At 67.8% G+C, this 110,584-nt stretch carries 114 protein-coding genes and 2 tRNA genes (1 of these 116 cut by a window edge); 20 read left to right on the forward strand and 96 right to left on the reverse strand.

The window, feature by feature from the left end:
• A partial coding sequence (locus tag ACT3S3_RS03155; protein WP_301443756.1) for an alpha/beta hydrolase occupies positions 1–1,599 on the reverse strand: 1,599 nt, incomplete at its 3' end.
• 334 nt (positions 1,600–1,933) lie between these two features.
• On the opposite strand from ACT3S3_RS03155, the gene ACT3S3_RS03160 reads away from it, so the two are divergent.
• The 4 genes from ACT3S3_RS03160 to ACT3S3_RS03175 all read left to right on the forward strand — a co-directional run bounded on the left by ACT3S3_RS03160 (position 1,934) and on the right by ACT3S3_RS03175 (position 7,134).
• Entirely contained in the window at positions 1,934–3,367 is a 1,434-nt protein-coding gene (locus ACT3S3_RS03160) for a YeeE/YedE thiosulfate transporter family protein (RefSeq protein WP_444626192.1), read from the forward strand.
• Between the two features lie 54 nt (positions 3,368–3,421).
• Positions 3,422–4,531: a YihY/virulence factor BrkB family protein gene (locus tag ACT3S3_RS03165; RefSeq protein WP_444626194.1), complete on the forward strand. Its 1,110-nt coding sequence runs from the start codon at positions 3,422–3,424 to the stop codon at positions 4,529–4,531.
• Between the two features lie 135 nt (positions 4,532–4,666).
• A complete protein-coding gene (locus tag ACT3S3_RS03170; RefSeq protein ID WP_441579883.1) occupies positions 4,667–5,923 on the forward strand; it encodes an oxygenase MpaB family protein in 1,257 nt (418 codons plus the stop codon).
• 29 nt (positions 5,924–5,952) lie between these two features.
• On the forward strand, positions 5,953–7,134 hold the full coding sequence (locus ACT3S3_RS03175) for an oxygenase MpaB family protein (RefSeq protein WP_441579630.1): 1,182 nt from the start codon (positions 5,953–5,955) through the stop codon (positions 7,132–7,134).
• On the opposite strand, the gene ACT3S3_RS03180 is transcribed toward ACT3S3_RS03175, so the two are convergent.
• The 5 genes from ACT3S3_RS03180 to ACT3S3_RS03200 all read right to left on the reverse strand — a co-directional run bounded on the left by ACT3S3_RS03180 (position 7,131) and on the right by ACT3S3_RS03200 (position 14,433).
• Positions 7,131–9,011, reverse strand: coding sequence for an alkaline phosphatase family protein (locus ACT3S3_RS03180; RefSeq protein WP_301443973.1), 1,881 nt, complete (start codon positions 9,009–9,011; stop codon positions 7,131–7,133). The genes ACT3S3_RS03175 and ACT3S3_RS03180 overlap by 4 nt on opposite strands.
• A gap of 46 nt (positions 9,012–9,057) precedes the next feature.
• Positions 9,058–9,696: a DedA family protein gene (locus tag ACT3S3_RS03185; RefSeq protein ID WP_301443972.1), complete on the reverse strand. Its 639-nt coding sequence runs from the start codon at positions 9,694–9,696 to the stop codon at positions 9,058–9,060.
• 189 nt (positions 9,697–9,885) lie between these two features.
• On the reverse strand, positions 9,886–12,180 hold the full coding sequence (locus tag ACT3S3_RS03190; protein ID WP_441579629.1) for a 3-hydroxyacyl-CoA dehydrogenase NAD-binding domain-containing protein: 2,295 nt from the start codon (positions 12,178–12,180) through the stop codon (positions 9,886–9,888).
• A gap of 39 nt (positions 12,181–12,219) precedes the next feature.
• Entirely contained in the window at positions 12,220–13,446 is a 1,227-nt protein-coding gene (locus ACT3S3_RS03195) for an acetyl-CoA C-acetyltransferase (protein WP_301443476.1), read from the reverse strand.
• A gap of 186 nt (positions 13,447–13,632) precedes the next feature.
• Positions 13,633–14,433 carry a class I SAM-dependent methyltransferase gene (locus ACT3S3_RS03200; RefSeq protein WP_301443475.1) on the reverse strand — a complete coding sequence of 267 codons (801 nt, stop codon included), beginning with the start codon at positions 14,431–14,433 and terminating at the stop codon, positions 13,633–13,635.
• Between the two features lie 121 nt (positions 14,434–14,554).
• Here ACT3S3_RS03200 and ACT3S3_RS03205 point away from each other — a divergent pair, with 121 nt between their 5' ends.
• Positions 14,555–15,715: a glycosyltransferase family 4 protein gene (locus tag ACT3S3_RS03205; protein WP_301443474.1), complete on the forward strand. Its 1,161-nt coding sequence runs from the start codon at positions 14,555–14,557 to the stop codon at positions 15,713–15,715.
• A 79-nt stretch (positions 15,716–15,794) separates the two neighbouring features.
• Here the strand turns inward: ACT3S3_RS03205 and ACT3S3_RS03210 are convergent, their stop codons facing one another.
• Positions 15,795–16,379, reverse strand: coding sequence for a manganese efflux pump MntP (locus tag ACT3S3_RS03210; RefSeq protein ID WP_301443473.1), 585 nt, complete (start codon positions 16,377–16,379; stop codon positions 15,795–15,797).
• A gap of 376 nt (positions 16,380–16,755) precedes the next feature.
• On the opposite strand from ACT3S3_RS03210, the gene ACT3S3_RS03215 reads away from it, so the two are divergent.
• Genes ACT3S3_RS03215 through ACT3S3_RS03225 form a run of 3 tightly spaced genes read left to right on the forward strand, consistent with a single transcriptional unit; the run spans position 16,756 to position 18,706 of the window.
• Positions 16,756–17,121: a GntR family transcriptional regulator gene (locus tag ACT3S3_RS03215; RefSeq protein WP_301443472.1), complete on the forward strand. Its 366-nt coding sequence runs from the start codon at positions 16,756–16,758 to the stop codon at positions 17,119–17,121.
• Between the two features lie 2 nt (positions 17,122–17,123).
• Positions 17,124–17,834, forward strand: a complete 711-nt coding sequence (locus ACT3S3_RS03220) for an ATP-binding cassette domain-containing protein (RefSeq protein WP_441579627.1) — start codon at positions 17,124–17,126, stop codon at positions 17,832–17,834.
• Complete coding sequence (locus tag ACT3S3_RS03225) at positions 17,831–18,706, forward strand: hypothetical protein (RefSeq protein ID WP_441579626.1); 876 nt, start codon at positions 17,831–17,833, stop codon at positions 18,704–18,706. The genes ACT3S3_RS03220 and ACT3S3_RS03225 overlap by 4 nt, the downstream gene beginning before the upstream one ends.
• A gap of 20 nt (positions 18,707–18,726) precedes the next feature.
• On the opposite strand, the gene ACT3S3_RS03230 is transcribed toward ACT3S3_RS03225, so the two are convergent.
• Entirely contained in the window at positions 18,727–20,346 is a 1,620-nt protein-coding gene (locus ACT3S3_RS03230) for a hypothetical protein (protein ID WP_301442578.1), read from the reverse strand.
• Positions 20,347–20,420: 74 nt separating this feature from the next.
• Positions 20,421–21,695 carry a DUF3068 domain-containing protein gene (locus tag ACT3S3_RS03235; protein WP_444626197.1) on the reverse strand — a complete coding sequence of 425 codons (1,275 nt, stop codon included), beginning with the start codon at positions 21,693–21,695 and terminating at the stop codon, positions 20,421–20,423.
• Between the two features lie 171 nt (positions 21,696–21,866).
• Between ACT3S3_RS03235 and ACT3S3_RS03240 the strand changes: the two genes are divergently transcribed.
• Positions 21,867–22,988 (forward strand): acyltransferase family protein, encoded by a 1,122-nt coding sequence (locus ACT3S3_RS03240; RefSeq protein WP_301442580.1) that lies wholly within the window; start codon positions 21,867–21,869, stop codon positions 22,986–22,988.
• 282 nt (positions 22,989–23,270) lie between these two features.
• Here the strand turns inward: ACT3S3_RS03240 and ACT3S3_RS03245 are convergent, their stop codons facing one another.
• The 4 genes from ACT3S3_RS03245 to ACT3S3_RS03260 form a co-directional block, all read right to left on the reverse strand.
• Positions 23,271–23,651 (reverse strand): hypothetical protein, encoded by a 381-nt coding sequence (locus ACT3S3_RS03245; protein ID WP_301442581.1) that lies wholly within the window; start codon positions 23,649–23,651, stop codon positions 23,271–23,273.
• A gap of 1,283 nt (positions 23,652–24,934) precedes the next feature.
• Complete coding sequence (locus ACT3S3_RS03250) at positions 24,935–28,594, reverse strand: alpha-(1->3)-arabinofuranosyltransferase domain-containing protein (RefSeq protein ID WP_441588177.1); 3,660 nt, start codon at positions 28,592–28,594, stop codon at positions 24,935–24,937.
• Between the two features lie 34 nt (positions 28,595–28,628).
• Complete coding sequence (locus ACT3S3_RS03255; RefSeq protein WP_301442583.1) at positions 28,629–28,823, reverse strand: DUF2613 domain-containing protein; 195 nt, start codon at positions 28,821–28,823, stop codon at positions 28,629–28,631.
• A 60-nt stretch (positions 28,824–28,883) separates the two neighbouring features.
• Positions 28,884–29,489, reverse strand: coding sequence for a universal stress protein (locus ACT3S3_RS03260; RefSeq protein WP_301442584.1), 606 nt, complete (start codon positions 29,487–29,489; stop codon positions 28,884–28,886).
• A gap of 134 nt (positions 29,490–29,623) precedes the next feature.
• Here ACT3S3_RS03260 and ACT3S3_RS03265 point away from each other — a divergent pair, with 134 nt between their 5' ends.
• Positions 29,624–30,856 carry a glycoside hydrolase family 3 N-terminal domain-containing protein gene (locus ACT3S3_RS03265; protein WP_301442585.1) on the forward strand — a complete coding sequence of 411 codons (1,233 nt, stop codon included), beginning with the start codon at positions 29,624–29,626 and terminating at the stop codon, positions 30,854–30,856.
• A gap of 199 nt (positions 30,857–31,055) precedes the next feature.
• Positions 31,056–32,645: a VanW family protein gene (locus ACT3S3_RS03270; protein WP_301442586.1), complete on the forward strand. Its 1,590-nt coding sequence runs from the start codon at positions 31,056–31,058 to the stop codon at positions 32,643–32,645.
• A 975-nt stretch (positions 32,646–33,620) separates the two neighbouring features.
• On the opposite strand, the gene ACT3S3_RS03275 is transcribed toward ACT3S3_RS03270, so the two are convergent.
• The 5 genes from ACT3S3_RS03275 to ACT3S3_RS03295 are packed head-to-tail and all read right to left on the reverse strand — an operon-like array spanning position 33,621 to position 38,135.
• Positions 33,621–34,739 (reverse strand): acyltransferase family protein, encoded by a 1,119-nt coding sequence (locus ACT3S3_RS03275; RefSeq protein WP_441588176.1) that lies wholly within the window; start codon positions 34,737–34,739, stop codon positions 33,621–33,623.
• Between the two features lie 50 nt (positions 34,740–34,789).
• Complete coding sequence (locus ACT3S3_RS03280) at positions 34,790–35,377, reverse strand: hypothetical protein (RefSeq protein ID WP_301444291.1); 588 nt, start codon at positions 35,375–35,377, stop codon at positions 34,790–34,792.
• Positions 35,378–36,505, reverse strand: a complete 1,128-nt coding sequence (locus tag ACT3S3_RS03285; protein ID WP_441579112.1) for an acyltransferase family protein — start codon at positions 36,503–36,505, stop codon at positions 35,378–35,380.
• A gap of 47 nt (positions 36,506–36,552) precedes the next feature.
• Entirely contained in the window at positions 36,553–37,062 is a 510-nt protein-coding gene (locus ACT3S3_RS03290) for an arsenate reductase/protein-tyrosine-phosphatase family protein (RefSeq protein WP_441579113.1), read from the reverse strand.
• Positions 37,059–38,135 (reverse strand): acyltransferase family protein, encoded by a 1,077-nt coding sequence (locus ACT3S3_RS03295; protein ID WP_441579114.1) that lies wholly within the window; start codon positions 38,133–38,135, stop codon positions 37,059–37,061. The genes ACT3S3_RS03290 and ACT3S3_RS03295 overlap by 4 nt, the downstream gene beginning before the upstream one ends.
• Positions 38,136–38,315: 180 nt before the next feature.
• Here ACT3S3_RS03295 and ACT3S3_RS03300 point away from each other — a divergent pair, with 180 nt between their 5' ends.
• The 3 genes from ACT3S3_RS03300 (at position 38,316) to ACT3S3_RS03310 (ending at position 41,951) form a co-directional block, all read left to right on the forward strand.
• The gene (locus ACT3S3_RS03300; protein WP_301442987.1) at positions 38,316–39,578 is read left to right on the forward strand and encodes a glycosyltransferase family 4 protein; all 1,263 of its coding nucleotides are present in this window, start codon (positions 38,316–38,318) and stop codon (positions 39,576–39,578) included.
• Positions 39,575–40,948 carry a polysaccharide pyruvyl transferase family protein gene (locus tag ACT3S3_RS03305; protein ID WP_301442988.1) on the forward strand — a complete coding sequence of 458 codons (1,374 nt, stop codon included), beginning with the start codon at positions 39,575–39,577 and terminating at the stop codon, positions 40,946–40,948. The genes ACT3S3_RS03300 and ACT3S3_RS03305 overlap by 4 nt, the downstream gene beginning before the upstream one ends.
• Before the next feature lie 70 nt (positions 40,949–41,018).
• Positions 41,019–41,951, forward strand: a complete 933-nt coding sequence (locus tag ACT3S3_RS03310; RefSeq protein WP_301442989.1) for a nitroreductase family protein — start codon at positions 41,019–41,021, stop codon at positions 41,949–41,951.
• Positions 41,952–42,047: 96 nt separating this feature from the next.
• Here the strand turns inward: ACT3S3_RS03310 and ACT3S3_RS03315 are convergent, their stop codons facing one another.
• From ACT3S3_RS03315 to ACT3S3_RS03330, 4 genes are read right to left on the reverse strand one after another with little or no spacing between them, the layout of a single operon-like run.
• Positions 42,048–43,220, reverse strand: coding sequence for a hypothetical protein (locus ACT3S3_RS03315; RefSeq protein WP_444626199.1), 1,173 nt, complete (start codon positions 43,218–43,220; stop codon positions 42,048–42,050).
• A 59-nt stretch (positions 43,221–43,279) separates the two neighbouring features.
• Positions 43,280–46,060, reverse strand: a complete 2,781-nt coding sequence (locus ACT3S3_RS03320; RefSeq protein WP_301442991.1) for a polysaccharide biosynthesis tyrosine autokinase — start codon at positions 46,058–46,060, stop codon at positions 43,280–43,282.
• Positions 46,032–47,147 carry a glycosyltransferase gene (locus ACT3S3_RS03325; RefSeq protein WP_444626201.1) on the reverse strand — a complete coding sequence of 372 codons (1,116 nt, stop codon included), beginning with the start codon at positions 47,145–47,147 and terminating at the stop codon, positions 46,032–46,034. The genes ACT3S3_RS03320 and ACT3S3_RS03325 overlap by 29 nt, the downstream gene beginning before the upstream one ends.
• The gene (locus ACT3S3_RS03330) at positions 47,148–48,671 is read right to left on the reverse strand and encodes a sugar transferase (RefSeq protein ID WP_301442993.1); all 1,524 of its coding nucleotides are present in this window, start codon (positions 48,669–48,671) and stop codon (positions 47,148–47,150) included. It abuts the gene before it with no gap.
• 297 nt (positions 48,672–48,968) lie between these two features.
• On the opposite strand from ACT3S3_RS03330, the gene ACT3S3_RS03335 reads away from it, so the two are divergent.
• A complete protein-coding gene (locus ACT3S3_RS03335) occupies positions 48,969–50,639 on the forward strand; it encodes an MFS transporter (RefSeq protein ID WP_301442427.1) in 1,671 nt (556 codons plus the stop codon).
• Here the strand turns inward: ACT3S3_RS03335 and ACT3S3_RS03340 are convergent.
• Positions 50,636–51,361 carry a DsbA family oxidoreductase gene (locus tag ACT3S3_RS03340; RefSeq protein ID WP_441579115.1) on the reverse strand — a complete coding sequence of 242 codons (726 nt, stop codon included), beginning with the start codon at positions 51,359–51,361 and terminating at the stop codon, positions 50,636–50,638. The two genes, ACT3S3_RS03335 and ACT3S3_RS03340, sit on opposite strands and share 4 nt — an antisense overlap.
• 71 nt (positions 51,362–51,432) lie before the next feature.
• Positions 51,433–55,071, reverse strand: coding sequence for a bifunctional proline dehydrogenase/L-glutamate gamma-semialdehyde dehydrogenase (locus ACT3S3_RS03345; RefSeq protein ID WP_444614811.1), 3,639 nt, complete (start codon positions 55,069–55,071; stop codon positions 51,433–51,435).
• Positions 55,072–55,311: 240 nt separating this feature from the next.
• Between ACT3S3_RS03345 and ACT3S3_RS03350 the strand changes: the two genes are divergently transcribed.
• Positions 55,312–56,718 carry a GntR family transcriptional regulator gene (locus ACT3S3_RS03350; protein ID WP_301442430.1) on the forward strand — a complete coding sequence of 469 codons (1,407 nt, stop codon included), beginning with the start codon at positions 55,312–55,314 and terminating at the stop codon, positions 56,716–56,718.
• A 65-nt stretch (positions 56,719–56,783) separates the two neighbouring features.
• On the opposite strand, the gene ACT3S3_RS03355 is transcribed toward ACT3S3_RS03350, so the two are convergent.
• The 6 genes from ACT3S3_RS03355 to ACT3S3_RS03380 form a co-directional block, all read right to left on the reverse strand.
• On the reverse strand, positions 56,784–57,257 hold the full coding sequence (locus ACT3S3_RS03355) for an HIT family protein (protein ID WP_301442431.1): 474 nt from the start codon (positions 57,255–57,257) through the stop codon (positions 56,784–56,786).
• Between the two features lie 38 nt (positions 57,258–57,295).
• The gene (locus ACT3S3_RS03360) at positions 57,296–57,814 is read right to left on the reverse strand and encodes an adenylyl-sulfate kinase (RefSeq protein ID WP_301442432.1); all 519 of its coding nucleotides are present in this window, start codon (positions 57,812–57,814) and stop codon (positions 57,296–57,298) included.
• A gap of 80 nt (positions 57,815–57,894) precedes the next feature.
• A complete protein-coding gene (locus ACT3S3_RS03365; protein WP_301442433.1) occupies positions 57,895–58,233 on the reverse strand; it encodes a HigA family addiction module antitoxin in 339 nt (112 codons plus the stop codon).
• Positions 58,208–58,489 (reverse strand): type II toxin-antitoxin system RelE/ParE family toxin, encoded by a 282-nt coding sequence (locus ACT3S3_RS03370; RefSeq protein ID WP_301442434.1) that lies wholly within the window; start codon positions 58,487–58,489, stop codon positions 58,208–58,210. Before ACT3S3_RS03370 ends, ACT3S3_RS03365 begins: the two co-directional genes overlap by 26 nt.
• Positions 58,490–59,112: 623 nt before the next feature.
• The gene (locus tag ACT3S3_RS03375; protein WP_301442435.1) at positions 59,113–60,552 is read right to left on the reverse strand and encodes an APC family permease; all 1,440 of its coding nucleotides are present in this window, start codon (positions 60,550–60,552) and stop codon (positions 59,113–59,115) included.
• 205 nt (positions 60,553–60,757) lie between these two features.
• A tRNA-Gly gene (locus ACT3S3_RS03380) sits at positions 60,758–60,828 on the reverse strand.
• A 125-nt stretch (positions 60,829–60,953) separates the two neighbouring features.
• Here ACT3S3_RS03380 and ACT3S3_RS03385 point away from each other — a divergent pair.
• On the forward strand, positions 60,954–62,156 hold the full coding sequence (locus tag ACT3S3_RS03385; protein WP_444626203.1) for a tyrosine-type recombinase/integrase: 1,203 nt from the start codon (positions 60,954–60,956) through the stop codon (positions 62,154–62,156).
• Here ACT3S3_RS03385 and ACT3S3_RS03390 read toward each other — a convergent pair.
• From ACT3S3_RS03390 to ACT3S3_RS03505, 24 genes are all read right to left on the reverse strand, one after another.
• Positions 62,137–62,346 carry a hypothetical protein gene (locus ACT3S3_RS03390; RefSeq protein ID WP_444626205.1) on the reverse strand — a complete coding sequence of 70 codons (210 nt, stop codon included), beginning with the start codon at positions 62,344–62,346 and terminating at the stop codon, positions 62,137–62,139. The two genes, ACT3S3_RS03385 and ACT3S3_RS03390, sit on opposite strands and share 20 nt — an antisense overlap.
• A 50-nt stretch (positions 62,347–62,396) precedes the next feature.
• Positions 62,397–64,385: an SGNH/GDSL hydrolase family protein gene (locus ACT3S3_RS03395; protein WP_444626206.1), complete on the reverse strand. Its 1,989-nt coding sequence runs from the start codon at positions 64,383–64,385 to the stop codon at positions 62,397–62,399.
• Positions 64,382–65,560, reverse strand: coding sequence for a hypothetical protein (locus ACT3S3_RS03400; RefSeq protein WP_444626207.1), 1,179 nt, complete (start codon positions 65,558–65,560; stop codon positions 64,382–64,384). The genes ACT3S3_RS03395 and ACT3S3_RS03400 overlap by 4 nt, the downstream gene beginning before the upstream one ends.
• A complete protein-coding gene (locus ACT3S3_RS03405; protein ID WP_444626208.1) occupies positions 65,553–65,921 on the reverse strand; it encodes a hypothetical protein in 369 nt (122 codons plus the stop codon). Before ACT3S3_RS03405 ends, ACT3S3_RS03400 begins: the two co-directional genes overlap by 8 nt.
• A 9-nt stretch (positions 65,922–65,930) precedes the next feature.
• Positions 65,931–66,521 carry a hypothetical protein gene (locus tag ACT3S3_RS03410; protein WP_444626209.1) on the reverse strand — a complete coding sequence of 197 codons (591 nt, stop codon included), beginning with the start codon at positions 66,519–66,521 and terminating at the stop codon, positions 65,931–65,933.
• A complete protein-coding gene (locus ACT3S3_RS03415) occupies positions 66,518–67,585 on the reverse strand; it encodes a phage tail protein (protein WP_444626211.1) in 1,068 nt (355 codons plus the stop codon). Before ACT3S3_RS03415 ends, ACT3S3_RS03410 begins: the two co-directional genes overlap by 4 nt.
• 142 nt (positions 67,586–67,727) lie before the next feature.
• Positions 67,728–68,582, reverse strand: coding sequence for an SDR family NAD(P)-dependent oxidoreductase (locus ACT3S3_RS03420; RefSeq protein WP_444626213.1), 855 nt, complete (start codon positions 68,580–68,582; stop codon positions 67,728–67,730).
• Positions 68,583–68,990: 408 nt separating this feature from the next.
• Complete coding sequence (locus ACT3S3_RS03425; protein ID WP_444626215.1) at positions 68,991–69,428, reverse strand: DUF5994 family protein; 438 nt, start codon at positions 69,426–69,428, stop codon at positions 68,991–68,993.
• Positions 69,429–69,606: 178 nt separating this feature from the next.
• Positions 69,607–69,822, reverse strand: a complete 216-nt coding sequence (locus tag ACT3S3_RS03430; protein WP_444626217.1) for a hypothetical protein — start codon at positions 69,820–69,822, stop codon at positions 69,607–69,609.
• 71 nt (positions 69,823–69,893) lie between these two features.
• Entirely contained in the window at positions 69,894–70,277 is a 384-nt protein-coding gene (locus tag ACT3S3_RS03435; protein ID WP_444626219.1) for a hypothetical protein, read from the reverse strand.
• Positions 70,278–70,327: 50 nt separating this feature from the next.
• Positions 70,328–70,783, reverse strand: coding sequence for a hypothetical protein (locus ACT3S3_RS03440; RefSeq protein ID WP_444626221.1), 456 nt, complete (start codon positions 70,781–70,783; stop codon positions 70,328–70,330).
• A gap of 1 nt (position 70,784) precedes the next feature.
• On the reverse strand, positions 70,785–72,233 hold the full coding sequence (locus ACT3S3_RS03445; protein WP_444626223.1) for a glycoside hydrolase domain-containing protein: 1,449 nt from the start codon (positions 72,231–72,233) through the stop codon (positions 70,785–70,787).
• Positions 72,234–72,263: 30 nt separating this feature from the next.
• Entirely contained in the window at positions 72,264–73,733 is a 1,470-nt protein-coding gene (locus ACT3S3_RS03450; protein ID WP_444626225.1) for a Gp37-like protein, read from the reverse strand.
• Positions 73,727–74,587 (reverse strand): hypothetical protein, encoded by an 861-nt coding sequence (locus ACT3S3_RS03455; protein WP_444626227.1) that lies wholly within the window; start codon positions 74,585–74,587, stop codon positions 73,727–73,729. The genes ACT3S3_RS03450 and ACT3S3_RS03455 overlap by 7 nt, the downstream gene beginning before the upstream one ends.
• A gap of 8 nt (positions 74,588–74,595) precedes the next feature.
• Positions 74,596–79,878, reverse strand: coding sequence for a tape measure protein (locus tag ACT3S3_RS03460; protein WP_444626229.1), 5,283 nt, complete (start codon positions 79,876–79,878; stop codon positions 74,596–74,598).
• Between the two features lie 348 nt (positions 79,879–80,226).
• Positions 80,227–80,676, reverse strand: coding sequence for a DUF7426 family protein (locus ACT3S3_RS03465; RefSeq protein ID WP_444626231.1), 450 nt, complete (start codon positions 80,674–80,676; stop codon positions 80,227–80,229).
• A gap of 101 nt (positions 80,677–80,777) precedes the next feature.
• Entirely contained in the window at positions 80,778–81,341 is a 564-nt protein-coding gene (locus ACT3S3_RS03470) for a phage tail tube protein (RefSeq protein WP_441582627.1), read from the reverse strand.
• Entirely contained in the window at positions 81,335–81,781 is a 447-nt protein-coding gene (locus tag ACT3S3_RS03475; protein ID WP_441582628.1) for a phage tail terminator protein, read from the reverse strand. Before ACT3S3_RS03475 ends, ACT3S3_RS03470 begins: the two co-directional genes overlap by 7 nt.
• Positions 81,778–82,110 (reverse strand): hypothetical protein, encoded by a 333-nt coding sequence (locus ACT3S3_RS03480; protein ID WP_444626234.1) that lies wholly within the window; start codon positions 82,108–82,110, stop codon positions 81,778–81,780. The genes ACT3S3_RS03475 and ACT3S3_RS03480 overlap by 4 nt, the downstream gene beginning before the upstream one ends.
• The gene (locus ACT3S3_RS03485) at positions 82,107–82,391 is read right to left on the reverse strand and encodes a hypothetical protein (protein ID WP_441582630.1); all 285 of its coding nucleotides are present in this window, start codon (positions 82,389–82,391) and stop codon (positions 82,107–82,109) included. Before ACT3S3_RS03485 ends, ACT3S3_RS03480 begins: the two co-directional genes overlap by 4 nt.
• Before the next feature lie 95 nt (positions 82,392–82,486).
• The gene (locus tag ACT3S3_RS03490; protein WP_441582631.1) at positions 82,487–82,894 is read right to left on the reverse strand and encodes a hypothetical protein; all 408 of its coding nucleotides are present in this window, start codon (positions 82,892–82,894) and stop codon (positions 82,487–82,489) included.
• 3 nt (positions 82,895–82,897) lie between these two features.
• Positions 82,898–84,298, reverse strand: coding sequence for a hypothetical protein (locus tag ACT3S3_RS03495; RefSeq protein ID WP_444626237.1), 1,401 nt, complete (start codon positions 84,296–84,298; stop codon positions 82,898–82,900).
• A 72-nt stretch (positions 84,299–84,370) separates the two neighbouring features.
• Positions 84,371–85,288, reverse strand: a complete 918-nt coding sequence (locus ACT3S3_RS03500; protein WP_444626239.1) for a phage capsid protein — start codon at positions 85,286–85,288, stop codon at positions 84,371–84,373.
• 7 nt (positions 85,289–85,295) lie between these two features.
• Positions 85,296–86,027 carry a hypothetical protein gene (locus ACT3S3_RS03505; protein WP_444626241.1) on the reverse strand — a complete coding sequence of 244 codons (732 nt, stop codon included), beginning with the start codon at positions 86,025–86,027 and terminating at the stop codon, positions 85,296–85,298.
• Positions 86,028–86,170: 143 nt separating this feature from the next.
• On the opposite strand from ACT3S3_RS03505, the gene ACT3S3_RS03510 reads away from it, so the two are divergent.
• Complete coding sequence (locus ACT3S3_RS03510) at positions 86,171–86,905, forward strand: hypothetical protein (RefSeq protein WP_444626243.1); 735 nt, start codon at positions 86,171–86,173, stop codon at positions 86,903–86,905.
• 67 nt (positions 86,906–86,972) lie between these two features.
• On the opposite strand, the gene ACT3S3_RS03515 is transcribed toward ACT3S3_RS03510, so the two are convergent.
• The 41 genes from ACT3S3_RS03515 to ACT3S3_RS03715 form a co-directional block, all read right to left on the reverse strand.
• The gene (locus ACT3S3_RS03515; RefSeq protein WP_444626245.1) at positions 86,973–88,226 is read right to left on the reverse strand and encodes a phage minor capsid protein; all 1,254 of its coding nucleotides are present in this window, start codon (positions 88,224–88,226) and stop codon (positions 86,973–86,975) included.
• Positions 88,226–89,803: a phage portal protein gene (locus ACT3S3_RS03520; RefSeq protein WP_444626247.1), complete on the reverse strand. Its 1,578-nt coding sequence runs from the start codon at positions 89,801–89,803 to the stop codon at positions 88,226–88,228. Before ACT3S3_RS03520 ends, ACT3S3_RS03515 begins: the two co-directional genes overlap by 1 nt.
• Complete coding sequence (locus ACT3S3_RS03525) at positions 89,800–91,032, reverse strand: PBSX family phage terminase large subunit (protein WP_444626249.1); 1,233 nt, start codon at positions 91,030–91,032, stop codon at positions 89,800–89,802. The genes ACT3S3_RS03520 and ACT3S3_RS03525 overlap by 4 nt, the downstream gene beginning before the upstream one ends.
• On the reverse strand, positions 91,032–91,400 hold the full coding sequence (locus tag ACT3S3_RS03530) for a sigma factor-like helix-turn-helix DNA-binding protein (RefSeq protein WP_441582639.1): 369 nt from the start codon (positions 91,398–91,400) through the stop codon (positions 91,032–91,034). The genes ACT3S3_RS03525 and ACT3S3_RS03530 overlap by 1 nt, the downstream gene beginning before the upstream one ends.
• Positions 91,401–91,530: 130 nt before the next feature.
• On the reverse strand, positions 91,531–92,064 hold the full coding sequence (locus tag ACT3S3_RS03535; RefSeq protein WP_444626252.1) for a hypothetical protein: 534 nt from the start codon (positions 92,062–92,064) through the stop codon (positions 91,531–91,533).
• Positions 92,065–92,205: 141 nt separating this feature from the next.
• Positions 92,206–92,943, reverse strand: a complete 738-nt coding sequence (locus ACT3S3_RS03540; RefSeq protein WP_444626254.1) for a hypothetical protein — start codon at positions 92,941–92,943, stop codon at positions 92,206–92,208.
• Between the two features lie 42 nt (positions 92,944–92,985).
• Positions 92,986–93,393, reverse strand: coding sequence for a hypothetical protein (locus ACT3S3_RS03545; RefSeq protein ID WP_444626256.1), 408 nt, complete (start codon positions 93,391–93,393; stop codon positions 92,986–92,988).
• On the reverse strand, positions 93,390–93,671 hold the full coding sequence (locus tag ACT3S3_RS03550) for a hypothetical protein (protein WP_444626258.1): 282 nt from the start codon (positions 93,669–93,671) through the stop codon (positions 93,390–93,392). Before ACT3S3_RS03550 ends, ACT3S3_RS03545 begins: the two co-directional genes overlap by 4 nt.
• Positions 93,661–94,017 carry a hypothetical protein gene (locus ACT3S3_RS03555; protein WP_444626260.1) on the reverse strand — a complete coding sequence of 119 codons (357 nt, stop codon included), beginning with the start codon at positions 94,015–94,017 and terminating at the stop codon, positions 93,661–93,663. The genes ACT3S3_RS03550 and ACT3S3_RS03555 overlap by 11 nt, the downstream gene beginning before the upstream one ends.
• A gap of 171 nt (positions 94,018–94,188) precedes the next feature.
• Positions 94,189–94,365 (reverse strand): hypothetical protein, encoded by a 177-nt coding sequence (locus ACT3S3_RS03560; RefSeq protein ID WP_444626261.1) that lies wholly within the window; start codon positions 94,363–94,365, stop codon positions 94,189–94,191.
• Between the two features lie 96 nt (positions 94,366–94,461).
• Complete coding sequence (locus ACT3S3_RS03565; RefSeq protein WP_444626262.1) at positions 94,462–94,836, reverse strand: DUF3310 domain-containing protein; 375 nt, start codon at positions 94,834–94,836, stop codon at positions 94,462–94,464.
• Complete coding sequence (locus ACT3S3_RS03570) at positions 94,833–95,090, reverse strand: glutaredoxin domain-containing protein (RefSeq protein ID WP_444626264.1); 258 nt, start codon at positions 95,088–95,090, stop codon at positions 94,833–94,835. Before ACT3S3_RS03570 ends, ACT3S3_RS03565 begins: the two co-directional genes overlap by 4 nt.
• Positions 95,087–95,530, reverse strand: a complete 444-nt coding sequence (gene dut / locus ACT3S3_RS03575; protein ID WP_441582647.1) for a dUTP diphosphatase — start codon at positions 95,528–95,530, stop codon at positions 95,087–95,089. Before dut ends, ACT3S3_RS03570 begins: the two co-directional genes overlap by 4 nt.
• On the reverse strand, positions 95,527–96,009 hold the full coding sequence (locus ACT3S3_RS03580) for a hypothetical protein (RefSeq protein ID WP_444626265.1): 483 nt from the start codon (positions 96,007–96,009) through the stop codon (positions 95,527–95,529). Before ACT3S3_RS03580 ends, dut begins: the two co-directional genes overlap by 4 nt.
• A 51-nt stretch (positions 96,010–96,060) precedes the next feature.
• Positions 96,061–97,188, reverse strand: coding sequence for a DNA polymerase III subunit beta (dnaN, locus tag ACT3S3_RS03585; protein WP_444626267.1), 1,128 nt, complete (start codon positions 97,186–97,188; stop codon positions 96,061–96,063).
• Between the two features lie 17 nt (positions 97,189–97,205).
• A complete protein-coding gene (gene dnaB, locus ACT3S3_RS03590; protein ID WP_444626269.1) occupies positions 97,206–98,528 on the reverse strand; it encodes a replicative DNA helicase in 1,323 nt (440 codons plus the stop codon).
• A complete protein-coding gene (locus ACT3S3_RS03595) occupies positions 98,525–98,890 on the reverse strand; it encodes a hypothetical protein (protein WP_444626271.1) in 366 nt (121 codons plus the stop codon). Before ACT3S3_RS03595 ends, dnaB begins: the two co-directional genes overlap by 4 nt.
• Before the next feature lie 136 nt (positions 98,891–99,026).
• Entirely contained in the window at positions 99,027–99,227 is a 201-nt protein-coding gene (locus ACT3S3_RS03600; protein ID WP_444626273.1) for a hypothetical protein, read from the reverse strand.
• Positions 99,228–99,326: 99 nt separating this feature from the next.
• Positions 99,327–99,575 (reverse strand): hypothetical protein, encoded by a 249-nt coding sequence (locus ACT3S3_RS03605; RefSeq protein WP_444626275.1) that lies wholly within the window; start codon positions 99,573–99,575, stop codon positions 99,327–99,329.
• Between the two features lie 2 nt (positions 99,576–99,577).
• Positions 99,578–100,006, reverse strand: a complete 429-nt coding sequence (locus tag ACT3S3_RS03610) for a hypothetical protein (RefSeq protein WP_444626277.1) — start codon at positions 100,004–100,006, stop codon at positions 99,578–99,580.
• 157 nt (positions 100,007–100,163) lie between these two features.
• A complete protein-coding gene (locus ACT3S3_RS03615) occupies positions 100,164–100,355 on the reverse strand; it encodes a hypothetical protein (RefSeq protein ID WP_444626278.1) in 192 nt (63 codons plus the stop codon).
• On the reverse strand, positions 100,352–100,663 hold the full coding sequence (locus ACT3S3_RS03620) for a hypothetical protein (protein WP_444626280.1): 312 nt from the start codon (positions 100,661–100,663) through the stop codon (positions 100,352–100,354). The genes ACT3S3_RS03615 and ACT3S3_RS03620 overlap by 4 nt, the downstream gene beginning before the upstream one ends.
• A 28-nt stretch (positions 100,664–100,691) precedes the next feature.
• Entirely contained in the window at positions 100,692–101,084 is a 393-nt protein-coding gene (locus tag ACT3S3_RS03625; protein ID WP_444626282.1) for a hypothetical protein, read from the reverse strand.
• Positions 101,077–101,247 carry a hypothetical protein gene (locus ACT3S3_RS03630; RefSeq protein WP_444626284.1) on the reverse strand — a complete coding sequence of 57 codons (171 nt, stop codon included), beginning with the start codon at positions 101,245–101,247 and terminating at the stop codon, positions 101,077–101,079. The genes ACT3S3_RS03625 and ACT3S3_RS03630 overlap by 8 nt, the downstream gene beginning before the upstream one ends.
• 2 nt (positions 101,248–101,249) lie before the next feature.
• Positions 101,250–101,540, reverse strand: a complete 291-nt coding sequence (locus ACT3S3_RS03635; RefSeq protein ID WP_444614869.1) for a hypothetical protein — start codon at positions 101,538–101,540, stop codon at positions 101,250–101,252.
• Between the two features lie 109 nt (positions 101,541–101,649).
• Positions 101,650–102,192, reverse strand: coding sequence for a DNA methyltransferase (locus ACT3S3_RS03640; protein WP_444626285.1), 543 nt, complete (start codon positions 102,190–102,192; stop codon positions 101,650–101,652).
• 105 nt (positions 102,193–102,297) lie between these two features.
• On the reverse strand, positions 102,298–102,453 hold the full coding sequence (locus tag ACT3S3_RS03645; protein WP_444614870.1) for a hypothetical protein: 156 nt from the start codon (positions 102,451–102,453) through the stop codon (positions 102,298–102,300).
• Positions 102,450–102,638 (reverse strand): hypothetical protein, encoded by a 189-nt coding sequence (locus ACT3S3_RS03650; protein ID WP_444626287.1) that lies wholly within the window; start codon positions 102,636–102,638, stop codon positions 102,450–102,452. Before ACT3S3_RS03650 ends, ACT3S3_RS03645 begins: the two co-directional genes overlap by 4 nt.
• Positions 102,635–102,871, reverse strand: coding sequence for a hypothetical protein (locus ACT3S3_RS03655; RefSeq protein ID WP_444626288.1), 237 nt, complete (start codon positions 102,869–102,871; stop codon positions 102,635–102,637). The genes ACT3S3_RS03650 and ACT3S3_RS03655 overlap by 4 nt, the downstream gene beginning before the upstream one ends.
• Positions 102,871–103,395, reverse strand: coding sequence for a single-stranded DNA-binding protein (locus ACT3S3_RS03660; protein WP_444626289.1), 525 nt, complete (start codon positions 103,393–103,395; stop codon positions 102,871–102,873). The genes ACT3S3_RS03655 and ACT3S3_RS03660 overlap by 1 nt, the downstream gene beginning before the upstream one ends.
• Positions 103,396–103,457: 62 nt before the next feature.
• Positions 103,458–103,667 carry a hypothetical protein gene (locus ACT3S3_RS03665; RefSeq protein ID WP_444626291.1) on the reverse strand — a complete coding sequence of 70 codons (210 nt, stop codon included), beginning with the start codon at positions 103,665–103,667 and terminating at the stop codon, positions 103,458–103,460.
• Positions 103,645–103,818: a hypothetical protein gene (locus tag ACT3S3_RS03670; RefSeq protein WP_444626293.1), complete on the reverse strand. Its 174-nt coding sequence runs from the start codon at positions 103,816–103,818 to the stop codon at positions 103,645–103,647. The genes ACT3S3_RS03665 and ACT3S3_RS03670 overlap by 23 nt, the downstream gene beginning before the upstream one ends.
• A 76-nt stretch (positions 103,819–103,894) precedes the next feature.
• Positions 103,895–104,173 carry a hypothetical protein gene (locus tag ACT3S3_RS03675; protein ID WP_441582662.1) on the reverse strand — a complete coding sequence of 93 codons (279 nt, stop codon included), beginning with the start codon at positions 104,171–104,173 and terminating at the stop codon, positions 103,895–103,897.
• A gap of 169 nt (positions 104,174–104,342) precedes the next feature.
• A complete protein-coding gene (locus ACT3S3_RS03680) occupies positions 104,343–105,416 on the reverse strand; it encodes a hypothetical protein (protein WP_444626295.1) in 1,074 nt (357 codons plus the stop codon).
• 119 nt (positions 105,417–105,535) lie between these two features.
• Complete coding sequence (locus ACT3S3_RS03685) at positions 105,536–105,778, reverse strand: hypothetical protein (protein ID WP_444626297.1); 243 nt, start codon at positions 105,776–105,778, stop codon at positions 105,536–105,538.
• Positions 105,775–106,086 (reverse strand): hypothetical protein, encoded by a 312-nt coding sequence (locus ACT3S3_RS03690; protein ID WP_444626299.1) that lies wholly within the window; start codon positions 106,084–106,086, stop codon positions 105,775–105,777. The genes ACT3S3_RS03685 and ACT3S3_RS03690 overlap by 4 nt, the downstream gene beginning before the upstream one ends.
• Positions 106,083–106,898, reverse strand: a complete 816-nt coding sequence (locus ACT3S3_RS03695) for a hypothetical protein (protein ID WP_444626300.1) — start codon at positions 106,896–106,898, stop codon at positions 106,083–106,085. The genes ACT3S3_RS03690 and ACT3S3_RS03695 overlap by 4 nt, the downstream gene beginning before the upstream one ends.
• Before the next feature lie 11 nt (positions 106,899–106,909).
• On the reverse strand, positions 106,910–107,299 hold the full coding sequence (locus tag ACT3S3_RS03700; protein ID WP_441582667.1) for a hypothetical protein: 390 nt from the start codon (positions 107,297–107,299) through the stop codon (positions 106,910–106,912).
• The gene (locus ACT3S3_RS03705; protein WP_444626302.1) at positions 107,296–108,240 is read right to left on the reverse strand and encodes a hypothetical protein; all 945 of its coding nucleotides are present in this window, start codon (positions 108,238–108,240) and stop codon (positions 107,296–107,298) included. Before ACT3S3_RS03705 ends, ACT3S3_RS03700 begins: the two co-directional genes overlap by 4 nt.
• On the reverse strand, positions 108,237–109,181 hold the full coding sequence (locus ACT3S3_RS03710; RefSeq protein ID WP_444626303.1) for a lambda-exonuclease family protein: 945 nt from the start codon (positions 109,179–109,181) through the stop codon (positions 108,237–108,239). Before ACT3S3_RS03710 ends, ACT3S3_RS03705 begins: the two co-directional genes overlap by 4 nt.
• Before the next feature lie 86 nt (positions 109,182–109,267).
• Complete coding sequence (locus ACT3S3_RS03715; protein WP_441582670.1) at positions 109,268–109,495, reverse strand: helix-turn-helix domain-containing protein; 228 nt, start codon at positions 109,493–109,495, stop codon at positions 109,268–109,270.
• Positions 109,496–109,712: 217 nt separating this feature from the next.
• Here ACT3S3_RS03715 and ACT3S3_RS03720 point away from each other — a divergent pair, with 217 nt between their 5' ends.
• Both ACT3S3_RS03720 and ACT3S3_RS03725 read left to right on the forward strand, forming a co-directional pair.
• Positions 109,713–110,120, forward strand: coding sequence for a hypothetical protein (locus ACT3S3_RS03720; protein ID WP_441582671.1), 408 nt, complete (start codon positions 109,713–109,715; stop codon positions 110,118–110,120).
• A 55-nt stretch (positions 110,121–110,175) separates the two neighbouring features.
• A complete protein-coding gene (locus tag ACT3S3_RS03725; protein ID WP_441582672.1) occupies positions 110,176–110,373 on the forward strand; it encodes a hypothetical protein in 198 nt (65 codons plus the stop codon).
• A gap of 141 nt (positions 110,374–110,514) precedes the next feature.
• Here ACT3S3_RS03725 and ACT3S3_RS03730 read toward each other — a convergent pair.
• Positions 110,515–110,584, reverse strand: a tRNA-Gly gene (locus ACT3S3_RS03730); it runs 4 nt beyond the window's last position.

Here is a 110,584-nt window from a genome sequence, read left to right on the forward strand (position 1 = left end):
GGCGGTACCCACCGGACGTGACGGGGCGGACGTCACGTCGGTGCTGCCGGTGCGCAGGTACTCCACGACGGCGTCGTCCACCACGTCGTTGCCGAAGCCGACCTGGCCGTGCCCCGGGCCGTCCACGGTGATGACGTGGCTGTTCATCGCCTCCGCCATCGGGCGGTGCGTGCGGTAGAGCGTCTGCGGGTCACCGGTGCCCTGGACCTGCAGCGGCGCGGTCTGCAGCGCGCCGCCGTCGATGTCGACGAACGGAGCGTCCGGCTCGATGCCGTTGCAGCTGATCCCCGCCGCGGCGAGGTCGCCGGGCGCGGAGAAGGCGTCCTGCACCACGTAGCCGTTCCACACCGCCTCGGGGATACGTGAGTAGTCGGGTGCGACCTGGTTCTCGTTGCAGATGACCATCGACTGCATGTAGATCGGCACAGTCGTGGACGGGTCCTGGTTCTGTGCCGCCAGCTCCTCGACGGACGGCGGGGTTTCCGTGCCGGCGACGAGGCCCGCCAGCGTGCCCCAGTTGTTCGGCGACGGAACGAGCGCGCGGGTCATCGCCAAGGTCATCGAGGAACTCTGGACGGCGCCGGGCGCGGCGACCATGCGGAAGAGGTTCTCCAGGCGGGCCTGCGGTTCCCCGACAGCGGTGAGCAGGTCGGCGGCGGGCTGGCCACCCCACTGCAGGCCGGGCGGGAGGTCGCCTACCTGCGCGGGCGGCGGCACCACCGTGGGATTCGTGCCGGACTCCTCCACGACCACCCGTGACCAGGACCGGTAGACCTCCAACGGGGTCTCTCCGAGCCCGTAGGTGTCGTTGTTCCGCGCCGCCCAGGTCAGGAAGTCGTGCAGACCGTCGGTGTACCCGCCGGTCTGGTCGTCGAGCACACCGGCCCAGGCGCGCTGCACGTCGTAGCCGGAATCCAGTACGGTGCGGTCGGTGCGCTGCGGGAACATCGTGGCGTAGGTCGACGCCAGCTGCGTGCCGTAGCTCAGGCCCAGCAGCGAGATCTTCTCCTCGCCGAGGGCGGCGCGCACGTCCTCCCAGTCGCCGGCCGTTTCTTTGGTGGTGAGCGCGTCGGTGTAGCCGGGTGTGCCTGTCTCGCAGGCGGCCTTGACGTAGCCGCCCGGCTCCAGCTGCGCCCGGACGGCGTCGTAGCCGGACGGTTCATGCAGGCAGTCCACCGGGGTGGAGCCTTCCAGTCCACGGGGTTGCACCGCGACGAGGTCCCATTCCTCCCTCATCTCCTCGGGCCAGGAGAGACCGCCCTCCTGGTCGTAGCCGAAGAAGGAGTACCCGTCGCCGCTAGGGCCGCCGGGGTTGCCGAACAATGTCCCGCGTCGGGACTCCGGGTCGGACGCCGGCACCCGGACGAAGCCGACGGAGATCTGCTCACCGTCGGGATCGGAGTGGTACATCGGCACGTCGAGACGACCGCACTCGGCGGTGTCGACGGTGACCTGCTCCGGGCAGTTCTCCCAGGTGACGTCGTTGGACGCCTGGGGTTGCGGGACTGCGGCGGCGTCTGGGTCTGCGGCGGCGGTCGGCAGCGCGAAGACGGTCGAGGCGGCGACGGCGGCACCGGCCAACAGGGCGGGGGCGGACATGCGGACACGCGGTGGCACTGATTCTCCTGAAACGTCGAGAAGAGGTTCTTCTGGAGAACCTACCTGATGCGGCCAGGCGAGAAACGGGGGATCCCTCCCCTCGGCCTCCCCCCGAATCGCGGGGTCGCCACGCTCGCGTACAAGATTCGCCCTTTTCGTGGCAGCGGATCACTGAATCTGGCACGCGACGCGGGGTTGCCTGGCCCCAGGCCCGAGCCGGGCCCGACCCAGCTCCGACCCTTGTCGGATCGCGGCACGGCGGTGTAGGGTCCACAGTCGCTCATAGACAGATCTGTTCATTCCAGATCGCTCGCGGATCCCTCGGGAGGACCCCATGCTCATCACCGGACTCGCCGTCGGCGCCGTCCTCGGCTTCGTCATGCAACGCGGCCGGTTCTGCGTCACCGGCTTCCTGCGCGACATCTTCACCCAACGCACCTGGCGCGGGGTCACCGCGCTGCTCGTCGTCATCGCCGTGCACGCGGTCGGCCTGACCGCACTGTCGAGCCTCGGCGTCATCGACCCGGTGGTCAGCGACTTCGCCCCGTTCGCCGTGATCGTCGGCGGTCTCGTCTTCGGCCTGGGCATCGTGCTGGCCGGCGGGTGCGCCTCGGGTACCTGGTACCGCTCGGGCGAGGGGCTCGTGGGGTCCTGGATCGCCCTGGCGATGTACGCCCTGTCGTCGGCGGCGATGAACTACGGCCCGCTCAGTGGCCTGAACGACTTCCTGGGCGACGTCACCGTCGGCGCCACCACGATCCCGGAGTCCGTGGGCCTGTCCCCGTGGGTCTTCGTGCTGGTCATCGTGGTGGTCACCGCCCTGATGGTGCGCCGGTACGTGGCGCGTGACCGGGCGTTGCCGACCGTGGCGACGCTGCCGCCGAAGAAGACGGTTCTGGCCCACCTGCTCACGGAGAAGCCGTGGCACTTCTACGTCACCGCCGCGGTCATCGGCGTGATCGGTGTCGTCGCCTGGCCGCTCTCGGCCGCCACGGGCCGGAACTCCGGCCTGGGCATCACCACACCCTCGGGTGACCTGGCGTCCTGGATCACCACGGCGAACCCGGAGAACTGGAACTGGGGTGTGCTGCTGGTCCTGGGCATCCTGGTGGGGTCGTTCATCGCGGCGAAGGCGTCGGGCGAGTTCCGCGTGCGCGTCCCGGACGCACGCCAGGCGGTGCGCTCGGTCGCCGGCGGCACGATGATGGGCGTCGGCGCCGTCTGGGCCGGCGGCTGCACGGTGGGCAACGGCATGGTGCAGACCTCGCTGTTCAGTTACCAGGGGTGGGTCGGCATCGTCGCGATCGCGCTCGGCGTGGGGCTGGCGGCGAAGATCTGGCTGAAGCCGGACCAGCCCTACAACCCGCAAGACGTGCAGGACGCACCGACAGCGCAGGACGGCTCGGCGGCGGTGCCGTCGGCACCGTCCGTTGCGTCCGGCGTCCCGGCGGGAGGCGTCCTCACCGCGCCGGCGCTGGACGCCTCGGCGCTCGGCGTCGTCGCGGCGTCCGACGGCGGTGGGCTCACCGACCTCGGCGACGGGCGGTGGAGGATGGACACCCTCGGTGCGGTGTGCCCCTTCCCGCTGATCGAGGCGAAGGACGCGATCAAGCGGGTCGGGGTGGGCGAGGAGCTCGTCATCGAGTTCGACTGCACCCAGGCGACCGACGCATTGCCGCGGTGGGCGGCGACGGACGGCCACGAGGTCACGCAGTTCGAGACCGCGGGGGACGCCGGCTGGGTCATCGCGGTGAAGAAGGGGGAGTAGCCGCGTGCGGCGGACTGCCCTGGTTACCCGCTGTGAATGATATTTCGATAGCCTGTGGCCATTGACGCTTCAGCACACTCCTCCCCACCGGCCTGGCGGTACATCCCCGGCCGGTCCTTCCGGCGCTTCATCGCCTGCGGCTGCATCGACCTCGCCGGCAGCCTGACCTTCCGCACGCTGCTCGCCCTGTTCCCCGCGCTGATCGCCCTGGTGTCGATCCTGGGCCTGTTCGGCCAGAGCGAGGAGACGGTGGTCTCCATGCTCGACGAGGCGCAGGCGATCGTGCCGGAGTCCACGTGGGGCGCGGTGGAGCCGGTGCTGCAGACGATCCTGACCACCCCGTCCGCCGGGCTGGGCCTGGTCATCGGTCTGCTGACCACGCTGTGGACGGCGTCCGGCTACGTGAAGACGTTCGGCCGGGCGATGAACAGCATCTACGAGGCGTCGGAGGGGCGCGGTGTGGTCAAGTACAACGTGCAGATGTACCTGCTCACCGCGTTCCTGCTGCTGCTCGTGGCGCTGGGGGTGGTGGCCTTCGGTCTGTCCGGGCCGTTCGCCGAACTGCTCGGCTCGGCTGTGGGGCTGGAGGAGACGGCGCTGCGGCTCTGGGGGGTGGCCCGCTGGTTCGTGATCGCCGCGGTGGTGATCCTGCTGGTCGGTTTGCTCTACCGCACCACGCCGAACATCCGGGTGCGTGGGATGCGTTGGATCAGCACCGGTGCGGTCCTGGCGATCGGCGGGGCGATCCTGGCGTCCCTGGCGTTCTTCTTCTACGTGGTGAACTTCAGCAACTACAACGCCACCTACGGCACGCTCGCCGGCGTGGTGATCCTGATGCTGTGGCTGTTCATCGTGAACATCGTGCTGCTGTTCGGCGCGGTGGTCGACAGCGAGGTCGAGCGGGTGCGCCAGCTCAAGGCGGGGCTGCCGGCGGAGGAGAACCTGCAGCTCGAGGCGCGCGACACCGTGGCCATCGAGAAGGCGGAGGACAAGTTCGCCCGCGACGTGGAACGCGCCCGGACGGTGCGTGAGGCGGCCGAGGTGGCCGAGCACGTCGACCAGGAGGTCGCCGAGCGGGACGGCGACGGGGACGGGGACAGTGACGGCGACGGGGACGGCGGCCGGACCAGCGGCGTTGCGGGGAGTCACGCGCTCGACCGGTAGGTGGGGGTCAGGGATCGGGGTCCCTGAGTGATGTCCGACACAATTCTTTGCCGAATTCGCTTCCATAAAGATTTCCGTTCGGCTATCATTCTGTGACGAGCGCTACAGATACACGACTACATGACGGAGGACACCATGTCTTGCCCCTACACCGGCGGCGACACTGACCTGCTGGAGACCGCGACTGACGACGCGGCAGCAACCGATCACTCTGCCAGCAACTCGGCCAGCGAGGCGCCGGAGGAGGGGGCCGCCAAGAAGTCCTCCGCCAAGAAGTCCGCAGGTCGCGGGGAGCGTGGCGGGAAGAACGACAAGCTCAACCGCGCCGACGAGGGCTTCTTCGGCCCCGGTTCGGTCGCCTGGAAGGTCTGGGGTTTCCCGGGCTCGGCCCTGCACGGCTTCGCACGCGCGGTCACCATCGAGCACCTGGACCCCGACCTCGTCGCCGCCGTCGACGAGTCCGGCCAGGTCATCAAGCGCACGCCCATCCGTTACGACCGCACCATGGAGTACTTCGCGGCCGTCCTCGCCGCCGACGCGCAGACCGTGACGCGGATGTCCGACATCCTCATGAAGGTCCACGACCGCTCCTACGGCGTCAACCCGGTGACCGGGAACAACTACGAGGCGAACCGTCCGTCCTCCCAGCTGTGGATCCACGTCACCGCCTGGCACTCCATCCTCTACGTCTACGAGAAGTTCGGCCCCGGCAAGCTCTCCCGTGACGAGGAGAACGAGTACTGGGCGCAGATGGCGATCTCGGCGCAGTTCCAGCCGATCAACCTGGAGGATCTGCCCCGTACCCGTGGTGAGGTGCAGGCCTACCTCGACGGCTGGCGCGAGAAGCTCTCGGCCTCCGAGGCTGCCGTGTTCAACATCAGCCACATCCTCGACGGGTTCGAGACGATCGACCCGGACCTGCCGAAGTGGCTGCAGAAGCTCGGCCGCCCCCTGCTGCGCCGCAGCGTGATCGCCACCTACCCGCGCTGGATGCGCAAGATGATGGGGCTCAACCAGTCCTCGCGGATCATGGACGAACTCTCCATCGCCCTCTGGAAGCCGATCTACAAGGCGATGCAGGTCCAGCCGCGTCTGATGATGTGGATGGTCAAGCGGACCTGCCCCCGGGCGACCCGCTTCTACGAGCCGATCCTGTTCGAGACCCCGGCGGATTCGCCCAGGGTCTACACCCCCGAGGTCGCCCGCCGGATGTTCGGCAACCCGCTTACCCCGCTGGAGCAGCGCGAGGAGCTGCTGCGCAAGCGCGGAGAGGGCAAGGGCCAGAAGGCCTACGACCACAACCACGAGGACACGATCCTCGAGTTCAAGAACGCCGAGTCGGTCGAGACCGCCGAGGAAACCATCAACGCAGACGGCTACAAGGTCGGCTGACAGCCACCACGGCCACGAAGGAGGACGTCATGTCTTGCCCCTACACCGGTGATGACACCGGAACCACGGACACCAGCACGGACACCGACAACGGAACCCGAGGCAGGATCTTCCGCCGAGGTGGCAAGGGTGACGTCCTCACCCGCGCCGACGAGGGCTTCTTCGGCCCCGGCTCGGTGACCTGGAAGGTCTGGACCTTCCCGACGTCCGCACTGCACGGCTTCTTCCGCGCGGTGACCATCGAGCACCTCGACCCGGACCTCGTCGCAGCCGTCGACGCCTCCGGCCAGGTCATCAAGCGCATGCCCGTGCGCTACGACCGCACCATGGAGTACTTCGCGGCGGTGACCTTCGCCGACGCACAGACCGTGACCAGGATGTCCGACATCCTCATGAAGGTCCACGACCGCTCCTACGGGGTCAACCCGGTGACCGGCAACGACTACGAGGCGAACAAGCCGTCCTCGCAGCTGTGGATCCTGGTGACCGCGTGGCACTCCATCCTCTACACCTACGAGAAGATGGGCCCCGGCAAGCTCTCCCGCGACGAGGAGAACGAGTACTGGTCGCAGATGGCGATCGCCGCACAGTTCCAGCCCATCGACATGGACGACGTGCCGCGCACCCGTGGTGAGGTGCAGGCCTACCTCGACAGCTGGCGCGAGAAGCTCTCGGCCTCCGAGGCGGCGGTGCACAACATCAGCGAGATCCTCGACGCCTTCGAGAACGCCTTCGTGGATCTGCCCAAGCCGCTGCGCGTCATCGGCCGTCCCTTCTTCCGCCGCAGCGTGATCGCCACCTACCCGCACTGGATGCGCGGCATGGCGGGCCTGAAGCAGTCCAAGGCGATGGACGCGGCGATGTTCGCCCTGTGGAAGCCGATCCTCACGGTGGCGAACAAGTTCCCCAGCCTGCTCATGGCCATCGTGAAGCGGATCTGCCCGCGCGCCGAGCGCTACATCGCCCCGGCGATCCTCGGCGTCCCCGCCGAGACCCCGAGGGTCTACACCCCCGAGGTCGCCCGGCGCATGTTCGGTAACCCGAAGACCCCGCTGGAGCAGCGCGAGGAGCTGCTCAAGCGCCGCGCCGAGGGCAAGGGGCAGAAAGCATACAGCCACAACCACGAGGACACCATCCTCGAGTTCAAGAACGCCGAGAAGGAGGAGACCGCCGCGAAGGCGATCAACTCCGAGGAGTTCAAGGTCGGCTAGGAGCCGGACGCCGAACTCCCCGTGCCGCCGGACCCTCCCGTCGGTGTCGCGTCCAGCGTGCCGCGGGCGGTGAAGTGGAACCCGGCCGGGCCGGTGACCACGATGTCGTACCGTCCGTCCCCGTCAGCGTCCCTGCTGACGGGGACGTCGACGGTGACGGACCCCGACACGTCGTGACCGGTGACCGACGCGTCCTGCCCGTGGAACGGGAAGACCAGCAGGTTCGCCGTCGCCGTACCGCTGTTGCGCAACGTCAGCTCCACCGCCGAGCGTCCGGGCCGCGGGGTGGCCGTCACCGACACCCTGTACGGCAGCGGACGCCGCGGGCGCTGCCCCGGTTCCTGGGTGGGCATCGACGGCGTCGCCGGGGGTTCCGGCAGCCACCGCGGCTCCAGCCCGCCGGTCGGCGCAGGGCGGGCCACCGGGGTGAACGTCCTGGGCTGGCGGAAGTCGAAGGCGCTGGTCAGGTCGCCGCTGATGCGTCGTCGCCAGTCCGATACCAGCGGCACCTCGATGCCCTTCCACGCTTCCAGGAACTGCGCGGCCGAGGTGTGGTCGAAGACCTCCGAACACCGGAACCCGCCCACCGTCCACGGGGACACGACCAGGGTGGGCACCCGGTTGCCGAAACCCAGCGCCGTGCCTTGGTACCACTCGTCCTGCTCGGACTCCGGCGGACGCGGCGGCGGCACGTGGTCGAAGTAGCCGTCGTTCTCGTCGAAGGTGATGATCAGCGCGGTCCTGCGCCACACGTCCGGGTTGTCGCCCAGGGCCTCCAGGATCCGGTAGATCAGGTTCGCCGAGGCCCGCGGGGAGGACGCCGAGGGGTGCTCGGACTCCGTGCTGGGCGGCACCACCCACGACACCGCCGGCAGCGTCCCGGCGCTGATGTCCGCGGCGAGACGCTGCGTCGTGGTCCCCGGCTCCGAGCGGTACAGCGCCCGGTCGAAGACGGTGCGTTCGGCGTCGTCGAGGCCGGCGAGCGTGCGTTCCAGCCGCGACGTCAACGCGGACTCCACGGCGTGCGCACCCGTCTCCCGCGCCTTCTGCAGTGCGGTGTAGTAGGTCTCGCCGGTGCCGAAGGGGCCCGGGAACACCTTCCGGGCGATGTCGCGCGTGTAGTCGAAGTACTCCAGGTTGTTGTCGGTGAAGTTGTCCCACTCCTGGTAGACCTGCCAGTCGATGCCGGCGTCCTGCAGGGTCTCGGCGAGGCAACGCCACCCGTAGCCGGGGTGCGTCGCCTCGTAGGCGCGGTTGTCGACGGCCCGCTCGTCGGGGGAGTCGGGCTCGTGACCGGTGTAGCCGGAGAAGAAGTAGTTGCGGTTGGGGGAGGTGCTCGTCGGCACCGAGCAGAAGTACTGGTCGCAGATGGTGAAGGTGTCGGCGAGCTCGTACTGGAAGGGCAGGTCGTCGCGGTCGTAGTAGGCCATCGTCGAGGCGGTCTTCGCCTCGACCCAGTTGTCGCACCAGCCGCCGTCGAGCGCGGCGGTGCCGCCCTCCCACTCGTGGTTGAGGGCGTCGACGTTCTCGGCGTCCATCGACTGGCGTCCGGCGGAGCCGCGGATGGGGAACGGCAGGACGCCGTCCTGCCGGAAGACGGTGCCGCCGTCGCGGCGGCGCAGGACGGACGGGTCGTCGAAGCCCTGGACGCCGCGCAGCGTCCCGAAGTAGTGGTCGAAGGCGCGGTTCTCCTGCATGAGGAAGATGACGTGCTCGACGTCGTCGAGGGAGCCGGCGGGTGCGGCGGTGGCGAGCTGGGTGAGCAGCGACGGAGGCAGCAGACTGCCGGCCGCCGCCGCGGCACCTGCGGCGAACGCCCCCTTCAGGAAGGTGCGTCGGCTCGTGGTCGGGTGGGTTCTCGGGTTCTGGTTATCCATGACCCCGCAGAACCTAGGGGAGCGTTCTGTCGCGGCGGTGTCCCGGTCATGAACCGTTGTTGAACGCCTGCGCCTTACGGCGGCGGTCGCGCACCACGAGCAACGCCAGCACCGCCACCACGGCGACCGCGACCGCCGCGTACACCCAGCCGGAGTAGCGGTCGATGGTGTCGGAGACGACCGTCCAGTTGTCCCCCAGGGCAACTCCCAGCCAGATCAGCACCCCGTTCCACACGCTCGAGCCCAGCAGGGTCAGCACGGAGAACTTCACCAGCGGGGTGCGGTGCACGCCGGCCGGGATGGACACGAGGCTGCGCACCCCCGGCACGACGCGTCCGAACAGGATCGTCGCCTCGCCGAACCGGTCGAACCAGTGCAGCGCCTTGTCCACGTCCTCGCCTTCGGTGAGCCACATGCGGTCGGCGACGGCGCGCAGCCGCTCCGCCCCGACCACCGCGCCCAGCCAGTACAGCAGCCACGCGCCGATCATCGACCCGGCCGTGGCGGCGAGGAACACCGCCCACACGTTGAGCTCGCCGATGGTGGAGGTGAACCCGGCCAGCGGCAGCACGAACTCGCTGGGCACCGGTGGGAACACGGTCTCCAGCAGGATCGCCAGGCCCACGCCGACGGCGCCGAGCGTGTCCATCAGGGACACCGCCCAGTCGACGACAGAATCAAACACGCAGTGGCCTTCCGGACGGGTGGGGGTGAAACCGGTTGACCGTCAATATAGCCGCTTTCCCGGGACGTGTCGTCGGATTGCAGAACGACGGTTTCCGTCGGGCATCCACTGCGAAGTGTTCACTTCGACCGGAATGCCGGACGGAAACCGTCGTCACTGTTCCTGCGGTTCCTGTTGCCCTCGCGAAAACTAGCCCTTCAGCGACGCCACCGGAGCGAAGCGCTCACCGTAGGCGGCGGCGAGCTCCTCGGCGCGGGCGACGAAGCCGGCCACACCGCTGGTGGGGTAGTCCTTGCCGGCGTCGGACGGCAGTGCGGCGGCCGCCGGGCGGGCGTAGTTGGTGATGAACTGGCGGGAACCGCCCGTCCAGGCCGGGTAGCCGATGCCCAGGATGGAGCCGATGTTGGCGTCCGCGTCCGAGGTCAGCACGTTCTCGTCCACGCAGCGCTGGGTCTCCAGGGCCTCGATGAACAGCATGCGCTCGATGAGGTCGTTGAGCGTGGGGACGCCGGAGGTGCCGGACGTTGCGGTGGAGTTCAGGTCGGCACCGGCGGTGGCCGCCTCGCCGTCCGGAACGTCCACCGGCGTCACACCGAGCTTCTCGCGGAGCTCGCCGCGCAGCCCGGCCCACAGGCCGGTGCGGCGGCCGTTCTCGTCGTACTCGTAGAAGCCCTTGCCCTCGAGCTTGCCGGGGCGCTCGAACTCGTCGAGCATGGCGTCCACCAGGGCGTTGACCCCGCCGTCGTCGACGGTGACGCCGGCGGCCTCGGCGGCGGCGGTGGTCTCCGCACCGATCTTGCGGGCAAGCTTCAGGTTCAGCTCGTCCTGCAGCTGCAGCTGCGGGGCGGGGTAGCCGGCCTGGCGTCCGGCGGCCTCGATGACGGCCGGGTCCACGCCCTCGACGAGCATGCGCATCGCCTCGTTGAGCACGGTGCCGATCACGCGGGAGGTGAAGAAGCCGCGGGAGTCGTTGACCACGATCGGGGTCTTGCGGATCTGGCGGGAGAAGTCCAGGGCCTTGGCCAGGATGGCCGGGTCGGTCTTCTCGCCGGAGATGATCTCGATGAGCGGCATCTTGTCCACGGGGGAGAAGAAGTGCAGGCCGATGAAGTCGTTCGGGCGGTCCACGCCCTCGGCCAGGCCGGTGATCGGCAGGGTCGAGGTGTTGGAGCCCAGCACGGCGGTGGACGGCACGGCGGCCTCGATCTCGGCGAAGACCTTGTGCTTGAGCTCGGTGTTCTCGAAGACGGCCTCGATGACCAGGTCCACGTCCGACAGGTCGGCGTAGTCGGCGGTGGGGGTGATGCGGCCGAGCAGGGCGGCGGACTTCTCCTCGGTGGTCTTGCCACGCTTGAGGGCCTTGGCCTCCAGGCCCTCGGAGTAGGCCTTGCCCTTCTGCGCGTTCTCCTCGGAGATGTCCTTGAGGACGACCTCGATGCCGGCCTTCGCCGCCACGTAGGCGATGCCGGCACCCATCATGCCGGCGCCGATGACGCCGACCTTGCGGAACTCGGTCTTGGGGTACGGGGTGCCGTCGGCCTGCAGGGGGCGCGAGCCGCCGCCGTTGCAGTGGTTGAGGTCGAAGAAGAAGGCCTGCATCATGTTCTTCGAGGTGGGGCCGGTGACCAGGGAGACGAACCAGCGGGTCTCCACGGCCGTGGCGTCCTCGAAGCGCTTGAGCTGGGCACCCTCGACCGCGGCGGAGAGGATCGCCTGCGGGGCGGGCATCGGCGCGCCCTTGATCTGCTTGGTGACGTTGGCGGGGAAGCTGGGCAGCATCGCGGCCAGCGCCGGGGTGGTCGGGGTGCCGCCGGGCATGCGGTAGCCCTTGCGGTCCCAGGGCTGGGACGCCTCGGGCTTGGAGGCGATCCACGCCTTCGCGGCGTCGATGAGTCCGTCGGCGGCGACGACCTCGTCGATGAGGCCGGCGTCCTTGGCGGCGTCGGCGTTGAACTGGCGTCCGGTGGTCAGCACCTTCATCAGTGCGTCCTGGATGCCGAGCATGCGGGTCACGCGTGCCACGCCGCCGCCACCGGGCAGCAGGCCGAGGGTGACCTCGGGCAGGCCGAACTTGGCGCCCCTGGTGTCCGCGGCGATGCGGTGGTGGGTGGCCAGGGCGATCTCCAGGCCGCCGCCGAGGGCGGTGCCGTTGAGCGCGGCGACGACCGGGACCCCGAGGGTCTCGATGCTGCGCATGTCGGCCTTCATCCGGTCGATGGAGGTGGTGAGCGCCTCCGCGTCGGCCGGGGTGGCGGTGATCATGGACTTGATGTCGCCGCCGGCGAAGAAGGTCTTCTTCGCGCTGGTGACGACCACACCGGTGACCTCGCCGGCCTCGACACCGGCGCGCAGCTTCTCCGCGGTCTCCGTCAGGGAGGCCTCGAAGGCGGTGTTCATGGTGTTGACGGGGGAGTTGGGGTCGTCGATGGTGAGGGTGACCACGCCGTTGCCGTCGGTCTCCCAGGCGATGATGTTGTCGCTCATGAGTTGTTCTCCTACAGAAGTTCGGTGTTCGGCGGTGGTCTAGACGCGTTCGATGATGGTGGCCACACCCATGCCTGCGGCGACGCAGAGGGTGATCAGGGCGTAGCGTCCGCCCGTGCGGTGCAGCTCGTCGACGGCGGTGCCGGTGATCATCGCACCGGTGGCGCCCAGCGGGTGGCCCATGGCGATGGCGCCGCCGTTGATGTTGAGCTTCTCGTCCGGGATGTTCAGGTCACGCTGCGCGCGCAGGACGACGGAGGAGAACGCCTCGTTGATCTCCCAGACGTCGATGTCGTCGGCGGTGAGGCCGGCCTGCTCCAGGGCGGCGCGGGCGGCCGGTGCCGGGGCGGTGAGCATGATCGTGGGCTCCACACCGGTGGTCACCGCGGCGACGACGCGGGCACGCGGGGTCAGCCCGTTCTTCTGGCCGGCGGCCTCGGAACCGATCATCAGCAGCGAGGCGCCGTCGACGATGCCCGAGGAGTTGCCGCCGTGGTGCACGTGGTTGATGGCCTCGACCTGCGGGTACTTGGTCAGCGCGACGGCGTCGAAGCCGCCCTGATCGCCGATGCCGGCGAAGGCCGGACGCAGGCCGGCGAGCTTCTCCGGGGTGGTGCCGGGGCGGATCGTCTCGTCGCGGTCCAGCAGCGTCACGCCGTTGCGGTCCTTGACCGGGACGACGGAGCCGTCGAAGCGTCCTTCCTGCCACGCCGTCGCGGCGCGCTCGTGGGAGCGTGAGGCGTAGGCGTCGAGCTGCTCGCGGTCGACGCCGTCGAGCGTGGCGATGAGGTCGGCGGAGATGCCCTGCGGGATGAAGTCGTTGGCGAAGGAGGTCTCCGGGTCCATGGCCAGCGCGCCGCCGTCGGAACCCATCGGCACGCGCGACATCGACTCCACGCCACCGGCGAGGACGAGGTCGTCCCAGCCGGAGCGGACCTTCATCGCACCCAGGTTCAGGGCGGTGAGGCCGGAGGCGCAGTAGCGGTTGACCTGCAGTCCCGTCGCCGAGTACGGCAGGCCGGCGTTGAGGGCCGCGGTGCGGGCGATGTCCATGCCCTGGTCGCCGACCGGGGTGACGACGCCGGAGATGACGTCGCCCACCGCGGCCGGGTCCAGGCCCGGGTTGCGCTCGAGGATCTCGGTGATAAGGCCGCTGAGCAGGTCAACGGGTTTCACGGTGTGGAGGCTGCCACCGGGCTTGCCTTTACCACGCGGGGTTCGGACGGCTTCGTAGATGAAAGCCTCGGGGATGCTGGTGTTCGTCATGACGGTCCTCACTTGCCTCACTTGTTGGTGCGACGACATCGGTGTGCAACATGTGTCGCCGATCACTCTATCGTCATATCTGGTTGCGCGTGGCATTCCGGTGAGGTCGGGGGTGCTGTCTTCCTGCGCTTTTGTATCGTCAAGCTACGGGTGGCGTGAGGTGGCGTGAGGGGACGGGGTTCGGCCTCACCGCCGCCGCATCACCAGTACCAGGTTCGACACCGCCACCTCGCGCAACCAGGGGACGCGCACCATCCACCACGCCCACCACGGGTGGTAGCGGGGAAACGCGGCGAGGAGTTCGGCGTCCTGCGCCCGCGCGGCGTAGCGCAGCCCGTCGGCGCACGACACGTCGAACAGGCTCTCGCCCCAGCGGTTCTTCGGCGGGTGACCGTGGCGACGCTCGTAGCGTCCGGCCGCGAACTCCCCGCCCACGTAGTGCTCCCACAGGCCCGTCTCGTGGCCGCCGAACGGCCCCAGCCAGCAGGTGTAGGAGAAGATCATCAGCCCGCCCGGCCGGGTGACGCGCAGCATCTCGTCCGCCATGCGCCACGGCTCGGACACGTGTTCGGCGACGTTGGAGGAGTAGGTGACGTCGAAGACGTCGTCGGCGAACGGCAGGTCCATGCCCGAACCACGCACCGAGGACCGCAGCCGGATGCCCGCCGCTGCCATCTCCCCGACGTCCGGCTCACAGGTCACGTAGTCGCCGGACGCCACGCCGGCCGCGGCGAAGGCGCGTCCGAAGTAGCCCGGCCCGCCGCCGACGTCGAGGATGCGGCACCCGGCGAGCGACTCTCCGGTCGCGCCGTCCTGCAGGTCACCGATCAGCCGGACGGTGTCCTCGGCGAGGCGCCCGTAGAAACGGTCCGGGTCGCTCTGCTCGAAGCGGAAGTCGCCGAGCAGGCCGAGGGACCGGCGCAGCGTGGCGTGGCGACGCAACGGGCGCAGCGTGGGAGGTACGGCGTGATCGGGGGGCTTCGGCATCGTGACCTTGAGGGTACAGGTCGCTGACGGGGCCTCGGAGCGACCTGAGGGCTCAAGGTGGGCGCCGAGGGCCGCAGCAGACGGTGGTGGGCGCCGCGCGGCCTGTATCGTGAGAACGGTCATGAAGGTTCTGTTGCTGTGCTGGCGCGACTCCCGCCACCCCGAGGGCGGTGGCAGCGAGGTCTACCTCGAGCACGTCGCCGAGTATCTCGTGGGCCGGGGGCACGAGGTCACGTTCCGCACGGCCCGCTACCCGGGCTCCGCCGCGCGTGAGCGGCGCAACGGGGTGACCTACCTGCGCGGTGGTGGGAGTTTCACCGTGTACCCGCGGGCCTGGTGGTACATGCTGCGTGCCCGGCTGCCGTGGGGTACGAACCACTCAGACCGCCCGGACCGCCCGGACATTGTCGTCGACACCCAGAACGGTGTGCCCTTCCTCGCCCGCGCCCTGGTGGGCAAGGACGTGCCCACAGTGCTGCTCACCCACCACTGCCACCGCGAGCAGTGGCCCGTCGCCGGCCCCGTGCTCTCCCGGGTGGGCTGGTTCATCGAGTCGCGACTCTCGCCCTGGCTGCACCGCAGGTCACCGTATGTGACGGTGTCGGAGCCGAGCGCGGAGGAGCTCGTGGAGCTGGGCGTGGACCGCGCGCGCATCCGGGTGATCCGCAACGGGGTGGACGTCCCGCCGGACCTCGGGGACCTCGACAGGAGCGCCCAGGGCCGCGCGCCGGACGAACCGATCCACCTGGTCACCCTGTCGCGGCTGGTGCCGCACAAGCAGCTCGAGCATGCGTTGGACGCCCTGGCCGCCGTCCTGCCCGCCCACCCGGACACCGTCCTGGACGTCATCGGCGACGGGTGGTGGTCGGAGAAGTTGCGGCGTCACGCCGACGACCTGGGGGTCTCCGGGCTCGTGGTGTTCCACGGGCACGTCTCCGAGGAGGCCAAGCACCGGATCCTGGCGCGGGCGGCTCTGCACATCCTGCCGAGCCGCAAGGAGGGCTGGGGACTGGCGGTCATCGAGGCGGGCCTGCACGGCGTGCCCACACTGGGGTACAGCACGTCTGCCGGGCTGCGCGACAGTGTGGTCGCGGACGGCCCGCGGGCGACGGGCGTGCTCGTGGACTCGGAAGGTGGGCTGATAAACACCCTCGGGCACCTGCTCGACGACCCCGCCCTGCTCGCCGAGCTGGGGGAGAATGCGCGGCTCCGCGCCGGGACGTTCTCCTGGGGGCGCACGGGTGCCCGCTGGGAGGAGTTGCTCGGGGAACTCGTCAGCTGAGTCATGCCCCAGGCCGGAAAATGGCCATTCTTCGACCTGGGGCATGAGTCAGATGACATGGGGTGAGGCAGGCGGCCTCTCAGGCGGTGAGGTGCTCGACGAGGATCGACGCGCCGATCCCGATGAGCACGAGCCCGCCGATGAACGTCGCCGGACGTCCCAGTCGGCGTCCGCCGTGGTGGCCGAGCCAGCCGCCGGCGAGGGACGCCAGGAACGTCGTCGCCCCGATCAGGCCCACGGCGACCAGGATGTTGATCGGCACCAGCGCGAAGCCGATGCCCACGGCGAGGGCGTCGATGCTGGTCGCGACGCCGAGGGTGAGCACGGCGCGCACGGTGAAGGACGTGGCGGGCGCGGTGCCCTCACCACCACCGCTGCCGTCCCCGCGTCCCTCGCGGACGGTGTCGACGATCATCTTCGTGCCGATGCCGGCGAGCATGGCGAAGGCGATCCAGTGGTCGATGCTCTCGACGAACCCGGCGACCGAGGACCCCACCGCCCAGCCGATCAGCGGCATGACCGCCTGGAAGACACCGAAGACCACGGAGAGCAGCAGGATGCGGCGCATCACGTGTTCGCGGATGGTGGTGCCCTGGACGACGGATACGGCGAAGGCGTCGGCGGAGACGCCCAGGGCGATGAGCAGGAGCTGGGTGGTTGTCATGGGGGAGGGACCTCTTCTTCGGCGGTTCCGGTGGTTCGGGCACGGGGCTGGGCCGAAGGTCTCGTTCGCCTGTCAACGGCTGCTGCACAGGTGGTGCGCCGGGCCGAGCGGGACGGCCGGTGTGTCGACACACCTCCGGTCGCGGGCGACCGGGAACTACTCCCCTTCACACAGGGTGACGCCGGCGGTGCGCCGCGCGTCGGGCAGTGACTTTAGCGGCAGGTCACAGAGTGCGAAAGCACGTTTTCCGGAGTTCGTGGCCCCAAACTCCGGCACGGGGGACCGTTGACAAAAACGCTTCACCGTGTCACTGTACTAGATACCTAATACAGGCGGACAATGGAGTGTCGCCTGTGGGACACGTGAGGAGGTGGCCGTGGAGTTCGACAACTCGTCCCCGATCTGGAACCAGCTGCTCCAGGAGTTCTCGCGGCGCATCGTCACCGGCGCATGGACCCCGGGGGAACGTCTCCCCGGCGTCCGCGAGCTGGCGGCCGAACTCGGGGTCAACCCCAACACCGTCCAGCGCTCGCTGGCCGAACTCGAACGCACCGGGCTGTGCCGCACCGAGCGCACCGCAGGACGTTTCGTCACCGACGACGCAGGACGCATCGACGACGAGCGCCAGGCGCTCGCCGACGGCGCCGTCGACGACTTCGTCCGACGCGTCCGCGGCCTCGGACTGGACCGGGACCAAGCGACACACCTCGTCACCACGAGGTGGACAGGACACGAGGAGTGACCGTGAACGACACAATTAACCAACCACTCGTCCGAACCCGTGGGCTCGGCAAGACCTACGGCAAGCGGGTCGCGCTCACCGGCGTGGACCTGGACCTGAACCCGGGGCAGATCGTGGGCCTGCTCGGCGAGAACGGCTGCGGCAAGACCACCCTGCTCAAGACCCTGGCCGGCGTGCTCGCCGGCTACGACGGGGACGTCGCCGTGGCCGGCCACGCACCCGGACCGGAGTCGAAGGCGCTGGTCTCCTTCCTGCCGGACGCCGGCTTCCTCTCCCCGTCCCACAGGGTCAGCTTCTGCCTGCGGATGTGGTCGGACTACTTCGCCGACTTCGACACCGACAAGGCCCGCGCGATGATCGCCGACTTCGGCATCGACGAGGAACTGCGCATCAAACAGCTCTCGAAGGGCATGCGGGAGGAGGTGCAGGTCGCGATCGCCATGTCGCGCCGGGTTCCGGTCTACCTGCTCGACGAACCGATCTCCGGGGTGGACCCCTCCGCCCGCGACTCGATCCTCAGGAGCATCATGGCGAACCTCTCGCCGGACTCGCTGCTGCTGATCTCCACACACCTCGTCCACGACCTCGAGCCGATGCTCGACGCGGTGGTGATGATGCGCTACGGACATGTGCTGCTCCAGGGCAGTGCCGACGACCTGCGCGCACACCACGGCACCAGCCTGGACGGCATCTTCCGGGAGGAGTACCGATGAGCACTGTAACCCCGACAACCCCGACCCCGACAACCCCCACCTCGACCCTCTTCCGTTACGAGTGGCTGCGCACCCGCTCGCTGCTCGGCGTCACCACCGGCCTTGCCACCCTCGGCGTGCTGCTCTGCTCGGTGCTGACATGGCTGGACTGGACCCTCTTCGGACCCCTGGCCGCGGCCGTCGGCATGATGCTCGTCATGGTCTTCACCCCGGTGATGCAGATCGTGCTGGCCGTGGACTACTGGCGTTCCAGCTACGGCGCGACCGCCTACCTCACCCAGACGCTGCCGGTGAAGGGCAGCCGGATCCTCACGGTGAAGCTGCTGTGGGCGGCGCTGGTGAGCACCGTCAGTCTGGTCGTCACTGTCCTGCTCGGCTGCGTGCTCTACACCGGGTTCTCCGTTCGTGACCCGCAGATCACCGGCCTCGGCGAGATGCTGGACGAGTTCTGGACGGCCCTCGGCGACTCCGGCGTGCCGGCCTGGCTGATCATCGGGGTGATCGTGGCCGGTTACCTGGCCATGCTCTCCGCACCGGTGCAGTACTACTTCTCGATCTCGGTCGGCAAGGAGCGGTGGCTGCAGACCCTCGGCCCCGGCGGCCCGGTGCTGGTGTTCTTCCTGCTGGGCATGGTCGCCCAGGTCGTGGCCCTGATCGGACTTTTCGCCATCCCGGTGGGCCTCAGCGGCGACGCGTCGGGCTGGACGCTGGGCAGCTACAGCCTGCTCGACGAGATCGACACCACCCCGGGCGTCTCCGGTCCCTACGACTCCGCGATGCCGCTCGGCTTCGTCCCGCCGATGGCGATCCTCATGCTGGTCTGCCTGTGGCGCACCTACTACTCCTGGAACCGCAAGATCGAGCTGGAGTGACCCGCGGTCCGCTGAGGTAGCTACTCCGTCACCTCGTACAGCCGCCACCCGTCGGACGCCCAGATCTCGCGGTGCTGCCCCAGCACAGCGTCCGCCCCGTCGGCGGCGTCGGAATCCCCGCCGTCCTGCACCAGCACCAGGTCCACGCCCCGCTCGGCGAGCCGGTCCTCGCCGGACGCCAACTCGGTGAGAGTGGCCACGGTGTCCGGGTCCCCGTCGACGAGTTGGCCGTCCACGATCAGGTACCCGGGGTCGACAGGCGCGCCGGGCACCATCTTCAGTGCCGGATCCAACGCCGGACGCCCCGCGACCATGCGGTAACTGCCCGGCGGCCACAGCAGCGTCCGCGCTGTCCCCCCGTTCTCTTCTTGCCAGCGCGCGACCTCGTCGGACGCCTCGGCGTAGGCGGCGTCCAGCTGCACGGGGGCGACGTCGGCGACGTCGCGCGGCAGGGCGGGCACGCCCGCCCACACCAGCAGCAGGACTCCCAGGCCTGCCCACGTGCCCCGACGAGTCGGGCGCAGCCCGCAGGCCAGCAGCACCACCGCCCCGGGCAGGGCGAGGACCACGAACTTCTGGGTGTCGCGCACCAGGCCCGCACCGGGGAGGTTCTCGACGAACCAGCCGAGCACCGCCACGCCCGGGGGAGTGGCCGCGACCGCGGGCAGCAGCACGGCGAGGCCTGCCAGGCACACCAGCGGGACGCAGCGCAGCGTGCGGCGTCGGACCAGTACACCGGCGACGACGCAGGCGGCGACGGCGAGGACCACCCCGGCGCCGGTGCTCAGCGGGGCGAGGGCCTCGCGGGAGGCGGGGACTGCCTCGGCGTTCCAGATGCCGCCGAGCCCCGCCAGCGCCCCGAGCGTCCCCACCCCGGGTTCGGCGCGCGCGGCGAACAGCGCCGCACCCGCGGCGTCCGACCGTGCCGCCGAGGCCCCGGCGTTGAGCAGGGTCGGGACGACCCACGGCAGGGCGAGCACCACCGCAGTGCCGGCGACCACCGCCATGCGGCGCAGGCCGCCGGACGCCACCAGCGCCGTCACCGCCGCGAGCACCAGCCCCGTCGGGGTGAGTGCGCACACGGCCATGAGGAGCACGAGGGCGGGCAGTGAGCCACGCGTGCCACGCATCGCGGTGAGGGCGACCGTGGGCAGCAGCATACCGGCGGCCACCACCGACCAGTGCCCCTGCAGCAGCCGCTCGGCGACGAAGGGGCTCCACAGGGTCATCGCCGGGGCGATCGCCACGGCCGCACGGGTGCCCCCGACGTGCCGGGCGAGGGCGGCGGCGCCCAGCGCACCGACCCAGCCGGCGGCGAGCATCAGCACGCTGACCGTCACCGGCGGGGGGATCAGCGGCGACAACCAGGCCAGGACGGTGTCCTGGGGGACGGCGCGCGGCAGGCCGTCGCGTCCGGTGGCGAGGTCGTTCAGCACCATGGTGTGGGGTACGACCATGTCGCGCAGCACCAGCGACGGTGCGCCGGCGGCGTCTGCACCGAGCTGGTTGAGCTGGTTGAGCTGGGTCAGCAGGAAGGGCCAGAGGACCGCGCACGTCAGCACCGCGCACCACAACGGCAGCAGCCACCGTGCGCGGCGCGACGCCGGACGCGGTGGCTGGGTGGGTGCCGGGGTGGTCATCGTCCTGATTCTAGGGGCCGGGCCCGGTGACCCCTATCGACCCCGGTCGCCCCGGTGGTGCCGGGGCGGGAATGTCAGCCGCGGTGGCGGCCCGACGAACGGGCGAGGATGATCCCGACGACGAGCAGGATCACGCCGATGATGCCCGCACCCCACGGGATGTAGGTGCCGATGAGGTCCATCGAGCGCAGGCCGTCCTTCGCGCGGTTCATCTGGTTCTCGTGGGTCTCGTCGTTGAACTCGCCGGGGTAGTACATGGCGGTACGGGTCGGGTTCGCCAGCTCACGCTCGCGGTTCTCCGGCTGGGCCATCTCCTCGGCCTCGGCGTCGTCGCGGGCGTAGTACATCCACACCTCCTCGGCACCGTGCACGATCACACCGGTGTCCGGCTGCACGCGCAGGGTGCGGTCCACGGTGTAGTAGCGGCTCATCTCGACCTCCGGGCCGAGGTCGGCGTCCTCGCCTTCAGCAGCGTCCTCGTCGTCGTCATTGGACGCCGCAGCGTCCTCTGAACCCTCGGTGTTCTCGGTGTCCTCGGGGTCCCACCCGTCGACCTCGTCGGGGGTCAGGCCCCACTTCGCGGCGGGGAAGGACAGCTTCAGCGATCCGAGGGACTGCTGGTCCGCGGCGCTGAGCTCTCCGTCGCCCTTGAGCATCGCCTCCACGTTCGGGTACATCTCCGACGGGCCGATCTGCTGCTCGAAACGGTAGACCGTCTCGCCGTCCATCTTCTCCTGGTCGACGAAGTCGATGTCGTTGGTCTCCATCAGCCGGTGGTCGAAGTAGGGGTAGGCCTTCTTCTCGGTGTTGAAGGGGAACTGGAACTGCAGTCCGGTGCGGGTGAACTGGGGGACGTCCTCGTTGACGTTGCCGCCGTCCACCCCGGGCGCGGTGATGTTCAGCGACGAGGTGGGCTCGTCGACCGGGTAGGCGCTCTCGCGGTCCAGGGTCACGCGGTCGATCTCGGCGGACAGCAGGTTGTCCGGCTCCGGCAGGTCCGCCTGGTACACGGTGCCACCGGCCTCGAGGGTGACCTCCTTGTCGTCGGTGGGATCCTGGGCGCGCACGAAACGCTGGGACTGGATGTCCGTCTCCGGCCAGATGAAGCAGCTCACGACCTTGTTCTCGCCCCGGCACTCCGGCAGCGACTCCTTGCCGGCCACCGGTTCGTCGGCGGCGAGCGCGGCGGCGTCGGTCAGGATCCCCGGGGCGACCTTCGTGACCGTCGCCGACTCGATGTCCTTCGGGATGACCTTGCCCTTCGGCAGGACGTAGATCGGCTGTGCCAGCGCGATGACCAGCAGAGCGGCGCCGAGGATGATGGCGAGGTGGGAGAAGACCTTCTTCATGGGGGTCTGGTTCCTGTCCTGGTGTACGTCAACGAGCGGGGAATCCACAGCTACTTTACCTGCTGAAACTACGGCGTCGTGGAGGGACACGCCAGGAATCCGGCGCCGGTGACGGGGTTCACCGACGGGACGGGCGCGCGGGCCGTCCTGTCCACGGTAACCTGATCGGCGATGAGCCAGTCGATCCGGTCCCGGAAATCCTTCCTCCCCGCCCTGGAGGGGATGCGCGCGGTCGCCGCGTTGGGGATCATCGTCGCCCATGTGGCCTTCCAGACGGGCAACGACACCGGCGGGCTGGTCAACCGCATGATGGCGCGCCTGGACTTCTTCGTCCCGGTGTTCTTCGCCCTGTCGGGGTTCCTGCTGTGGCGCCGCCACGCCGCGGAGACCAGGTGGGGGGCGTACTACGTGAAACGTCTGGGGCGGATCCTGCCGGCGTACTGGGTGACGGTGGTCGTCGTCCTGCTGCTGTTCCCGGTCGCCTCGGAGGGCGGGGCGCCGGGCCCGGTGGCGACGGTGGCGAACCTGCTGTTGCTGCAGAACTACGTGCCGGACGGCCTGGTCGGCGGGCTCACGCACCTGTGGTCGTTGTGCGTGGAGATGTTCTTCTACCTGCTGATGCCGGTCCTCGCGCTGGCGGTGGGACGCCGCACCCGGCGGGTGCGGGTGGCGGCGATCGTGGCGGTGGGCTGCCTTAGCTACGTCTGGCCGTTCGTCGCGTGGCACGACGCGGCAGTCAACGCGCACATCATGCCGTGGGCGTTCCTGTCCTGGTTCGGGGTGGGACTGCTCGCCGCGGAGCTGGAGGGGTGGCTGCAGGACGCTGCGGGCGGGTGCCACGTGAGGACGGTGGACGCCGTGCGCCGCTGGGCGCGGCGACGGTGGCTGTGGTTGCTGCTCGCGGTGCTCGCGGTGCTCGTGGCCGCGCTGGACGGTCCGGAGGGCCTGGTGACGGCGGGGGACGGGGAGTTCGCCCGCCGTAACTTCTACGGCCTGGTCTTCGCCGCGTGCCTGATCGTGCCGTGGGCGGTGGCGCCTGCGTCGCGGGTGCTGGACTCGGCGGTGATGCAGGCGTTGGGCCGGTGGTCGTACTCGATATTCCTGTGGCACATGGCGATGTTGTCGCTGGTGTTCCCGCTGCTGGGGATCGGACTGTTCCAGGGGGAGATGCTGCTGGTGCTCGTGGCGACGGTGGTGCTCACCATTCCCGTGGCGGCGCTGAGTTACGCACTGGTGGAGGACCCCGCGCGCCGGGCGGTGAACCGGTGGTGGCAGGGGCGGGCCACCAGGTGACCGACGGGGTGACCGACTAGGTCGCCGACGGGCGCCGCGTTTGCGGCCTATCTTTCGTTGGTATGCGGTACTTCCGGGAACTGCGCGTGGGCGGATTGTATTTTACTATCGACGAGGAGCTCTCGATGCTTGTCGGAGATTCGCTATTCCGATTCTTTCAATTCCGGCGTCAACCAACCATGCGCCTGTGTGGATGGTTGAAATTTTAAGGATATCGAAATATGTAGGTCGGCGATACTGATTCTTCGGGAGTTACCGAGACACTTTACCGGAAATGTATTTCTAAAGCAATATCTCTGCATTCCATAAATACTTTGGCGATGGCGGAATTGCCGTCAAGCTTACGTGGTAACGAGCTAGGGTGAATAGCAGAAAAATACCCAGGCTGAGACCGAAATATGCCAGAAGTGACGTTTCTGTAAATATGCAGAAGAAAGTAGGAATGAAGAGGGCGATCGAGAAGTTGAAGAATGTAGCCTCCGCAATCTGTCGACTTATCGGACAGTTCGAAGCTTTCTCGACTATCAATAGTACGACTAAAATTCCAATCGCATACACTGTGACAGTGAATATCCCCCATATCTTCAGGTCTTCCATTGGTATTCCACCTATATTTCTTCTAGTTGAAACGGTATTGGGCGGGGTCTCTAGCTGCTCGGGCATTCATGTCGTCGCCTCATTGCGAAGGCGTCCCCGAGCTGTGGCCCCAGGGGAACCATGACTGGCGCCGTAGGTACCGTAAGTGACCCAAGGGTCGCGCCCGTCCGGGTCCTCGCCATTCCTGCCTTATTTTCTTCAGTGAGGGGCAGCGGCAGTGTCGCCAGCATGCTTCGGTTCGTTGGCTGTATCTGACACTCTCTAGTTAGCGAATATAATGTTGCCTGTCACGTCCAGCCGTCGGTTGGCTTGGGGATTGACGAAAACAGGGGCGAAAATAGGGGCACTGTACATTCAGTTTAAGTAAGCTGCGCCGGCCAGTGGAACCTGGTCTCGTCGTGTGACGGTCTAGCTGATCTTATCATTCTCGTTCCCGGGTCTCTTCGATTTTCTCCGGAAAAGGCTGGCCTACCTCGAAGTGCCTTGGCGGAGTAGGTCCACCAACCCAGTCGTCGAAGAAATTCATCTTCGGTACATCGCCTGGGTTATCACGTCGAGACCTCTTCTTTCTGCTCCAGATGATGAGCACTATCACTGGGGGCAGTGTTATCAGCGTACCCAACAGTGCGAGTAGTAGTGAACTCATTGTGCCCGTTCTTTAAGGGATCGGAAATTCTGCGATCTGATTGCCGAGCGGAATATCCATCGGTCCGCGGTTGACTTGCGTTTGTCACGGGATGGTCGGGGTCATTGCTGCTAGGTCGAGGGGCAGCGGTTGCGGTGATGCTCACCGCCGCCGCGGAGATCCTGCGGCTGACTTCGACGGGAGTGTTCCTCGTGAAAGTCTTGAAGTTATCGTATCGAACGCTACGGGATAAAAGCCAGGAGAATATCATCACAGTTCTACATCGATCTGATCTCTGTCTTGGGCGTGAACGGCACGGTAGGGGTCACCGGCCGGCTCACGGTGGCAATGGCGGGTGCCGCGCAGGAGATGCTCAACCGTCGTTGCCTGAGTCATGAACTCGGGTATCTGCGCTGGTGTACTTGGCGGAGTTGGGACAAGTCGCTTTTCACTCCCCGGCGACACCATGGTGGTGTCGACATGGCGGGTCAGAGAGTGGCGCCGTCGGGACCAGCGGGGTGGTGACTGTTCTGGCTTGATCCTTTGTCGGGATACAGAGGCTCGTGGGAGCGCGCTGCAGTTCCAGATGGGCGGCGTCACTGCGTAGGCGCTTCCGGATCCTACTTGATAGATCTATCAAGTAGCTATCAAGTAGAACTGTCGTCGCAGGTCACGGTGGGAGGCTACTTGTCATCCGACCTATCAAGTAGCTATCAAGTAGCCATCACGTAGGTGGCGCGCCCCGATGGTGAGGCTGCTTGACGGGGATCTGCCCGCAGGCGGTGGCGGTGAGGCAGGCGAGGAACAGCAGCTGCACCGTCCAGGAGTAGCCGGCGTAGTCACCGCCGCCCCACGGGGAGCGGACCATCAGGGCCGTGGCAATCCCGCCCAACACCATCGCCAGCGCCGTCGGACGGCTTACCCAGTGCACGACTCGGCGCACAGTGGGCCACACTCCCGACGCTGGCAGGCGGTTGACCAGGGCAGGACCCGCCAGACTGACGGCCATGGTCGCCACGGCCGCGCCCACGCCCGCCACACCGCCGAGTACGGCGGAGAGCGCCAGCACACCGGCTCCGACCAGAAGGCCACGGGCCAGAGGATGCGGACGACCCGTCGGGGCGTCGATGGAGACATCGCCCGTGGTGCTCGCCGCAGGGCTGCCGTTGACGCCGGCCCGGGAGCCGTGCCGCCGTGCCGTCCACAGTGCGGCCACCCACCCCAGCAGCAGCACCAGCGCCCCGAGCAGGCCGGCACCCAACCAGCGCTGGTAGGTGTCGGTGGCGGTGAAGTGCACGTCGAGAGCGGCGGTGATCTCCTCATCGCTCATGTCGTCGGCCAGCCCGGCGGGCACCACCCAACCCTGCTGCCAGCCGTTCACCGTCACCGAGTCCAGCGCAGTGCCGTCGAGCTCGGCGGTGCGGCCGTCGTTGACGGCGGTGGACGTCACCACGACCCGGTCGCCGGACGCTGTACTGTCTCCGGACGCCGCAGCGTCCTGCGTCGTGGCCCCGTCCTGCCTATTCAGGGCGATCCACCGGTCCCGGCTGCGGACCTCGTGCTCGCCGGCGTCGAGCTGCACGGTGTCCCCGCAGGCGACCGGGACCCCGTCGATGCTGCTCACGGTGTCCTCGCCGGCGGCGCAGCGGTCGGAGTCCACCTGCACGGTCACCGGCGCACCGGCGTCCGGCACGGTGACGGTGCGGCGCAGCTCGAACTCGTAGATCTCCTGGCCCAGCACCCACCGGTCGGGAACACCAGCACCATCAATACCGGCAGCGCCGGCGGGGACGACGATGTCGCGGCGTGGCGTCACGTCCTGCCCGCTGGCCATCTCGGTCAGGGTGATCTCCCCGAGCCCCGGATCGCCCCACGAGCCGACGATGCGCAGCTCCACCCGGTCGGCTTCCCCGCTGGGCAGCACCAGCGGACGGTCGGAGTCGTCGGCCTCGCGGTAGCCGGGGATGAGCATCGTCGTCGAGGCCACGGTGTCCCCGTCGAGGTACGTGGTGGCCTGCACCCGCACCGGGCTTCCGGCGGCGCGGGCCTCCAACGACATCTGCGACACCGGGCGGGCCAGGTCGAGGGTCAGCGTCTGGTTGATCGGCGAGCCGGTGCCCGGACGCCACGCGGTCTCGGTGACCCCGTCGACCGCGGCGGACGGCCCGGAGTACGCCTGCGCCCCGCCGAGCGACGTCGGGTCGGACGCCGAGGAGCTCGCCGTGATCCTCCCGTTGCTCTCGCGGACCTGCGTGAGCTCGGAGTCGTCGAGGCCGGTGGGGTAGTCGCGGGCGGGGTTGCGGGTGTCGCGCGCGTCGTCGACGGAGCGGATGTCGGACTCCGCGCCGACGACGTTGCCGTAGTTGTGCTCGCGCAGGGCCGGGGTGTCGGTCACCGTGTCCACGGCCGGCTCGTCGTCCGCCGAACCGTCCGGCAGATCCTGGCGCAGGATCCGGTCGCGCGGGGAACGTCCGGCCGCGGCGTCGGCCGCCGCCAGGCGCGGCAGCACCTCCGGCCCACCGGCGGTGACCTCCAGGTCCCCGGCGTCGACCACACGCGGGCCGGACGCAGCGGCGTCTGTGCCGCCTGTACCGTCCACCCGGAAGATCCTGATGTCGCCGTCACCGCCGCCTCCGTCGCCGAAGTCGGCGACCTCGCTGAAACCGTCGGACGCCGCGGAGTCGGTGAGCGTGCGCAGGACGGCCCGGGCACCGGGGGTGTCCGCGGTACGCGCCAGGTCGGTGCGCACCAGCACGAAGCCCACACCCTGCTGCGCCATCGCGTCCGCCAGCGCCGGGTTCGCCCCGGACGCACCCTCGGCGACGACCTCGCGCTGCAGGCCGTCCAACCCACGGATCGCCTCCGGCGGCACCAACGGCACCGCGTCGCGCACCACCCAGGGGACGTCCAGCAGCGCCTGCGCCGGCTCGTCGCGGGTGTTGCCCCACGTCTGACGGGCGGTGCGGGCCTCCGGGAGGATCATCGTGCGCGAGTCCGCCGCACCGTTGGCCGGGTCGTTGAGCCAGTCCGCGGCCTGCTGCCAGTACCCCGGGACCTGCCGGAAACCGTCCTCCGGCACCAGGCGTCCGGTCCACGCCGGCGCGCACGCCACCGCCACCACCAGCGCCACCGTCGTGCACGCCACCACCGGCCGGTTGTGCTCCGGACGCAGCCACGCCGCACGCTCACGCGGGACGTCCAGCCCGCCGAGCAGGTGGGCGAACCCCGCGATCAACGGCAGGTGCACCAGGGCGTCGAACTTGTGCAGGTTGCGCAGCGGCGCACCCGCACCGTCCAGGAAACTCTGGACGGGGCCGGCGACCGGGGAGAACGGGGAGGCTGCCACGCCGAACACCAGCACGCCGGCGCCCAGCATCAGCAGCCACGTGCCGGCGAAGGGCATCGGACGCGTACGGGTGGCACCGCGTGCGAAGCCGCCGCGCGCCAGACCTGCCAGCCCCAGCAGCGCCACGGCCAGCGTCGCCGCGACGAAGACCGCCTCGGTGGCCAGCGCGAAACCCGCCTCACGCTCGGTCGACAGGAACGCCGTCCAGCTCGTGGTGCCGCGCAGCACCTCACCCAGGTTGAACCAGTGCGTGGTCAGTCCCGCGGCCTCGATGTAGTCGGTGAACGGCGGGGAGTAGCGGCCCAGGATCAGCAGCGGGCCGACCCACCAGAAGCAGGCCAGGACACCGCCGGGAATCCACCAGGCGGCGAAACGCCAGGCCGTCCGGCGGCGCACCGCGGCCCCCGCGCCACCGGCGAACACCCCCTGCGCCAGCCACCACAGCACCGCCGGCACCACCGCGGCCAGCGTGGCCACCGCGTTGATCGCCCCCAGACACAGCACCGCCACGGCCGAGCCGAGCGCCGCGGCGGCGACCCGCCGGCTCGTCGGACGTGGGCCCGCCACCAGGATCCGCACCACCGGCAGCATGATCCACGGCACCAGCGCCACCGTCCACGCCTCCGAGGAGATCGCCCCCAGCGTGGTCAGGATGCGCGGGCTCAACGCGAAGAGCACCGCCGCCACCAGGCGTGACAGGCGCGACCCGGTGGCCGTGGCCTCCAGGAGTTTGAGTGCCCCGGCGAAGGCGAGGAACAGCAGCAGTGCCCACCACAGCCGTTGCGTCACCCAGTCGGGCAGGGGGTCCAGCAGGGCGAAGAACAGGCCCTGGGGGAAGAGGTAGCCGTAGGCCTGGTTCTGCAGCTGGCCCAGCGGGAAGACATCCGTCCACGGCGACAGCGCCTGCGAGAGGAAACCCCACGGGTCGGCCGTGAGGTCGTGCTTGGTGTCGGCGACGGTCAGCCCCGGTCCCTGGAGCAGGGCCACCACCAGCCAGAGGAGGCCGGCGAGGCCCCAGCCGCGGCGGGAGAGCGTCACACCTGTCGGTATCGTCTGTATCGTTCGGCGGCCGCTAGCGGCGCTCGCCGTACTGGATGGAGCCCATCACCGCGTCGTCCACCGCGATCTGGTTCGACGGCAGGTCGGAGGAGTCCGCGATGCTGCCGGCGAACAGGGCCGCGGCACCACCGAGCACGACGCCGACGACGGCGGAGGCGACGGCGGGGCCGAGCGTGCGGCGGGGCTGGGAGTCGGTCTCGGTCGGCATGGGTTATCCCGTCAGTGGGTCGGAGGCGTGTGGGGCGGCGGCGATATTCACCAGATGATACTACCTGGTCGGCGCGTCGCCCGAACCCGCGTCGGAGGCCGTGTCGGCGGAGTCGGCGGAGTCCGCCGTGTCGGTGCCGTCCTCGTCCTCGTCCTCGACGGGCGGGACGATGAGCACCGGGCGCCCGGCGTGCTTGACCAGGCTGTCGGACACGCTGGACTGCAGCAGCGAACGCCACCCGCTCAGCGCGCGGGAACCGGCCACGATGATGCTCACGTCGAGCTCACGGGCGGCGTCCACGATCGCACTCCAGATCGCCGTCGCCGACTCCACCAGGAAGGGCTCGGTGGTGAAGCCCTGCGCCTCGGCGAGGGAGACGCCCTCGCGGCAGATCGCCACCGCGTCGGAGTAGGCGGGGTCCTCGGTGTCGTCGGTGACCGAGGACCAGTCGTGCTGCATCATGCCGCTCATGCCGGCGGTGCGGGCCGCCTGACGGTGGATCGGCTCCCAGACGGTGAGGATGTAGATGTTGCGGGTCGACAGGAACCGCCCGGCGTACTCGATCGCCCCGCGGGCCTCGTCGGAGCCGTCGAAGGCGATGAGTACGGTGTCGCCCTCGAACGACCCGAGCGTGCCGACTGTCTCTGTGCTGGATTCGCTAGCCATGGCCCCGAGCGTAGTACGGTCGGGGTGCGATATGGCGGCACGGTGGTGAAGAAACCGTAAATTCCCTGGCAAACACTTCGCCGTGCCCCCGCCCCGACGATCCCACGACGATCCAGAGAGCCTGAGGCCCACCCGTGAGCGCTGTCCGACGCACCCCAGTCACCGTCCTCGCCCTCGCCGCCACCGGCGCGCTCGCGCTCGGCACCGCGGCGTGCTCCTCGCAGGACGCCGACAGTGCCGGGACCACCGCGGCGGCGCCCACCTCCGCCGCGGCGTCCGGCACGTCCGGCGCGGAGGAACCGGACGCGCAGGACGGTACGGACGCCGGGACGTCCTGCGTGGACGGTGAACAGGACGTGGCGCAGCTGGCGGCGTCCACCCTCGCCGTCGGTGTCGTCGGCTTCGACGACGCCGCGGCGGCCGTCGACGCCGGGGTGCGCCACATGTTCATCGGCTCGTCCACCGACCTGTCCATGCTCGACGGGCAGGGCGACCCGGAGCGCAGCGTCACCGCACTCAAGGAGCGTGCCGCGGCCGCCGGCGGGGAGCTGACCGTCTCCGTCGACGAGGAGGGCGGCCAGGTCCAACGCCTCGGCGAGATCATCGGCGAGCTGCCGGCCGCCCGCGAACTGGCGGACACCCTGAGCCCGGAGGAGGTCCGTGGGGTCTTCGCCGAGCACGGGCGCAAGATGCACGACCTGGGCATCACCATGGACTTCGCCCCGGTGGTGGACCTCGCCGGCGGGGAGTCGATCAGCGACAACGCCATCGGTGACCGGGCGTTCTCCGACGACCCGCAGGTCGTCACCGACTACGGGCGCGCCGCCGTCGACGGCCTGCTCGACGCCGACGTGACCCCGGTGATCAAGCACTTCCCCGGTCACGGCCACGCCACCGGCGACTCCCACGAGGGCACCGTCACCACCCCGCCCATCGAGGAGATGGGCGCCGACCTCGCACCTTTCGCCGAGCTGTGGCAGATCCCCGGAGTGGCCGTGATGGTCGGGCACATGCAGACCCCCGGGCTGGACGCCGGCGACGTCCTCGGCGCGGACACGCCGTCCTCGCTGAACCCGGCGGCGTACACGGCGATGCGCGACGGGCTGGACGGTTCCGGCCCCGGTTCCAGCCCCGGTTTCGATGGCGTCGTCTTCACCGACGACCTCACCGGCATGCAGGCCATCACCGACCTGCACTCCGGCCCGGAGGCCGTGGTCGCGGCGCTGAACGCCGGGGCGGACGCACCGCTGACGTCCACCGCGGCGGACGTCCCGGCGACCGTCGACGGCCTCGTCGCCGCCGTGGAGTCCGGCGACCTCGACCGGGCGCGGCTGGAGGAGGCCGCCGAACGGCTGTGCTCTGTGTGAGGTCCGGGGTGAGGTTTTTGCCGCCTCAGGTTCCGCCTCAGGATAATCTCCGGTTATTGTGAAGGGCGTGAGCAGTAGCAACCCGAACGACAACACCCCCGAGGCCACGACGCACCGGCGCAAGCGTCGGCTGTGGCCGGTGTGGACCGTCGCCGGCATCGTCGGCATCGGTGGGATCCTCTACGCCACCGACCTGATCATGACCGAGGGCAACGTGCCCCGCGGTGTGACCGTCGGCGGGGTCGATGTGGGCTCGATGTCCAAGGACCAGGCCGAGGCCCGGCTGAGGAACCAGCTCGCCGAGGGCGTCCGCGCCCCGGTGGAGGTCACCGCCGGCGAGATGTCCACCAGCATCGACCCCGCGAAGTCGGGACTGTCGGTGGACTGGGCGGCCACGATCGACCAGGCCGGCCAGCAGCCGCTGAACCCGGTAACCCGGGTGATGAGCTTCTTCGAGCAGCGTGAGGTCGGCACCGTGAGCGCCTACAACGACGAGCTGCTCGACAACACCCTCACGCGCGTGGAGCAGGACCTCACCCGCGACCCGGAGAACGCCGCGCTGGCCATCGACGACCGTGGCGCCGCCGACATCACCGACGACGTGCCCGGCCAGGCCGTCGACTCCGGTGAGCTGCGCGAACAGGTCCGCGACCACTGGCTCAACGACCAGCGCGAGGTCAGCGTCGACGCCGACGTCACCCAGGCCGACGTCCGGCGCGACGCCGCCGACGAGGCCGTCACCGAGGTCGTCGACAAGGTCACCAACGGTGACGTGGTCTTCGCCGGACGTGACGACACCGACGGTGTGCTGCGTCCGGGGGACATGGGGCGCATCGTCACCTTCGTGCCCGAGGACGGCGACTTCCGCGTGGACTGGAACCGCGACGCCGCCGAGGAGATCCTCGACGCCCAGCTCGGCTCCACCGAGGTGGAGTACCGCGACGCCGGCTTCAACATCAACGGGCGCGACGTGCAGGTCACCCCCTCGCAGGACGGGGTGACCATCGACTGGGAGAAGACCCTCGACCCCGTCGAGGACAAGCTGCTCGACACCGACGAGCGCCGTCACGAGGTCACCTACGAGGACGAGAAGGCCACCTACACCACCGAGATGGCGCAGCGTGCCAGCTTCGACGACGTGGTCGGCACCTTCACCTCCGGCGGCTTCGCCGACGACTCCGGGGTGAACATCCGACGTGTCGCCGAGCAGGTCGACGGGGCCGTGGTGCTGCCCGGGGAGACCTTCAGCCTCAACGGCTACACCGGCCCGCGTGGCGAGGCCCAGGGCTACGTGGACGCCGGCATCATCCAGGACGGTCACGCCGACACCGCCGTCGGCGGCGGCATCAGCCAGTTCGCCACCACCCTCTACAACGCCTCCTACTTCGCCGGGATGGAGGACGTGGCGCACACGCCGCACTCCTACTACATCAGCCGCTACCCGGCCGGACGCGAGGCGACGGTCTTCGAGGGCGCGATCGACCTGCAGTTCAAGAACACCTTCGACACCCCGGTGCTCATCGAGGCCAGTGCGGACTCCAGTTCACTGACCGTGGACATCCGCGGGGTGAAGGAGGTCGACGTCTCCTCCGACACCGGTGAGCGCACGAACTTCACCGACCCGGAGCGCATCGAGCTCTCCGGCGACAACTGCTCGCCGTCCTCGGGCGCGCGTGGTTTCACGGTGACCGACACCCGGACCGTGCGTGACCTGGGCGGCGCGGTGGTCTCGCGGGACACCACGACCACGGTCTACGACCCGGCACCGATCGTGACCTGCTCGGACTGAGTTCTAACCGGACCGTAGCGCGCAGGAAACTGACCGGTTACATGGTAGTTCTAGATTTGTAGGCAGTCCTCGGGAATGCCGGGGGCAACCCCTCATAAGGAGAACTATCATGGGTCTTGTTTCTGGTCTTGTCGGTATCGTCGGCGATCTTCTTCACCTGCTGCTCGGCGGTCTGTGACCTGATTTTCCGCTCTTTTTCCGGGGCCTGCGCGTGGCATTCAGCCACCCGCGGGCCCCTTTTTTCTGCCCTGGGGAGGGGATGGGCGGTCAAGTCCCCGGACGTGGTGGCTCCAGCGCCGTGGTGGGTGGCGCGGTGAGGGGCCAAGATCGAGCGTGGGGTGTTTGAATCCCCGGGTTCAGCCATCCCACGCTCGATCTTCGCCCCTGTATCCAGCAGCCGTCCCCGCACACGGTCGGGCCCGCCACCGGAAGGGAATTCCGGGGGCGGGCCCGATCGTTCTCGTTCTCATGTGCCGTCGACGACCATTTATAGGAGAGGTCCCGGGCGGTTTCCACGCGCGGCACCTGGAGAGGAGAGGAGAGAGCGGTGCGGCGTGGGCGTTGAGGGGTGCGGTGCCCGGGGAGGGCGTGGACGGCTGTTGAGTTGAGGAGCCAGCGGCGGCGGCCGGGGTGAGGTGGGGCGGGGACGTCCACGGCTAGAGACGCTGAGAGACACCGTTGTCGGACATGCCCGTCCACCTGCGTTCGAGGAGAGAACCGGGGGGCCCGGCCGCTCGTCGCTGGCGTGCCAAGAAGATAGGCAGGCCAGTTGGTCATCTGCAACGGCAGGAAACGGGCTCTGGGGGTGGCCACATGGCCACCGTCAACGATCCCCCCAAGGAAATTGACAGCATTCTTCCAGTGCAGACGTACTATCGTTTTTCCGGAGCAATCGTTACGGGGCCGACGGGAAAGTTCTTCCGGGGGTGGAACTTCTCCAAGTATATGCTTAGCTCATTTTCCTGACATGATCCTTCAAGTTCGGGGAAATGAGCCGGTAACCGGGGCGTCGTCTGCAGGATGCCGGGACGCCGGGGCCCCTGACTTCCCTGAGGCCCCTGTGGCCTTCGCCGGACGCGTGTTCGCTCCCTCGCCGGGCCACGGGGCGATGAACAGTCCCGGCACCGGGCGCAGCACCCGCCAGACCAGCAGGGTGCCGGCCACGGTGAGCACGGTGAGCACCACGGTGCCGCCCGCGGCGGTCAGCGGGGTGGAGGTCAGCTGCGGGTCCGCGGTGAGCAGCACGCCGATGACGGGCAGGTGCAGCAGGTACACCGGCAGGGTGTTGCGTCCGAACCAGTCCAGGTGCAGCCACGGCAGGTACCGGGCGATGAGGGTGGCGGCGATGATGCCGGTGGCCATGCCCAGCACGGTCAGCGGCAGCCAGCACACCGACGTCAGGCCGATACCGGTCACGGTGACCCCGGCGATGCCCGCGGCCCACACCCCGCCCACGGCGACGAGCAGCAGTACGCTGGCACGTCCGGCGACCGCGGCGATCACCCGGTGGCCGTAGACGCCGAACTGGAAGACCAGGAAGTGGGTGAGCGTGCGCTCCCAGGCGAAGTTGTCGATGCCCAGCCACCCGAACGCGACCGGCAGGGACACCACGGCGCCGATCCCGAACTGCAGCCACAGCGGCAGCGGGCGCATCAGCTTCACGGCGGCGTAGTAGATGGCCAGGGCGTAGATGAACCACGGGCCGTACGTGGGGTCGATCGGCACCTCGAGGATGCGCAGGAGGGTGTCGTAGCTGTCGTTCCAGGGGAACACCTGGGCGCTCAGGGCCCACAGGGCGCTCCACAGCAGGAACAGCCACAGGAACGGCCCGAGGCGGTTCTGCACCTGCCACGGCCAGGGCCGGTCGACGCGGCGCAGGAAGAAGTAGCCGGCCATGGCGAAGAACAGGGGCATGCGTACGGTGCGCAGCGGGGACATGGCGTCCAGCACGCGCGGGTCGTACCAGGACTGGTCGACGGCGGCGGTGGCGACGTGCATGAGAACGACGAGGAGGATCGCCGCACCCTTGACGGTGTCTATCCAGGTGACGCGGGAGGGTGGTGAGGACGGCGAGGAGAGAGTACGGGCTGACATGTGGATCCTTGGGGTGTGTGAGGGGGTGCGGGGTGTGTGGGGGGAGGCCTTCAGCAGTCGAGGGTCTTCATCGCGCGGCCCCAGCCGGCGGTCTGGTAGACGGCCTGCTTGAGGTGGTTGACCACGGAGCGCGGGCTCTCGGGACGGTTCACGGAGAGGTCACCGTCCCAGCACCGTTCGAAGTACAGGCGGACGCGTTCGACGTGTTCACGCCCGGTGGACAGCACCATGGCGGACTCCCAGCCGTTGTCCTCGGCAAGGTCGGCGAACTCCCGGGCCTCCCCGCGGGTGGTGGAGGGCTCGGGGGCGAAGCAGTGCACGCGCACGCCCTCCAGCGGGGCGCACCAGGCGTCGTGGAAGCGTTGCACGCCGGTGGGGTCGGAGATCACCAGGTCGGAGATGCCCTGCTCCTGGGCGAGTTGCCGGGCGGCGAGCGCATCGGACGGTGCGGCGCCGCCGACCTGCATGAGCACGTCGACGTCCGCCGGCAGCGGGTCGAGGCGCGGCAGGTAGATCTTCGTCAGGGCGAAGAACCCCCACAGGCACAGCAGGAACGCCAGCAGCAGGACGCCCACCGCACGCGCGTGGGCCCCCGTGGTGCGGGGGCGCAGATGTGTGCGGGGACGTGGGCGGGGCATTCAGGAGTTCCCCACCGGCAGCTGCCCGCTGCCCTCCCGGTCAGGACGCTGCGGCGCCGGCGCCGCGTCGGACGCAGCGTCGGATGCCGGGGCGTCCTGCCCGGTCTGCGCAGTCGGGGACTTACGCGCGGTGCGCGTGTTCGCGCCCTCGCCGGTCCACGGGACGATGAAGACACCGGGGATCCCGCGGATCACCCGCCAGATCAGCAGTGCGACCACCACGGTCAGTGCGGTGCCGAGCAGTGGCACACCCACGGCCACCGGTGTGGTGGAGGGCAGGTCGAGGTCGACGCTGTAGAACACGCCCAGCAGCGGGATGTGCAGCAGGTAGATCGGCAGGGTGTTCTTGCCGACCCACGCCAGGCGCAGGCCCGAGGCGTGCCGGTCGATCAGCACCGCCGCGGTCACGCCCATCGCCATACCCAGCAGGGTCACCGGGATACGCGCCAGGTTGTCCAGCCCCAGGCCCACGAAGAACAGGGCCGCGGTGCCGGCGCCCCACGCCGCGCCGAGTCCCAGCAGCCACCACACGTTCGCCCGGCCGGCCATGGACGTCAACGCCCGGTTGCCGAGTGCACCGATCTGGAAGGTGATGAAGTGGGTGAGCAGCGAGGTCCACACCCACGAGTCGACCGTGAGGAAACCGCAGGCCACCGGCAGGGACACCGCCGCGCCGATCACGAACTGCAGCCACACCGGCAGCGGACGCATCAGCTTGACCACCACGAAGTAGATCGCCAGGGCGTAGATGTACCACGGGCCGATCGAGGGGTCCACGAACAGCAGGACGAACTGGCGGACGTCCGTGCCGCCGTTGCGCTCGACGGGCAGGAACTGGAAGACCAGCAGCCACACCGCCGTCCACACGACGAACAGCCACAGGAACGGGCCGATGCGGTTGCGCAGCTGCCAGGCCCACGGCCGGTCCACCCGGCGCAGGAAGAAGAACCCGGACATCGCGAAGAACAGGGGCATGCGCACGGTCAGCAGCGCGGAGGTGAACATGGAGAGCTGGTCGCCGGACCAGGACTTCGGTTCGGCGAGGGCGACCGCGTGGTAGAGGACGACGAGGATCACGGCGATGCCCTTGACCGTGTCGATCCAGGTGAGCCGTGTGAGGGGCGGCATGGGGGCTCCTAGCGGGGGAGAGGGTGGTGGGGTGTCGGTGGGGTGTTCTAGTGGGAGAGGAGGTCGACGACGGCGCTGACGTCGGCGGCGACGTCGTCGAGCAGACGGTCGTAGTCCCCGGTGGAGGAGAAACCCACCGGGTCGGTGTGGTCGTGGGTCACCCGCGGCAGCCGGTTGCGCTGGTGGGGGAGCTGGGTCAGGGACGTCAGCTCGCCGCCGCGGTGCCACTCGGCGAGCTGGTGCAGCCGGAAGGTGCGCTTGAGCATCGCCGGGGCGAGGCGCAGGCAGTGGTCCACGTGGGACTTCTCCAGGCCGACGACCAGGTCGGCGTCCTTCAGCACGTGCCGGTCGACGCGCCGGGCGGTGAAGCCGGAACCGTCCACGCCGCGCCCGGCGAGGTACTCCAGGGAGCGCGGGTCCATCGGGTAGCCGGTCATGCCGGACGTTCCGGCGCTGGTCACGGTGACGCCGGAGTTCCGGTCGAGGCCGTCGCGCAGCAGGTACTCGGCCACCGGGGAGCGGCAGATGTTGCCGGTGCAGACGAACAGCACGTTCATCGTCTCGTCCCTCCTGCCTTCTCGCCGAGAACGACCCGGCCCACGCGGAACTTGCGCAGCACGACAACGCCCAGGATGGACAGGCCCACCCCGCCGACGGTCAGGGCCACGAACAGTACCGGGACCGAGGTCACGCCCGCCGCCGAGGCCACCGCGCGGCAGGCGCCGATGGCGAAGGAGTGCAGTAGGAAGATGCCCGAGGAGTAGCCGCCGATCCAGGCCAGCCGGCGGTCGGCGAGTTTCCAGCCGAGGAAGACCAGGGGGAACAGGATACCCAGGGCGATGCCCACCAGGCTGTGGCGGGAGTCGAAGGCGCCGTCGATGCCCGGGAACGCGCCGGCCAGGGAGAACTGCACGGCCACGGCCACGACCACCAGCAGCACGGTGCAGCCGGCCAGGACGGCACGGTTGGCGGGGATCAACGAGAAGCGGGTCAGCGCCACGCCGGCGAGGAAGAACGGGGCGAGGGTCAGCGTCTGGCCCAGCTGCAGGAAGCGGAAGTACTCGGTCTGGGTCAGCACCACCACGACCAGCGAGGCGGTGAACAGCAGGGCGAAGTTGAGGCGCGTGGACAGCAGCCGGCGCGAGTCCAGCAGCGCGACCACGGCGAAGAGCCAGAAGGTGGTGAGCAGGAACCAGTAGGGGCTCAGCGAGTACAGCAGCCAGTGCACCGGGTCGAGGTCCCGGGAGGAGTTCGTGCCGGTCAGGTACACCTGCGTCAGCCCGATGGCGGGCACGAAGATCACGTAGGGCACCAGCAGCCGGCGGGCCTTCTTGCCCATGAAGGAGCGGTAGCCGGACACGTCGGTGAGTGGACGCCAGGCGTACACCAGCCCGGCGAGCAGCGTGAACAGCGGCATGCGCAGGTAGTCGACGGAGTCGGTGTAGTAGCGCAGCGCGCTGTCGTCGCCGACCTGGATGCCGTCGGCGGCGTTGTAGCCGATGACGTGGAAGGTCACCAGGAACAGGCAGGCGACGCCGCGAAGCGTGTCGACCGGGAGATTGCGGGACGCCGCACGCGCGCCGCGTGGCGACGCGACGGCAGCGTCCTGCCGGATCTTGTTGGAGGTCATCGAGGAACGTCCTACGGGTGTGAGGGGTGTGACCGGGGCGCAGGGGGGAGAGAGGGGGAGAGCACAGGGAGAGAGTGGGAGAGGGAGAGTGCCCCGGTGAGTCACCCTCATCCTAGGCAGGGACCGGTGGCCGGGCAACGTGACGGGCACGAGTGCGGCGGCTGGCCTACAATGTGCCCCATGTCCAATGTCGACAGGTCCCTCACCCTGCCGTCGGAAGCCAGGACACTCTGGGTCCACTGGGGTCGCACAGGCGGCGGCCCCCGGTTCCTCGCCGATCTCGTCGACGGCGACACCGACTCCACCAGGGCGTTCCAGGCTTCCGCTGAGCACGAGTCAGCGCAATCAGCGCAGGCACCTTCCCCAGCGTCCTTCCTCTCCTACAACCCCGACGCGGAGATCGCACCGCGGTTCGCCGCGCAGGCCCGCGGCGGTGTGCCGGCGTTCCCGGTGCCCACCTACAACTCCACCGCCGGGGTGGTCCTCGGGCTTCCCCGGCTGCTGCTCAACGCGGTGCGTCTGCGCCGGTGGATCCGTTCACACCGGATCGAACGGGTGGTCTGCGTGATGGAGAGCGTCTACCAGTCGCTCGCCCTGCCGCTGCTCATCCCGCGCGACGTGGAGTACGTGGCCTGCATCCACGACGGTTCCGCCCACCCGGGCGAGGGCAACGTGGTCCAGGCGGTGGGCCGGCGCAATGAACTGCGCCGCGCCGACCGCGTCGTCACCTTCTCCTCGGCGGTCACCGACGTGCTCGCCGGGCAGGTGGACGTGCCGGTCTCCACCGGCAGCCACCCGCCGTTCGACCTGCAGGACGCCGCGACCACGCCGCGCGAGCTGCCGCCGGCGGGCCTGCCCGGCGGGGTGCCGGTCATCGGCCTGTTCGGCCGGCTGCAGAAGTACAAGGGCATCGACGTCGCACTCGAGGCGATGGAGATCCTGCGCGGGCGGGACGCACCGTCCTGCGAACTGCACATCATCGGCTCCGGCCCGGAGGAGCGCCTGCGCGAGACCCCGCTGGGGCAACAGGCCACCTGGGACAACCGGTGGATCCCGGAGGACGAGGTCACCGAGGTGGTGCGTGGTTTCGACATCATGCTGCTGCCCTACACCGAGGCCAGCCAGTCCGGCCCGGTGACCCTGGCACTGGCCCACGCGGTGCCGTGCGTGGGGACGCCCGTCGGCGCGATCCCCGACCAGGTCGAGGGCTTCGGCGTGGTCGCAGAATCCGCCTCCCCGGAGGCCGTGGCCGATGCCGTGGAGTCGCTGCTGCGCGACCCGCAGCGCTACCGGGAGCTCTCCGCCGGGGCGATCCGCCGCGTCGCCGAGCAGCCCGACTGGTCGGACCTGGCGGAACTGATCCGCGCCGGGGACGCCGCCTACGCAGAAGGCGCAGCCGGTGCTGCAGAAGGCGCACAGGACAAGCAGGAGGTGCGCCCGTGACCTCTCTCGTGAGCTCACCCGTGAACACCGTCCGTACCGTCCTGAGCGAGCACACCCCGGCCGAGATCGCCCGCGCCGTGGCCCACCGGGCGTCCTCCGTGGACCGGTTGATGGCGCTGGAACGCCGCGCGTCCCTGACGCTCGCCGGACGTGGCACCACAGGACGTGGCACCACAGGACGCGGGAGTGCAGGACGCCGCGCCGCGGCCACCCGCCCCGTCGACCTGCTGGTCACCACCGTCGGCAACGGCAACATCGGTGACCAGGCCATGTTCGAGGCAGCGTTGGGCAAACTGGGCAAGCTCGGCGCGACGTCGGGCGGCCGCATCATCGCCGTCGTCCCCTCCGCCGACGCCTTCACCGTCCCGCCCGTCTACGCCGACCGGGTGACCCTGGTGGAGCTGCCCGCCCTGACCGACGGCAACCTGCTCACCGCCGGGCTCGCCCGCCGCCGGCTGACCAGCTACTTCCCCACGGCACGCAGCCTCACCGTCATCGGCGCCGACGTCATGGACGGCGGCTACCAGGGACGCGAGGCCGCACTGCGTCTGCTCGCCCTGGAGCTCGGCGCGCGCGCCGGGCTGGACTGCCGTGTGCTCGGCTTCAGCTGGTCGGCCCACCCCGACCCCTACGTCCTGCAGCGCTTCCGCGACCTCGACCAGGACGTCCAGCTCTTCGCCCGCGACGCGGTGTCGCGCGAACGCATGGGCGGCGCGGGCATCGGTGGTGTCGGTCTGGCCGCCGACATCGTGTTCACCCACCGCATCGACGCGGCGTCCACCCCCTTCGGCGACTGGGCAGGGCGGCAGCAGGACGACGCCCGCCGCGTCGCGGTGGTCAACGTCTCCGGCCTCGTGCTCAAGCGACTGTCCAGGTCGGGCGGCGCGCAGACCTACCTCGACGAGATGGCGGAGACCGTGCGCCGCCTCGTCGCCCGCGACTGGTCGGTGGTGCTGGTGCCGCACGTGGTGCGCGCCGGCGACGACGACCTCGACGCCTGCCGGCAGGTCCACGACCGACTGCAGGACGCCGCCACCGCACCGTACGTGACACTCGCCGACCGGCTGCTCAGCCCGGCGGAGGTGCTCGGCATCGTCACCCACGCCGACGTGGTGGTCTCCGCGCGCATGCACCTGGGCATCCTGACGCTGTCCAGCGGCCGGCCCTGCGTGCTCTTCGACACCCAGGGCAAGGTCGAGGGCCTGATGCGCGAGTTCGGGCTGTCCGACTGCGTGCTCGCCCCCGCCGAGACCACCGCCGACCGGCTGGTCGCCATGGTCGACACCGCCCGGGCCGTGGCCCGCGACACCGACGCCCTGTCCACCGGGCTGGCCACGATGACGGCGAAGGCCGAACTCAACTTCGCCTGACCCTCCCAGCACACCCCTCAGCACACCCCTCACCGACGTCCACCCCTTTTTCTCCGAAAGGTCTCCGGCCATGATCAACAAAGACTCCCTCCCGCCCGCCGTGCGCAGCCGCCTCGTCTACGCCCGCGACCTGGCCAGGACGGTGGCCGACAGTGCGTCGGACACCGTGCGGTTCATCAGGTACGGCAAGTGCTCCAACGGCGTCGCGCTGGACTCCGGCGACCCCGGCGTGATCGGCTACCAGGTTCTCAAGGACACCCACCGCGTGGAGAAGGCCCTGGCGCTGCCCGCCCCCAAGCAACCCTTCGGCAGCGACCTGGTGCCGCGTCTGGCCAAGGGCGTCGGACGCCTCTCGGACGCCCCGACGTGGGCGCGTCACGACGCCGCCAGCGGGCAGGACGCCCTGACGAGCTGGAACGCCGGCGGCGAGCTCGCCGACGACGTCACCCACCTCCCCGAGGCGGCTGGCGCCTCCGGTGAACTGCTCGAACTGCTGCGCAGCCGCTCGAGCGTGCGCAACTTCGACCCGCAGCGTCCGGTGGACGAGTCGATCGTGGACGAGGCTGTCGCCGCGGCCGGCGGGGCACCGTCGGTGTGCAACCGCCAGCCCTGGCGCGTGCAGTTCTTCTCCACCCGCGAGGACATCGACCGGGTGCTGCGCCACCAGAACGGCAACCGCGGATTCGGGCACACCGTCCCGCTGCTCGCCGTCGTCGCCGTGGACCTGCGCGCCTTCGGCGGTGCAGGGGAACGCAACCAGGCGTGGGTCGACGGCGGCATCTTCCTCGACGAGCTGATGCTCGCCTTCCACTGCCTGGGGGTGTCGTCGTGCGCGCTGAACCTGTCGATCCGCTCCGGGGAGTCCCGCGCGCTGCGCGAGGAGATCGGCGCGGACGAGGGCCTGGAGTTCATCTCGATGGCCGCCTTCGGCTACCCGGCCGAGGGTGCCAGGCACACCCGGTCCACGAACCGTCCGGTCGAGGAACTGCGCAACATCCGGTAACCCCGCTGGCCCACTTCCGGCCCGACGCAGCAACCCCACAGGATGGTCGCACCAACCTGTGGGGTTGCCGTCTGCCTGGGGGACGGGGAGTGGGGGCTACTCCGGCTGGGCCGGGCGCAGGCTGGTCCACATGAGGAAGACCGCGGTCGCCGACATCACCGACACCACGCCGACGAGCAGGGCGGTGTCGCGCAGGAGCAGCAGGGGGAGCAGCAGCACCAGGCGTCCGAACGCCCAGGCCAGGTAGTACCGGTTCAACCGCTTCATCAACGGGATCTTCGAGCACATCGCCGAGGGCATCCAGGTCAAGCAGAACACGCTGACCAGGGCCAGCGACAGGACCGTCACCGAGTCGTCCCCGTGCAGGGAGAACAGCACGGCACCGGCCTGCACCGCCGCACTGGCGGCACCGAGTGCCAGGCCGATGAGCAACGCCTTGCGGCACCAGGAGCGCTCGCCGGCCACGTCGTCGGCGCGCACGGCCGCGGCGATCTTCGCCTCCACGGGAGGGGCCACGACCTGCTGGGCCAGCGTGCCGAACCCGCCGGTGAGGCGCACGACGACCGCCCACTGTTCCTGGTAGGGGCCCAGGAACGGGGTGATGAACCCCTGGAACTGGAAGCCGAACTCCGCCAGCAGCACCCCGCCGGTGGGGCGTGTGGAGTCGCGTAGCCAGCGCCGGTGCACCTCGTCGGTGAGGGAGCCACGGTCACGCCAGAGGACGTTGAGCAGCTTGTTGCGGGTGCGCCACAGGATCAGCACGGCCGCGACGAGCGGGTTCAGTCCCGCCACCACGATCAGCCCGGCCTGGAAGGGCACGGCGAAGACGACCACGCAGGTGGCCACCACGTTCGTCACGCCGAAGACGAGGCGGGCGGTGGAGTAGACGTCCATGCGCTGTTCCTGGGTCGCCACGGCCACGGCCATCACGTACAACCCGTTGGTGAGCAGCAGCATCGTGGACCAGCCGGTGAGCACCGCCACGGTGTGGGTGTCCGGGGTGAACACCAGGTCGGCCACCAGGCCGACGACCACGAGGACCACGGTGACGACGAGCATCGACAACAGCGACAGGGACGTCGCCGCGTCCCGCGAGCCGGTCGAGACCGTGAGGTAGCGGCTGTGGAAACCCAGGATGGAGGTGCGCGACAGCACGGTGGCGAGCGCCAGCGGCAGCATGAGGTAGGCCAGCTGGCCGGTCTCCTGCCCGATGATGGGCAGCAGCATCGCCAGGAAGTTCAGGCCCTGGCCGAACAGGGCGGGGCCCATGCGTAACAACGACGAAAACCGGCCGTGAGAACGACCGGTTTCCTCGGGTGCGGGGGAGGTCAGCGGTCCGCTCCCACCGTTTCCCTGGCGGTGGCGTCGCTCACGCTGCTCGGGCCGGTGGAACCGGTGGAGCCGGCGTTCGTGCTGCTCGTCTTCTTCGCCGAGCTCACCGCGCGGGCGGTGTTGCCGTAGCCGTAACCGTAGCCGTTGCGGTAGTAGCCCTTGCCCTCGGACTTCGGGGTCATGGTGAACACGGTGCCCAGGATGTGGGCACTGACCTGGTTCAGGTTGGTGGTCGTGCGGGTGAGCTGGTCCACGGTGGTGTTGCCGTGGCGCACGGCCAGGATGATGCCGTCGGCCGCGGAGGCGACCAGGGCGGCGTCGGTGACCGGGATGACCGGGGAGGCGTCCACCACGACGTAGTCGTAGCGGGAGTCCAGCTCGGCGAGTAGGTCGCGGAAGCGCTGGGAGCCGAGCAGCTCCGCCGGGTTCGGCGGCTGCGGGCCGGAGGTGATCACCGACAGGCTGTCGCGTCCGGAGTCCTGCACGATGTCGTCGACGTCGGCGGCACCGGAGAGCACCGTGGACAGGCCGACCTCGGACTGCAGGTCACCGTCGAGGTAGTCGGCGACGCGGGGACGACGCAGGTCGGCGTCCACGAGGCAGACACGCTCGCCGTCGTCGGCCAGGGCCAGCGCCAGGTTGGTGGCCAGGGTGGACTTGCCCTCGCCGGGCATGCCGCTGGTCACGGCGATGACGGTCGGGGGGTTGTCCACGTCGAGGAAGCGCAGGTTGGTGCGCAGCTCGCGGAACTGCTCGGCGGCGATGACCGGGGCGGCGGAGAAGTCCAGGACGTGCGAGCCGGCGGTCTCGGTGCTGTTGTTGGCTCCGCCGCCGGAGAGGTTGTCGCTGGTGCTGATCGAGCCGACGGACGGTGCACCGACGATGTCGGTGATCGCGTGCTGGTCGCGGATGCGGCGGTCCGTCATGCCGCGGATGATCGCGGCGGCCAGGCCGACGACCAGGCCGATGAGGATGCCGATGCCGGCGTTCTGCAGCGTCTTGGGGGAGGACGGGGCGTCCGGGGTGAGGGCGTCGTTCAGCGGCGCGAGCTGCGGGGCGCTGGACTCACCGCCGGGGGAGGCGGTGGTGTTGAGCTCGGCGACCATGCTGGTCAGCTCGGTCGCGGCGGAGTTGGCGACGTCCCGTGCCAGCCCGGCGTCGGTGGCGACGGCGTTGATGTTGAGGATCACCGTGTCGCGGTTGGCACCGGCGGTGAGCATCGAGGCCACCTCGGCGGGGGACTGGTCCAGGCCGAGGTCCTCGGCGACACGCTCGCCGAGGGCACGGCTGGTGGCGATCTCGGCGTAGGTGCCGACCTGGCTCTGGCTCAGCAGGGTGCCGCGGTAGGCGTCGGCGGAGTTCCCGGTGTTGGCGGCGCCGACGTAGAGCTGCGAGGTGGCGGTGTAGTCCTTCGTCATCAGTGCGGAGGCGCCCCAGCCGATGAGACCGCCGACGAGTGCTCCGACGAGGAGCATCCAGAAGGACTTGCGCAGGTAACCCAGGTAGGTGGCGAGGTAATTCTGCCCGGAGGCGCCGGACGTCTCCTGTGAGGTGGTGGAGGCTGTCATGGAGAGGGTCCTTTTCTTGTCTGTCGGTTCGGTCGTGTCTGTCGGTTCTGTTTTCGGTCTGTAACGTTCGTTGAGGGCGACGGCGCCCACGATCAGGGGCACCATCGGGGTGGCGTGCCGCAGGGCCGAACCCCAGTCGGGTTCGAACAGGCCCTGGACGACGAGGAAGGACAGCGGCACCGCGGCGAAGCGGGCCATCATCCGTCGGTGCCGTCGCGGGATCCGGGCCCGGTCGGCCGGGGTGGCGCCGGCGCGTGCGGCGGCGGACGCGGCGTACACCGCGCTGACCCAGATCGCGGCGAACACGATGCCGATGACCAGGTAGTAGGGGGAGAACTTCGCCGCCAGCGGCAGCGGCACGATGAAGAACAGGATGGTCAGCACCACGTTGACCATGCCGCCGAGCGGTTCGGGGAGTTCGATGAACCGGGTGATGATCGACCCGGTCACCGCCTGGCGGGCCTCGCCCTCGTTCACGGCGGTGCGGAAGTAGTCGGCGGGTTCACCGGTGCCGATCCACACGGCCAGCCCGGCGAGCGCGCCGAGGAGTGCGAGGATGCGCACGACCCGCCACGGGGTGGTGGAGATCCGGCGTCCCTGCAGTGAGGTGCGGCGGGCGAGCAGCAGGCGCAGCACCACGTAGACGACCGCGACGATCGACCAGTAGGTGCGGTACTCGGTGCCGAGCAGCGCCAGTGCGGCGACGACCACGATCTCGCCGAGCAGGTTCATCGGCATCAGCACGATGGCGATCATGCCCAGGGAGATCAGGATCTCCTTGGTGTAGGTCGCCTGGTACAGACCGATGAGCACCGGGGTGGCCAGGGCCAGGACCAGGGAGATCCGCCCTGCGTGCACCCCGCCGACGCGCACCAGGACGATGCCCAGCGCGGTGGAGCCGATGACCGCGCCGAACACGGAGGCGGCGGTCGGGGCGTCCTCCATGCCGAGGGCGCCGTAGAAGTGGGCGATCACCGAGTAGGAGCCGTAACCCAGGTCCATGGCGCTGAACGGGGAGGTCATGATCTCGCGGATGGTGCCGGCGTCGTTGCCGAAGCCGCCGAAGCGTCCGGTGATCGTGGCGCGGGCCACGAGCCCGACGACGACCGCCACCGCCCCGAGCAGGACGGCGACGAGCAGGGGCGACTCCAGCGGTGACCGGCGGCCCGTGCCGGCCGGTTCAGCTGCTGGGCTGTCGGGTTCTGCCACGTCTCCTCCTTCCGGTGAGTTCGAGTGCGAGTGAGTAGGCCTCGGTGAGGGCCGCGTGCTGGCGTTCGGGGGTGTGGGACTCGTCCAGGCCCGCCCAGTGCGAGGGGTCGGAACGTTCCCGCAGGATCGTCACGGCCTTGGCCGCGGCGTCGTCGGGGGAGTCGAACCGGGCGGTGGCGGGGCACTCCCGCAGCGCCGGGATGTCACGGACCAGCAGCGGGACGCCGATGCGCCGGGCCTCGAGCACGGCCATCGGGAAGCCGTCCCACCGTGCGGTATGCACGATCAGCGACAGTCCGGCGACCTGGCGGCGCAGTTCCTCGCCGGAGAGCCAGCCGGTGACCTCCACCCCGGCGTCGGTCAGGACGTCCACCAGGGAGGCGTCCTTGCCGTCGCCGTCGCCGATCCACACGAACCGGGCGTCCGGGATGCGCCGCCGGATGCGGCGGGCGGTCTCGGCGAAGAACGCCGGGTCGCGTTGCGGGGTGACCCGGGAGACCACGCCGACGACGGGGGCGGCACCGTCCTGCGGTGACGACCAGCTGCCCGGCACCGCCGGGTGGTCGTCCATCAGGGCGTTCGGCACCACCACGACAGGGGTGCGTCCCAGGCCGACCATCAGCTCACCCTCCCACTGCGCGCAGGACGCGCCGACGGTGGTCAGCGGGTGCAGGGAGCGCTCCATGGCGCGGAAGGCGCCGCGCTTCCAGGCGGGGATGTCCGCGCGCTCGAAGGCGAAGCTGTGCGGGGTGTAGACCACCGGACGTGCCGGACGCCCCGGCGTGACCAGGTCGAAGGACCGTGCCACGCGGGTGTAGGCGCCGGCGAAGCTGGAGTGGGCGTGCACCACGTCCGCCCGGTGGGCGTCCGCGGCGCGGCGCACCGCGGTGACCGCGGCGGCGGGTGAGCCCGGCAGCGTCTCGTCGGCGCTGAACGCGCCAGGGGTGCGTCCTGCGGTGGGGGCGGTGCTGCGGGAGTTGTTGGCCAGCAGCACGTGGCGGTACTCCGGGGTCAGCCGCGCGTACTGGTTGACCGCGGTGGCCACCCCACCGTCGAAACAGTCGGTGACGTGCAGGATCGTGGTCATCTAGTACGCACCCCGCGACAGCAGCACGGCCTGGACGGTCTGCAGGATCGTGCGCACGTCCAGCGACAGCGACCAGTTGTCCACGTAGTAGAGGTCCAGCTTCTCGGCCTGGGTGGGGGTCAGGTCGGAACGTCCGGAGACCTGCCACAGGCCGGTGATGCCCGGGCGGACCTCCATGCGCATGCGCATGTCGTCGCCGAAGGCGTCCACCTCGTGCTGCAGGTGCGGGCGCGGGCCGACCACGCTCATCGTGCCGAACAGGGAGTTGGCGAACTGGGGGAGCTCGTCGATGCTGGTCTTGCGGATGAACTTGCCCACCTTGGTGACGCGCGGGTCGTCCTTCATCTTGAACAGGCCGTCGGCGCCGACGTCGTCGCGCAGCTTCTGCAGGCGCTCGTCGGCGTCGGTGTGCATGCTGCGGAACTTGTAGATCCGGAACGAGCGGCCGTGGTAGCCGATGCGGTCGCTGACGTAGAACACCGGGCCGCCGTCCTCCAGCTTGATGGCCAGGGCGGTGATCGCCAGGATCGGCGAGACGGCGACCAGGGCGAACGCGGAGACCGCGACGTCGAAGAAGCGCTTGGCCAGCCCGTTGGCCGCGTTGAAGCGGGGACGGTCCACGTACAGGGTGTGGCTGGGACCGAAGGGGACCACGTTCAGGCGGGTGCCGGCGATGCCCTCGATCATCGGGTCGAGGTACAGGCGCATGTTCAGCCGGTCCAGGTGCCAGGACAGGCGGCGCAGGTTGCGGTGGCCGAACTCCGCCAGGGAGGCGACCCACACCGCGTCGCAGTTGTAGCCGGCGGCGGTGGCCACGAAGTCCTCGTTGGAGAAGGACTCGTCGATACAGATCGAGTTGAGCGGAACGTCGCCGGTGTCGGCCAGCAGGTGCTGGTTGTGCGGGTCGGTGACCAGGATCGCGTGGATCCAGCCCGGGCGTCCGGCGGCGGTGTCGTCGGTGGTGTTGTTCTCGTGCCAGGAGGTGGTCAGCAGCTTGTTGATGTCGGCGACGTTGCCGATCACCAGGAACTGACGCTGCAGGTCCGTGCGGAACCGGGAGGTGTAGCGGCGCGACAGGTTGCGGGTGATGACCATCAGCACCAGCCCGGTGGGCAGGGCCAGCAGGGCGAACTGGCGGAACAGGCCGTAGGACGACAGGGCGTCCACGCAGGCCAGTGCCGCGAAGTAGCACAGGGACCCCTTGATCACGAGCTCGCGTCCGATGGTGGGGAACGCCCTCGCCTGGTGGCTGTAGCCACGGCACACGGTGATCGCGGCGACCCAGCACATCGTCAGCAGGAAGGTCATCCCCAGGCTGCGCAGGGAGAAGACCTCCTCCACCAGTGCCCAGCCCAGGGGCTTCCACAGGTAGAGGCTCACCGCGTTGGCGATGAACGTGGCGGCGAACAGCGCCATCGCGTCCGAGACGATGAAGAACCACTTGCGCTGCAGGTGGCGGTCCTGGCGGCGCTCCCGGGCCTGGGAGATGCGCTGGACACTGGTGCCTGTCGGGCGCGTGGCCACGGAGCTCGTGGTGGGGGGTGAGGGGTCAGTTGATGCTTTTCCGAGGATCACGGTGAATCACCTTGTTCAGCCCGCATGGTGGTGACGGGCGCGTGGAGAGGGGAGGGGTGAGGGGTGTGTGGAGGTTGGAGGGCGGAGAGGGGAGAAGGGAGAGGCCGGGGAGAGGGCCGGGAGAGGTCGGAGAGTGGTGTCTGTCGCTTGTGGGTCATGCTAACCACTAATGCCGCGCCTGGCTACCGGAGTGGATTGGGGGCGGATATGCAGGGGTGGCCATTTCACCTCCGATACAGTTGGAGCATGACTTCGAACTCGCCGGCTCCCCCGCGGGCCAACCCCCGCCAGGCGGGTGCGGGTGGTCGGCACCGGTTGCCGTCGCCGCGCCCCGTGGGGTGGAGCCTCACCGTCGCCGCCCTGTCGACGGTGATGATGACCATCGACATCACGATCGTGCTCGTCGCGTTGCCCTCGATCAGCGCGGACCTGGGGCTCTCGCTCTCCGGGGCGCAGTGGGTCATCAACGCCTACAGCCTCACCTTCGCCTCCCTGCTGCTGGCGGCGGCGAGCCTGTCGGACATCGTCGGACGCCGACGTATCTTCCTCATCGGCCACGTCCTGTTCCTCGCCGCCTCGATCGGCTGCGTGACGACCGGCTCGGAGGCCGGCATCATCGCCTTCCGCGCCCTGCAGGGTGCCGGCGGTGCCCTGGTGTTCGGCACCTGCACCCCGCTGCTGGCGGACGCCTTCGACCCGGCGGACCCGGACTCCTCGGCGAAACGCACGCGTTCGGTGGCGGCGATGATGGGCATCGGCGGTGCGGCGAGCGCCTTCGGCCCGCTGGTCGGTGGCGCCCTGGTGGAGACCGGGACCTGGGAGTGGATCTTCGCGATCAACATCCCCATCGGCATCTTCGTGATGCTCGCGACCCTGCTGTTCATCCCCGACCTGCACCGCGAGGAGCGCGACGCACGCCGCGCCGCCGGTGCGGCGGCTGCGTCGTCCGGTGCGTCCGGTGCGCCCGGTGCGTCCGGCGTCCCGCGGATCTCGGTGTGGGCGGTGATCCTGATCGTCGTGTCGCTGGTGCTGGTGAACTACGGCATCATCGACGGCCAGGAGCAGGGCTGGACCAGCGAGATCATCATCGCCTCCCTGGCCGCCGGCGTGCTGCTCTTCGCCGCGCTGGTCCTGTTCGAACTGTCCAAGGGTGACCGGGCGATGGTCGACTTCCGCCTCTTCCGCATCCCCTCCTTCGCCACCGTCACCTTCAACGCCTTCGCCTCACGCATGTTCAGCTTCGGCATGATGCCCTTCATCATCCTGTGGCTCGCCGGGCAGCTCGAACTCTCCGCCCTGGAGATCGGCTACGTCTCCAGCGCGCTGGCCGTGCCGATGGTCGTGTTCTCCGCGGTGGGCATCGCCCTGGTGCGGTGGGTTCCCGTCCGCGTGGTCCAGGCGGCGGGCATGCTGATCGTCGCCGGCGGACTGATGCTGGGACTGGTGATGGACGTCGACTCCGGGTGGGCCGACCTGCTGCCGATGTACCTGGTGCTCGGCGCGGGCACCGGACTGATGCTGCCGCACGTGATGTCCCTGGCGGTGGCGGTCGTGCCGTCCGGACGCACGGGCATGGCCACCGGCCTGGCGAACACCGCCCTGCCGCTGGGCACCGCCTTCGGTGTGGCGGTGTACGGGGCGTACCTGTCCAACAAGGTCAACACCGGCATCGACGGCATGCAGTTCCCGCCCGGCATGCCCCCGGCCATGGAGGACCGGCTGCGCGACGCCGCGGAGGGTGGCCTCTTCCAGGAGATCGGCCGGCAGTCGCAGGCCTTCGCCCACGAGACCCTCGGCTTCTTCATCGACGGGCTGCACGGCATCTTCATCATCGCCGCGATCCTGGCGGTCGTCGGCGCCCTCGCCAGCCTGATCTTCATCCGCGGCAAGGACGGCACGGGGCGCGCCGGCTCCTAGAGCTGGCAGCCGTCCGGCCCGCAGGACGCCTCGTCCTGCACCCCCGGGACGGTCGCGATCGTCGGGGCGGGGTGGGACGCCGCCCACTGCTGCTCGAGCGCCCGGGTGAAGACCTCCACCGGCTGCGCGCCGGGTACCGCGAGCTTCATGTCGAGCACGAACGTGGGCACCGAGTTCAGGCCGAGGGACGCCGCATGCCGGACGTCCTCCTGCACCGCGGGGATCCGCGTGCCGTCCTGCAGCTCGGCGGTGACCACGTCGGCGTCCAGACCCGCGGCGACACCGATACGCACCAGGACGTCCGACGCCCCGATGTCCTCACCGTCGACGAAGTGGGCGCGGAACAGGGCCTCCTCCACGGTGTCCACTGTGTCCGTGGTTTCCCCGCCGTGCTCCTTCGCCAGCTGGATCAGCTGGTGGGCGCGCAGGGAGTTGGCGACCACCAGCGAGTCGAAGTCGTAGTCCAGCCCCTCTGCGGCGGCCTGTTCGGCGACGTGGCCGAACATCTGGCGGACCTGATCGATCGGCATCCCCTTGGACGCCGCGAGGTACTCGGCCTCCGAGCGGTCGTCGTGCTCCGGCAGCGTCGGGTCGAGCTGGTAGGAGTGCCAGGCCACGGTGATCTCGTCGCGGTGGGGGAAGGCGGCGAGGGCCGTCTCGAAACGGCGTTTGCCGATGTAGCACCAGGGGCAGGCCACGTCGGACCAGATGTCGATGTCCACATCCGGTGCAACGTGGGCCTGCCCCTGGCTATTCCGTGTACGGCAGTGCCGTGCAGCGCGCTCCAGCGCTCCTACCCGCGGCGGACCTCGTCGGCCAGGGCGTGGAACTCGGTGCTCGGGTTACCGAAGCGGTGCAGCGTCATGGACACGGCCTGCTCCTTGAGCCACAGGCGCAGCTCGACGCGGCCCGAGGCGGTGACCTCGTCGTTGAGCAGGCACACCTCGGGACGGTCGGCCAGCGTGGAGAGGGTCTCCGGGTTGCGGGTGCCGATGACACGCACGCGGGCACCGACACCGTCGTCCAGGGCACGCGACGACAGCTGCGCGGCGAAGTCGTCGTCGTCCGCGGTCGTCATGGTGTGTCCGACGCCCAGGCGGGTGGACGCGGCCAGGACGTCCTGCACCTTGCCGTCCACGGTCGGGTCGACGACGACGCGCAGAGGCGAACCGGTGCGGTGGGCGGCGATGACGGCGCGGGCGACCTCGACGGGGCGGGCGTCCGCACTGATCCGCAGCACCACGTGCGCGGGCCGGTAGCGGAAGATGTTCGCCTCGGCGGTCAGGCCGGTGACGTCGCGCGGGGTGCCGAACTCGGCCTCCCAGGCGTCGTTGTCGGAACGTCCGGCGGCGGCGAGCCAGGCGGCGTCGGCGACGGACAGGGTGTTCCGACGCTGCAGCTCGGCGATGTAGCCGTCCACCGGGGCGGAGCCGGTGGGCGAGACGGAGGAACCGGCGGCGGTGTCGTCGGCCCAGCTGCCCATCAGCATCACGTAGTTCGGGCCGCCGGCCTTGGAACCCAGGCCCACGGAGGACTGCTTCCAGCCGCCGAAGGACTGACGCTGCACGATCGCGCCGGTGATGCCACGGTTCACGTAGGCGTTGCCGACCTCGATGCGCTCCACCCAGGTGCGCACCTCGGACGGGTCGAGGCTCTGGATACCGCCGGTCAGGCCGAAGTCCGTGGCGTTCTGCAGGGTGATCGCCTCGTCCAGGTCCTTGGCCTTCATCAGGCCCAGGACCGGGCCGAAGACCTCGGTGAGGTGGAAGAAGGAGCCCGGCTTCACGCCGTCCTTGATGCCGGGGGACCACAGGCGGCCGGTGTCGTCGAGCTGGCGCGGCTTGAGCAGCCAGGACTCGCCGTCCTCCAGGGTGGTCATCGCGCGCTGCAGCTTGTCGCTGGGCAGCTCGGTGAGCGGGCCCATGTCGGCGCGCATGTTGGTCGGCCAGTCGATGATCATCGAGGCGGCGGCGTCGACCAGCTGGCGGCGGAAACGCTCGGAGTCGTACACGCTGCCGACGAGGATGCCGAGGGAGGCCGCGGAGCACTTCTGGCCGGCGTGGCCGAAGGCGGAGTACACCATGTCGGCGACGGCCAGGTCGCGGTCGGCGGCGGGGGTGACGATCATGCCGTTCTTGCCGGACGTCTCGGCGTTGATCTTCAGCTCCGGGCGCCAGGACTCGAACATCGCGGCGGTCTCGGAGGCGCCGGTGAGGATCACGCGGTCGACCGAGGGGTGGCTGACGAGGCTGCGTCCTGCCGTGCGGTCGGCGGGGTACACGCCGCGCAGGACCTCGCGCGGCACGCCGGCGTCCCACAGGGCGTCGAGGATGGCCATGGAGCAGTGCGGGGTCGGCTTCGACGGCTTGTGGATCACCGCGGCACCGGCGGCCAGCGCGGCGAAGGTGGAGCCGGCGGGGATGGCCAGCGGGAAGTTCCACGGCGGGGTGACCAGCACGACCTTGTCGGGCGTGAAGGCGGCGTTGTCGACCTTCTCGAGCTCCAGGGCGTAGTGCGCGTAGTAGCGGGCGAAGTCGATGGCCTCGGAGATCTCGGTGTCGGCCTGGGAGACGGCCTTGCCGACCTCGGCGGCGGCGATGGAGACCAGGTGGCCGCGGCGGGCGGCGAGCAGGTCGGCGGTGCGGTACAGGATCGCGGCGCGCTCGGTGGCCGGGGTCGCGGCCCAGTCGGCGGCGGCGTCGCGGGTGGAGGTGACCAGGGCGTCGACCTCAGCGTCGGCGACGATGGTCGGCGCGGTCTGGGCGTCCAGCCAGCCGTCCTGCGCGGAGACCGCGATGGCCTCGGCGGCCCACGCCTGGTTGGCGGGCAGTGACGGGTCGGTGTCGGCCTCGTTGTCGAAGGCGGGCAGGACGCCGTCGGCGTAGGACGCGGCGAGCTCGTCGGACGACGGCTCGACCTCGGCGGAACGGTCCTGCAGGTGGTTGGGCAGCGGGGCCGTGTAACCGTTGGTGGACAGCAGCTCGGAGAGGTCGCCGAGGGAGGCGCGGAAGCGGGCCTCCTCGCGGCGGAAGATCTCGTTGCCGGGCTCCAGGTCGAAGATGCCGGACATGAAGTTCGCGCTGGCGGCGTTCTCCTCGAGGCGACGCACCAGGTAGGAGATGGCGACGTCGAACTCCTGGGGACGCACGGCGGGCACGTAGAGCAGCAGCTGGCCCACGTCCGAGCTCACGGCCTCGGCCTGCTCGGTGGCCATGCCCTGAAGCATCTCGAACTCGACGCGGTCGGTGACGCCGCGCTTGACGGACAGCATGTGGGCGAAGGCGATGTCGAAGAGGTTGTGGCCGGCCACGCCCAGGCGCAGGCCGCGCATGTTCTCCGGGTGCATCGTCCAGTCGAGGACGAGCTTGTAGTTGGCGTCCGTGTCCTGCTTGGAGGCGCAGGTGGTGACGGGCCAGTCGGCGACCTCGGCGTGCACGGTCTCCATGGCCAGGTTCGCCCCCTTGACCAGGCGGACCTTGATGCCGGCGCCACCGTCGGCGACGCGCTCGTCGGCGAAGGCGGAGAGCTCCTGGATCGCGCCGAGGGCGTCCGGCAGGTAGGCCTGCAGCACGATGCCGGCCTCCAGGTGTTTGGTCTCCGGCAGGCTGAGCAGGCGGCGGAAGACGGCGATGGTCAGCGTGAGGTCGCGGTACTCCTCCATGTCCAGGTTGATGAACTTGGAGCCCTTCGGCGCGCGGGCGGCCTCGACGTAGAGCGGGGTGAGGCGCTCGACGATGTAGTCGACGGTGCCCTCGAAGCCCCAGAGGCTGATGCGCGAGGCGATGGAGGACGCCTTGATCGAGACGTAGTCCACGTCCGGGCGGGCCAGCAGGCGGCGGGTCTCCTCGAGGTGGTTGTCGGCCTCGGCCTCGCCGAGGACGGCCTCACCGAGGAGGTTGATGTTCAGGCGGTGGCCACCGGAGGTGAGCTCGGCGACGGCCTTGCCGAACTTCTTGTCCCGGGCGTCGACGATCATGTGGCCGACCATGGAGCGGATGCGCTGACGTGCGGCGGGGACCACGATCTGCGGGATGACCGGGGCGAGAGCGGAACCCATCTTGATCTGCGCCTTGTCGAGGGTGCTGAGGGTGTCCGGCATGATCGAGCCGAGCTCGGCGAGGGCGCGGCCGGCGGCGTGCTGGTCCTCGGTACGCACGACCCGGTCGACGAAGCCGACGGTGAAGTCGAGGCCGTTGGGGTCGGAGAGGACGGCGGACAGCCGCTCGGCCGAGGGGTTCGGCTTCACGTCGGACTTCCGGCTGGCGTTGAGCCAGGCGGTGACCTTGGCGACCGCGGCGTCGGCGAGGGGGGCGAGGTGCTCGGTGGAGACGGCGGAGGTGGTGCCGGCGTCCTGTGCCGAGGGCTTGACCTCGACCGGGGCCGTGGTTGTGTTCTTCTTCTCCTTGCCGGACGCGGGGTTCGCGGTCGTCATGGGGTGTCCTCCTCGGAAGCGTTCTTGATCGATGCGGTTAGGGGTGCCTGCCGCCAATGTCACTGATACTGGCCGAGTATCCGCGTATCGCCCGCATCACAGACAGGGGCAGTTCCGGACACGGCCACACTTTGAGTCAAAAATCGGTAAACGGGTACGGGAATGTGGCACCCTGTGCTTATGGCCGTAGAAATCCCCCCCGAGGCGTACCCACCGTCCCCACCACGGGGGCGCCCCCGGGTGCAGGAGGTCGCCGACGAGATCGTCGCCGGAGTTCTGGCGACGGCCGGGCCGCGTGTGGGTGGGCGTGACTACTCCACGCGACGGATCGCGTTGATGACGGGTCTGAGCCAGCCGGTGGTGAGTCGGGCGATGCGTCGGATCCGGGCGGGGGCGGACGACCCGGACGCTCTCACGTTGCCCACCCAGGGGGAGCTGTGGATGACGGGTTTCCGCGTGGAGTACCCGCGGGTCGTCCTGCACTTCGAGGCGCGGGACAGTGCACAGGACGGCGAACACCCAGATGAGGTGACTGTTCGCAGCGGTGAGAGACAGACTGCCGACCGGCGGGCCACGGCGGTGATGGCGGCGTTGCGGGTGGCCGGCGTGTCCGGTTGGCCGCAGAGTCAGGCGTCCTTCGACGGCGGGGACGACGGGCCGCCGCCGGGGGTCGTCCGGGTGATGTGGGAGCCCGGCGGGCAGAGCTGGGACGGCTTCCTGGGGCAGCTGTCGGCGGTGCTCGACGCCTGCGTGCCGACCGTCGACGCCGTCCCCGGCGACCTGCTCGCACAGGTGTCCGTCGCGGTGGGCCACGGGTTGCACGGGTTGCAGTGGGAACGCCCTGAGGTGGGTGGGGCGGAGAGCCGTAGAACCAGAAATGATGGGGGTTTTGACTCGGACCACCTATCCCTGGCGGAGTATCCACCCCCGTCCAACGCCCAGTCAGGGGCGACGCCGAGGCGCCTGCAGAACGAGATCTCGGTGACCGAGCAGATCGCCATCGCGTTGCGCAAGGAGATCATGAACGCCGGCTTCCGCCCGGGCGACCGTGTGACCAGCACCAGGCTGGCGAACCACATGGAGATCCCGGTGTCGGCGGTGCGCTCGGCGATGCGCCGTCTGGTCGACGACGGTCTGCTCACGGCCACGGGTGGCACGTTCGCCCTGCCGTTGGTGACGGGCAGCGACATCATCGACCTTTACGCGGCGCGGCTGCAGGTGGGGGCGGTGATCCTGCGGGGGTGCTCGGGACGCTCGCGCAAGCAGATGCTGGCACCGCAGTTGGCGTTGCGGGCGGTGGAGGCTGCGGTGGAGCACGGGACGGCCGCGGACGTGGACCAGGCTGACCTGCACTTCCAGCAGACGTTGGCGGACGCCAGCGGCCTGCCGCAGTCGTCGCGGGTGTTTCACGCGTTGACGTTGCGGCTGCGCATGTTCATCTCCGTGCTGCAGCTGGACTACGCCCCCGCGGTGCAGCGCATCGTGGGCGACGACCGTTACATCCTCAACGCCCTGTTGGCGGGCAAGGCGGACGGCGCGGTGCGGGTGTGGCGCGCGAAGCTCGACGACGCCGTCCGCCACATGGTGCGTGTCTCCCCGACGACCTTCGACCCGGCCCTGTGGGAGCGGCTGGTCGGGGAGGCGTAGGTGCACTGGGCCCGACTGCAGGACCGCGAGGTAACCGGCCGGCGTCCCGGGAAAGGGGACTATGCTTACTCGGCTGCCTGAAGGTCAGTAATCTCGTCGGTGATGCATTGTCGCAGGGCATCGTGGGCGGAGGACAGTGCAGTGGTGGGGTCGCTCCAGTTGGCGGGGTCATAGTGCCACACGGGGCGGTAGGGCAGGTCGTCCGGTTCCCATTGATACCTCGGGAAGATGTGGGCGTGGACATAGTCGTCCATGTTCCCGAGTACCTCAATGTTGACCCGACGGAAGCCCGGATCAACGCTACGGCACGCACGCTCGACTGCAGTGGCGAGCAGGTCCACGTCAGCAAGGAAGTCAAGACGTTCCCTCCTGGGGAGCTCAGAGAGGGCCGTAACCTCGGAGTTCTTGCTGAGCAAGAGACTGTAGCCCGGGAGGAACTGGGGGTCTCCGATGACAGCGAAGCCCGAATTGAGTTCGCCGAGGACAGTGGGGTTTTCGCCGCGGCGTGCGGACCCTATTCGGTCATTTCTCCAGTCCATGTTGAGCACAGTAGCCGGTCGATGCTGGGGAGTCTTTGTTATGAGGCCTCCCAGCCGGCCAAGTCGGCGAGCACCAGAGCGATTTCCTCAGGCGTCCGTCCGCCGGTCGGGATGCGGTGTACTGACGGCGCCGCCTTCTTCTCGAGGAACGACGCGGCCTTTGTGCTTCGCTCGATGTGCTCCCGGAGACTGTCCCCGTGTTCACGGCGTTCCAGGCGATACTTGGCGGTCGCGTCGGTCGCCTGCAGCAGCACCGAGGTTACGTCCGGATCGCCACCCACGGCTGCGGCAAGTTCGTCCACTTCCAGGACCGAGACGGTGTTGGTGTAGATCAGCCGGTGGTAGCCGTCGTCGCGGTAGTTCGACCACACGGCAGCGAGATTTCGCTCCGCCATCCGCTGCCTCCACGGGGAGGGGTGGGCCAGATCGAGAGCATCACCTTCGATGACGGCATGTGTGACGTCCTTCGAAGCCAGCAGGTCATGGAGCGCGAAGGCCACGGTGGACTTCCCCACGCCCGAGCGTCCGCCGATGAAGAGGATCTCTGGTCGGTTCATGTCTACATCGTTTCACGGTGGGGGACGGCAGCCGGCCGTGCAGGCATCCACTGGTGTGGATGCCGAGGCGTCGGCGGGGGTCAGGCGGGTCGGGCGGAGGTGTCCAGGGCGGAGATGCTGCTGGTGTCGGTGCATTGGCTGGCCTGCCACAGGTCGTATTCCACCTGCAGTCCAAGCCAGAATTCGGCGGAGTTGCCGAAGTAGGCGGACAGGCGGAGGGCCATGTCGGCACTGACCCCGATGGTTCCGCGCACCAGCTTGGAAATCTGCGAACCGGTGGTGTGGATGTCCTTGGCCAGGCGGTACTGGGTGACGCCCAACGGTTCCAGGAATTCGATCCGCAGGATCTCGCCGGGGTGGGGAACGGGCACGACTGCCGCGTCATCGGCGCGGTCAGCGGTGGTAGTCGGTGAAGTCAACGTCAACAGCTCCTTTGTCTGTCCAGATGAATATGATGCGCCACTGTGCATTGACGCGGATGGAGTGGTAGCCGGTCAGGCTGCCACTGAGGCGTTCGAGATGATTGGCTGGCGGGACACGCAAATCGTTGATGTTGGTGGCACGCGCGATCATCACCAGTTTTCGGCGGACGGCTGCTCGGAGCTCCGGGGGGATGTACTTGGGCGCGGCACCGGTGGTGTGGAAGCGCTGCAGGCTGTTTCTCCGGAAGTCCACGCAACGTATGGTATCACAGTGTGAAACTAGGATCACATATTGACTGTATGATCATGATGTGACTCTATTGTCTTGACGGCCGTGCTCAGGGGTGCGAGTCGGATTCCGGGAAGATTCTTCACCGGGGGTGAGGGCGCTGATCGTGAAGAGGATACGCGGGCCCTGGAGTTTCGCCAGTGCTGCGGCCAACAGCGTCCCTTACTCGTTCAGAGTCGCCCTACCGTTGCGGACGGCCACGGGTCGAGTACGGGTCGGGCACGGTTGTTGCCCTCCGTCTCGATGGCGCGCCGCCTGCTGTGGCAACAAAGCGCGCGAATGGGTAGGGGCCATCACGTGTGGTCCCTGCATGTGTGGACGGTAGAACCCCTCCGTCGTTGCTCGGAGGGGTATTTTTTTAGTGAATCCGACCGCGGGGATCGAACCCGCGTATTCAGCTCGGGTATCCGACACGTGGGGGCTCGGCTTCCAGCTGGGCTGTCACTGTTTCCCGGTTCCGGGTTCTCCAGCGCCAACGCTGCGGTCGCGCGCGATCGTCACAGCACGCCCAACGTACCCGCAGATGCCTCACAGGCGTTCACTTTTTCCATTTGCTGACCTGGGGCATGGTTCGGATGACAGGTAGGTCAGCTACCGCGCTTCGCGGCGAGAGCCTCGAGCAGCTTCTCCTCGGAGTCCTCGCCGCCGGCGATGCCCGAGGGTAGGCGCAGGGCGAAGAAGATGCCGAACACCCACCACAGCCCGAAGAGGATCCACGGGCCGAGGCTCAGGAACGCGGGGAGTCCGGGAAGGTAGAGGGCCAGCATCGCCGCCGTGGCGAGGACGGCGAGGACTCCGACGACCTTCCCGGTGACGGGACGTCGTCCGACCATGAAGGGGCGCTCCATCGAAGGCTCGCGCTTGCGCAGGATCAGGAAGACGACGGCGACCATCAGGTACGTGATGACGATGCTGGGGCCACCGGCGTCGACGGCCCAGTCGAGCATCGCCAGGCCGAAGAAGGCCGCCAGTCCGGTGACGGTGCCCAGGAAGAGCAGGGCGTTGACCGGGGTGCCGGTGTTCTCGTTCATCCGGCCGAACCAGGCGGGGATCATCCCTGACCTGGACATCGCCCAGAGCAGTCGGGACGCGCCCACCATGAAGGCGTTCCACGTGGTGATCACTCCGGCGAGTCCGCCGGCGATGACGAGCTTGCCCCACAGGTCATTGCCCAGCATGTAGGTCAGGGCGTCTCCCGTTGCCAGGTCGAAGGACTCGATGGCAGAGGTCGGGGCGGCGAGGGAAGTGGTCGAGACGATGATGATGTAGAACAGGGTCGCCGCCACCACGGAAATGACGATCAGTTTTCCCAGCTGACGTGGCGGGACGTTGGACTCCTCGGCCGACTGCGGGATGACGTCGAAGCCGACGAAGAGGAACGGGACGACGACGAGCACCGCGACCATTCCTGACGTCCCGTTGTTGAAGAAGGGTTCCACGTTCTCGACCTTGCCGTTGAAGATCGAGGAGACCAGCAGGACCAGGCCGACGATGACGAGGAAGAGGATGATGGACGTCTGGAAGAGGCTCGACCCCTTCATCCCGCGGATGTTCATCCAGGTGAGGACGACGGCGGTCGCAGTGCCGATCAGTGCCCAGGTGAGGTACACGGGTTCGCCGCCGATGGAGTACATCGGAACCTGGGCGAGGTCGGGGAAGAGGTACGTCGCCGCGCGGGGGACGGCCACGGACTGGAACATCGAGACGGTGACGTACCCGCCGATGATCCCCCACGAGCCCAGCAGTGCAAGCCGGGGACCCATACCGCGCATCAGGTAGTTGTGCTCCCCACCTGCGAAGGGCATGGCGGACGCGAGCTCTGCGTACACGAGTCCGACGAGGACCATGATCCCGCCGCCGATGAGGAAGGCGATGATGGCGCCGCCTGCGCCGGCGTCCTCGATCCACCCGCCGGTGAGCACGATCCAACCGAATCCGATCATGGATCCGAAGCCGAGGCAGAAGATCCCCAGGTTGCCCAGCGACCTCTTGAAATGTCGGTCAGTGGAGGTCGTCGTCGGTTCCATGTACACCTTTTCTTGATTGTGACCATTATTAATGGAGGGAACTGTAGTCCTGCCTAACCTTTGGTGGCGAATTCCGCGGGGCCAACGGCAGGAGGCGAGTGCGGGGTAGGCATTCAGCAGCAGCTGATGCTGCAGCGCATGCCGCGTCCTGGCCTACTACTACGACGAAACCCCCTCCGGTGCTGCTCGGAGGGGGTTTGTTCAGTGGAGCCGATGACGGGAATCGAACCCGCGTATTCAGCTTGGGAAGCTGACCGTTATGCTAGTGTGACTGGCAGTCAAGTCGCTTTTCCTGCCTGTTTCGGTTCTGGCATTTGCCAGTGATGCTTGCTCTGCACCACGGTGCACCATGCTGATGGCGGGACTTGTGGCGGCACATTCCAAGTGAGAGGACTACCCCCGTGGAGATACGTGGAGACATCAACCCGCCGCGATGGTCGGAGGCGAAGGGTCGTTGGATCGCGACGCTCGATCTCGGTGTCGGGCCGGATGGGAAGAGGAACCGCGTCGAGGTGTCGGCGCGGTCGAAAGCGGAGTGTCTGGACAAGCGGAAGACGCGCATCCGGGAGATTGAGGATGGGTCGTATGCGCCGGGGGTGCGGCCGACGGTGGCGGCGTGGATGCTGCACTGGTGTGATGTGATCGCGTCGGATCGTGTGGGCCCGCGAACTTTGGCGAACTATCGCTCGTATGTGCGGAAGCACATCACTCCGCATGTGGGTGCCCGGAGGCTGGACGCGCTGTCGGTGGATGATGTGCGGGAGCTGCACCGGGGCGTGCGTGATTCGGGCGCGTCGGATCGGGTGGTGCAGGCGGTGCACAATACCCTGAGCAAGGCGTTGAAGGATGCGGTGCGGGAGGGGGTGATCGCGCAGAACGTGTGCGACCGGATGGATCGGCCGCGGGCGCGGATGCAGGAGCGGGGGTCGTACAGCCGTGCGGAGGTGCGGGCGATTCTGACGACGGCGCGTGGTGACGGGCCGGGGGAGTACTCGCGGTGGCTGGCGGCGTTGACGCTCGGCAGTCGGCAGGCGGAGCTGTTGGCGTTTGAATGGTCCCGGCTGGACATGAACGCCGGGATAGCGGACTTGTCGTGGCAGGTTCAGCAGTTGCCGTGGAGGCACGGTCATGGGTGTGTGTGCGGGGCGGATGCGTCGGCCAGGCAGTGCCGACACAAGGAGCCGGACGCGCCGTCGTGGTACGAGCTGCGGCCAGCGTACAAGGGGCGCTGGTTCACGCGACCCAAGACGGCTGCCGGCGTCCGCGCTCTGCCGTTGCCGGGGCCGGTGGTGGACGCGCTGGGGGAGTGGCGTGAGGTGGCGCCGGAGACGTCGCTGGGCCTGGTGTGGCCGGACAACAGGGGATTGCCGCGGTTGGGGCGCGAGGACCGGGAGGCGTGGAAGGACCTGTGCAAACGGGCTGGGGTGCGCCCGTTGACGCTGCACTCGGCCCGCCACACGATGGTGTCCCTACTGCTCGAGGATGGGGTCGACCCGGAGGTGATCCGCCAGATAGCTGGGCACTCCACGATCCTGTCGACCCGCGGCTACATGCACGTGTCCGCGGACCGGGCCCGGGACGCCCTCAGTCGGCTTGTGGGGTAGCTTCTCCGCAGACGATGTCGTCGGGGATGGGAGTTCCGTCGGGCCATACGCCGCCCGGGTACCAGTCGCCAGGGTCGATCCAGTCAGTGCAGTCCGGGGCGCCGCCGGGGACCTGCTGGGTGATGTAGCCGATGATGAGCTGGGCAATGTCGATCAGCTGACCCATCAGGTTCGTGATGAATTCGATCATGTGGTGGTCCTCTTCGCGTCAGGTTGTTCACATCATTGAACCACACGGGGTTAATGGTGGGCGACGAACCTCCACCAGACGCGGCCGCCTCCGCCGCCGTTGCCACCGTTGCCGGACGCCCCGGGACCTCCGCCGCCGCCGGGCCGGTTGCCTGCCTGCCCGTTGCTGGCCGCCGCGCCACCGACGAATGTTCGACCGAACGCGGAATGGTCGCCTGGTGCGCGTCCGGGCTGGTTTCCATTCGTGCTGGTCCCCGGACCGCCGCCAGCAGCGGTGAACACTTCCCGATCGTTGATCTTGAGCCAGGATGTTCCCCCGGCGCCGCCGTTGCTGGAGTTGAACGAGCCCCCGCTTCCTCCGGCAGCGCCCTGGGGGAGAATCTCGTCCCCACCGGAAACGGGGATGCTGGTGTTCGCCCATGTTCCGGCGCGCCCGCCGTCACCGGTGGAGAAGAAGCCTCCACCCGCTCCGCCGCCACCACCACCGATGCCGACGATCTGGATGGTGTCGGCCCAATCCGGCGCCGCTCGGAGGGTGCCATCCTCGCCCGAGTTGTACCAACCGGAGGCCCGCGTGATGATCTGGATCCCCCACTCGTCACCAAGTTCACGCATCGACGAGGGCACATCCGGGTCCGACTTGACCAGCCGGAAGTCGTACATGTCCACCTCACCCCAGGTGTTTTCGCCCGTGTTCGTCATCAACTTCAGCGACTTAAGCCACGGGCCAGCAGCCTCGGCGCTGTTCATCGGCGCGATATCGACTCCTACCGTGCTGTTGACATACACCGTCTGCCACCCGTTGGGGTGGAACGTGACCGCAATGACCGAGGGGGCATCGATCGTGTCCCGAGAGACAGGGGCCCCCGGGCTCGATGCCGATCCCAAAGCCGCGTTGAGTGTTCCTGAATTCGTGTCGCGCCACGCCCACAGGTAGCCGTCATCCGCCGACAAAGCCCTGGTGAAGATTGGCTTCTGCGAGGTGCCAAAGCTGTCATTGAACATCCGCGAGGTGATGTACATCGTCATCGGGGCGGCCACGGCGCCAGGCCAGGCCGCCGTGGACATTTTCAGTGCCCCGTTGTAGAAGTCGACCGACATGACCCCGTTGCGGTTGCGAACCTGCGGACGATTGTTACCCGTCGACTGCAGCGGCAGGGTGATCTTCGACCCCTCCGCCGGCCCCTTCGACGACAGTCGCGTGCCGTCAGTGAGATGCGTGTCGGTCTTGATGTTCCAGCCGTAGATCAGCTCCCCGTCGTGGGTGTCGAGGCCCAGGTAGTTTCGGACGGCGCGGGCCAGCAGGGTGTTCCCCAGCCAGTTCGCGTGGACCTTGTCGTCCTGCAGGTAGCTGCTCGACCATCCGATCTCCTCGGTGAGGATCCGGTCAGCATCGCAGAAATCAGTGTCGTCGCGGGCCCCCGCTATCGCTTTCAGCTCGTCGCGGTACGCGGTCCACGGGTGCGCAGGGTTGGTGACGTCTTCCCGGCGGAACTGGTGCACGAGGAGGTGTCGGCATCCCGTAGACCGGTTGTTGACCTCGGTGATCGCCCGCTCCACGTTCGCCCGGTACACGTCCGGGGACATCTGGCCGCTGTAGTCGTTTGAGCCGATCATGTGCACGACAAGCCGCGGCAGGAAGGCTGCAGTGAGCGTCTTCTGCGCGGCCGACCAGTACGTCGCGGACGTCGCCCCGCCCACCCCCGCATTGTGGAAATGGAATCCCGCCCCAGTGGGAGCATTGCGGGACGAGGTGGACCGCTGTACCGGAGTCGCCGGCACAGGGATCTGATCAGAGACGATGTGCGCGACCATCTGGTTTGAGAATCCCTCGGGCCATGCGACGTTGTGTCCGTAGGTGGTGGATGAGCCGAGGAACAGCACCCGGTAGGGCGAAGTCTGCGCGTCCGCCCACCCGTAGTCCATCTTCGTCTGCGACTTGTTCTGCCACACCAGGTCGGCCCCGTGGTACACCTCGGCGATGGCGTCGGCCCCGTGGAAGACCTGGCCGATGGTGAGGCCGTCGACAATAATGCTCACTCCGCCTCCCTCACAAGGTAGATCGTCCCGGCGTCCGGGGTGTCCGGCATGGCGTCGACCACTACGATCGCTGGCACCGCGGCGTCGACGTAGCGCTTCGTGGTCAGGTGGTCGGCGCCGGTCGGGTCACCGGCGGACATCGTCGCGCCCTGGGTTGACCGGTACGCCACGGTGCCTGCGGTGGGCTGGCTGGAGTACTGCAGGCGGGTCTGGCTGCCAGCGACGGTGGTGCCGTACAGGCGGGCCCCATCCGTGACGGCGGTGACCTTCCCGTCGAGGGCGTCCTTGAGCCCATCGATGCCGGTGATCTCGTGGCCGTGGTCCTTGGCGGCCTTGTTGGCGATAGCCTCGTTGACCTGGTCGAGCATGTCCCGGTTCTCGGAGGCGTACTCGGCGAGCTCGCGCAGCGTGTCCAGATCCTCAGGCGCGCCGTCGATCAGGTCCGAGATCTGCCGCCCGACTTCACCACGGGCATCATCCCGGGCGCCCTCCGCGCCCCTCTGCGCCGTCTCAGCGCCGTCGCGGGCCGAGACTGCCCGGGCAGTGTCGTCCGCGACCGCCTGCCGTAGCGACGTGGATACCTCCCCCGCGGCCTGCTCGGCCGCCGCATTGGCTGCAGCGTCCGCCTCGGCCCGCACGACGTCGTCGAGGGGGATGCGGCGGAGTTCGCGCACACCGGCTTCGTCGGAGACGGTGACGACAAGCTCCCCGCCCTCGGGCACGATGTCATGAAGAGACGTGCCCGCGGGGCCGCGGGTGATGCCCTCCGGCACGTTCGCCACTGGCGCCACGAGCGACAGGTCCACCTCGCCGCCGGGGACGACCTCGAACACGATGGGGGAGAGCTTGAAGCTCCATCCACCGGCCTGCATGTTGGCGAACGTCGCCTTCCACACCAGGCGGGGCGGGTTCATCTGGTCGCCACCAGCCAGCAGGCGGACGCCCTCGCGCCCGCGGTGAAGGATCACCCCGTCGCTGATGCGGGCGTCGATCGGCCGGGGGACGACGGTGACGTGGGCGCCGTCCTCTACCATGGTCACGGCGTCGCCACCGCCGAGAACCGGGGTGAGGGTCAACTGCCCTTGGACGGGGAGTCGGTCGGGGTCAGTGTCGTCGTCGGGGCCGTCGACGACGTAGGCGGCGACGGCCCTCTTGACGGTGCAGAATTCAGCCATGTCGTGCCTCCGAAAGATCGATGGTGCCGCCCGGCGGGGCGGTGAAGCGGATGGGGGAGAGGGTGAACGGCCAACCGTCGGACTGCATGCGCGACCACGAGGCCCGCCAGTCGATGCCGGCGACGACGCGGACCGACTGCTCGCCGCGCCACCGGATCGTGCCGTCGACGATCGGCACCTCGATCGGCGCGACGACGAGTGTGGTGGCGGTGTCCTCGTCGACTTCGACGTGACCGTCGGGGACGATCGGGGTCAGCGTCAGGCGGCCCTGGACGAGCGCCCGATCCGGGTCACGGTCAGAGTCCGGACCATCCACCCGGAACGCCGCGAGCCGGTGGGCGACGGTGCAGAAATCAGTCATCACACGCCCCTATCCCGTCAGGCACATAGCGGAGATCTCGGCCGATGATCCGCCGATTTCGACGTCCATAACTCTCGACCGATAGAACAGCTCATCGCCCGCGGTGTTCACCTCGAGAAAGCAAGAGTCCGACAAGATGACACCGCTGGCGCCCCCGGACTCAAATTCCCCCGCGTCTCGGCCGTTTTCCGAAACGGGATCCACTCCACGGCGATATACGATCCGATCGAGAAAGAAATTAGTGGTCGCGGTCGCCGACGAGGAGATGCGAACGTCGATCTTCCATAGCCCCGTTTTGTTGAATCGGATTCCGCCTACCGGCATAGGCCACGGGTTGCCGGAGCCCGGCTGCAACTCGAAATACTCAGCATTTCGCACGAGAGCCGACTGCTTCAACCCCGCCAGCCCGTAGCCGGCGGCCCCATGTCCAGGGTGGGAGAGTGTACTGGCCGCGACGTAGCCGCTGACCCCAGCCAGCAGGGGCAGGTCGTCCTTCTTCACCATGAACGACTGCAGCCCCTCGTACAGGTCGGGGCGGATGCCGTAGGTCGCGGCGCGGGTTCTCGCGTTCTGCTCGTTCGGGGTCAAGGGCTCGGTCACAGGTCGTTCACCACCGGCTGCGCCATGACCACCAGCGACGACCACTCACGATCCGACTTCCACGCGCCAATACCGCCGCCGGCCTTCTTCGCCACGACGTAAATGGTGGTCGCCGTGTTCGCCTCAACCACTCCGTACGCAGAACCCGGGGTGACCGTCTGCGGGAAGAACGGGCGGATCAGCGTCGGATCATCCCAACGCTGCAGAGTCTTCCCGACCCCGTAGCCCACTACGTCGCCCTGCTGGGCGTTCCCCACCCGCACCTCGACGTCCACCTGGTAATTCAGCGGCGTCTCCGCCTTGAACAGGCCGCCGGCCACCATCGGCCGCCAGTCGAACGGGAGGCCCGGCACCGTCATGCTCGCGACGATCGCGCTCGACCAATTCCCGGATTCGATCAGGCCGACGTTCACCACCTGGAAATCCGACGGCCCCAGAGCGAACGGGCCGACCGGATTCAGGACAGTGCGCGGAGCCCACATCGTGCCGTTCCACACCAGAGCCTCACCCGGCGACGGCGGCTGACTGAGATCCACATCCGGGGCCTCCGACACCGCCGACCCCGCGCCCTGATCGCCCTCCTTTCCCTGCGGCCCACGCGGCCCCTGAGGCAACGTGAAATCCAAAACAGTGATCTCATCCGTCGACGCCGCTTGGTTCACGATCACCGACGCCTCACCACCAGGACGAACCTCACCCACCCGGACCTGAACCGTCTCGCCCTTCTCACCGCGCAAACCGATGAAGTCCGGGATCTCCACGTAGTCCGACCCCTCCCACACCCAGAGGGACCGACTGTTCGTGTCCGGGAACGCAGCACCTGCGTCGACCAGTTCCAGGTCCGTCGGCAACTCCGCCGGCGACGTGATCAGATGCCGGAACCACAGCCCCGGGCCCGCATCCCCCTTCGCCCCCTTCTCGCCACGCCGCCCCCGCGGCAACTCCAGGTACGCCGTATCCGGAGTGACCTCGATGATCGCCCGCTGGGTCGCCGTCACGTCCTCGACGTCCACCCAGGTTAGGCGCAACTGGGTCGTCAGATCACGGTACGTCGGCGTAGTCATGCGGCAGCTCCTACAAGGTGGCGGTCAATCCGTCACAGTGTCGAGCATGGGGGCTGGTGTCAGGGGAGTATGGAGGATGCTTCCGCGAAGGAGTGACGGGCTACTGGGAAAAACGCTCTTCGATTGCTGACATACAGTCAGCTCATCGGGCCCGTGCTGACAAGATTTCCTTATATCCCTCACGATATGATGGGAACGTCAGTCCACCTAAGTATGCAGAAAGTAGTTCACCGTCGAGCATTTTTCCGCTCGGGCCATCGGTAGGTAGAGACGGCGGAACTTCGACCCCGAGCTGCGATGCTACGAACTCGACAACCTCCTGCAGCGGAGCGGGCGCCAGGTCCACCGCGTGCAAGATGCGTGGCGGATGATCGTCGGTAACCACTCTGGTGATTGCTTCGACGAGATCTTGTTCGTGGATCCTATTCGTCATCCTGTCGTATTGCACTGGCTGATGATCCATCACTTTCCTAATGATCATTTCCCTCCCGTGCCCGTAGATTCCGGCAGGCCGAATGACATGAGCTCCGAAAAGTTCGCGAGCAACTTCCTCTCCCTTCTTTAGTAGCCTACCGCGGTCAGAAGTGGGTGACGGGATGTCGACTTCACTCAGTGTTTTCCCGCGATGGCTGGAATCAAAGACTCCTGTCGAAGAGACAAATACTACACGATCTGGGAGCGAGGGGAGTCGATCGTGGAGATTTTTCAGCGACTCTATGTAACCCTGTTCGGAGTTACTTTCTGTTCCGATGCTCGGAGTGATTGTGATGACCATTGCGTCGTAGTGTCCTAAGGGGGCGATGTTGGATTTGGTTAGGTCCATCGAGATTTTTTCAAAACTATCCGGAAGATCGGAGGGGTGACGACGAAGCGCGGCGGCTTTGCCCCCTAACTCAGAAAGGCGGATGCCGACCTTTGTGCCAATCCTGCCGCAGCCAGCTAGTAGCGTTTTCTCTGGAGATATTGATGGAGTGCTAGAATGCTCTTTCTCTGCCATTTTCGCTCCTGCCATTGATAAAAACCTGGTACTTCGTGATGTCGAACAGCGTACATCACGAAGGCCTTGGCAGCTCGACGGCAGACCATAGACATGGGGGGTGGACTGTCATCCAGGCAGCGCCGCCCGACCCTAAGCGGGGTTGACCGTCTGGGGCCGCGGATCGCAGGGTGCACGCTTCAAGCAAGTGAGCTTTCGGGGAGCTGCACGCCTGAGGGGGGATCGGCGGCGCTCAACCCTGGCAGATTCCCTCCACGGATTCCGCCGAGCAAGATGCTACCGCCCCAAGGTCGCTTCCCGCTGGAGAATGCTCGAACCCCGGCAAAAGCGCAGAACTGAACACTCGCCAAAGAGACAAAATCAACGCGTCGGAAAGGATCAGGATTCTCCACTCACCGCGAACGCCGACTACTGATGGCCACCGTCGTCGACCCACTGAGAGGCCTGCTTGCCGGGAAACACCCTGGCCCACAGTGGCACACTCTCGTCAGGGTAAACCACATCGAAGGTCAGCGACCTGTCGTCGGTCAACCACAGGCGGGCCTCGTTCGAGCGGAGGTGACTGACACTGGTGACCGGGACCTGCGATCCCAAGACGACCAGTTCGCCGTCGGGGACGATCCACTCACCGTCGGGTACCTCGACCTCCACGACCAGCCCGACGTTGATCGCGATGCTCTCTAGTAGGCCAGGAAGCTCGTCTTCGATATGGTGGGAGGCTGGCCACCACACAAGACGGAACGACGCGCTCGTCCGTGAGATGATGTTGGTCACGGCCTCCGGCTTTCGGGTGAATCTGTTGGAGAGGTCGTTGAGCCACTGGGGTTTACGGATGTTTGCAGTCATGCTGCACCTCTGAACTAGCCCGTCCCCGGGCCGTTGAGGACAATCGGCGGTCCCGATTGCCCTGATGGCTCCATCCTACGCCCGACAAGGTCACCCGCCGGGTCCGTGGCGCACCCCGCCACCGGTGACGCTATCTCACGTCGTCAGGTCGTCGCGCAGAATCGGAGGCAGTCGCGGCCTAGTGTGTCGACTGGTCGAGGTCCTCGCGCAGTTCTGCGGGGATCGGTGGATGCTGGTCCGGGTGCAACCGCTCGAGCAACACCTTCATGAACCGTAATGCAGCCCACCGCCACGCCCGCATCCCCTCAACCTCGGCGCGGAGCACCTTCACCTCATCCCGCAAGGCCTTCACATCCTCAGACAGCGTCTTGTACCACTCCGGGCCCTGCTCCACGGTCTTGCCGCGAAGCGTGAGGATGGCTCCGACGATTGCGCTGACGCCGCCGATGACCGCGACGGCGAGGGTTATGTTTCCTCCGTCGATAGCGCATCACCTCCGGGCTGGATTCGCTGGTGCAGTAGTACGTAGTAGGCGGTCGCGGTCAGTGCTGCGACACCGTAGGTGAGCGCTGTGACGTACCCGCCGCGACTGTCGCCCTGCAGCCACGAGCCGAAGTAGAGCAGCGCCCACATGATCGGCAGGCCGATGATGATTCCTATTCCGAGGTGCATCCACCGGCGGAGAAGCGCGCAGATCACCGCGATACCACCGCCGGTGATCCAGATGATGGCCCACACCCACAGCGGTGCGAACTGCTCCACTGTCGGCAGGCGGTCGGAGTCGCGGACGACGGCGGGCAGGTAGAAGAACCCGCGGGCCGCCGAGGACAATCCGATCAGTCCGAGCATCACCCACCCCGAGCACAAGGCGCGGACAGCCAGCGCGCACGCGCCACGCATCACCGGCACCGCCGGTCGGCGTTGAACCGCTCGACCCAGTCGGTGAGGTCACGGGCGGCGTCGCTGACGGTATCGCGCAAGCGGTGCTGGCCCACGTACTCCGGCTCCGGGTCGGGCTGCTCGTCGACGGTGTCATCGTGTGTGTGGCGGGCGTCGATGTACTCCGCCTGCCAGTCGGCGAGCTTGCGCTTCTGCGACTCGGAGAACCCGTTCTTCGTCTGCTTCACGCCGAGGGCGGTACCCAGGGTCGTGACCGCGACGATGATGAGGTACGCCCAGTCGGGCAGGTCGATCGGCATGGACAGGGCGACGGCGGCGATCGACACGACGGCGCCGACGATGGCGGAGATCGTGTTGGCGACCGTGCGCCCCTTGGGCTGCTCGTTGAGCTTGTCGTTGATGATGTGGCCGATGAACTCGAGGTCAGTCGGTGTGGTTCCGGGGGTGGTTGCCATGTCAGTTGCCTCCGATCAGGGTGTCGAGCTTCTTCTCCATGCGCCCCAGGGTTTCGGTGTTGTCGCGCAGGGCGGCGATGATCTCGACGGTGTTGGCGCGGGCGACGAAGCTGTTGGCGTCGGCCATGTACAGCGCGTCGACGGGGCGCAGCTTCACGTCGGAGCCCTCCACGCGGGACGGGTAGGTGCGGGTGATCTTGTCGAAGTCGGCCATGAGGTTTTCCTCCTGTAGGAATGGCGGGTTGTCGATGTAGTGCTGTACGCGGGCGCGGAAGGCGGGCATGTCGATGCCGCCCGGATCCCACTTGCCGTCGCTCGAGTACTCCTTGTGCCCGATCACTCGGGCCGCGTCGACGTTGAGCACCCAGCAGATCGCCGCACAGGCGCGGTAGTATGCGTCGAGCTGGGCTGCGGGCCAGGTGCTGGTGCCGCTGCTGTTCGCCTCGATGCCGATGGTGTGGAAGTTCGCGTTGTTCGTCGGCAGGCCGGGGTAGGCTCCTCGTCCGGCGTGCCATGCGACGCCCTGTCCGGTGATGTGGGCGGTGCCGTCACGTAGGAGGTGGATCTGCGATAGCAAGCCGCGCAGGTCCGAGCGACCGTCGCGGATGAGCGAGGTGGGGGTGTTGTCGCCGCCGGTGTGGTGGGCGAAGACTCCCCACACGGTGAGGAAGTCGCCGTTGCCGCGGTCGCGCCAGCCGGACTCCTCGACGGTCTTGACTCCCCATGCTTTGAGGGCGTCGACGATCCACGAGGGGTCGCCGCTCCACCCGGGGCGCTTGGTCACCGACGGCAGTTGCGGGGTCTCCGGGGTGGTGTCGGTGATCGGCTGGTGGCCCCACGAGGCGTGGTAGACGTCGTTGATGTCGATCTGCACGCCGTCGGGGCCGGGCACGTTGTGCTGCCGCTGGTACAGCACGGCGTAGTCGCTGCCGGTCGCGCCGTTGGACCAGGAGCGGGTGACCCAGCCGAGCACGCGGCCGGGGGCGACGGTGGCGACGACGTCGTCTTCCATCGCCCAGTGCACGACGCGGGAGTGGCCGTAGATGCCGACTCGGTGTTTGCCGAGTACGGCTCCCGCGGCCTTGAAGTACTCGACCGCAACGCTGTTCCACTGGTTGAGGGTGATGTCGAAGTCGACCGCGAAGAAGACGGGGTGGCCGGCCAGGCCGACGGCGTTGAGCCGCTTCTGCGCGGCCTCCGCATCAGCCCGGCCACCAGCAGCGCCGCGCATCACGTCCGACGCCTGCGCCGTGCCCGCACCGTACTGCCACACCACGGCGATCTTCAGCCCGGCGGCCCGGTACTCGTCGACGTGGGCCTTTGTCAGCGGCTTGGCCTGCATCCAGTTCTCGCGGGCCGGGCTGATGTACGCGACCACGCCGTCGTGCCCGGCGGCCTTGATCGCCCGGCCTGACGGGAACGCCGCGGAAAAGTCGATGACTGTGCTCATGGCCGGCAGTGTCGCACCGGTGGGGTGGTGTCAGGACAGGCCGAAGTCCGTCTGTGTGGAGAGGATCTTTCCGAGCACGTTCGTGAAGTCCAAGAACCCGTTGCTGCGGTTTCTCGGCTTGCCGACCTTCGGGGTGATTCGCACTCGCTCGCCAGGCCGGTCGGTCACGGTGACACCGGTGACGATGTCGGACACCACGGCGCCGGACAGGTGCTCTTCGAACGTGACCCGGTCGCCGATGCGCCACCCGTGGCGGGTCTTGCCGTTCGGCGCGATCTGGTCGTCGCCCATGACCTTGCTGATGCCGTCGGCGATGGCGATCTCGATGGACTGCCCGCCGGCGGTCTCCACGAGGCGGCGTTCGGCGAGGGCCGAGGTGTCGAACGTGAACGCGCCCGCGCTCGAGGATGTGAACTCTTCGCGGGGCGCGAACGGGCCCATGCGCGCCAGCCGCTCCACGTCGGTGCGCTGCGTGTACGCGAACAGGGTGTCGGTGAGCTGGTCGGTGATGATGTTGCCGATGATCCCGCCGATGATGCCGCCCGCCGGGCCGGCCGCCGAACCCAGAGCGATGAGGATGCCCTGGACCGACGCGTCGACGCCGAGGTTCAACAGCTCGTTGACCCAGTCGTCGGACTTTCCGCCGACGGTCTGGGACGCCGCACCGGGCTTGCGACCGGTCAGGCGGAACTCCTGCACATCCCGCCCGTTCGTGCTGAAGCGGACGTGCGGGCGTTCACGCACGGGGCGCACCTGGATCAGCAGGCCGGGTACGGTCGGCTCCTGTACTCGCGGGCCCATCGGGTTGACGCGCAAGTTCAGGTTGCAGCGGGTGACCATCGCCTGCCGTTGGAACACACTGTTGTCGACCAGGGGGATCATCTTGCCGTCCGGGAACGGCTGACCCGGCCACCACATCTCGCACGACAGGAAGTAGTCGTGCTCGTCGAGGACGGGGCCCAGGAGCTCGGGCAAGGCGGTCATCTTCGCCGCCACGTCCACGATCGGGGACTTATCCACGTGCGGGGGAGGGGGCTGCATGATGTAGCACGGCAGGCCCTCCTGCCGGGCCAGGTTCTCCGCAAGGAAGTGCGTGGCGACCGTCCGCAAGCGGTTGATCTGATAGTCCCGCTTGCCCTGCATCGCCAGCGAGCTGCGCGTGTTCGGCCACGCGGGGATGTTCAGCATGTCCTTCGACTCGACCAGATTAAACATCACCGTCTCACGCCCGGGCTTACCGCCGGCTTCATAGTCGGCGATGGTGCCCGACCATGACCAGCCCGCCCCGTTGTGCGCGGTGATCGGCACGACGTCCTGCGACGCCTGCATCATCCTCGGCACCATCGGATGATCCGCCGGGTACGTCGAGTGACCCGTGCCGGCGACGAATGACCCCTCCTGGTTCAGCTCGAGGTCCATGTAGCCGGGGATCGGACGATAGGCGGTCATGTCGTTGGCCCACGCGGCGAGGTTCAGGGGGTTGGGGCCTGGGTCTACCATGCTGCCTCCGTCCGCGGGGTGTACTGGACCTCCACCCGGAAGTCACTGCCCGGGTTGACCGGCTTGATCGTCAGGGCGACGTTGTTGCCGCGGTGCACGCCGCGGGGCGGTAGCGGCTGCTTCCACCACGCGTCCGGGTGCTGGTCCTGGATATCGACCCCCGTGGTGTCCTGCAAGGATGGCCACACGGGGTCCGTGTCGATGAGATAGCCGGGATCCAGGGACTTCTGGCCGGGCAGGTGGATGTAGTCGTCCTCCACGCCGATGTCGACGCCATCGTGCTGGCCGGTGATCGCCCACTTCAGCCAGGCGGGCTGGTCGCCGACGTTGACGAGGCGGGCCGTGCGGCAGGTCTCGCGATTGAAAATTCGGGTCTCGTCGAACCGCTGCCAATACGACCGCTCGGAGACGAACTTCACGATCTCGCCGATTTCACCAGTCGCCCCCGGCAGCGACGCCGAGCCCATCCAGTCGACCTCCGCGACACTGTCGACCCGCACGTCGATCCACCAGTAACCAGACTCCTTCGACACGGCGTACAGGCGGGCTGCCTGCTTCCCGCGCCCCAGGGACTCCCGCCACAGGGCATGCTGGCGGCGCGCCCACGCCGAGGACCGGCGGTCCGCCACCCACAGTTGCAGGCTGATCTCTGCCTGCATGTCCGTCGTTCCGCGGTACATGCCGCCGTCGACGCCGACGACCTGTTGGAAGTCGTGCTCGAAGCTGGCCCCCTGCAGGCCTTGGGGGATGGTGGCTAGGCGCACTGGGGAGCCGGGGGCGCCGAACGCCCAGCGGGTCTTGCGGTCCGCTCCGATCAGGAAGAATCGGAGGAAGTCGCTCACTCCTGATTTCACGCGCACTCCTATGGCAGCATCCGGGATCTCATCGCCTTGTTTATCTGACGACTGGCGGTGTTCAGTTGGCCCTGCAGGTAACCCCTCGGGTCGTTGACTGTGACCGGGCCGTTGAACACCGCGCCGATCGCGCCGGAGACTTCCCGGCCGCCGGCAACCTTCGCGGCGTCCATGTTCAAGCCCATGCGGTCCAGGCTGGTGGTATCGCCGGTGGAGAACTGCAGCTTTCCGTCCATCAGCCCAGGCAGGCCCGAGCCGACGAGGTTCGCCATGCTCAGTACGTCGACGCCGAGCCGCTTGCCCGTTTCCGCCCACAGATCCAACGACCGGGCGCGCTTGTTCCGCGACAGCGGGATGTAGGCCTCTGGCCCGGCCTCCGCCCACAGAGTGGCCGAGCCTTCGTTGATCTGCGCGGACCGGGCGTTGCCGAGGATCCCGCCGTCAGCCATCGCGGTGATGCCCAACGCCTGCCCAGCGGACTGCGGTGCAGCCTTCTGCTTCTCCACCGCGACCTTCAACTGCTCATTCGTCTTGCGCAGCTCTTCGGTCTCGTCGCGCATGTCGATGAGCTTGTCGGACAGGTCAGCGACCTTATCGCGGGCATCATCCAGCTCCCACTGGGCCTGCTCCTTGTCCTCCGGCTCCGCCTCCGCCAGAGCCTTCTCCTTTTCGCCGACGTCCTTCGTCGCTTGCGCGAGGTCGCGTTCGGTGGCGGTGATGTTGCGGTCGTGGGCCCGCATCTCGCGCTCGTGGCGCCGCTGCTCGGTCTCCAGGTTCTCGCCCTCGAACGTGGTGCCCAGACCGAGGACGTTGCCCCAGGACACGACATCATCGGGCATGGGCTGCCCGGTCTGCAGCGAGTACGCCGCAGCCGCAGCCTCCAACACGCTGCCATCCTTCAGCAGCGGGCCCGCGCCGCCGTTGACAGACTTCGACACGTTCGACCCGCCGCCACCAGACGAACCGCCGGCGGACGAGGAGTAGGACGAGTACGAGCCACTGCCCGCGTCTCCGATGTCCCCGCCGTCAGGCTCCCCACCGTTACCGGGCAGGAACATCCAGTCAGTGAAACCCCGGCCGGCGAGCGGTCCGGCAGACTTGCCGATGGTGTAGCCGCCACCGGTGTTGCCGCCGGACTCGATGAACGTGCCATCGCCGAGCTGCATGGCGGTGTGCCCGCCGCCGGGCCCACCGTTGTACCAGCCCACCCGGATATCTCCGGGGCTGCCCTGCCCGGACTGGAAGCCCTTCGCTGCGAGCCAGTCGCCCATGTTGGCGGTGCCGCAGCGCGAATCGAAATCGTCGAGGCCCATGGCCCGGTTGACGCCGAGGGACACGGCGCCGGAACAGTCAACACCGGCGGGGGACCAGCCGCCGAAGATGTACGGGGTGCCATCCATGTAGGCGGTGCCGGACTTCACCTGGTCGGACACTCGGCCGCCATTCGCGTGCGCCTCCAGGTCTGCCAGCATCGCCGCGACGATCTGCGACGGCCGGCCGCCGTTGATCGCCGCCAACGTGCCGTCCCACCGCTCGCTGCTGTCGCCGTTGACGATCCACTCCCCAGCATCCACCCAGGAGGAGGGGACGCCGTTGCCGTCGACGCCGAGGATGCCGTCAGTCACCCCAGTGCCCGGGCCGCTGGTCGGCAGGCGGTAACCACCGTGCCGGGCGCCCGACGCGTTGCGCGGCAGGCGACCACCCGTGGCGTTGGCCGCTGCACGGCGAGCAGCCATCACATCCGCGACAGCAGAGCTCGCCGAACCATCTGCGGCAGCCTGGGACGCGGCGCCTGCTCCGCCGCTGTAGACGGCCTGGATTGTGTGGAGCGAGGACGTCCTGAGGTTGTTCAGCAGCAGGATCTTCTGCCGTACAGCCTCCGCATTGTCCGTGACAACCACGGTCCCGTCATCCAGGTTCGTCGTCGCAATGTTCAGATCCCCCAGCCGCTCGATGTTCTCATCCGAGGTGTCCGTGATCTCCACCCGGCCATCGGACAATGTCCGCGCCTCGATATCCACAACCCCCAGGTTGTGCACCACCGCATCAGCATTGTCCGCGACCATCAGATCCGCCGACAACTCCCGACCGTCGACCTCATCCATCTTCGCGTCGACGACTTCGATGTTGTCGTTGATCGTGAGCTCGCCCGTCTTCGGGTCGATAGAGAAGGCGTTGATGCCCTTCAGTCGCTCGAGCGTGTCCTGCGCGTCATCCTCGACGTGGATGCCGATCTCGTTGCCCTCGTCGTCGAACTCGCGGACGGCCATGCCCAGCTCCACAAGCTGGTCCTGCACCTCCGGGGCGGTGGACTCGATGTCAATGCGGCCGGTGTCGAAATAGGCGATCTCGCCGTCGATCTGCTGCAGCAGTTCCAGAATGCCGGCGCCGGAGGGCATGGACAGGGTCAGCACCCCGTCCTCGAACGTGTGGGCATCGTCGATCTCGTCGAGCTGGCTCCGCACCTTGTCGTAGTCGGCTTCGCTCATTTCGACGCTGATCTCGGTCGCGTCCTCCCCGAGCGTCATCGTGTGGTCAGACAGGAGCTTTGCAGCGTCCGACGCTTTCTCCGCTTCCTCCGCGAACTTGTTGATTCGTTCCGCGGCGGCATCCGCTTCGACCTGCGAGAAGTCCTCGCCGAGACCCCGCACCTCAGTGCGCAGGTCGCGGTACGCCTCCGTGGCTGACAACGCCTCGTTTCGCATGTCACGCTCGCCGCCGGAGATTCCGCCGCCTCGTTCGAGATCTCCCGCAGCTTGGGCGGCATTCCTGGCATCGTGGAAGTCAGACCCGTACGAACCGGTGCGCTCGTACTCGTCGATGGCCGCGGCGTAGTCCTCCGCCGAGAAACCCTGATTCATGTAGGCGTCACCGTAGTTCTGCCAGAACTTGCTGTCCTCAATCGCGCCCGCCCCGGAGCGCGTGATCGCCCCGCCGACCCGTGCGTCGAACTCCGCTTCCGCCTGCGAATCGCCGGTGGACGCCCGACCCATGAGGTCTTCCGACATACCGAGCTGCGTCCCCGTCTTGCGAACTCCCGCCTCTTCCAGCGCCTTGACCTGGAGCTCACGGGTCTGGGCAGTGATCGACCCCGTCGTTTCATCGAGGGAGTCCTTGAGTGCTCTCTGGGCCTGCTCGTGCGCCGCAGCCTCGGCAGCCGCATCCTGGTGCTGCTTGACAAGACCCATGATCGCCATGCTTGCGGCGCCGATGGCGAGGCCCCACGGGCCACCGAGCGCAGTCAGGAGACCAGATGCGCCGGACTTGGCAAGGGAGAACCCGGACGCGACGGTTCCCGACAGGGTGCCGCCGAGAGTCTGCATGCTGCCCTGCACGCGCCTTCCCACGCCGACGATGCCGCCCATCTCCCGGCCGGCATCACGCGACATCATCCCGGCCACGCGCATCCCATCACCAGCCTTGCGGTACGCCTCACCCATCCGGCCGACAACTGGCATACGCTGCTGCATCGTCAGCATCGCCGACGACACCACACCGATCTCCCGTCCCTGCGCCTGCAGCGAGGACTGCGTGCCCTTCACCGCCGTGCCCCACCCGCGGACCACGCCCGTGCCATTCGAAAGTGCCCCCGTCAGTCCCTTGTGCTTTGCGACAGCCGCGCCGATCAGCGCCACGTACGCGCCCATCGGGATCGACGTCATCACCGACCCGATCTTCTCGATCACAGGCCACACCGTCTCCGCCGTGCTCTTCAGCGTCGACATCGCGCCCTGCACCTGCGGGATCGCCCCCTGCGCGAAGTCGGAGAGCCCGGCGGTCAGCTTCTCCGCGAACGGACCCGCACTCTCGGTGAGGTCGTTGATCTTGTCCGTGATCCCCGCGATCACACCCGGTGCCGCCTCGAACGCCGGCTTCAGCAGTTCCGCGCCCAGACGCCCCGCCGCGGCGCCGACGTTGTCCATCGCGCCTTTCACCGTGTTTCCGGCGTCCTGCGCCGCCCCGCCGACAGAGTTCTTCATCGCCGACTCGAACGTGGCGAAGTCGACCTCACCCTCCGACACCATCTTCGAGACCTCTTCGGTGGTCTTCCCCGTCTCCTCCGCGAGCATCTGGAGGACGGGGATGCCGCCGGCCATGAGCTGCATCAGGTCATCGCCCTGCAGCTTCCCCTTCGCCGCCACGCTGCCGAAGATCAGGCCCATGTCGCCGATGTCGCGGCCGGCGATGGCGGCGGTGTCAGCCACCGTCGTCAGCACGCCGGTGAGCTCCTCGCCCGGCTCGATACCGGACGCGACCATCTGCGCGGCGAGAGACGCGGCGTCGCCGAAGCCATAGGCGGTGCCGGTGACGGAGTCCATGGCCGAGTCCATGATCTCGTCGATGGCCTCGGCTGAGTGGCCGAGGCCCTGCAGCTTCGCGTTGGCCTGGTCGATACTGTCGAGGCGGGAGAAGCCCTTCGTCAGGGCGACACCCAGCCCGCCGACGGCTGCGGTGCCGGCGGTGACCGCACCCCACTTCATGGCCTTGCCCGCAGTCTTCGCCGCGACCTCGCCGAGCTTGTCGACGAGGCCGCCGGCGGCGTTGCTGGCGTTGTCGAGCTCCTGGGCGGGCTGCGTGGACACCGACAGGTTATTGCCGGACTGCCCAGCCTTCTGCAGGTTCGAGTCCAACACTCCGGCCTCGGCGGCCGCGGTGGTGACGTCACCGGTGCCGGTCGGGGTGACGTCGGGCCCGTCCACGTTGTCGAGAGTCGTATCGAGGTCCTTGCCGGCGGACGACGCACTGTCGAGCTCGCTAGCGCCGGTGGGGGACACGTCGGGGCCCGAGACGTGGTCGAGGTTGTCGCCGAGGTCGGTGGCACTGGCCGCCGCACTGTCGAGTTGGTCGGCGCCGGTCGGCGCGACGTCGGGGGACTTCGCCCCGGCGTCGTCGAGGTTCTGGCCGAGACCGTCGGCAGACGTCGCAGCCTTGTCGAGGTCCGCAGTGCCCGTCGGCTTCACATCGACCTTGGCCTTGTCCGCGCCCTTCTCCGCGGCCTCGAGGTCCTTGGTGGCTTTCGCCGCGGCGTCCACGTCAGACTTGCCCGTGGGTGCGACGTTGACGGTGGTCTTGTCCGCCTGCTTCTGCGACTCGTTGAGCTTGTCGGTGGAGTCCGCTGCCTTGTCGACCTCGGCGGCGCCCTTGGGCTTGATGTCCAGGGACACCTTCGATGCGTCGTCGGCGGCCTTCTTCAGGTCGAGAAGGTCGGTCTTTGCTGCGGCGATCTTCGACTTGAACTGTTCGTCTTTGATGTCGAGGGTGGCGAAGAGGTGTCCGAGGTCTGTGGACATGTCAGCTCCTGGTGTGGGTGGTGATGCCGAGGGCGGTGCGGAGTCGGCTGGGCTGGTCGATGAGGTCGTTGATGCGGACCCGGAGCCAACGCCAGGTTCGCCGGTGCAGGATGTCGGACTCGCAGTCGACGTTGAAGACGGTGTGGAGGTCGGCTTCTACGGAGGCCCAGTGGTCGAGGATCGTGTCCCATCCGACCTTCTGGGGCTCGGGGTCGGGTGTGGTGTCGGTGGCGTCGGAGTTGCCGTACCAGTCACGGATCCCGGTTTCGGGGTCGTAGGGCCCGCCGCCGGGGTCGTCGTCTCCGTAGGCGCCGGGGCGGGGGTCGTACTCGCCGTACGGCCCGTCGATCAGGAAGGGGTTTCGGTCCCCGTCGTCTTCGGCATCGACGCCGGCGTAGGCGCTTCCGGAGTCTGGATCTCCGCCGCTGCCGTCGCCTCCGGGATCAGCGGCTCGCCCTCTTTTCCCAGGCGGTTCTCCCACCAGTACTCGCCGAACTCGGCTCCGACGCCGAAGTGGGCGAGGGCGGTGTTGCCGACGTGGATGATCTCGTGCAGGGACAGACCCAACTCGTTGAGTTCGTCCCACTTGCCGCCGGACATGGTGTCCGACTCTTCGTCGTAGTCGGCGTGGAAGATGGCGGCGATCATGCGCATCTCGTCCTGCGGGGTGGACTCGCCGGCGTACATGTGCCGCTTGATGCGCAGGCCCTCGTCGGCGGTGGGGGACTCGATGGTGACGTCCTGGCCGGCGATGGGGAGGTGGAGTCGGGGGTCGTGGAATTCGCGCAGGTCGCGCACGGTGGAAGCCTTTCGGGTAGTGGTGCGGCCCCGCACCTGATGGTTACGGGGCCGTGGTTGTGGCGGGCCCGCTCAGCCCAAGCGCAGGGGTAGCGGGCCGCCTATTTTCCCTCAGCCCCGCCGCCGGTGCCGGGGGTCTCGTCCTCGTCCCACGGGATGGACTCGCCGGTGGCGTTCTCCACCGGCTTGATGCGGTCCGGCTTGCCACGGGACTGCAGCGTGAAGGAAAACTCGTCGAGGGCGTCGTTCGCGCCGGCGGTCTCCGTGTACTCGACGGAGAAGCGGCCCTCGTAGGCGTCGTCGACGCCGTCGGTGCGCCAGCAGCGGGCGCGCAGGGTATTCGCCAGGCCCATCTGGCGGCCGACCTCGCGGACGTACTCCTGGCCCGGGTCCTGCCGGAAGTTCCCGGATGCGGACTTGCCCTTGCGCTTGCCCTGGCCCTCAAACGTTGCGGTCAGGGTGGTGGCGATCTGCGAGGTGTAGCCCTCGGAGTCGATGTCGGAGTCGTCCTGCATGCCCGGGGTGAAGCTGGGGGCGAACTGGGCCAGGCCGCGGACGAACGTCCAGTCGGGGTTCTCCGAGTCGTCGGAGATGTCGACCTGGAGGGCCCAGTCGCGTGCGAGGGTGGACTGCAGGTCGTTGGAAGAGGGAGCCTTTGCTACCACTGTGTTCCTCCTGGGTTGGTGGTGAAGGTGTAGGAATCCGCCCGCGTGATGCGGCCGTTTTCGTCACGTTCCTCCGGTGCCCGGAGGTGACGTCGTGACAGTAGGACGTGGGTGCCGGTGTCAGGGGCGAGCTGGTAGTTCGACCGGTCGTGCAGCACGGAGAATGCGCGGTCGGCGGTGCGGTTGCATACGCCGCCGGGCAGGGGGTTGCGGTCGCCGCGGACACGGATCTGCACCCGAATGTCTGGGCTGGCGTCGTCGCGGTCGCGGTCGTCGGAGTACACGATCAGGCCGACGCCGGTGGCCGCGCTGTCGGGGATGGTGCCGATGTAGATGCCGTGGGCGCCTTTGGGGTACTTGCCGTCGGGCCGATAGTCGGCGACACCCTCGTCGGCGAGATACTGCGCCAGGTCCGTGACCAGGTCGGCGTACGGGTTCACAGGCCCCCCTTGAGCTGTTGGGCGATGATGGCGCGCAGCTTGGAGCGCTCACTGGTCATCGCGGATTCGAGGTACTTGGCCTGCCCGTCCTTGTGCTGGTAGCCGAGTTCCTCGTGCTGTTTCATGGCGTAGCGGGTGCGGAACCACACCTGCACCGCCTTGCCCTCGGACGGTTCGACGGCGGCGGAGTTACGCAGGTTCCCGGTCTCCACCGGGGCCCGGTTCACGGATACGGTGCGGAGGTGTTCGCCGGCGAGACGCACACCCCGCTGCGCGGCAGTGTTGATCTTATTGGCGATCTGGTCGCCGTTCCACTGCAGTTCGCTCACAGAATCGCCGCCTTCAGGGTGAGCTTCTGGTGGTCGGGGGTGGGGTTCCCAGCTCCGTGCAGCAGGGCGATCTGGTCGACCTCCCACCGGCCGTTGAACGGCTCCGGGAGTTCTACATGGTCGCCCTCGACGACGCGGACCGGCTGCCCGTCCTCGTCAAGCACCGGCTTGCCCTCCGCATCGGAGATAACCAGCGGCAGCCGCACCGTTGTGTCCGTGATCCGCTCCTGACCCGACACGCTGACCACCGTGCGGGTGACCTGACGGACATACCCAAACACCGGGATGCGGGTACCCAACGGCTCCCCATACGGGGATTCCCCCGCACCCGAGATCAGGGTGCAGGGGTGCCGAAACCACAGGTCCGCCAGATCATCTACCGTTGCCACGGGTGCCCCCCGATCAGGCCAGCGAGCCGCAGGATGTCATACGACTCCTCGCACAGCGTGTTGGCCACGCGGGTGCGCTCCGAGGTCTCAGTCGCCCGGTCGTACTCGAAATTGGCGCCGTCCATGCTGGTCTTCGACACCCGCGCTTCCGTCTCCGGAGCCGTCGGGTCGATGTCGGCGTCATCCCACACCTGCACCTGCGCGCACACCGCGTCTCGCATCGCCTCCGCCTGGTCATCATCCGCCGGCAGGCCAGCGGGTGTGACTGCGTATCGGGCCATGCGGGTGGCGACCCCGACCATGGCGGACGCCCGGCGGACCAACCGCTCCCAGTTCTCCGGGGCAGGCTCGCCCGACCAGGCCTCCACCGCGTCGCGGTTCGCGTAGATCAGCATCGCCTACTCGCCGCCACCCGCAGCCTCGAGGGCGGCAATGCGGGCCAGAGCCTCATCAAGGTCCGCCTGCGTAGCGAGACCGGACACATCGGGAACCGAGACTGCATCCACCGCATCGGCGATAGCCTTGTCCACGTATCCCTTGTGAGTGGCGTTGCCGTCGCTTTCCGGGTCGCCCACGTTGGTCCGGCCGCCGGGGCCGCGCTGCATGATCGTGGACGCGGTAGCCGCCGCGGTGTACAAAAGCGACGTCGGCTCGCCCGACGGGCCATTGTTGTAGACCCTGTTGTTGCCGGAGACCCGGTCGAGCTTGCCGTCGACAGCGGCGTTGACCGCGTCGGTGGTGGCCTTCTCGTCCAGCTCTCGGGACAGGGCGGTGACAGACTCGGCGTCAGCCTTGCCGGAGTCCAGTGCTTCGAAGTTCGCGTCGATGGTCGCGCACGCGGCCTCGTCCCAGGTGTCGCCGGTCTTCTTGTTCAGTGGTGTGGTCACCATGGTGGTTCCTCCCTCAGAGGATTCGGACAGCCACCCGCGGGCATCCAGCTCGGAGAGCAGGAGCGGTGCGATGACCTGCTCGCGGGTGTCCGTAGAGAAGTGAATGTTATCGCTGGTCAAGCTGGGTGGCATGGACTTGCCGTCGAGTGCGGCCTGGTCGTCCTCGGTGGGCTCGATGCCCATGATGGTGAGGCCGTTGTCGCGGATGTGCTCCCATGCGTTGACGAAGTGGTTGGGGAACGCGGCGGCGAGCTGGTCGCGTGCCTGGGTCGCCCGAAGGTGACCGTTCGATCCCTCGTATTCGCCGGAGTAGACCGTCGGGCCGAGGACCAGATAGCGAGGCTCGTCGACGAATGTCTTGAGTCGGTCGACCTGGGCCTGCGCGGCCAGTACGGTTCCGACGGGGGCGCCGGCGCCGTTGTAGGCGCGATCATTGCCACCAGCCCAGATGATGTGCAGGTACTCGCCGTACTCGGGATGGTCGATTACGTCCTCGGCGACGAACTCGGCGCCCGCCTGTACCGCTACCGTCTCGGCAGGGGCGTTGTCGGCGGTGAATGTGCCGGTCGGTGCGCCCTTCGAGCTGCCGGACGCGGCGATCTTGAACACCCCGCGGATGCCGCCCAGCTCACCCGGTATCCCCGGGGTGCGCTGGTTGCACGGCACGATGGACGCCTGGAAGCCGACGTCGACCGGGTCGGTGCCCGTGATGGTCACCGACTCGGTCAGGGTGAGAACCACTCCGCCCTGGCGCACGCCTACGGTGCCGGACGACTGGCCGCTGTTGCCGCGGTTGATCGCCCGGACAATGCGCCCCTCGGACAGCTCCACGAGGCGATTGCCCCACGCGAACTGGGCAGTCTGCGAGTCGCCGTAAGCCACGATGATGTCAGAGCGGGAAGTGGTCACAAGACCTCCTGGTCGGGGGGGGGAGGGGATCAGGCGGGGTTGACTACCCCAGGCGGAGGGGCAGTGCCCCGCCTAGGCGTTTCCCTCCGCGCCCCCACCGGTGGAGCCACCGAGGACGCCGTCGCCGACGTTGGTCTCGACCGAGACCACGCCCTTCGGACGGACGACCTTGGCGCCGTAGACCTGCAGGCCACGGACGATGTCGCCGAAGCGGTTCGGGTCACGGAACGCCTCCAGGGTGCGGAGCTGCGACGCGAACTGCAGGGCCCCGGGGACACCGGCGGTGACGACCTCGCGGCCCGCTGTGGTCGGAACGTTGTTGGAGGTCTTGATGCTGATGCCCAGGTGAGGGATCTCAGCGATCAGACCAGAGCGGACGACACTGTCGGTGCCCGCCTTATCGACCTCGTTGACGCGACGGTCGCCGAGCAGGGCGTCGGCGAAGTCCGGGCCGACGACAGCCCAACGGTTCAGCGACGGAGCGGAGACCTTGTTGAGTTCCTTGACGATGCGGCGGATGACGTCCCACGCGGTCTTCTGGTCGGTGCCGGGGCGGTAGAAGTCCTGGCCGTTGAACACGTCGAGGGTGCCGATCTTCGTGCCAGCGTTCGCTCGCAGTTCGGCGGCCAGGTAGGTGTCGACCTTGTCAGCCATGCCGATGGCGTGCTGCTCCGTGGCGGCGGACTGGAAGTCACCGGCAGCCTGCAGCTTGTCGACGTCGTTGACGCGGAAGCCGTAGTAGTCCTCCTGATCGATGACCAGGGACTTGCTGGTGGTGTCCAGGTCGTCGTACTCGAGGTCCTGGGTGCGGTCGTGCTCCTTGATCGTGGCGGAGCCGATGTCGTTGATCTCGACGGAGTCACCGGAGTTCTGCAGCAAGGGCTGGAACTCGGTGGATGCGATCGTCGGGTCCGCGTATACCAGTGCCTTCTGGAACGGGACGTCGAGGGCAGATGCCCAGACCTTGGGGATGAACGATGCGACGCTCATGGGTTACCTACTTTCCGTAGAGGTGGTTGAGCTTGCCGGCCTTGTTGGCGTCGTAGATCTCCTGCGAGCTCATGTTGGCGAGGTCCGCTTCGGTGATCTGCTTGTTGCTGCCGGTGTTGGTGGTGGAGGTGTCGACCCCGGATGCGGCCGCCTGGGCCTTTAGTGCGGGGTGGGCGGTGATCTTCGCTTCGACCAGGTCGGCCACCTGGGCGCTGTAGTCGTCGGCGGAGGTGTCCAGCTCGGCGAATGCCTTGTCGGACTGGAGTAGTGCGGTGAGCAGGGAGACGTCGCTGGTCTTGCCGCTGGCAGCGGAGGTGATGGCGTCCTTCTGCTGGTATTCCTGCAGCTTCTGGGCCATGCTGTCGCGTTCCGCCGTGGCGGCCTGGATCAGCTTGTCGGGGTCGGTCGTGTCGTCTTCGACCAGTCCGAGGGACTTGCCGATCTGCTTCTTGAGAGCGTCGAGTTCGCTGTCCTTAGCGGACTCGGCGTCCTTGGCGCGGGTGCGGTACTTTGCGGCCTCAGCGTTGGCCTTGGCGAGCTTGTCGCGCACCCAGTCGGGCAGTTCGGTGTCGGTGGTCTGGTCGGTGGTTGGCTCCTGGCCGTTGTCCGCGGTCGGCTCCTGGCCGGACCGTGCCGCAACGTCACCGGGAGTGACCTGAGTGGCCTGGTCGCCGGTGTCGGCGGGCTGCTCAGTCACCTCGGTGGCCGCGGCTTCGGACGTTGCTGTCGTGTCGGACACGAGAGTTTCCCCTGTTCATCGTCACTACACCCCACCGGACGGCGGGGACAAGGGGAGTGTCACACGAGGTAGGCGGTGTCAGGATTCGGGCTAGTTCCTTGCATGATTCTGTGAGCCATAGGACGGTCACATATGCTTAGCTAATGACGTTCAAGAAACTATCTGCGGCCGCCATCGCCGCACTCGCCACACTCGCGCTCGCCGCCTGCGGCGGGGACACCGAAGTAGAAGAAGCGACCACGACGACCACGCCTCAGCCGGTCGGATCGACCGACCCCGCTGACTGGTCAACCGCTACTGAAATGACTGACGGTCTCATCGCCGCAGGGAAGACCTGCGATGACCTGGGGGTCGAACCGGACGACACATACAACGCAACCTGCGTGAATGGGTACTCTGACAGCAACTACATGGTCAGCCTCGGAACTCTCGCTTCTCGGGATGCCAGAGTCGGAGCAGTTGCGGCCGACATGGACTGGGATATGGCGGTCACGTGGGATGATGCGTGGGCAGTCGTCTGCGTCGGCCCGGACTCAGAATCGGACTGTGAAGACCTGTCCGACGCTTTCGGCTCAACCAAGGAGGTTGTGGACATTCCCGTCGGAACGTTCCACAGCTCTGACTCTGAGGAAGAATCAGATGGTCCGTCGACCTCATTCTCTGACGGCACTCACGTCGTAGGTACGGACATCGAACCGGGAACCTACCGCAACGACAGTGAAACCTGCTATTGGGAGCGACTGTCCGGGTTCTCCGGTACCAGCGCTGATCGCATCACGAACGACTTCAATAGGGGCGGGAACTCCATCGTGACCATTGATCCGACAGACGCTGCCTTCAAGTCGCAGAACTGTGGGAACTGGGAGCTTGTCGAGTAGCAACCACCCGACTCGATCTAGCGCCGTTTCACCTGTTGAAGCGGCGCTTCGTCTCGTACCGGGGCGCCTACACCTGCGGCATGGGGTTTCCGGGTTGGCGTAGTTTCTCCCGGTGCCGGCGTCGGGGGAGATCCCACTGTCGTCGGTGCGCGGCGAGTTTCGCTTCGTAGGCGCGGTGCCGGGCAGCGGCCTTCGCCCGGGCTTCCGGGGTGGTGGCAGCGGCCTCCATGCGTTGTGAGCGGCGGATCTCGCGCTCGTAGTAGCGCTGCTGCTGGGTGGCCTTGTAGCCCTCGTGGTCGGGGTCGTCGGCGACGGGGAGGGGTTCGGTGAAGCCAGGCAAGTAAGCAGTGTAAACATGCCTACAATTCGGATGTTCAAGTCCGTTCGCCACAGCTTCCGCCACCGATGCGGTGACCGTGACGGACTGTCCGTCGATGGTCTGCCGGCCGTTCGGGTGCTCCCCGGTCAAGCTCAGGACTTTCTGTTCGTACGGGGCGCACTGGGGCGCAGGGTTGGCGTGGGAGGACACGATGACCAGGTCGATGCCCTGGGCCAGCAGCTCGGCGGCGTGGGCGTCGCGGAGGGCCTGGTTGGTGCCAGTGCGGATCGCCATCTCGCTGTAGGTGTCAAGCCCCCACTTGCGGCCGGCATTGTCGCGGTAGAAGCCGATGCCTTCCTTGGCTGCCTGGTCCATGGCTTGCTGCATGGCCTGCTCGATGGTGAGTTCGCCGGCGACGGTCTTGTTCACGGCGTCGTTGATGATGCGGTCCCACGCTGACTTGGCGTTGCGGGGGACTTGTCGGGCAGCCTTGTCGAGGGCCCGTCCGGTGGCTTCGGCGGCCGCTTTCCGGGGGCGCACGGGTGGCGGGGTTGTTCCTCCGGGCACTTGTGGTTGGGTGCGGGGCAGCGTCATCGGCCGTGTGGTACGTCGAGACGGTGACGTGCCGGACGGGGCGGCAGTGGTGCCGCCCCCAGTGGAAGTGCGCGTACCTGACCCCGGCAGCGTCGCACGGTGACGGGGTGCGGCCGGGCGAACTGTTGCCGCTTCCTGCGCGGCCGCCTCTGCCCCGCGGATTGCGGCCTGCTCTGTTGCACGTTCCACCATCGCCGGGGTGTCAGCCACCAGGCCGGAGGCGGTGGCCGTGACCCGCGGGTTTACGGTCCGCGCCCACTCCTGCTGCGCCGCCACCCGCACATTCGGTTTCCGAGCAGCGCGCATGGCCGCGGCGGCCATGACGCCGATCATCACATCCTCGGCGACACTCCACGCGGTCACGGTCTCTTCTTCGAGACCTTCGGTGTCCTGCGGGTCGAGGGCCACTACATCACCGGCTCATCCGGCCCGGCCTCACCGAACGGGTCACCAGCCGGCATGCCCTTCTCGCGCAGGATGGTGTCGATCTCGCGGTCGATGCGCTTCTCGTCCCAGTCGGGGCGGAGGTAGCGGATCTTCTGGTCGGTGCTGATCGCCTGCGCGGAGTCCAACGCCTGCAGAGTTTGTGCACGGTCCAGATCGGTTTCCTGCACCGGCGGGGTGATGTCCACCTCCGGGGCCTCCTCGAGGACGGCACCGGTGTGGTTGAGGTGCGCGTCGACTTCGACGAGCGCGGCGGAGAGTGCACCGATCCTGGCCCGCCAGTAGCGGGACTTCGCCTTGAACGTCTGCAGGGTGGCCCTCGAGTTGGCTTCGATTTCGCGTGCGGTGACGTTGCCTGACCCGCCGGCACTGTCGAGCCCGAAGGTGAGGGAGCTGACGTTGGCGCGGCGGAGGATCTCGCGGATGATCATTTCGCACACCTGGGCGTACGCGGCGACGCGGATGTTCGGCTGGTAGAACTCCGGGCTCATCCCCTCGGGGGTGTCACCGACCGCGCTGTAGATCTCCCGGTCCATGTCGAACTCGGCGCCCTGCCCGGGCTTGCCGATGTCGAGCATGGACTCGGTGACGACGATGCGGGACTTCGCGGTGCGGATTTCTCGACGGAGGTCGGTCCACACCTCGTCGAGCATGTCGAGCAGGCCGTAGGAGTCGGCCGGAATGTCCGGCCGGCCCATCTGCTTTAGCTGGCCGTCCTTGCGGAAGCCGACGACGGGGCGGACGTTGGCGACGTACACCGCGGTCATGCGCTGCGTGCCGGTCTGGATGCCGGACTCTGCGTCGACGATGCCCGCGAGGCCTTCGGTCGACGGGTGCTCGGCGAGGGGGACACGTTGGCCGAGGTTGTCGTCTTTGCCCTCGAACAGGGCGTACTCGATGCGGCCTGGGGAGTGGCGGGACAGCAGGCGGTGGACGAACTTCTTGTCGATGGCCGGCAGGCCCTCGACAAAGGTGACGGCGGCGAGCTTGCCGTACTTCCATTCGGGGATCGCGGAGTCGGTGTCGACCCAGTCGATCCACGGCTCGGGCTGCAGGTTGGTGTCCCACATGACGCGGCCGTACACGCCGCCCAGTGCGGCGGAGGACTCGGCGGCGACCAGCAGGCGTTCCGCGGTTTCGTCGTTGTTGACGAGCAGATCCAGGCGCTCTTGGGCCCGGTCGTTGCCGGCGCGGATCGGCTCACCGTCGGCGTCCTTGCCCTTCTGGGCGAGGTGGACCTGCGGCGGGGTCTCGAACATGAGGTTCGCGGATAGGTTCGCGATGTCGGCCGCGAGGGGGAGGTGTAGTTTCCGCTGCGGCTGCCCCGGGGTCTGCGGCTTCCCCCAGAACAGGCGACTGGTCGCGCCGACGATCCCGCCGGCGAACTGCGACGGGCGCGGCGTCGGGGAGCCGCCGGCAGCGTAGTGGCCCTGCAGCTTCCGCGTGTCGCCCTCCCACCACACAGCGGCATCCGCCACCATGTCGTGCAACGGGGCCCACGGGGCCGGGGGCCACGCCGTGTCGTCTGCGGGGAGTGTCATGCCGGGGTCTCCTGTCGGTCGATCAGCCTGGACCACGCCCAACGGCTGCTCATCACGGCGTAACGCAGGGCGTCCGTGTAGTCGTCGTTTTCCTTGATGGGCTTCTCATCGCCCTTCTCGGCTGCCTTGTCGTCCCATCGGTAGCCGGGAAGCTCTTTGATCAGCCCCGTGCAGGTGGACGATATGCGCAGGGCCCCGGTGTCGAGGAGGGTGGCGACGGTGCGGATCCCGTCGATGACGTGGTTGTCGGCGGGCCTGAGCTTCCGGTACCCGTCCTCGAAGAGCTGCAGGCGGAACGATGCGGCGGCGGGGTCGACGTACACCCACTCCGGGTCCGGGTGCTGGGTGAGCCACCGGGTGAGGTCTGCGGATAGGGCGCCGTCGGTGGCGCGGGTCGGGTGCCACTCGTCGATGACGTACAGGCGGCCGTCGGTGCCGAGGCCGAGCAGCTGCCCGGCGGTGGGGTGTGTGGTGCCGTAGTCGATTCCCAGCGACAGCACCCGCTCGATTGGGGGAATGTCCTGCGGGTCCACGACCATGCGGTCCTCGTCCCACATGTCGTAGATCGCGCCCTCCGCCGACACCCACAGGCCGAGGATGAACCGCTTGTACCACAGGCCCGTGTAGCTGCGGCGCATGTTCTCCTTGTACGTTTCCGTCAGTGCGGGGTTGTCCGCCATTGTGAAGTGGTGGTACGACCACGGCAGATCGTCAAGATTGTCTAGGTACTCTTTCTTCAACCAGTGCCCCGGCGAATCCGGGTTGGTGGTGGCATACATCTTGGCCCCAGGGGCCGACAGACGGTTCATGAGCTGGTTGAAGAACGAGGGATGCAGCACGGTCAGCTCGTCGGCCCATGCTCGTGCTGCAGTCATGCCGCGAATGCGAGACTCGCTGCCTGCGTCGTTTGCGCCGATGACGTGAACCCGCTGCCCGAAGATCCGTGCTGTGGCGGCGCCCTGCCGGTATTTCACGAACGGTCTTACGAGTTCGAGTTCGTCGACGGTCTCGATTGGCTCGAACACGTTGCGGTAGATCGAATCGCGGTTTTTGCCGACGATGAGGAGTGCTCCGCCGGGCTTGTTGTCCTTCTTGGTGAACTGGGCGATTTCTTCCAACATCAGCATGATCCACGCGAACGTCTTCCCGGATCGCACGGCACCGTCCCAGATGTTGACGAACTCTGTGGACCCGGCGTAGGCATCGAGCTGCTTTTCGGACAATGGCACTACTGGCCTCGTGCTTCCCGGATAGCCGCCCCCATAGCCATGAACGCATCGGCGACGCCCTGCTGCCCGTTGTCTTGGTCCTGCTCGTACAGGCGGAACAGCTTCGCCTCGTGGTCCATCATCTTCAGCATCAGCTCCGCGGCCTTCCGGTCGCCACCGGCCGCCTTGAGGTACTGGGGCTTCATCATCTCGACGAGCTTGGCGCGTTGTTCGGCGACGAGGTCCCGGGCCGTGGTCTCCGGGTACTCGACCTTCATACGGTCTATGTCCTTGCGGACGGTGTCGATGCCGATGTTGAGCTTGTCGCCGATCTGGCGGTAGGTGAAGCCGGCGAGGCGGAGACTGTAGGTCTTCTCGGCTCGCTTCATGATCTGGACTTGCTGGGTGTCTTGGTGTGCGAATCCCACGGTGACCTCCTGGGCCTGGACTTGCCCTCCTGGGGCGGTGCGTTGCAGGCCGTCACTGTGACAGAACTAGCCGGGTGTTCGGGTGGGTCGGTTAGGAGACGGTGAACCCTTCGGAGATCAGTTTCGCCTTCAGGGTGTCGCGCTGGTTCGCGGATTCGCACTCGACGGTGAGGTCGTACCCCTCCGGCGCGTCCCCGCCGTCGCCTTCCTCCAGGAGGTCGTCGGTGGTGTTGTCGAGTGCTTCGAGCATGGCGTCGAGGTCATCTTGGGTGAATCCGGTGCCGTCGAGGTTGCCGATGTCGCCGACCAGTGTGGCGAGCTCCTCGAGTTCGTAGGTGGCTTGGTCGTTCGCCCGGTTGTCGACCAGGACGATGCGCTTGGCGGCGGTCTCGTCAACGTCGACGTAGTGAGTGTCGACATGGGACCACCCGAGTCGCTGGGCGGCCATGACGGTGTGGTTGCCAGCGAGGATCGTGCCCGCGAGGTCCGGGGCGTGGGTGCCCTTGTTGACGACCACGGGCTTGTACTGCCCGTTGACACGCAGACTGTCGGCGATGAGGTCGATGTCGCCCCGGCGAGCGTTGCCGGGATAGAACTTGAGCTGGGTGATGCGAGCGCTGGTCATGCCCCGGAGGATCGCACGGGGGAGCGGGTGTTCAGGTGGCCGGGACTGTTATCCTGGTATCAGGATATGGACTGACTGGAAGCGACTTTACGGTGCGCAATTGAAACAGAAGAAACACGCCCCTGTGGGACGGGGAGGGGCCTACTCAAATTCACCTTCCTGTTCGCGCATACCTATTATCTCTTCCCTCTTCTTTGTTTGGGCGTCAATTACCCTATCTCCTAATAGCCCCGCCCCTCCTCCAATAGATCCCGATAATGGATTGTGGGTTAGGTCCAGGTAGACAAAGAGAAGCATAAGACCGAGCACTACTGATGCCTGCGCCGGTACGGATACCCCGGCTCTGATTAGTTGGCTTCGTGCCAAGATGAAGAACTCAATGATCGCTTCTCGACGGTCATCATCGGCTTCGATAGCATCAACGACTTCTTGTACGCCGTCATCGCTTTCCACTATTTGGGAGAATCTAGAAAAATCGATCCTCCCGACACTGGAAAGAGCTCTGGATATCTCCGCATAGTCTCGGAGCATCGTCGGATTAATTTGAGCCTGAATAGATTCGGCGAGCGCCGACGCAATCGGGGCCATCAACTCTGCCTGACCCTTCGCGAAAGTTTGGAGCGCTGCAATGTCCTCCAGATGCTCTCGAGCTAAGCTCCCTACAATGTGGATGTCTGGCATTCTAATCACCGGCATCCTAGGGATCATGCTCTGACGGATTATCTCGGCTGTTCTACTGGCTCCGGTGACATCCCGCATCATCGATTGGACAGCTGCCCGAACTGTAAGGGGCTCGATTGCTTCTTTGAAGATGGCCCTACTGCTGTATTGCTCGAGTATTTGCGAAAGGGGGGAAGATGCTTCGTGGTCCGTTGACATAGCTGAAAGCATAGTTCACACCTAGGACATTTTACGAACGCCTCAGGTCATCCGTGCGCGTGCGTTCTGCCGGAAGTGTGCGACCCCGAGTCGGCGCATCCTGGCGCCCTTGATGGCGTCGTCCATCGTGGGGTAGTCGCCGACGGTCTGGCAACGCTTCGTCTCCTGGTAGCCGGCGTTGCGGGGCCGCAGTTTGATGGTGGTGACGAGGTATCGGCCGCGAACGTGCCAGATCCAGGGGCCTTGTCCGGTGCGGTCGAGGACGGTGGGCGCGTTGTCCGCCGGGGTGGGGTAGCCCGGCCGGAGGGCGCGTGGCCGGGTGTCGCGCTTCTGGTTGGTGGCGCGGCAGAGCTTGCACCTGGACTGGAGGCCGTCGGCCTTGCCCTTGTTGCGATGGAACTGGTCGACGGGCTTCTCAATCTTGCAGACGGAGCATGTCTTGGTACTCATTCGGGGTCTCCTGGGGTGGGCGGTGTGAGGTTCCTTGCCCAGTTGAAGAGGGCGAGGTGAAACTCGCAGCTGGTGACGTTCCCCAGGCTCATCTTCTGGATCACGCCTTGCTTGTCGAGGCCGTTGTTCAGGTAGGTGAGCTGGGTGAGGATGTCGATGTCGTGGTCGAGCATTGCCTGGAGGTCATCTCCGTGCATTGCGCCTTTGGACTCGACGGAAAGCAGGGTCCGGATGATGTCGTACTCACGACTTCCGGGGGCGGGAGGGTCACTGTGCACGGTGGATTTCCTTCCAGTCGGTGACGCGGCGGCGCCAGGTGGTGATGTCGCCCTCCCATGCGGGATCGGGGCCGGTGATGCCGGCGATGAAGTCCGCCCGCTGCTCGTTGGGAGGGCCGTCGGTGGTGCAGTATTCGTCGCGCCATGCGGTGGCTTCGCGGTCCTGGCGGGCGGCGATGGCCTGCAGATCCGCCCGGTGGGCGGCGGGGTCGGCTACGGAACCGGTTCCGACGAGGACGGCGGCGAGCCGTTCGGTGCTGATCCGGCCGGTGTCGTGCGCGGGCCCGTCGAGCCGGCCGCGGATCGCCTCGTCGATGGCGCGGGCGAGGCGGTCTTCGAACTTCATGTCGTTGTCCTTAGTGGTTGGCTGGTGAGGTGCCATGCGCCGCAGCGGCAGCGGTAGGCGCGGCAGGGGAGGTGGGTGCCTCGTCCGCGGCGCCAGGCTTTGCCTAGTGCGGCGTCGGCTTGCCACGGGGTGGGGTGCGCGAGCTTGTGCGGGGTGGGGCAGGCGGTGCGGTCAATGCTCATCGTCGATCCTGCTGGCGAGCTCGTACCATGCGGCGGCGGCCATCATGGCGGCGGCCGTGAGGAACGCGATGGGGCCGTAGATGCTTGTGCCGTAGGCGAGGGTGGCGGCGATGACGCTGATCAGGGCGGTCAGCCACAGGGCGGCGGCCCATCGGCTATCCCTCACTGTCGTTCTCCATCTGCCGCATGAGCCGTTCGAATTCGGCGTGCTCGCGGGCCCAGTTGGACGGGTGATCGCGCTTGCAGCGCTCCAGGTCGTCCATCAGTGGCTCACTCTCTGGATGGCGGTCTGCACCATGTCCTTGGCGGTTTCGCGGTCGTCGAGGATGAGGTGGAGGATCGCGGCGACTGTCAGCCATTCGACGTCGGATTCCCGGTCTTCGAGATACAGGCGGGCCTGCGCGGCCAGCACGTCGACCAACTGCTGCGGGATGATGCTGATGTTCGGCGCCGGCAGATGCTCGAGGTACCAGTACGCCTTGCGGAGGTCTTCCAGCCGGTCACCCTTGCGGCCGGAACGCCAGAGGTACTTCACGGCGTTGCCGGCGGTGAAGTCCATGAACCTCGTCAGCTCGTAGCACTCGATACCGAACGCCGGATGCTGCTTGTAGTGGCCGGGGTTGATGTGGTCGGTCATGCGTTCACCAGTGCCTTGGTGGCGTCGAGGTCGGCGGTGGAGAGGTCGTGCCAGCGCATAACTTCGCCGTTGGGGGCGGTGAGTTCGACGAGGGGGAGGGCGGACCAGCCTTGGGTCTGCATGAGGGTGATCTTGTCGGGGTGGTCGTCGATCATGAGGGTGTCTACGGTGACGCCGATCTTGTCGAGGCGTCGTTCGGTGTACTTGCACTTCTGGCAGCCTGGGCGGCTGTACACGGTGGCGTGGTAGCTCATGAGACCTGCACCGCCTGCCCGGCGCCGGTGGAGCCGAAACCGCGGTCGCCGCGGACGGTGTCGTCGAGCTCGTCGACGACGTCGAACTCGGGGGAAAGACACCGGGGGAGCTGCAACTGGGCCACCCGGTCCCCCGCGCCCACCTGGTACTTGTAGTTTGTGGAGTTGTACAGCAGCACGCAGATCTCGCCGCGGTAGTCCGCGTCGATCAGGCCGGGGGCGTTGGCGACCCACACGCCACCGGACGCCATGCCGGAGCGGGACAAGACGTAGGCGTACTGGGGGTATTCGAGCCCGAGGCGCACGCCGGTGCGGATCTTCGCGACCCGGCCGGGGAGGATCGTTGCGTCGGTGAGGGCGTGGAGGTCGTGGGCTGCAGCACCGGGTGTGGCTTGTCGTGGCGGCAGTGCGCCGGGGTCTAGGGTGATGGGGATTCTCATGCTGCGGATGCTCTTTCCAGTAGGTCGCGGGTGTGGGTGCGGGTCGGTGTGATCTCCCCGGAGCGTCGCCGCTGCTTGTCGCAGTCGCGGCAGTAGCCGTGTGCGCAGTGCGTGACGATGTCCGGGGTGAGATGCACATCCGAGCCGCGGGGGCGGACGGTCATCGGCCTGCCGCAGCCGATGCAGTTGTCGGGGCGTCGCATGCGGGTGCGGCGGGCCCTGGGCTGCGGGGCGGGGACGTGGGCAATGGCTGCGAGCTGCTTTGCGGTGTGAGGGTCGCCGGTGCAGATGACGCCGGCAGCAATCACCCCGGTGGCGGGGGCTCGCATGGACCCGTCCAACGAGTCGCCGGCCCGGAGGGCGTCGGCGGCGCAGGTACGGATCAGGGGGCAGTGATGGCAGGCGGCGATGGCGTCGGCGGCCCCGGGGTGGTCGGGGTCGGTGTAGGCGCGTTGCCCTGCGCACAGTGGTGTCCCCATGCACGTCACACTAGCACGAAATGCGCGTGACACTTGCATTGCCGGGCAGGGTTAACCGGGGAGGCGGACGGGCATCACCAGCGACATCCGGTCGGTGCTGGGGGTCGGCATCTCCGCAGCCTCCTCGATCTGAGTGTCGGGGTAGATGGCGATCGCCTTGGACTCGTTTAGGGCGAAGACGACGTTGTCGTCGCCGACGGATGCGAGCGCGTCGGTGAGGTAGGTGGGGTGCATGGCGATGGTGATGGGGGCGCCGTGGAGGCCGCAGTCGATGACGTCGGAGGTGGAGCCGGTGCCGTCGGACTGGGCGCTGATGGTGACTTCGCCGTGGCTGAACTCGAGGCGGATGGGCTGGTCTCCGCCGCCGATGATGGCGACGCGCTTGACGGCGTCGGTGAGCGCCTGGCGGCCGACGCGGGCGGCGGTGGTGCACGTGCGGGGGAGGAGTGATCCGACCTTGGGGTAGTCGGAGTCGATGAGGCGGGTGGTGATGGTGGTGGGGCCGATGGTGAAGCCGAAGCGGGTGCCGTCGTGGAGGATGGTGCAGGGCTGGGAGCCGATGATGCGTGCGGCATCGAGGAGTCCGCGGGCGGGGAGGAGGAGGTTGATGTCCTGGCCGACCCATGCGAGGTGGTGGATGTGGAGGCGGAATCGGTCGGTGGCGGCGAGGGTGAGCTGCCCGTCGGCGGAAGTGAGCTTGACGCCGGTGAGCATGGGGAGGGTGTCGTCACGGGTGGATGCGGTGGCAACGGAGCTGATGGCGCGGGTGAGGTCGTGGCCGCTCATCGTCCCGACCGGTGCGGGGGCGTTAGCGAGTGTCGGGTAGTCGTCGAGCGTCATGGCGGGGAGCTCGATCTTGGTGCGGCCGCAGGTGATCTGCACGGCGGAGCTCGTGGCGGTGAGGATGACGGGCTTGTTCGGGAGGCGGTGGATGATGTCGGCGAACGTGCGGCCGGCGACGAGGATGGTGCCGTCCTCGGGGGCGATGCTGTCATCGTGCTCGCAGGGGATGGTGGTGGTGATCTGGGTGGACTGGTCGAAGGCGGTGAGGGTGGCGCGGTCGTCGGCGACGGCGACGCGCAGTCCGCGGAGGATGGGATTCGTGGGCCGGGCGGGGAGGGCGGGCTTGACCAGGTCGGCGGCGTTGGCGAGGGTGGTCTTGTTGAAGCAGGTCTTCATGATCCGGGGGTCCTTGTCTATCGGCGGCTGAAGTTGTCGAAGCGGGAGACGGCGAGGCGGTTGGCGACGGTGACGGTGCCGATGGGCCCGCCGCGGTGCTTGGCGATGATGATGTCGGCTTCGCCGGCGCGTTCGTGGTCGGGGTTTTTTGCGTCGGGGCGGTGGATCAGGGCGACGATGTCGGCGTCCTGCTCGAGGGATCCGGACTCGCGGAGGTCGGAGACGCGGGGGAGGGCGTCGTCGCCGCGGGTTTCGACGCCTCGGTTGAGCTGGGAGATGGCGATGAGGGGCACGCCGACTTCCTTGGCGAGGAGTTTGAGCTGGCGGGAGAACTCGGAGACTTCCTGCTGCCGGGATTCGACCTTCCGGCCGCTTGACAGGAGCTGGAGATAGTCGACGACGATGAGGCCGAGGTCGTTCTGCTGTGCGAGGCGGCGGGTTTTGGCGCGGATCTCCATCATGGTGAGGTTGGCGGCGTCGTCGATGTAGATGGGGGCGGTGTTGACGGTGTCGCAGGCGCCGCCGAGTTTCGTCCATTCCTGGTCGGTGAGCTTGCCGCCGCGCATCTTCGACAGGGGTACTTGGGCTTCGGCGGAGATGATGCGTTGGGCGACTTCCATCTTCGACATTTCGAGGGAGAAGATGACGGCGGCTTTGCCTTGGCGGATGGCGGTTTCGCGGATGATGTCGACGCCGAGGGTCGACTTGCCGACGCCGGGGCGGGCGGCGACGATGATCATCTGTCCGGGGCGTAGGCCGCCGTTGGTGAGGTCGTCGAGGTCGCTGAAGCCGGTGGGGGTGGGCTGGCCGCCTGTGGGCGTGCCGTTGGCGATGGCGTCGAGCTCGTCCATCATGGTGGGCAGCACTTCGCCGATGTGCGCGGCGGCGTTGGTGGTGGGGCGGGAGACTGCGGCGAGTTCCTGCTGGGCCATGTCGACGGCGTGGTCGGGGTCGGTGCTGTGGGCGACCTGGTTGATGCGGGTGGCGGCGGTGATGAGCCGGCGGGACAGGGCGGTGTCGGCGACTCGGCGGGCGTGGTATTCGAGGTTCGCGGACGTGGGCGTGGCCTGGACCAACTCGAACAGGTAGGGGGCGCCGCCGGCCTGGTCGAGCTGGCCGCGAACCTCGAGCTCGTGGGAGACGACGATGGGGTCGAGGTCGGTGCCTTGGGCCCACGCGTCGATGATGACCTGGTAGATCATGCGGTGTGCGGGGCGGAAGCAGTCGGCCGGCTGCGCGGTTTCGACGGCGATGGAGATGGCGTCCTTGTCCATCATCATGCCGCCGAGCATGGCCCGCTCGGAGTCGGTGGCGTGGGGCAGTGGGGTGTCGGTGGTCATGGGGCGATCACCAGCCAGCATTTCGCGGGCTGCCCGGCGGCCGGGGGGTGAATGATGGGCATCCTCTCGTTGACGTACTGGGGTGTGTCGTCGGGGACGATGCCGGCGTCGACGAGCCCGTCGACGAGGGCTTTGTGGGTGGGCATGAGGTTGCCAGCGTCGCGGCGGCGACGGTCGGGCGCTTGGTAGTGCAGGGTGACGGTGATGTGGTCCTGGGGGCCGATGCGGGTGGCTTTGGCGCGAATCCAGGCTTCGCGGCGGAGTTCTTTGGTGATGCGGGCGGTGGTTCGCCATCCGCGGCGGTCGTTCATGGTGAGTGGGGGTTTGGTGAAGCTGAGCTCCATGATGTGCTCTGGTTGCATGTTGGTCCTCTGGTTGATGTGGCGCCCGTTGCAGCGGGCTCGCATTGCTGTCGACACTAGCATTTGATGCTAGTAGGACGTGCATTCGGGGGTGTGGAGAAGCCCCCGGGCCGGAGCCCAGGGGCTAGGGGGTGAGCTACTTGCTCTTGTGCGCTTCCTCGGTCTGCTTTCGCAGGGCTCGCCGGTTCACCTTGGCAACCCCATTGGCCTTAAGGTGCTTCTCTCGGGCTGCTGCCGTCTCCTTCGGGTTTTCTCCAGTGGGAAGACCATCGCTCAGCTTCTCCCCGGTAGTCTTCTCGAGCTTTTTCATGCCCTGCTTGTCCATCTTAATTTTCATGCATACTCCAATGCTGGTTGGTGTGGCGTGCCTGGTGGTACGCCTGGGGGTATCTTATCGGCCGGGGTGGACATGGGCGCTCCACCTTCGAACAGGTGTTCATAGCCTGTCGGTGTGGTATTCGGCGAATCCGCAGGTGTGGCAGGTGCGGTGCTGCACCATGTCGAAGTACACGGGCCGACCGTCACCCTTGTAGACGGGCTGCTTTTCGTACAGTTCCCACGCGTCCCACAGGTGCTCGTGCGGCGGGAGTTCGATGGGCGCCTGGTCGCGCCGGCGAGCGCACCACAAAGCGCCCAACGGCACGCCGATGACGATGCCCAGGGCGAGCAGGATGATGGAGGTCATGGTCAGAATCTCTTCTTCGCTCGATGGTTCCGGATGCCGTGAGTCTGGTATCGCATGTCATCCTTGCGGTCGTTGGTCTTGTACGGGTTGCAGCTTGTTTCGTTGAGAACATCGCGCATGTCTTGGGCGGCTTCTTTTTCCTGTTTTCTGGTGTTGACGGGTCGTGCAACGATGTCGGACAGGCTGATGGTCATCTTCGGTGGTTTCTGCCGCTTCTGGGGTTTCTTCGGTGTGGTGACGGGTCGGGTGAACGTTGACCGGGTCTTTGCCGGAAGCTCGTGGCGGTGGTGTCCGAAGTAGGCGTTTTTTGCGTGGTCGATTTGCTGCTGGATCTGGTCGCGTTCGTCTGCGGTTGCGAAAGAGAGTTCGGCGGTTAGTCGGATGAGGTTGAGCTCGTATTCGGCGCGACGGTTGTTTGGGGTGGTGTTCATGGGTTTAATGTATCGGTGTTGTTGGACGTGGTGGGGGCGGGTGTTCGAATGGGTACCCCCGGGTGTTACTCGTCGGCGAGTGTGGTGAGTCCGGCGGTGTTTGCTGCGGTGATGATATAGGCAGCGGCGAGGGTGTAGCCGAGGGTGAGGGTGAGGATCACGTCGTCTCTCCTTCGAGTAGGTCTTTGATCTCAGGGGCAAGGCTTCGGGCCTCGGAGTGGTTGCCCTGCTTTCCGATGTGGATGTACACGCCGCCGACGAACACGATGCGGAATAGCCACTCGGCGGTAGCTGACTGTGCGGCGCGGTTGGCTCGGTTGCGGAGGAACTTCGGCCCGCAGAAGCTCACTCCGCGCCTCCTTCGAGTGCTTCCCGGCAGGCGCGGACCTCGGCACCCTCACGGATAAGTGCGAGAGGCAGGTCCCACTTGCTGAGGTTCGAGCCGTAGCGCACGGTGTACCCGGCGGAGTCCAGTACAAGTGTGTCCGGGTCGAGGGCTTCCAGTTCCTCCACGGTGCGGATGATCTGTGGGGTGGGGGCGAGGCAGCCTGCGTCATCCAGAGCAGCAGCTACCTTCGGCGGGGTCATGTGCATCTTCACGTACTCGTCGGCGTAGGTCTCGTTGATGACGAGCGTGGCGCGGGTGACGTTGCTCATTCCTGGTTCCTTTCGTGGTGCGCGGCGGTCATGCGGGGTCGGGCAGGTCAACTGTTCGGGATTCCCTAACAGTTCGCCCGCTGGTCAGCCGCTCCACCTCGGCGCGGGCCTCGTCGCGCTGGTTTCGTACCACCCGGTAGTCACGCACGTGCTCGTCGCGTTCCTTCTCGACGGCTTCCACACGATCAGCGAGGGCGCTGATTACCGCTGCCGAGTCTCCATCAGGGTCGCCGTTATAAAGCAGCGTGGCGCGGTACCGCAGTTCGTCGGCGAGGGTCGCAGGCGGGGCGGGGACATGAGCACGGATAGCACGAGCTGCGGGCAGTTCGTCGGGTGTGGTCACCGTGCTGGGGTCGAGGATACGGTCAGCCCAGGCGTGCGCATTGCGGTCGTCGATGGTCACGGGGGTCTGGTCAGGCATTGGGGGCCTCCTTGATGGTGATGTCTGCGGTCATGCGCCCGTGGAATCCGAGTCCGGTTTCGGGGAGCCGGAAGGTCACGTCAACGTAGCCGTCGGGCACCTCATACTCGTCCCAGTTCATCCCCTTCAGGGGCGCGTTCTGGAAGTTGTGCGAGTCGGTCATGGTCATCTCCATTCGGGGAACTCCGGCGGCACGGGCCGGTAGGTGGGTGTGGTTGGTGTGTCTGGCGCGTCCGGGTGGTCGTCGACGTCCGGGACGGGGAGGTCGCTGGTGGCGTCCTTGATCACCAGTGGCGGCGCGGGGTGCTCGGTGGTCCGCCGGTCGATGTAGTCGTCCACGAGGTACCCACAGGTGGCGATGAGGTCGCGCACGTCCCGGCGGAGTCGCCACACTGCGACGGCGAGGCCGACGACGGCCCACACCAGGGCGATCAGGACGAAGTCGGTGATGGTCATGGGAATGTCCTTGTCTGGTGGTGGGTGCGGGGGATGTGCCAGCCGACGAGCCAGCGGGCGGCGCGAGAGCGCCACGACAGGCGTCGGACGGGCTGGGGACGGAATGGGGTCATGCGAATAGCGCTTCCTGTGCGAGGCGGTCAGCGGTGATGCGGCAGTACTTCTCCTCCAGCTCGACGCCGATCGCACGGCGTCCGAGGTTCTTCGCCGCCCGGAGCGTGGCGCCCGACCCGGCGAACGGGTCGACTATCAGCCACTCCGGCGGGCACTTCTCGATCAGCCGCTCCATGAGTGCGACTGGCTTCGGCGTCGGGTGGTCAGGGCGGGTCTTGTCGCTGGCGGACTGCACGGGGACGGTGAGGTGGTTCGGTACCCGTCCGCCGGTGAAGCCCTTGCCGATGATGTAGACCTCCTCCCAGGCGTGGCCCCAGGGGCAGGACAAGTCGCCCATGCCGGGGCTGTTGCCTTTGAGCCAGGCGAGGACATTTCGGCACTTCGGACGGGGTACCCGCCAGGTGCCGAACACCAGTGCCGGGCGGTCGGGGTCACCATCGAGCCAGATGTCGAGCATCCGGTCGCGGGCGTCCGGGGTATCGTCGCCGGCGATCGGGTCGGTGGAGCCGTACTTACTGGAGTTGGATACGAAGCTCATTCCGTACGGAGGATCGCTGATGAGCGCACCCCCCCCGCCACAACTCGGGGCGTGCCAGGCTGTCGGCGTTGTACAGGGTGACCAGGTCATCTTGGTAGTAGGGGGTCATGCGGTGTCTCCTTCGAGTGCGCGGATGCGGGTGTCGACGTCGCCGAGGAGGTGAACGGCGACCTTGCAGCACGGGGTGCACATCGGGTGGACGGCGAGCTGATCGTCCAGGGGCTCGCCACAGTCGATGCAGCGGATGGCCAAGTGGTTCATGCCGCGTCGACCCACCCATCAGCCTCCTGTCGGAGGTGGTCAGTCAGCGCCGTCTTCAGCCGCTCGATCTCGGCGGCCTGGGCGATGACGGTTTCGAGGGCGCGGTGCACGGTGAGGTAGTCAACGCGACGAATGTTTGCGTCGAGGATGTTCCTCGCCTGCTCCGCAGTGATGTTGTCGCTCATTGTTGTTCCTGTCGGACGTAGAGGGTGCCTTGGCGGACGTGGGCTTCGTAGCCGTCGCCGAGGCGCTGGCCTTTGTTGATGCGCCACGCGAGGTTGCCGGCGGTTGTGGGTTTCACGCGGGTGGGCCACGCGTGCCACGCACCGTCTTCGAGCTGGGTCTTGAATCGGTCGTCGCGGCGACGGGTGCGTTTCTGGGTGTGGGTGAGTGCGCGGGGCGGGAGCTGGTCGGTCATCAGAACGGGGGCTCCTCCTGGTTGTTGCCCTGGCCGCCGGACCACGGGTCGTTGTCGGGCTGTGCGCGCCCGCCGAAGCTGCCGCCGGCGTTGCTCTGGGGCTGCTGGTTGTAGCCGCCGCCCTGCTGCCCGCCGCCGTAGTTCCCGCCGCCCTGGCGCGGCGTCTTCGTCACCTGGGCCGTGGCGTACTTCAACGAGGGGCCGACTTCGTCGGCCTCGACCTCGAAGACGGTGCGCTTCTCGCCCTCGCGGGTCTCGAACGAGCGTTGGCGCAGCCGGCCGGTGACGATCACCCGGTCACCCTTCGAGAGGCTGTTGGCGATGTTCTCGGCGGCCTGCTTCCAGATGTTGAAGGTGAGGAACAGGGCGTCTCCGTCGACCCACTGGTTGGACTGTGAGTCGTAGCGGCGGGGTGTGGAGGCGACGCGGCCGTTGGCGACGGCGGCGCCGGACGGGGTGTAGCGAAGTTCGATGTCAGCGACGAGGTTGCCGACGATGGTTACGGGGGTGTCTCCCTGGGCCATGGTGTGTTTCTCCTGTGTGATGGTGGGCTCGTACCCGCTTCCCCGCGGATACGAACCGGGGGTTAGTTGCGGGGTTCGCGGCTGTTGTAGAGGTGGTCGACCTGGCCGGCGACGCTGGTGCGCAGTCGGCGGATCATCAGGTCACGCGGCCGGCCGGCTTCGCCAACGTTGTGGAGTTCGCGGGTGAGGTTGTCGATGCGGTCGATGAACCGGTCGACTTCGTCGGCGAGGTCGGCGCGGATGTTCGCGTCAGTGCGATGGGCGGTGAACATAGCGTCCCCAGACGTAGAAGGCGGTGGCGGCGAGGGCAGCGGTGAGGCCAGTGGGCCCGGCGATCGAGTGTGCGGTGGCGTAGATGAAGCCGAGGGCGAAGACAAAGAACAGGATGATGAGGGGCGCGGCGGCGCGGTCGATGGTGTTCATCCGATGCCGTCCTCCCATGCCACGTCGTCTGTGTGCTCGAGGCGGTAGATGTCGGCCCAGGTTGGCGTGTGGTCCATCAGGCCACCTCCTTGCGCATCGCGGTCTCTTCGTCCCACTCGTCGGCGGGAATCCACTCACCGTCGTCGGTGCGGCGCAGCCCGTACTCCTGGTCGATCGCGTCCCACTCCTCGGCGAGGAACCGCGGGTCGTAGTCGCAGCGAGGGCACTCCGGGTTGGGGATGAGGCGCTCGTCGCCTTCCCCGACGGGGATGCTGTTGCACTCGCACACTGTGGGGCGAGTGCGGATGACGAGGCCGTAGTCCGGGTCGTCATCCGGGTGTTGTTGCTTGTGCATGATCTGTCTCCTTGTGGTCGTCGGCGTTGCAGCGCCGGTGCGATACCCACGATGCTAGCGCAACGTGCATTACCATGCAAGCGTGACTGGCAAACAATGCCGTGAACTGTGCACGGGGGTGACGAAAAACCAGGGGCCCGGAACCTTGCACGCAACGTTTGCGCGGGGCCTAGCCCACCTCCCGGATCGGGATCACCTCACCGCCCGGCCACCCGGCACGCTCCGCCGACCCAGCATCGTGCCCACAGCGGAAAACGCCGCCATCGGCCGCCTCAGCCCATCCAGACTCGTCGCACAAGGCGCACCCCCCAACAGCGGCCGAACGACGCTCAGAGGCCCGTCCTGACGCGATTACGGCCGCCCCCTCAGCCCGCCGACGGACGGTCGCACACCCACCACACGGCGGAACCTCACCCGCCGGCACACCACGATGCGCCACACACCGAGCATCCGCAGGATCCTCGACCGCCCCAGCCGGGCGGCGCGAAGCGTCCGCCGAATCCGGGGAATCATCCTCCGGGGGCTCGCTCGGGCTCGCGTCTGCGCCCAGTGAACGTTCCCACTCACCGTAACCACTCTGGTGTGGGTGCTTGGTGTAGGTGCTTGGTGTAGGGCTACCCCCGTTGCTACACCCACGGCTAGGGTCAATGGCACCCTCATTTTCTAGGATTTGAGGGTCAATCGCACCCTGAATCCTAGGGTCAATCCTGGGGTCATCGCTGGGGTGAATGGGAGGGTCATTGGCACCCTGATTGGTGGGGTCAAAAGGGTGGTTGGGGGCGACTGGTGCGGGGCGGCGGTCCATGAATTCGCGGAGTGGGGCTGCTTCGAAGCCTTTGAGTTCGGGGTGGTCGTCGTGGAGGCGCCACAACTCGGCGCTGATGCAGTTCTTGATGTGGGGTGATGCGACGCGGGTGATGTCGCGGCTGATGGTGACACCGAGGTTGCGTTGTTTCATGGCGTTGTCGTTGCGGTGGTAGCTGCGTACGAGGGCTTCTTCGGTGTCGTGGTCGATGATGAGGAAGAGTGCGGCTTCGAGTTCGTCTGCGACGGTGCGGATGGCGTCGGGCGTCCAGGTTGGGGAGAGGGCTGCGAGGCGGCTTGGGCGCCAGTCGAGGACGCCGGCGTAGCTGAGGGTGGGGTGGCTGGTGGCGGTGAGGTAGAGGAGTTGGGCGTGGGTGGAGAGGTTGAGGAATTGGGGGTCGTCCCAGATGTTTCTGTAGATGGCGGCGTAGTCGCTCATGGGGCCTCCTGCATTGTTTGCGTGCAAGGTTTTTGGGGGTAGGGGTTTGACCCCGTTTCGGTGGGGTCAGGCCGGGTGGTTCAGGTGGGGGCGCGGTTGTTGTGCGGGGTGGTCATTGGCTACTTGAGGAGGTCGAGGACCCATTGGTAGGCGAGTTTCACTTTGGGGTCTTTGGCGGCGTGCATCTCGGTTGTGATTTCGCCGGAGATTCCGCCGGGGATGTCGCCGGCAAGGTCGGGGCCGATGACGGAGTAGCCGTTCTCTTCTAGGATCTCGATCATGTCTGCGATGTCGATGTCGACGTCCGCGTAGGTGTTGACGGGGACTTCGAAGCTGATGGCCTTGCGCTTCGTCGTTGTCACTGTCCGGCCTCCGCGGCGTGGGTGCCGATCCACTGGCGGTGGCTGCCGCCGTTGCGCTTGTGTGCTGTGCTGTTGTGCCAGCCGACCTGGCGGATGAGGCCGGCGCGGTGGTGGGCGTTGAACAGGCCGCCGATGGCGTTGGGGTGGTGCGGTTCATGGTCGGGGCCGATGAGGTCACGCAGGTCGTCGGCGGTGAATGGTGTGCCCTGTCGTTCGAGCGTGGCCATGGCTTCTTCGGCGCGGTCGGCCCAGGTACGGCCGGCGCGGGTTTCGGCGGCGAGGCAGTTGTCGAGGGGTTGGTGGTTCATGCTGCGGCTCCGTGGAGGTGGATGTAGTGTTCGGCGAGTTTCTGGCGGACGTCGGGGGAGGGGGTGCGTTCGCCGTCGGCGATGCGGTAGATGGTGGATTGGTGTGTGCCGAGTGCGCGGGCGGCGGCGGCCCGGTCGCCGTGGTGGTTGATGATGTAGTTGAGGACGGGGAGGTAGTCCTTGTCGTAGGCGACGCGGCTGATGGCGGGGTTCTCGTTGGGGTTGTCGGGGTTGTCCCATTCGGCGGGGAGGGGCCATCCCTGTCGGGCGACGGACCAGACGGCGGGGCGTTTGATGGCGGGGCCGAGTGTCCGGTAGCAGCGGCGGATGGCCTGGTCTGTGGTGGCGAAGATGCGGTCGGGGAGGTTCTTGCTGATGTCGCTGAGGGATTCCTTGTGCACGCCGGTGTGGTCGGCGAGCTCGTCGAGTCGCCAGCCGGCGGCGCGGAGGGCCTGGATGCGGCGTGCTGCGGGCCATGCGGGGCGGTATCCGATGGCGGGGAGGTCGTCGTGGGTGACGGCGAGGATGGCTTCGGCGACGGTGGCTTTGGCCCGGGGGCTTGCTCCGCCGCGGATGTTGTAGATGGCCTGGTGGGATACGCCGGCGGCTTGGGCGATGGTGGTGGCGGGGGCGTTGAGGGCGTGGATGTGTGCTGCTACGGGTGCGGCGTCGACGTAGTGGCGGAGGGCCCCGGCGGGGTAGGCGTGGGCGGTGCAGAGTCCGCCGGCGTGGGGGTGGGGGAGGCGGGTGCACCGGCCGTGCCGGCACATGGGTTGTTGCAGCGCGGTCAGCGGGTCGAGAGTGGCAGTCATGGATCCTCCTTTCAGAACGGTGCGGGAGTGTCGGTCTTCGGCGGGTTGAGGATGTTGGCGGCCTGGTCGATGAGGTTGCGGGCTCCGTCGGGGTTGATGCCGATGGTCTGGCGGGCCTTACGCAGCAGGTCGATCGCCTGCGCATCCTCCTTCTCGTGGGTGTCGATGACGACTTCGAGCCGGTCGACGTCCTTGCGGAACATCGCTTCCCGGTTCTCGGCCATGTGCTGCTTGTAGGCGGCGTCGCGGAGCTGGTCGCGGGTCTCCTTCAGCGTGTCGGTGACGGCGTCGAGTTCGCTCTCGGTGACCTCCAGGATCTTCCGGGTTGAGTAGAGGACTTGCTGGAAACGGTCAGCCCGAATAGCCCTGCTGGTCGCGGTGTCGATCGGGTTGTCGGTCATGCTGCGTCTCCGTCCTGGACGATTTCGCCGTCGACGTCTTCGACCTGGGAGGCGATCGCTTCCTGCTCGGCGATCTGGTTCTTCCGGGTGGTGAACCTGGCCTTGATCTGCGCCTGCCAGGCGGGGTTCTTCTGCGCGTCGCGGGACAAGGCGGTGAGCTCGTCCTGGGTCTGCGCGGCGTCGACGAGGGCGGCCCATTCCTCCACCGTCTTGGCGTCGGCCGGGCTGGCGCCAAGGGCGCTACCGAGCCTGTCCGCGGCGGACTGCGCCGGAGACTCCGACCGCACCGGTGCAGGATCCTCACGGCGCGGCGCCTGCTGGAGCTGCGGGCCGGCGTCCAACACCTCACCCTCGGCGTTCACCGTCGCGCCGAGCTCCTCCGGGGTGTAGATACCGCCGGCCATGACGTCCTGGGCGCCCATGCGGACGACCTCGCTGATGGCGCGGGCGCGGAGCATCGCGGCCGGGTAGTTCGTCCACGGGCCCTTGTTGCCCCACAGGCCGGCCTTGCGGGCCTTCGCCTCGTCCCAGTTGGCGCGGAACGTGAAGTCAGGGTCGTCGGAGCGGACGATCTCGGCGTGCGCTTCGGTGTCGTCACCCCAGACGCGGAGGCGGTGGCCGTGGGCGCGGACCATCGCGGCCATGAGGTCTGCGGAGGGGGAGGGGCGGCCGTTGATGACGGCGATGGAGGTGAGGACGTGGATGCGGCCGATGCCGAGGTTGTCGGCGTACTCGGCGGCGAACAGGAGGTTGCCCGGGTTCTGCCGGTACTGCTGTGGGATGAGGGTGCCGGAGGACATGGCCTTGGACCAGTCCATCTTCTCCTGCAGTGCGTCGGCCGAGTGAGTGGTGGCGAGTTCGGTGTTCATGGTGCCTTTCTGGGCGGCGGGGTTCAGGCCCGCCTGGGGTTGTTGCTGGCGTATGTGGGTGGGGTGGTTCATGCCGCGTCCTCCTGCTCGTCGGGGAGGTCGGCGACGTCCACGGGGCGTTGCGGCGGGTAGAAGGACACGCCGTTCTTCGTGGGTCGGCGGTAGCCGATCTTCACCCCGCCGCACACCGCGGTCTTCGCGGTGCCCATCGCGGTGAGGATGCGGGCCTTCGCGCCGTCCTCGGCGGCCTGGGCGGCCTTCGTGCGGTCGCGGGCGGCCAGGTAGTCGCGGGCGACGGTGGGGGAGATCTCCCACACGGAGTCCGGGACGATGTCCGGGTGCAGCTTGGCGAACACGCGGTGCGTGCCGGCGCGGTCGGTGATCGGCGGGCAGCCGTCCTCGTCGGCGAGCGACCGGTGGAAGGCGTAGCAGCGCTGCTCGATCTTCGCGGCGAGCGTGGGGTCGTAGTCCACGAAGTACTCGTCGTACTGGTCAACGTACGGACCGTGCTTGACGATGTACGTGCGCGTCACGCCCATGCCGTCGGGACCGTGGGTCATGTGCATCGCCCACATCATCTGAGTGACGTAGTACAGCGGCACCTGGTCGGTGCCCGGCTTGCCCCACTCGCCGCCGTCGCGGGCGATGGACTTGGCGTCGATGAACACGGAGTGGGCGTCCTCGGTGGCGACGGCGTCCGGGTTCGCCGCGGCCCACGGAAGGTCCGGGCGGGTGAACGTCTGCTCGCCGCTGGTCTGCTCGAGGTCGGGGCGCATCTCCGTGAAGTACCAGGACAGGATGCTGTCTTCCTGGTTATGGCCGCGGCGCATCGCCGGGGTGGATTCCTGCGGGGGCACATCGCCGCGCATCCGGTGCCAGAGCTCGGCAGGGGTCTCGAACTTCGACAGGCCGAGGATCGCGCTGATCTTGCTGCCGGTCACGAGACGTCGGTGCTCGTCGGAGCCGGGAAGGATGTGCCCCGACGGTTGTTGCTGGTATGATTCTGTGTGCATGATCTCGTGTCCTTTCGGGGACTGAGTGATGTGGTGGCCCGTACCGCCGGAACATGGGATTGCAGTCCCCCGGAGGGTGCGGGTCTTTACGCGGTCTTGGCGAGGTGCCGGGCGTAGCTCTCTTCGGCTTCTGCGGCGTAGGCGTCGAGGTCGGCGATCCGATAGCGCAGGGGGCTGTTCTGGCGGACCTTGCCGTCCTTGCCGGGGAGCTTGAAGCCTCGGATGCGCTCGGCGGTGACGAGTGCGCGGAGGTGGTTTACGCCGATTCCGAGATGGTCGGCCGCCTGGCGGGTGGTGAGGAGGGCGGAACTCATGGTGGTTGTCCTTTCTGCAACATGGTGCGTATTTGTGCACCATCGTGTGTGGTGCATGGCCTTCATGCTAGCGGCGCGTGCATTGAGATGCAAGTGATGCGTGCATTTTGGCGCGCATTGATTGCGTGGTGAAGTTGACTGCAATGGTGGTTTTGGCAGGTCAGGCACCGTTTATAAGGGTGGAAATTCTGCGTGCGCGCACGCTAGGATTGCTGGCATGACTACGCGAGAGCAGGCCCAGGCGGCCGGCAGCCTCATCCACGCGGCACGCACCAGGCGGTCCCGGCCGATGACGCAGGAGGAGGTCGTCGAGATCATGGGCCGCAAGGACCGGAACTGGATTCGGTACGTGGAGCGCGGCGAGCGGCCGGGCGGGTCGATCGTGGAGCTGACGCCGGCAGAGTGGTATCACCTGTCGTCGGTCGTGGGGGCGAAGCCGTATGAGGTGCTGGACGCGGCGGGTGTGCCGAGGGAAAATTGGCCCAACGTTTCGAATATACGTTCGAATGACGGTACGGTTGGGGGCATCGACACCACGGGCCTGTCCGACGCGCAGGCTACTCTGGTGCACGGCATCATCGAGGAATTCAGGAGAATCAATGGCACACCCGGCGGCGGCCGATAAAACACCACTTCACCACCCGTACGACATCATCGTCGTACCTGACTCGAACATCATTGTGACCGGCGAGCATCTGGACGACGGGGCGGCGAGGGCGGCGGTCCAGGACTGGCGGGCGTTGGGGGTCAACCTCGCCAGGTCGTTCGACCGGCAGTGGCACGTCGCAGTGGCGCACACGGACGGTATCGCGGCGCGAATCGAGCAGGACATGTGGATCCCCGCGGTCGCGCCCGTGGCGGCGGAGTCCGCGGCATAGCGCTTCGAGGGCGTGGGGGTAGTTCTGTCGGCGGCGTGGCGGGGGCGGCGTCCGCGGATAGAATGACTAAAGGCGGGACCTTGGGCGGCATTTGCCACCGTAGGTCCCGCCCGAAAACCAACATTGCTGCAGGTCAAGTACTGGAGCCGATGACGGGAATCGAACCCGCGTATTCAGCTTGGGAAGCTGATGTTCTACCATTGAACTACAT

The organism is Corynebacterium sp. AOP40-4SA-5 (assembly GCF_052377355.1).
Classification (GTDB): Bacteria; Actinomycetota; Actinomycetes; order Mycobacteriales; family Mycobacteriaceae; genus Corynebacterium.

What these genes read in the sequence shown, in the direction of transcription:
- ACT3S3_RS03190 (WP_441579629.1), bottom strand. Translation starts at nt 12,180, where the DNA reads ATGAGCGACAACATCATCGCCTGGGAGACCGACGGCAACGGCGTGGTC.
- ACT3S3_RS03440 (WP_444626221.1), bottom strand. Translation starts at nt 70,783, where the DNA reads ATGGCAACCACCCCCGGAACCACACCGACTGACCTCGAGTTCATCGGC.
- ACT3S3_RS03620 (WP_444626280.1), bottom strand. Translation starts at nt 100,663, where the DNA reads ATGAGCAACGTCACCCGCGCCACGCTCGTCATCAACGAGACCTACGCC.
- ACT3S3_RS03700 (WP_441582667.1), bottom strand. Translation starts at nt 107,299, where the DNA reads ATGACCGACAACCCGATCGACACCGCGACCAGCAGGGCTATTCGGGCT.
- ACT3S3_RS03650 (WP_444626287.1), bottom strand. Translation starts at nt 102,638, where the DNA reads ATGAGCGACAACATCACTGCGGAGCAGGCGAGGAACATCCTCGACGCA.
- ACT3S3_RS03335 (WP_301442427.1), top strand. Translation starts at nt 48,969, where the DNA reads ATGACTTCGAACTCGCCGGCTCCCCCGCGGGCCAACCCCCGCCAGGCG.
- ACT3S3_RS03280 (WP_301444291.1), bottom strand. Translation starts at nt 35,377, where the DNA reads ATGCCCCGCCCACGTCCCCGCACACATCTGCGCCCCCGCACCACGGGG.
- ACT3S3_RS03290 (WP_441579113.1), bottom strand. Translation starts at nt 37,062, where the DNA reads ATGAACGTGCTGTTCGTCTGCACCGGCAACATCTGCCGCTCCCCGGTG.
- ACT3S3_RS03675 (WP_441582662.1), bottom strand. Translation starts at nt 104,173, where the DNA reads ATGCACAAGCAACAACACCCGGATGACGACCCGGACTACGGCCTCGTC.
- ACT3S3_RS03605 (WP_444626275.1), bottom strand. Translation starts at nt 99,575, where the DNA reads ATGACCTCCATCATCCTGCTCGCCCTGGGCATCGTCATCGGCGTGCCG.
- dnaN (WP_444626267.1), bottom strand. Translation starts at nt 97,188, where the DNA reads ATGAAGACCTGCTTCAACAAGACCACCCTCGCCAACGCCGCCGACCTG.
- ACT3S3_RS03490 (WP_441582631.1), bottom strand. Translation starts at nt 82,894, where the DNA reads ATGCTGATCTACGCGAACCGCGACGCGGTGGAGGCCTGGTCGGGCGAG.
- dut (WP_441582647.1), bottom strand. Translation starts at nt 95,530, where the DNA reads ATGAGAATCCCCATCACCCTAGACCCCGGCGCACTGCCGCCACGACAA.
- ACT3S3_RS03210 (WP_301443473.1), bottom strand. Translation starts at nt 16,379, where the DNA reads ATGACAACCACCCAGCTCCTGCTCATCGCCCTGGGCGTCTCCGCCGAC.
- ACT3S3_RS03400 (WP_444626207.1), bottom strand. Translation starts at nt 65,560, where the DNA reads ATGGCTGAATTCTGCACCGTCAAGAGGGCCGTCGCCGCCTACGTCGTC.
- ACT3S3_RS03270 (WP_301442586.1), top strand. Translation starts at nt 31,056, where the DNA reads ATGACCGAGGGCAACGTGCCCCGCGGTGTGACCGTCGGCGGGGTCGAT.
- ACT3S3_RS03565 (WP_444626262.1), bottom strand. Translation starts at nt 94,836, where the DNA reads ATGACCGACCACATCAACCCCGGCCACTACAAGCAGCATCCGGCGTTC.
- ACT3S3_RS03205 (WP_301443474.1), top strand. Translation starts at nt 14,555, where the DNA reads ATGAAGGTTCTGTTGCTGTGCTGGCGCGACTCCCGCCACCCCGAGGGC.
- ACT3S3_RS03425 (WP_444626215.1), bottom strand. Translation starts at nt 69,428, where the DNA reads ATGACTGCAAACATCCGTAAACCCCAGTGGCTCAACGACCTCTCCAAC.
- ACT3S3_RS03610 (WP_444626277.1), bottom strand. Translation starts at nt 100,006, where the DNA reads ATGAACACCACCCCAAACAACCGTCGCGCCGAATACGAGCTCAACCTC.
- ACT3S3_RS03230 (WP_301442578.1), bottom strand. Translation starts at nt 20,346, where the DNA reads ATGACCACCCCGGCACCCACCCAGCCACCGCGTCCGGCGTCGCGCCGC.
- ACT3S3_RS03695 (WP_444626300.1), bottom strand. Translation starts at nt 106,898, where the DNA reads ATGACTGCCACTCTCGACCCGCTGACCGCGCTGCAACAACCCATGTGC.
- ACT3S3_RS03545 (WP_444626256.1), bottom strand. Translation starts at nt 93,393, where the DNA reads ATGAGTACCAAGACATGCTCCGTCTGCAAGATTGAGAAGCCCGTCGAC.
- ACT3S3_RS03690 (WP_444626299.1), bottom strand. Translation starts at nt 106,086, where the DNA reads ATGAACCACCAACCCCTCGACAACTGCCTCGCCGCCGAAACCCGCGCC.
- ACT3S3_RS03405 (WP_444626208.1), bottom strand. Translation starts at nt 65,921, where the DNA reads ATGACTGATTTCTGCACCGTCGCCCACCGGCTCGCGGCGTTCCGGGTG.
- ACT3S3_RS03640 (WP_444626285.1), bottom strand. Translation starts at nt 102,192, where the DNA reads ATGAGCTTCGTATCCAACTCCAGTAAGTACGGCTCCACCGACCCGATC.
- ACT3S3_RS03310 (WP_301442989.1), top strand. Translation starts at nt 41,019, where the DNA reads ATGATCAACAAAGACTCCCTCCCGCCCGCCGTGCGCAGCCGCCTCGTC.
- ACT3S3_RS03300 (WP_301442987.1), top strand. Translation starts at nt 38,316, where the DNA reads ATGTCCAATGTCGACAGGTCCCTCACCCTGCCGTCGGAAGCCAGGACA.
- ACT3S3_RS03635 (WP_444614869.1), bottom strand. Translation starts at nt 101,540, where the DNA reads ATGACCATCACCGACTTCGTCCTGATCGCCCTGGTGTGGGCCGTCGTC.
- dnaB (WP_444626269.1), bottom strand. Translation starts at nt 98,528, where the DNA reads ATGACCACCGACACCCCACTGCCCCACGCCACCGACTCCGAGCGGGCC.
- ACT3S3_RS03670 (WP_444626293.1), bottom strand. Translation starts at nt 103,818, where the DNA reads ATGAACACCATCGACCGCGCCGCCGCGCCCCTCATCATCCTGTTCTTT.
- ACT3S3_RS03460 (WP_444626229.1), bottom strand. Translation starts at nt 79,878, where the DNA reads ATGTCCACAGACCTCGGACACCTCTTCGCCACCCTCGACATCAAAGAC.
- ACT3S3_RS03645 (WP_444614870.1), bottom strand. Translation starts at nt 102,453, where the DNA reads ATGAACCACTTGGCCATCCGCTGCATCGACTGTGGCGAGCCCCTGGAC.
- ACT3S3_RS03540 (WP_444626254.1), bottom strand. Translation starts at nt 92,943, where the DNA reads ATGTCAACGGACCACGAAGCATCTTCCCCCCTTTCGCAAATACTCGAG.
- ACT3S3_RS03510 (WP_444626243.1), top strand. Translation starts at nt 86,171, where the DNA reads ATGACGTTCAAGAAACTATCTGCGGCCGCCATCGCCGCACTCGCCACA.
- ACT3S3_RS03295 (WP_441579114.1), bottom strand. Translation starts at nt 38,135, where the DNA reads ATGACCTCCAACAAGATCCGGCAGGACGCTGCCGTCGCGTCGCCACGC.
- ACT3S3_RS03360 (WP_301442432.1), bottom strand. Translation starts at nt 57,814, where the DNA reads ATGAACCGACCAGAGATCCTCTTCATCGGCGGACGCTCGGGCGTGGGG.
- ACT3S3_RS03175 (WP_441579630.1), top strand. Translation starts at nt 5,953, where the DNA reads ATGTCTTGCCCCTACACCGGTGATGACACCGGAACCACGGACACCAGC.
- ACT3S3_RS03665 (WP_444626291.1), bottom strand. Translation starts at nt 103,667, where the DNA reads ATGTTCACCGCCCATCGCACTGACGCGAACATCCGCGCCGACCTCGCC.
- ACT3S3_RS03415 (WP_444626211.1), bottom strand. Translation starts at nt 67,585, where the DNA reads ATGACTACGCCGACGTACCGTGATCTGACGACCCAGTTGCGCCTAACC.
- ACT3S3_RS03570 (WP_444626264.1), bottom strand. Translation starts at nt 95,090, where the DNA reads ATGAGCTACCACGCCACCGTGTACAGCCGCCCAGGCTGCCAGAAGTGC.
- ACT3S3_RS03625 (WP_444626282.1), bottom strand. Translation starts at nt 101,084, where the DNA reads ATGCCTGACCAGACCCCCGTGACCATCGACGACCGCAATGCGCACGCC.
- ACT3S3_RS03530 (WP_441582639.1), bottom strand. Translation starts at nt 91,400, where the DNA reads ATGAAGCGAGCCGAGAAGACCTACAGTCTCCGCCTCGCCGGCTTCACC.
- ACT3S3_RS03260 (WP_301442584.1), bottom strand. Translation starts at nt 29,489, where the DNA reads ATGGCTAGCGAATCCAGCACAGAGACAGTCGGCACGCTCGGGTCGTTC.
- ACT3S3_RS03200 (WP_301443475.1), bottom strand. Translation starts at nt 14,433, where the DNA reads ATGCCGAAGCCCCCCGATCACGCCGTACCTCCCACGCTGCGCCCGTTG.
- ACT3S3_RS03390 (WP_444626205.1), bottom strand. Translation starts at nt 62,346, where the DNA reads ATGATCGAATTCATCACGAACCTGATGGGTCAGCTGATCGACATTGCC.
- ACT3S3_RS03660 (WP_444626289.1), bottom strand. Translation starts at nt 103,395, where the DNA reads ATGGCCCAGGGAGACACCCCCGTAACCATCGTCGGCAACCTCGTCGCT.
- ACT3S3_RS03630 (WP_444626284.1), bottom strand. Translation starts at nt 101,247, where the DNA reads ATGACCGACTCGCACAACTTCCAGAACGCGCCCCTGAAGGGGATGAAC.
- ACT3S3_RS03535 (WP_444626252.1), bottom strand. Translation starts at nt 92,064, where the DNA reads ATGACCAGCGCTCGCATCACCCAGCTCAAGTTCTATCCCGGCAACGCT.
- ACT3S3_RS03325 (WP_444626201.1), bottom strand. Translation starts at nt 47,147, where the DNA reads ATGACCACGATCCTGCACGTCACCGACTGTTTCGACGGTGGGGTGGCC.
- ACT3S3_RS03225 (WP_441579626.1), top strand. Translation starts at nt 17,831, where the DNA reads ATGAGCACTGTAACCCCGACAACCCCGACCCCGACAACCCCCACCTCG.
- ACT3S3_RS03555 (WP_444626260.1), bottom strand. Translation starts at nt 94,017, where the DNA reads ATGAAGTTCGAAGACCGCCTCGCCCGCGCCATCGACGAGGCGATCCGC.
- ACT3S3_RS03255 (WP_301442583.1), bottom strand. Translation starts at nt 28,823, where the DNA reads ATGCCGACCGAGACCGACTCCCAGCCCCGCCGCACGCTCGGCCCCGCC.
- ACT3S3_RS03195 (WP_301443476.1), bottom strand. Translation starts at nt 13,446, where the DNA reads ATGACGAACACCAGCATCCCCGAGGCTTTCATCTACGAAGCCGTCCGA.
- ACT3S3_RS03160 (WP_444626192.1), top strand. Translation starts at nt 1,934, where the DNA reads ATGCTCATCACCGGACTCGCCGTCGGCGCCGTCCTCGGCTTCGTCATG.
- ACT3S3_RS03595 (WP_444626271.1), bottom strand. Translation starts at nt 98,890, where the DNA reads ATGCAACCAGAGCACATCATGGAGCTCAGCTTCACCAAACCCCCACTC.
- ACT3S3_RS03710 (WP_444626303.1), bottom strand. Translation starts at nt 109,181, where the DNA reads ATGCACACAGAATCATACCAGCAACAACCGTCGGGGCACATCCTTCCC.
- ACT3S3_RS03285 (WP_441579112.1), bottom strand. Translation starts at nt 36,505, where the DNA reads ATGCCGCCCCTCACACGGCTCACCTGGATCGACACGGTCAAGGGCATC.
- ACT3S3_RS03420 (WP_444626213.1), bottom strand. Translation starts at nt 68,582, where the DNA reads ATGGCAGAGAAAGAGCATTCTAGCACTCCATCAATATCTCCAGAGAAA.
- ACT3S3_RS03655 (WP_444626288.1), bottom strand. Translation starts at nt 102,871, where the DNA reads ATGACCGACCAGCTCCCGCCCCGCGCACTCACCCACACCCAGAAACGC.
- ACT3S3_RS03435 (WP_444626219.1), bottom strand. Translation starts at nt 70,277, where the DNA reads ATGCTCGGACTGATCGGATTGTCCTCGGCGGCCCGCGGGTTCTTCTAC.
- ACT3S3_RS03315 (WP_444626199.1), bottom strand. Translation starts at nt 43,220, where the DNA reads ATGGGCCCCGCCCTGTTCGGCCAGGGCCTGAACTTCCTGGCGATGCTG.
- ACT3S3_RS03375 (WP_301442435.1), bottom strand. Translation starts at nt 60,552, where the DNA reads ATGGAACCGACGACGACCTCCACTGACCGACATTTCAAGAGGTCGCTG.
- ACT3S3_RS03705 (WP_444626302.1), bottom strand. Translation starts at nt 108,240, where the DNA reads ATGAACCACCCCACCCACATACGCCAGCAACAACCCCAGGCGGGCCTG.
- ACT3S3_RS03240 (WP_301442580.1), top strand. Translation starts at nt 21,867, where the DNA reads ATGAGCCAGTCGATCCGGTCCCGGAAATCCTTCCTCCCCGCCCTGGAG.
- ACT3S3_RS03245 (WP_301442581.1), bottom strand. Translation starts at nt 23,651, where the DNA reads ATGCCCGAGCAGCTAGAGACCCCGCCCAATACCGTTTCAACTAGAAGA.
- ACT3S3_RS03680 (WP_444626295.1), bottom strand. Translation starts at nt 105,416, where the DNA reads ATGAGCGACTACGCCGCCATCTACAGAAACATCTGGGACGACCCCCAA.
- ACT3S3_RS03170 (WP_441579883.1), top strand. Translation starts at nt 4,667, where the DNA reads ATGTCTTGCCCCTACACCGGCGGCGACACTGACCTGCTGGAGACCGCG.
- ACT3S3_RS03520 (WP_444626247.1), bottom strand. Translation starts at nt 89,803, where the DNA reads ATGACACTCCCCGCAGACGACACGGCGTGGCCCCCGGCCCCGTGGGCC.
- ACT3S3_RS03355 (WP_301442431.1), bottom strand. Translation starts at nt 57,257, where the DNA reads ATGGACTGGAGAAATGACCGAATAGGGTCCGCACGCCGCGGCGAAAAC.
- ACT3S3_RS03715 (WP_441582670.1), bottom strand. Translation starts at nt 109,495, where the DNA reads ATGAGTTCCGCCCTCCTCACCACCCGCCAGGCGGCCGACCATCTCGGA.
- ACT3S3_RS03345 (WP_444614811.1), bottom strand. Translation starts at nt 55,071, where the DNA reads ATGACGACCGCGAACCCCGCGTCCGGCAAGGAGAAGAAGAACACAACC.
- ACT3S3_RS03500 (WP_444626239.1), bottom strand. Translation starts at nt 85,288, where the DNA reads ATGAGCGTCGCATCGTTCATCCCCAAGGTCTGGGCATCTGCCCTCGAC.
- ACT3S3_RS03275 (WP_441588176.1), bottom strand. Translation starts at nt 34,739, where the DNA reads ATGTCAGCCCGTACTCTCTCCTCGCCGTCCTCACCACCCTCCCGCGTC.
- ACT3S3_RS03445 (WP_444626223.1), bottom strand. Translation starts at nt 72,233, where the DNA reads ATGAGCACAGTCATCGACTTTTCCGCGGCGTTCCCGTCAGGCCGGGCG.
- ACT3S3_RS03600 (WP_444626273.1), bottom strand. Translation starts at nt 99,227, where the DNA reads ATGAAAATTAAGATGGACAAGCAGGGCATGAAAAAGCTCGAGAAGACT.
- ACT3S3_RS03720 (WP_441582671.1), top strand. Translation starts at nt 109,713, where the DNA reads ATGACTACGCGAGAGCAGGCCCAGGCGGCCGGCAGCCTCATCCACGCG.
- ACT3S3_RS03450 (WP_444626225.1), bottom strand. Translation starts at nt 73,733, where the DNA reads ATGGTAGACCCAGGCCCCAACCCCCTGAACCTCGCCGCGTGGGCCAAC.
- ACT3S3_RS03235 (WP_444626197.1), bottom strand. Translation starts at nt 21,695, where the DNA reads ATGAAGAAGGTCTTCTCCCACCTCGCCATCATCCTCGGCGCCGCTCTG.
- ACT3S3_RS03180 (WP_301443973.1), bottom strand. Translation starts at nt 9,011, where the DNA reads ATGGATAACCAGAACCCGAGAACCCACCCGACCACGAGCCGACGCACC.
- ACT3S3_RS03580 (WP_444626265.1), bottom strand. Translation starts at nt 96,009, where the DNA reads ATGGGGACACCACTGTGCGCAGGGCAACGCGCCTACACCGACCCCGAC.